105 protein-coding genes and 2 pseudogenes (2 of these 107 only partly in view) are annotated in these 114,444 nt (G+C 63.4%); 42 read left to right on the top strand and 65 right to left on the bottom strand.

Annotated elements, in window-relative coordinates; translation table 11 throughout:
• From KG088_RS01085 to KG088_RS01070, 4 genes are all read left to right on the top strand, one after another.
• On the top strand, positions 1–1,699 hold the 3' portion of the coding sequence (locus KG088_RS01085; protein WP_213823638.1) for a M1 family metallopeptidase. Its footprint begins 275 nt before the window's first position; 1,699 of the gene's 1,974 nt are visible here — the last part of the coding sequence; its start codon lies off the left edge, out of view; its stop codon occupies positions 1,697–1,699.
• Positions 1,700–1,778: 79 nt separating this feature from the next.
• A complete protein-coding gene (locus tag KG088_RS01080; protein WP_213823637.1) occupies positions 1,779–2,186 on the top strand; it encodes a glutaredoxin family protein in 408 nt (135 codons plus the stop codon).
• A 79-nt stretch (positions 2,187–2,265) separates the two neighbouring features.
• Positions 2,266–4,029, top strand: coding sequence for a chloride channel protein (locus tag KG088_RS01075; RefSeq protein ID WP_213823636.1), 1,764 nt, complete (start codon positions 2,266–2,268; stop codon positions 4,027–4,029).
• On the top strand, positions 4,016–5,122 hold the full coding sequence (locus KG088_RS01070; RefSeq protein WP_213823635.1) for an extracellular solute-binding protein: 1,107 nt from the start codon (positions 4,016–4,018) through the stop codon (positions 5,120–5,122). The genes KG088_RS01075 and KG088_RS01070 overlap by 14 nt, the downstream gene beginning before the upstream one ends.
• Before the next feature lie 13 nt (positions 5,123–5,135).
• Here KG088_RS01070 and KG088_RS01065 read toward each other — a convergent pair whose 3' ends face one another.
• From KG088_RS01065 to KG088_RS01055, 3 genes are all read right to left on the bottom strand, one after another.
• Entirely contained in the window at positions 5,136–5,570 is a 435-nt protein-coding gene (locus KG088_RS01065; protein ID WP_213823634.1) for a GFA family protein, read from the bottom strand.
• A gap of 62 nt (positions 5,571–5,632) precedes the next feature.
• Entirely contained in the window at positions 5,633–6,850 is a 1,218-nt protein-coding gene (locus KG088_RS01060) for a methyltransferase (RefSeq protein ID WP_213823633.1), read from the bottom strand.
• Positions 6,847–7,323, bottom strand: coding sequence for a GFA family protein (locus KG088_RS01055; protein WP_213823889.1), 477 nt, complete (start codon positions 7,321–7,323; stop codon positions 6,847–6,849). Before KG088_RS01055 ends, KG088_RS01060 begins: the two co-directional genes overlap by 4 nt.
• Before the next feature lie 88 nt (positions 7,324–7,411).
• On the opposite strand from KG088_RS01055, the gene KG088_RS01050 reads away from it, so the two are divergent.
• Both KG088_RS01050 and KG088_RS01045 read left to right on the top strand, forming a co-directional pair.
• Positions 7,412–7,819, top strand: a complete 408-nt coding sequence (locus tag KG088_RS01050; protein ID WP_213823632.1) for a gamma-glutamylcyclotransferase family protein — start codon at positions 7,412–7,414, stop codon at positions 7,817–7,819.
• A 93-nt stretch (positions 7,820–7,912) separates the two neighbouring features.
• Positions 7,913–8,194 carry a DUF503 domain-containing protein gene (locus KG088_RS01045; protein WP_213823631.1) on the top strand — a complete coding sequence of 94 codons (282 nt, stop codon included), beginning with the start codon at positions 7,913–7,915 and terminating at the stop codon, positions 8,192–8,194.
• Positions 8,195–8,206: 12 nt separating this feature from the next.
• Here KG088_RS01045 and KG088_RS01040 read toward each other — a convergent pair whose 3' ends face one another.
• Positions 8,207–8,674 (bottom strand): PRC-barrel domain-containing protein, encoded by a 468-nt coding sequence (locus tag KG088_RS01040; protein WP_213823630.1) that lies wholly within the window; start codon positions 8,672–8,674, stop codon positions 8,207–8,209.
• Between the two features lie 205 nt (positions 8,675–8,879).
• Between KG088_RS01040 and KG088_RS01035 the strand changes: the two genes are divergently transcribed.
• The 7 genes and pseudogenes from KG088_RS01035 to KG088_RS01005 all read left to right on the top strand — a co-directional run bounded on the left by KG088_RS01035 (position 8,880) and on the right by KG088_RS01005 (position 14,774).
• Positions 8,880–10,211 carry a cation:proton antiporter gene (locus KG088_RS01035; protein ID WP_213823629.1) on the top strand — a complete coding sequence of 444 codons (1,332 nt, stop codon included), beginning with the start codon at positions 8,880–8,882 and terminating at the stop codon, positions 10,209–10,211.
• Between the two features lie 193 nt (positions 10,212–10,404).
• Positions 10,405–10,683: a peptidylprolyl isomerase gene (locus KG088_RS01030; RefSeq protein ID WP_213823628.1), complete on the top strand. Its 279-nt coding sequence runs from the start codon at positions 10,405–10,407 to the stop codon at positions 10,681–10,683.
• Between the two features lie 132 nt (positions 10,684–10,815).
• Positions 10,816–11,022, top strand: a complete 207-nt coding sequence (locus KG088_RS01025; RefSeq protein WP_213823627.1) for a DUF6494 family protein — start codon at positions 10,816–10,818, stop codon at positions 11,020–11,022.
• Complete coding sequence (locus KG088_RS01020; protein ID WP_250147986.1) at positions 11,000–11,953, top strand: ABC transporter ATP-binding protein; 954 nt, start codon at positions 11,000–11,002, stop codon at positions 11,951–11,953. Before KG088_RS01025 ends, KG088_RS01020 begins: the two co-directional genes overlap by 23 nt.
• Positions 11,950–12,711: an ABC transporter permease gene (locus KG088_RS01015; protein WP_213823625.1), complete on the top strand. Its 762-nt coding sequence runs from the start codon at positions 11,950–11,952 to the stop codon at positions 12,709–12,711. Before KG088_RS01020 ends, KG088_RS01015 begins: the two co-directional genes overlap by 4 nt.
• A gap of 53 nt (positions 12,712–12,764) precedes the next feature.
• Positions 12,765–13,103, top strand: a pseudogene (locus KG088_RS01010) (nucleoid-associated protein); the annotation flags it as partial.
• A 309-nt stretch (positions 13,104–13,412) separates the two neighbouring features.
• Positions 13,413–14,774 carry a GGDEF domain-containing protein gene (locus KG088_RS01005; protein WP_213823623.1) on the top strand — a complete coding sequence of 454 codons (1,362 nt, stop codon included), beginning with the start codon at positions 13,413–13,415 and terminating at the stop codon, positions 14,772–14,774.
• Here KG088_RS01005 and trxC read toward each other — a convergent pair.
• Positions 14,680–15,117: a thioredoxin TrxC gene (gene trxC / locus KG088_RS01000; RefSeq protein WP_213823622.1), complete on the bottom strand. Its 438-nt coding sequence runs from the start codon at positions 15,115–15,117 to the stop codon at positions 14,680–14,682. The genes KG088_RS01005 and trxC overlap by 95 nt on opposite strands.
• 273 nt (positions 15,118–15,390) lie before the next feature.
• On the opposite strand from trxC, the gene KG088_RS00995 reads away from it, so the two are divergent.
• The 5 genes from KG088_RS00995 (at position 15,391) to KG088_RS00975 (ending at position 22,365) form a co-directional block, all read left to right on the top strand.
• Positions 15,391–15,792 carry an Hsp20/alpha crystallin family protein gene (locus KG088_RS00995; RefSeq protein ID WP_213823621.1) on the top strand — a complete coding sequence of 134 codons (402 nt, stop codon included), beginning with the start codon at positions 15,391–15,393 and terminating at the stop codon, positions 15,790–15,792.
• Between the two features lie 16 nt (positions 15,793–15,808).
• Positions 15,809–18,187 (top strand): endopeptidase La, encoded by a 2,379-nt coding sequence (gene lon, locus KG088_RS00990; protein ID WP_213823620.1) that lies wholly within the window; start codon positions 15,809–15,811, stop codon positions 18,185–18,187.
• A gap of 115 nt (positions 18,188–18,302) precedes the next feature.
• Entirely contained in the window at positions 18,303–19,652 is a 1,350-nt protein-coding gene (locus KG088_RS00985; RefSeq protein WP_213823619.1) for an erythromycin esterase family protein, read from the top strand.
• Between the two features lie 218 nt (positions 19,653–19,870).
• Positions 19,871–21,676 carry an ABC transporter transmembrane domain-containing protein gene (locus KG088_RS00980; protein ID WP_213823618.1) on the top strand — a complete coding sequence of 602 codons (1,806 nt, stop codon included), beginning with the start codon at positions 19,871–19,873 and terminating at the stop codon, positions 21,674–21,676.
• A 101-nt stretch (positions 21,677–21,777) separates the two neighbouring features.
• Positions 21,778–22,365 (top strand): NAD(P)H-dependent oxidoreductase, encoded by a 588-nt coding sequence (locus KG088_RS00975; protein ID WP_213823617.1) that lies wholly within the window; start codon positions 21,778–21,780, stop codon positions 22,363–22,365.
• Between the two features lie 197 nt (positions 22,366–22,562).
• Here KG088_RS00975 and KG088_RS00970 read toward each other — a convergent pair whose 3' ends face one another.
• Together KG088_RS00970 and KG088_RS00965 are read right to left on the bottom strand one after the other, a co-directional pair.
• Complete coding sequence (locus KG088_RS00970) at positions 22,563–23,894, bottom strand: ATP-grasp domain-containing protein (protein WP_213823616.1); 1,332 nt, start codon at positions 23,892–23,894, stop codon at positions 22,563–22,565.
• Between the two features lie 430 nt (positions 23,895–24,324).
• Positions 24,325–24,492, bottom strand: coding sequence for a hypothetical protein (locus tag KG088_RS00965; RefSeq protein WP_213823615.1), 168 nt, complete (start codon positions 24,490–24,492; stop codon positions 24,325–24,327).
• A 354-nt stretch (positions 24,493–24,846) separates the two neighbouring features.
• On the opposite strand from KG088_RS00965, the gene KG088_RS00960 reads away from it, so the two are divergent.
• From KG088_RS00960 to KG088_RS00950, 3 genes are all read left to right on the top strand, one after another.
• Positions 24,847–25,716, top strand: a complete 870-nt coding sequence (locus KG088_RS00960) for an SDR family oxidoreductase (RefSeq protein WP_213823614.1) — start codon at positions 24,847–24,849, stop codon at positions 25,714–25,716.
• A 72-nt stretch (positions 25,717–25,788) separates the two neighbouring features.
• Positions 25,789–26,634 carry an AAA family ATPase gene (locus KG088_RS00955; RefSeq protein WP_213823613.1) on the top strand — a complete coding sequence of 282 codons (846 nt, stop codon included), beginning with the start codon at positions 25,789–25,791 and terminating at the stop codon, positions 26,632–26,634.
• Positions 26,635–26,637: 3 nt separating this feature from the next.
• Complete coding sequence (locus tag KG088_RS00950; RefSeq protein ID WP_213823612.1) at positions 26,638–27,828, top strand: vWA domain-containing protein; 1,191 nt, start codon at positions 26,638–26,640, stop codon at positions 27,826–27,828.
• Positions 27,829–27,951: 123 nt separating this feature from the next.
• Here KG088_RS00950 and KG088_RS00945 read toward each other — a convergent pair whose 3' ends face one another.
• Complete coding sequence (locus KG088_RS00945) at positions 27,952–28,773, bottom strand: PRC-barrel domain-containing protein (protein WP_213823611.1); 822 nt, start codon at positions 28,771–28,773, stop codon at positions 27,952–27,954.
• Between the two features lie 272 nt (positions 28,774–29,045).
• Between KG088_RS00945 and KG088_RS00940 the strand changes: the two genes are divergently transcribed.
• Both KG088_RS00940 and KG088_RS00935 read left to right on the top strand, forming a co-directional pair.
• Positions 29,046–29,687 carry a SatD family protein gene (locus KG088_RS00940; protein ID WP_213823610.1) on the top strand — a complete coding sequence of 214 codons (642 nt, stop codon included), beginning with the start codon at positions 29,046–29,048 and terminating at the stop codon, positions 29,685–29,687.
• Complete coding sequence (locus KG088_RS00935; RefSeq protein WP_213823609.1) at positions 29,684–30,439, top strand: DUF3307 domain-containing protein; 756 nt, start codon at positions 29,684–29,686, stop codon at positions 30,437–30,439. Before KG088_RS00940 ends, KG088_RS00935 begins: the two co-directional genes overlap by 4 nt.
• Positions 30,440–30,638: 199 nt before the next feature.
• On the opposite strand, the gene KG088_RS00930 is transcribed toward KG088_RS00935, so the two are convergent.
• Positions 30,639–30,965 carry a four-helix bundle copper-binding protein gene (locus tag KG088_RS00930; protein WP_213823608.1) on the bottom strand — a complete coding sequence of 109 codons (327 nt, stop codon included), beginning with the start codon at positions 30,963–30,965 and terminating at the stop codon, positions 30,639–30,641.
• 314 nt (positions 30,966–31,279) lie between these two features.
• Between KG088_RS00930 and KG088_RS00925 the strand changes: the two genes are divergently transcribed.
• On the top strand, positions 31,280–33,001 hold the full coding sequence (locus KG088_RS00925) for a proline--tRNA ligase (RefSeq protein ID WP_213823607.1): 1,722 nt from the start codon (positions 31,280–31,282) through the stop codon (positions 32,999–33,001).
• On the top strand, positions 32,937–33,656 hold the full coding sequence (locus KG088_RS00920) for a lytic transglycosylase domain-containing protein (protein ID WP_319941359.1): 720 nt from the start codon (positions 32,937–32,939) through the stop codon (positions 33,654–33,656). The genes KG088_RS00925 and KG088_RS00920 overlap by 65 nt, the downstream gene beginning before the upstream one ends.
• Positions 33,657–33,761: 105 nt before the next feature.
• Here the strand turns inward: KG088_RS00920 and ccoM are convergent, their stop codons facing one another.
• From ccoM to rfaH, 3 genes are all read right to left on the bottom strand, one after another.
• On the bottom strand, positions 33,762–33,875 hold the full coding sequence (gene ccoM, locus KG088_RS19915) for a cytochrome c oxidase subunit CcoM (RefSeq protein WP_319941358.1): 114 nt from the start codon (positions 33,873–33,875) through the stop codon (positions 33,762–33,764).
• Positions 33,876–34,049: 174 nt separating this feature from the next.
• Positions 34,050–34,556, bottom strand: coding sequence for an FKBP-type peptidyl-prolyl cis-trans isomerase (locus tag KG088_RS00915; RefSeq protein WP_213823606.1), 507 nt, complete (start codon positions 34,554–34,556; stop codon positions 34,050–34,052).
• Positions 34,557–34,628: 72 nt separating this feature from the next.
• On the bottom strand, positions 34,629–35,171 hold the full coding sequence (gene rfaH / locus KG088_RS00910; RefSeq protein ID WP_213823605.1) for a transcription/translation regulatory transformer protein RfaH: 543 nt from the start codon (positions 35,169–35,171) through the stop codon (positions 34,629–34,631).
• Between the two features lie 184 nt (positions 35,172–35,355).
• On the opposite strand from rfaH, the gene KG088_RS00905 reads away from it, so the two are divergent.
• Positions 35,356–36,723, top strand: a complete 1,368-nt coding sequence (locus KG088_RS00905; RefSeq protein WP_213823604.1) for an AmpG family muropeptide MFS transporter — start codon at positions 35,356–35,358, stop codon at positions 36,721–36,723.
• Between the two features lie 38 nt (positions 36,724–36,761).
• On the opposite strand, the gene KG088_RS00900 is transcribed toward KG088_RS00905, so the two are convergent.
• Both KG088_RS00900 and KG088_RS00895 read right to left on the bottom strand, forming a co-directional pair.
• Positions 36,762–38,606: an SEC-C domain-containing protein gene (locus tag KG088_RS00900; RefSeq protein ID WP_213823603.1), complete on the bottom strand. Its 1,845-nt coding sequence runs from the start codon at positions 38,604–38,606 to the stop codon at positions 36,762–36,764.
• A 72-nt stretch (positions 38,607–38,678) separates the two neighbouring features.
• Positions 38,679–39,926 carry an ABC1 kinase family protein gene (locus KG088_RS00895; RefSeq protein WP_213823602.1) on the bottom strand — a complete coding sequence of 416 codons (1,248 nt, stop codon included), beginning with the start codon at positions 39,924–39,926 and terminating at the stop codon, positions 38,679–38,681.
• Positions 39,927–40,044: 118 nt separating this feature from the next.
• Between KG088_RS00895 and KG088_RS00890 the strand changes: the two genes are divergently transcribed.
• From KG088_RS00890 to KG088_RS00875, 4 genes are all read left to right on the top strand, one after another.
• On the top strand, positions 40,045–41,997 hold the full coding sequence (locus KG088_RS00890) for a DNA topoisomerase III (RefSeq protein WP_213823601.1): 1,953 nt from the start codon (positions 40,045–40,047) through the stop codon (positions 41,995–41,997).
• A gap of 27 nt (positions 41,998–42,024) precedes the next feature.
• On the top strand, positions 42,025–42,969 hold the full coding sequence (locus tag KG088_RS00885; RefSeq protein ID WP_250147984.1) for a ketopantoate reductase family protein: 945 nt from the start codon (positions 42,025–42,027) through the stop codon (positions 42,967–42,969).
• 106 nt (positions 42,970–43,075) lie between these two features.
• Positions 43,076–43,735: a peroxiredoxin gene (locus KG088_RS00880; protein ID WP_213823600.1), complete on the top strand. Its 660-nt coding sequence runs from the start codon at positions 43,076–43,078 to the stop codon at positions 43,733–43,735.
• A 233-nt stretch (positions 43,736–43,968) separates the two neighbouring features.
• On the top strand, positions 43,969–44,547 hold the full coding sequence (locus KG088_RS00875; protein WP_213823599.1) for a hypothetical protein: 579 nt from the start codon (positions 43,969–43,971) through the stop codon (positions 44,545–44,547).
• Between the two features lie 66 nt (positions 44,548–44,613).
• Here the strand turns inward: KG088_RS00875 and ppc are convergent, their stop codons facing one another.
• Genes ppc through cysM form a run of 5 tightly spaced genes read right to left on the bottom strand, consistent with a single transcriptional unit; the run spans position 44,614 to position 52,794 of the window.
• Positions 44,614–47,262 (bottom strand): phosphoenolpyruvate carboxylase, encoded by a 2,649-nt coding sequence (gene ppc / locus KG088_RS00870; RefSeq protein ID WP_213823598.1) that lies wholly within the window; start codon positions 47,260–47,262, stop codon positions 44,614–44,616.
• Positions 47,259–48,176, bottom strand: coding sequence for a nucleoside triphosphate pyrophosphohydrolase (mazG, locus tag KG088_RS00865; protein ID WP_213823597.1), 918 nt, complete (start codon positions 48,174–48,176; stop codon positions 47,259–47,261). The genes ppc and mazG overlap by 4 nt, the downstream gene beginning before the upstream one ends.
• Positions 48,173–50,449, bottom strand: coding sequence for a GTP diphosphokinase (relA, locus tag KG088_RS00860; protein WP_213823596.1), 2,277 nt, complete (start codon positions 50,447–50,449; stop codon positions 48,173–48,175). Before relA ends, mazG begins: the two co-directional genes overlap by 4 nt.
• A 19-nt stretch (positions 50,450–50,468) precedes the next feature.
• On the bottom strand, positions 50,469–51,896 hold the full coding sequence (gene rlmD, locus KG088_RS00855; RefSeq protein WP_213823595.1) for a 23S rRNA (uracil(1939)-C(5))-methyltransferase RlmD: 1,428 nt from the start codon (positions 51,894–51,896) through the stop codon (positions 50,469–50,471).
• Position 51,897: 1 nt separating this feature from the next.
• Positions 51,898–52,794: a cysteine synthase CysM gene (gene cysM, locus KG088_RS00850; protein WP_213823594.1), complete on the bottom strand. Its 897-nt coding sequence runs from the start codon at positions 52,792–52,794 to the stop codon at positions 51,898–51,900.
• 115 nt (positions 52,795–52,909) lie between these two features.
• Between cysM and KG088_RS00845 the strand changes: the two genes are divergently transcribed.
• A complete protein-coding gene (locus KG088_RS00845; protein WP_213823593.1) occupies positions 52,910–55,645 on the top strand; it encodes an ATP-binding protein in 2,736 nt (911 codons plus the stop codon).
• Here KG088_RS00845 and KG088_RS00840 read toward each other — a convergent pair.
• The 11 genes from KG088_RS00840 to rpoE all read right to left on the bottom strand — a co-directional run bounded on the left by KG088_RS00840 (position 55,585) and on the right by rpoE (position 66,165).
• The gene (locus KG088_RS00840; protein ID WP_213823592.1) at positions 55,585–55,962 is read right to left on the bottom strand and encodes a holo-ACP synthase; all 378 of its coding nucleotides are present in this window, start codon (positions 55,960–55,962) and stop codon (positions 55,585–55,587) included. The two genes, KG088_RS00845 and KG088_RS00840, sit on opposite strands and share 61 nt — an antisense overlap.
• 3 nt (positions 55,963–55,965) lie before the next feature.
• Entirely contained in the window at positions 55,966–56,772 is an 807-nt protein-coding gene (gene pdxJ / locus KG088_RS00835; RefSeq protein WP_213823591.1) for a pyridoxine 5'-phosphate synthase, read from the bottom strand.
• A 34-nt stretch (positions 56,773–56,806) separates the two neighbouring features.
• The gene (recO, locus tag KG088_RS00830) at positions 56,807–57,508 is read right to left on the bottom strand and encodes a DNA repair protein RecO (protein ID WP_213823590.1); all 702 of its coding nucleotides are present in this window, start codon (positions 57,506–57,508) and stop codon (positions 56,807–56,809) included.
• A 1-nt stretch (position 57,509) separates the two neighbouring features.
• A complete protein-coding gene (gene era, locus KG088_RS00825) occupies positions 57,510–58,406 on the bottom strand; it encodes a GTPase Era (RefSeq protein WP_213823589.1) in 897 nt (298 codons plus the stop codon).
• A complete protein-coding gene (rnc, locus tag KG088_RS00820) occupies positions 58,403–59,092 on the bottom strand; it encodes a ribonuclease III (protein ID WP_213823588.1) in 690 nt (229 codons plus the stop codon). The genes era and rnc overlap by 4 nt, the downstream gene beginning before the upstream one ends.
• 46 nt (positions 59,093–59,138) lie before the next feature.
• Positions 59,139–59,942 (bottom strand): signal peptidase I, encoded by an 804-nt coding sequence (gene lepB / locus KG088_RS00815; protein WP_213823587.1) that lies wholly within the window; start codon positions 59,940–59,942, stop codon positions 59,139–59,141.
• Positions 59,943–59,956: 14 nt separating this feature from the next.
• Complete coding sequence (lepA, locus tag KG088_RS00810) at positions 59,957–61,774, bottom strand: translation elongation factor 4 (RefSeq protein ID WP_213823586.1); 1,818 nt, start codon at positions 61,772–61,774, stop codon at positions 59,957–59,959.
• 157 nt (positions 61,775–61,931) lie between these two features.
• A complete protein-coding gene (locus tag KG088_RS00805) occupies positions 61,932–63,356 on the bottom strand; it encodes a DegQ family serine endoprotease (RefSeq protein WP_213823585.1) in 1,425 nt (474 codons plus the stop codon).
• Positions 63,357–63,497: 141 nt separating this feature from the next.
• Positions 63,498–64,463 carry a MucB/RseB C-terminal domain-containing protein gene (locus KG088_RS00800; protein WP_250147983.1) on the bottom strand — a complete coding sequence of 322 codons (966 nt, stop codon included), beginning with the start codon at positions 64,461–64,463 and terminating at the stop codon, positions 63,498–63,500.
• Positions 64,464–64,583: 120 nt separating this feature from the next.
• Positions 64,584–65,363, bottom strand: a complete 780-nt coding sequence (locus KG088_RS00795; protein WP_213823583.1) for a sigma-E factor negative regulatory protein — start codon at positions 65,361–65,363, stop codon at positions 64,584–64,586.
• A gap of 196 nt (positions 65,364–65,559) precedes the next feature.
• Complete coding sequence (gene rpoE, locus KG088_RS00790; protein ID WP_213823582.1) at positions 65,560–66,165, bottom strand: RNA polymerase sigma factor RpoE; 606 nt, start codon at positions 66,163–66,165, stop codon at positions 65,560–65,562.
• Between the two features lie 309 nt (positions 66,166–66,474).
• On the opposite strand from rpoE, the gene KG088_RS00785 reads away from it, so the two are divergent.
• On the top strand, positions 66,475–67,551 hold the full coding sequence (locus KG088_RS00785; protein ID WP_213823581.1) for a 3-deoxy-7-phosphoheptulonate synthase: 1,077 nt from the start codon (positions 66,475–66,477) through the stop codon (positions 67,549–67,551).
• A 131-nt stretch (positions 67,552–67,682) separates the two neighbouring features.
• Here the strand turns inward: KG088_RS00785 and dinG are convergent, their stop codons facing one another.
• Both dinG and rhlB read right to left on the bottom strand, forming a co-directional pair.
• Positions 67,683–69,863: an ATP-dependent DNA helicase DinG gene (dinG, locus tag KG088_RS00780; protein ID WP_213823580.1), complete on the bottom strand. Its 2,181-nt coding sequence runs from the start codon at positions 69,861–69,863 to the stop codon at positions 67,683–67,685.
• A gap of 6 nt (positions 69,864–69,869) precedes the next feature.
• Positions 69,870–71,153 (bottom strand): ATP-dependent RNA helicase RhlB, encoded by a 1,284-nt coding sequence (rhlB, locus tag KG088_RS00775; protein WP_213823579.1) that lies wholly within the window; start codon positions 71,151–71,153, stop codon positions 69,870–69,872.
• A 171-nt stretch (positions 71,154–71,324) separates the two neighbouring features.
• Between rhlB and KG088_RS00770 the strand changes: the two genes are divergently transcribed.
• Positions 71,325–71,585: a hypothetical protein gene (locus KG088_RS00770; RefSeq protein ID WP_213823578.1), complete on the top strand. Its 261-nt coding sequence runs from the start codon at positions 71,325–71,327 to the stop codon at positions 71,583–71,585.
• Positions 71,585–72,414 (top strand): annotated as a pseudogene (gene xthA / locus KG088_RS00765) (exodeoxyribonuclease III). Before KG088_RS00770 ends, xthA begins: the two are co-directional and overlap by 1 nt.
• On the opposite strand, the gene KG088_RS00760 reads toward xthA, so the two are convergent.
• The 7 genes from KG088_RS00760 to KG088_RS00730 all read right to left on the bottom strand — a co-directional run bounded on the left by KG088_RS00760 (position 72,411) and on the right by KG088_RS00730 (position 79,146).
• A complete protein-coding gene (locus KG088_RS00760; RefSeq protein WP_213823577.1) occupies positions 72,411–73,304 on the bottom strand; it encodes a hypothetical protein in 894 nt (297 codons plus the stop codon). The pseudogene xthA and the gene KG088_RS00760 sit on opposite strands and share 4 nt — an antisense overlap.
• 4 nt (positions 73,305–73,308) lie before the next feature.
• The gene (locus tag KG088_RS00755) at positions 73,309–74,067 is read right to left on the bottom strand and encodes an energy transducer TonB (RefSeq protein WP_213823576.1); all 759 of its coding nucleotides are present in this window, start codon (positions 74,065–74,067) and stop codon (positions 73,309–73,311) included.
• Positions 74,064–74,471: an ExbD/TolR family protein gene (locus KG088_RS00750; protein ID WP_213823575.1), complete on the bottom strand. Its 408-nt coding sequence runs from the start codon at positions 74,469–74,471 to the stop codon at positions 74,064–74,066. The genes KG088_RS00755 and KG088_RS00750 overlap by 4 nt, the downstream gene beginning before the upstream one ends.
• Positions 74,464–75,036: a MotA/TolQ/ExbB proton channel family protein gene (locus tag KG088_RS00745; protein WP_250147982.1), complete on the bottom strand. Its 573-nt coding sequence runs from the start codon at positions 75,034–75,036 to the stop codon at positions 74,464–74,466. Before KG088_RS00745 ends, KG088_RS00750 begins: the two co-directional genes overlap by 8 nt.
• A complete protein-coding gene (locus tag KG088_RS00740; protein ID WP_213823574.1) occupies positions 75,017–76,408 on the bottom strand; it encodes a MotA/TolQ/ExbB proton channel family protein in 1,392 nt (463 codons plus the stop codon). Before KG088_RS00740 ends, KG088_RS00745 begins: the two co-directional genes overlap by 20 nt.
• Positions 76,405–77,181: a DUF3450 domain-containing protein gene (locus KG088_RS00735; RefSeq protein ID WP_406565575.1), complete on the bottom strand. Its 777-nt coding sequence runs from the start codon at positions 77,179–77,181 to the stop codon at positions 76,405–76,407. Before KG088_RS00735 ends, KG088_RS00740 begins: the two co-directional genes overlap by 4 nt.
• Positions 77,182–77,301: 120 nt before the next feature.
• Positions 77,302–79,146 carry an ABC transporter ATP-binding protein gene (locus KG088_RS00730; protein WP_213823572.1) on the bottom strand — a complete coding sequence of 615 codons (1,845 nt, stop codon included), beginning with the start codon at positions 79,144–79,146 and terminating at the stop codon, positions 77,302–77,304.
• A 197-nt stretch (positions 79,147–79,343) separates the two neighbouring features.
• On the opposite strand from KG088_RS00730, the gene KG088_RS00725 reads away from it, so the two are divergent.
• From KG088_RS00725 to fhuB, 4 genes are all read left to right on the top strand, one after another.
• Positions 79,344–79,754, top strand: a complete 411-nt coding sequence (locus KG088_RS00725; protein ID WP_213823571.1) for a hypothetical protein — start codon at positions 79,344–79,346, stop codon at positions 79,752–79,754.
• A gap of 61 nt (positions 79,755–79,815) precedes the next feature.
• Positions 79,816–80,583: an ATP-binding cassette domain-containing protein gene (locus KG088_RS00720; protein WP_213823570.1), complete on the top strand. Its 768-nt coding sequence runs from the start codon at positions 79,816–79,818 to the stop codon at positions 80,581–80,583.
• A 60-nt stretch (positions 80,584–80,643) separates the two neighbouring features.
• Positions 80,644–81,543, top strand: a complete 900-nt coding sequence (locus tag KG088_RS00715; RefSeq protein ID WP_406565574.1) for an ABC transporter substrate-binding protein — start codon at positions 80,644–80,646, stop codon at positions 81,541–81,543.
• Positions 81,530–83,503, top strand: a complete 1,974-nt coding sequence (fhuB, locus tag KG088_RS00710) for a Fe(3+)-hydroxamate ABC transporter permease FhuB (protein ID WP_213823569.1) — start codon at positions 81,530–81,532, stop codon at positions 83,501–83,503. Before KG088_RS00715 ends, fhuB begins: the two co-directional genes overlap by 14 nt.
• Before the next feature lie 116 nt (positions 83,504–83,619).
• Here the strand turns inward: fhuB and KG088_RS00705 are convergent, their stop codons facing one another.
• Positions 83,620–85,497: a TonB-dependent siderophore receptor gene (locus KG088_RS00705; protein ID WP_213823568.1), complete on the bottom strand. Its 1,878-nt coding sequence runs from the start codon at positions 85,495–85,497 to the stop codon at positions 83,620–83,622.
• 414 nt (positions 85,498–85,911) lie between these two features.
• On the opposite strand from KG088_RS00705, the gene fhuF reads away from it, so the two are divergent.
• Positions 85,912–86,661, top strand: coding sequence for a siderophore-iron reductase FhuF (gene fhuF / locus KG088_RS00700; protein WP_213823567.1), 750 nt, complete (start codon positions 85,912–85,914; stop codon positions 86,659–86,661).
• Between the two features lie 198 nt (positions 86,662–86,859).
• On the opposite strand, the gene KG088_RS00695 is transcribed toward fhuF, so the two are convergent.
• The 3 genes from KG088_RS00695 to KG088_RS00685 all read right to left on the bottom strand — a co-directional run bounded on the left by KG088_RS00695 (position 86,860) and on the right by KG088_RS00685 (position 89,536).
• The gene (locus KG088_RS00695; RefSeq protein WP_213823566.1) at positions 86,860–87,471 is read right to left on the bottom strand and encodes a superoxide dismutase; all 612 of its coding nucleotides are present in this window, start codon (positions 87,469–87,471) and stop codon (positions 86,860–86,862) included.
• 294 nt (positions 87,472–87,765) lie between these two features.
• Positions 87,766–88,716: an electron transfer flavoprotein subunit alpha/FixB family protein gene (locus KG088_RS00690; protein ID WP_213823565.1), complete on the bottom strand. Its 951-nt coding sequence runs from the start codon at positions 88,714–88,716 to the stop codon at positions 87,766–87,768.
• A gap of 70 nt (positions 88,717–88,786) precedes the next feature.
• On the bottom strand, positions 88,787–89,536 hold the full coding sequence (locus tag KG088_RS00685; protein ID WP_213823564.1) for an electron transfer flavoprotein subunit beta/FixA family protein: 750 nt from the start codon (positions 89,534–89,536) through the stop codon (positions 88,787–88,789).
• A gap of 373 nt (positions 89,537–89,909) precedes the next feature.
• On the opposite strand from KG088_RS00685, the gene KG088_RS00680 reads away from it, so the two are divergent.
• Entirely contained in the window at positions 89,910–91,577 is a 1,668-nt protein-coding gene (locus KG088_RS00680) for an electron transfer flavoprotein-ubiquinone oxidoreductase (protein ID WP_213823563.1), read from the top strand.
• Between the two features lie 18 nt (positions 91,578–91,595).
• Here the strand turns inward: KG088_RS00680 and KG088_RS00675 are convergent, their stop codons facing one another.
• The 16 genes from KG088_RS00675 to KG088_RS00600 all read right to left on the bottom strand — a co-directional run bounded on the left by KG088_RS00675 (position 91,596) and on the right by KG088_RS00600 (position 105,511).
• A complete protein-coding gene (locus KG088_RS00675; RefSeq protein ID WP_213823562.1) occupies positions 91,596–92,429 on the bottom strand; it encodes a sulfurtransferase in 834 nt (277 codons plus the stop codon).
• A complete protein-coding gene (locus KG088_RS00670) occupies positions 92,426–94,639 on the bottom strand; it encodes an ATP-dependent helicase (RefSeq protein WP_213823561.1) in 2,214 nt (737 codons plus the stop codon). The genes KG088_RS00675 and KG088_RS00670 overlap by 4 nt, the downstream gene beginning before the upstream one ends.
• Positions 94,630–95,205 carry a DUF1285 domain-containing protein gene (locus tag KG088_RS00665; protein WP_213823560.1) on the bottom strand — a complete coding sequence of 192 codons (576 nt, stop codon included), beginning with the start codon at positions 95,203–95,205 and terminating at the stop codon, positions 94,630–94,632. Before KG088_RS00665 ends, KG088_RS00670 begins: the two co-directional genes overlap by 10 nt.
• Before the next feature lie 32 nt (positions 95,206–95,237).
• On the bottom strand, positions 95,238–96,110 hold the full coding sequence (locus tag KG088_RS00660) for a TatD family hydrolase (RefSeq protein ID WP_213823559.1): 873 nt from the start codon (positions 96,108–96,110) through the stop codon (positions 95,238–95,240).
• A 43-nt stretch (positions 96,111–96,153) separates the two neighbouring features.
• Positions 96,154–96,489, bottom strand: coding sequence for a PilZ domain-containing protein (locus KG088_RS00655; protein ID WP_213823558.1), 336 nt, complete (start codon positions 96,487–96,489; stop codon positions 96,154–96,156).
• 34 nt (positions 96,490–96,523) lie between these two features.
• A complete protein-coding gene (locus KG088_RS00650) occupies positions 96,524–97,525 on the bottom strand; it encodes a DNA polymerase III subunit delta' (protein WP_213823557.1) in 1,002 nt (333 codons plus the stop codon).
• Positions 97,516–98,169: a dTMP kinase gene (tmk, locus tag KG088_RS00645; protein WP_213823556.1), complete on the bottom strand. Its 654-nt coding sequence runs from the start codon at positions 98,167–98,169 to the stop codon at positions 97,516–97,518. Before tmk ends, KG088_RS00650 begins: the two co-directional genes overlap by 10 nt.
• Positions 98,170–98,188: 19 nt before the next feature.
• A complete protein-coding gene (gene mltG / locus KG088_RS00640; protein ID WP_213823555.1) occupies positions 98,189–99,193 on the bottom strand; it encodes an endolytic transglycosylase MltG in 1,005 nt (334 codons plus the stop codon).
• Positions 99,194–99,247: 54 nt separating this feature from the next.
• On the bottom strand, positions 99,248–100,057 hold the full coding sequence (gene pabC / locus KG088_RS00635; protein ID WP_213823554.1) for an aminodeoxychorismate lyase: 810 nt from the start codon (positions 100,055–100,057) through the stop codon (positions 99,248–99,250).
• A 5-nt stretch (positions 100,058–100,062) separates the two neighbouring features.
• Positions 100,063–101,301, bottom strand: a complete 1,239-nt coding sequence (gene fabF, locus KG088_RS00630) for a beta-ketoacyl-ACP synthase II (RefSeq protein ID WP_213823553.1) — start codon at positions 101,299–101,301, stop codon at positions 100,063–100,065.
• Between the two features lie 190 nt (positions 101,302–101,491).
• The gene (acpP, locus tag KG088_RS00625; protein WP_008956801.1) at positions 101,492–101,725 is read right to left on the bottom strand and encodes an acyl carrier protein; all 234 of its coding nucleotides are present in this window, start codon (positions 101,723–101,725) and stop codon (positions 101,492–101,494) included.
• A 125-nt stretch (positions 101,726–101,850) separates the two neighbouring features.
• Positions 101,851–102,594, bottom strand: a complete 744-nt coding sequence (fabG, locus tag KG088_RS00620) for a 3-oxoacyl-ACP reductase FabG (protein ID WP_213823552.1) — start codon at positions 102,592–102,594, stop codon at positions 101,851–101,853.
• 64 nt (positions 102,595–102,658) lie between these two features.
• Positions 102,659–103,609 (bottom strand): ACP S-malonyltransferase, encoded by a 951-nt coding sequence (gene fabD / locus KG088_RS00615; protein WP_213823551.1) that lies wholly within the window; start codon positions 103,607–103,609, stop codon positions 102,659–102,661.
• A 1-nt stretch (position 103,610) separates the two neighbouring features.
• The gene (plsX, locus tag KG088_RS00610) at positions 103,611–104,738 is read right to left on the bottom strand and encodes a phosphate acyltransferase PlsX (protein ID WP_213823550.1); all 1,128 of its coding nucleotides are present in this window, start codon (positions 104,736–104,738) and stop codon (positions 103,611–103,613) included.
• Positions 104,739–104,781: 43 nt separating this feature from the next.
• Positions 104,782–104,952, bottom strand: coding sequence for a 50S ribosomal protein L32 (rpmF, locus tag KG088_RS00605; protein WP_213823549.1), 171 nt, complete (start codon positions 104,950–104,952; stop codon positions 104,782–104,784).
• 31 nt (positions 104,953–104,983) lie between these two features.
• Positions 104,984–105,511: a YceD family protein gene (locus KG088_RS00600; RefSeq protein ID WP_213823548.1), complete on the bottom strand. Its 528-nt coding sequence runs from the start codon at positions 105,509–105,511 to the stop codon at positions 104,984–104,986.
• Between the two features lie 137 nt (positions 105,512–105,648).
• On the opposite strand from KG088_RS00600, the gene KG088_RS00595 reads away from it, so the two are divergent.
• Complete coding sequence (locus tag KG088_RS00595) at positions 105,649–106,239, top strand: Maf family protein (protein ID WP_213823547.1); 591 nt, start codon at positions 105,649–105,651, stop codon at positions 106,237–106,239.
• Positions 106,240–106,287: 48 nt separating this feature from the next.
• On the opposite strand, the gene sppA is transcribed toward KG088_RS00595, so the two are convergent.
• From sppA to KG088_RS00580, 3 genes are read right to left on the bottom strand one after another with little or no spacing between them, the layout of a single operon-like run.
• Positions 106,288–107,403, bottom strand: a complete 1,116-nt coding sequence (sppA, locus tag KG088_RS00590) for a signal peptide peptidase SppA (protein ID WP_213823546.1) — start codon at positions 107,401–107,403, stop codon at positions 106,288–106,290.
• Positions 107,404–107,422: 19 nt separating this feature from the next.
• On the bottom strand, positions 107,423–108,079 hold the full coding sequence (locus KG088_RS00585) for an HAD family hydrolase (RefSeq protein WP_213823545.1): 657 nt from the start codon (positions 108,077–108,079) through the stop codon (positions 107,423–107,425).
• Positions 108,080–108,090: 11 nt separating this feature from the next.
• Positions 108,091–109,038: an RluA family pseudouridine synthase gene (locus tag KG088_RS00580; protein WP_213823544.1), complete on the bottom strand. Its 948-nt coding sequence runs from the start codon at positions 109,036–109,038 to the stop codon at positions 108,091–108,093.
• A gap of 585 nt (positions 109,039–109,623) precedes the next feature.
• On the opposite strand from KG088_RS00580, the gene rne reads away from it, so the two are divergent.
• Positions 109,624–112,788 (top strand): ribonuclease E, encoded by a 3,165-nt coding sequence (rne, locus tag KG088_RS00575; RefSeq protein ID WP_213823543.1) that lies wholly within the window; start codon positions 109,624–109,626, stop codon positions 112,786–112,788.
• Between the two features lie 94 nt (positions 112,789–112,882).
• Here rne and murB read toward each other — a convergent pair whose 3' ends face one another.
• The 3 genes in view from murB to kdsB are tightly spaced (at most 44 nt apart) and all read right to left on the bottom strand, a layout consistent with a single transcriptional unit that may run on beyond the window.
• Positions 112,883–113,893 carry a UDP-N-acetylmuramate dehydrogenase gene (gene murB, locus KG088_RS00570; RefSeq protein ID WP_213823542.1) on the bottom strand — a complete coding sequence of 337 codons (1,011 nt, stop codon included), beginning with the start codon at positions 113,891–113,893 and terminating at the stop codon, positions 112,883–112,885.
• The gene (locus tag KG088_RS00565) at positions 113,890–114,366 is read right to left on the bottom strand and encodes a low molecular weight protein-tyrosine-phosphatase (protein WP_213823884.1); all 477 of its coding nucleotides are present in this window, start codon (positions 114,364–114,366) and stop codon (positions 113,890–113,892) included. Before KG088_RS00565 ends, murB begins: the two co-directional genes overlap by 4 nt.
• 44 nt (positions 114,367–114,410) lie before the next feature.
• Positions 114,411–114,444: the 3' end of a 3-deoxy-manno-octulosonate cytidylyltransferase gene (gene kdsB, locus KG088_RS00560; protein WP_213823541.1), read on the bottom strand. The gene runs 761 nt beyond the window's last position; only the last 34 of its 795 coding nucleotides appear in the window; its start codon lies beyond the right edge, outside the window; it ends in the stop codon at positions 114,411–114,413.

The following is a 114,444-nucleotide window of genomic DNA, read 5'->3' as shown; positions in this document are numbered from 1 at the left end:
TCCACCGGGCAGCGATTCTGCCGACGGCGAAGTCCCGGTGACGCTTCGCTGGCGGGGCACCCTGCCCGAGGCCGACGAGCGCGACCACTATCGCCTGGCCGTCGACAGCTCCCTGCTCCCGACCCGTGCCGGCTGGTACCCGCACCTGGGCGACGCGGCCGGTCCCCTGTCGCTGACGGTCCGGGTGCCGGAAGGACAGCGAGCCGTGGGCAGCGGCTCGCTGCAGGAGGAGCGGCGGGTCGAGGACGATTACCTGGCCCGCTTCCACCACCCTCGCACCCGCGAGGTAGCGATCGCCGCAGGGCCCTGGCGGCTGCGCGAGCGAGAGGTCGGGGGCGTGCGGCTTCGCACTCTCTTCCCGAAGGGCCTGGACGAGGCCTTTGCCGAGACCTACCTGGAGCGCACCGCCGAGCACCTGGTCCTCTTCCAGGCACGCCTGGGTCGGCTGCCCTATTCGAGCTTTACCATCGCCGCCTCGCCCGCGCCGGTGGGCCTCGCCTTTCCAGGCTTCACCCTGCTCGGCGAGCGCGTCATCCCGTTGCCCTTCATCCCCCACACCTCCCTGCCCCACGAGCTGATGCACGCTTGGTGGGGCGCCGGGGTGGCGATCGACTACCCGAACGGCAATTGGGCCGAGGCCCTCACCACCTACCTGGCCGACCACGCCCTGGCCAAACAGCGGGGCGAGGCCGAGACGATGCGCCGCCGCTGGCTGGCCGACCTGGCCGCCCTGCCCCCCGAGCAGGAATTCGCCCTGGTCGACTTCCGCGGTGGCCCCGACCCGGCCGGTCGTCTCATTGGCTACCAGCACGGCGCGATGCTCTTCCACATGCTGCGCCAGCGTATCGGCGACGAGGCCTTCGATCGCGGCCTGCGCCGCCTGGCCGAAGAGTGGATGCACCGCACCGCCGACTGGTCGGCATTGATCGACGCTTTCGGCGAGGCCGCCGGCGTATCGCAGCAAGCCTTTCTCGCCCCCTGGCTCACGCGGCCCGCCCGCCCCTCGCTGCACCTGGAATCGGTGCGGGTGCAGGCCCGCAATGGTGGCTACCGGCTCGGCGGTGTACTGATCCAGCGCGGCAATCATGCCCCCTGGTCGCTGGACGTCCCGCTGTTGGTGGAAACCGAGGAGGGTCCGGTCAGCGTTACCCGTCCCCTGGATAGCCTGCGCGACGCTTTCGAAGTGCCGCTGGCATCGCGTCCCCTGAGCCTCGAGGTGGACCCCGGCAGCGACCTGCTGCGCCACCCCGGCCCGACGCCGGCCATTCTACGCCAGCTGACGCTGGACCCGACTACCCGGGTGCTGGCACTGGACGATGCCCACCGCCACCTGGCGCGGCAGGTGCTAGGACGAAAAGCCGAGGCGCTTGCGGCATCCGCGGATCTACAGGATGCCCCAGGCTCACCGCTGCTGGTGATCGGCAGCACCACGGCCCTTCGCGAATGGCGCCAGGCCAACGGCTTGCCCGCACCGCCGCAGCCGCTGGAAACCGCTGGACAGGCGCGCTTCTGGATGATCCCCGGGCAACGGACCGGCTTGCTCGGCGGCGACGATGCCGATGCCCTGGCTCGGCTCGCCGCCTCGCTTCGTCACCACGGCCAACGCAGCTACGTGGTGCAAGGGCACGACGGCAAAACCGAGCAGGTGGGCACCTGGGCGATCGAGGAAAACCCACTGCGGGTGACCTTCACCCGCTGACGGGATGGCACCGCGGCGCCTGCACAGGCATCATGGGAGCCCTTTGCCCATCCATCGTCCGCGAGGTTGACCACCGCCGATGAGAATCCTGATTCGCACTTTCTTTCGTGGCCTGCGACTGGTGCTGGCGCCGGTCATGCTAATCTCCGAGAAGCTCTCCACTCCCCAGGCCATCGAGCGCAGCCCTGAAGAACAAGCCCGGGTCGACGCGGCCTGTCGGAACCTGGCGCTTTACCAGTTCCGCACCTGTCCATTCTGCATCAGGGTGCGCAAGGAGATCGCCCGCCTGGGCCTGAACATAGAGGTCCGCGACGCCCAACTCGACCCTGACCACCGCCATGAGCTCGCCGAGGGCGGTGGCCGTACCAAGGTACCTTGCCTGAAAATCGCCCACGACGACGGCACTAACGAGTGGCTCTACGAATCCGACGACATCAATGCCTGGCTGCACCGCCGCTTCGGCACGGCCGCCGCCCAGGCCGCCTGAGCCAACGCACAAGGCGCACAAGGAGGAGCTACAGCCGCCGGCACTTGCCCTGCGGTGATTAGCCGCCTACACCTTGAAGATGGATGCCCTCCCGGAATGCCCCGCCTCCGGCCGCGGCCCGCTGGCCGTCGTCCGCTTCTTAGGCCTTGTGCTCCTGGGGGCAACTGTCGGTGCGGTCGCCGCTCTCTTCGCTGTGGCCTTTGTCAGCCTGGTGCTGGCCCTCAACGACCTGCTGATGATCTCGCCACGCAGCCGTATGATGTTCGACCACGCCGGCCTGCTGCTGGCCGCCACCATCGCGGTGCCGACGCTGGGCGGCCTGGTGGTCGGTGTGTTGCACCGCGCGATCCCCGAGCGGCGTCCTCATGCCCCGGCCGACGTGATCGCCGCGGTGCAGACCCGCCGCGGCCGGCTTCCGGCCCGCGCCGGAGGCCTCTCGGCCCTGAGCGCCCTGGTCTCGCTGGGGGCCGGGGCCTCGGTGGGGCAGTACGGTCCCCTGGTGCACCTGGGCGCTACCCTGGGCTCGCTGGGCGCCAGGCTGCTGCGGCTGGGACGCTCCGATGACAACATCACCATCGCTTGCGGGGTGGCCGCGGCCATCGCCACCGCCTTCAATGCCCCTTTGGCAGGCATCGTCTTCGCCCACGAGGTGGTGCTGCGCCACTACGCCCTGCGCGCCTTCGCCCCGGTAGCCGCGGCCGCCCTCGTCGGCTACGTGATCGCCACCAATGTGCTACAGCGCGGCGCCCTCTTCCATGTGGCCGACACCGCCGTGCCCCGCCCCTGGGAGTTCGTGGCCTTCCTCGCCATCGGCGGCCTGGGGGCCCTGGTTGCCGGGGCCTACATGCACACCATCCTCGGTATCACGCGCCTGGCCGGCACCCTACCGATCGCCGCAGCGCTGCGTCCCGCCCTGGCCGGCGCCCTGCTGGGGCTCACCGCCCTCTGGGTCCCCGACATCCTCGGCATGGGCCAGGAGACCCTGCGCTTCGCCACCATCGCCGGCGCTTTCGGCAGCGCCGAACTGCTGTTGGTACTGGTACTCAAGATCGCTGCCACGGGGCTCTGCCTGGGCATGGGCTTCAGCGGCGGGGTGTTCAGCCCGGCGTTGGTCATAGGCACCCTGTTCGGCGCCCTATGCGGCAGCCTGATCGGCCAGCTCAGCGGTGCGCCCCAGGAGACTTTCGTGTTCTATGCCGTGTGCGGCATGGTGGCGGTGACCTCGCCGGTGATCGGCGCGCCCCTGACCAGCCTGCTGATCGTCTTCGAGCTGACCGGCAGCTATGCACTGACCACCGCCGCGCTGGCCAGCGTGACCCTGGCCAGTCCCATCGCTGCCCAGCTCTTCGGCCGTTCGCTTTTCGACATGCAGCTCGAGCTACGCGGCCTGGACCTCTCTGCCGGGCGCGGGCGTACCGTGCTGCGCACCACCCCGGTGGCCGAACACCTGACCGACGACTGCGTGACCCTGGATCCCCAGACCCCAGTGGCCGAGGGGGTGACCGCCCTTTGCCGGGCACGCCACGGCGAGGGCTACCTGGTGGATGCCCAGGGGCGCTATCGGGGCTGCGTTAGCCTGGCCGATCTAGTAGCCGCGCGGGAGGCGGCAGCGGGACCGGCGTGTGTCGGTGGGGTGTCGACCCTGGCGCGACCGGTGCTGCAACCCGACACCTCGCTGTGGGACGCCATGGCCATGCTTCAGGACGTCAACGGCGAGGCCCTGCCGGTCGTCGACGTCACCGCGGATGACGCCTTCAGGGGCGTGGTCTTTGAGTCGAGCATCGCCCGCGCCTATCTGGCGCGCAGCGACGAACTGAGCCGGGAGGAGCATGGCACTGGGTGAGCGCAACCGGGGGCTGGGGAGTGTGGTGTGGCTGGCGCTGTTCGCGACCGCACCCAGCGAGGCGGACGATGGCGGCCTTACCGTACTGAGCTGGGGCGGCGCCTACGAGCGTGCCCAGCAGGCCGCCCTGTTCACGCCCTATACCGACGCCACCGGCACGCGCATCGAGGTGGCACAGTACGACGGGGGGCTTGAGGGCGTGCGCCGCGCCGTGACCGAGGGCGAGGTGCCCTGGGACCTCATCGACATGACCCGCAGCGAGGCCATGGCCGCCTGTGCGGAGGGCCTGCTCGAACCGCTCTCGCCCGCGCTGCTGGCACCTGCACCGGACGGCACGCCGCCGGAAGAGGACTTCCTGCCGGACAGCTTCGGGCGCTGCGCCATTACCCACAGCATCTTCGCCACCGTGGTCGCCTACCGTCGCGATGCCTTCCCTGGCACGCGCCCCGACAGCATCGGTGACCTCTTCGACCGGCAACGTTTCCCAGGTCCCCGCGCCTTGCAGCGCACCCCGGCGGTCAACCTTGAATGGGCGCTGCTCTCCTATCGTGTGCCCCACGAGGAGCTCTACGATCTGCTGAGCACCCGGCGTGGCCTGGACCTGGCGCTGGCGCGCCTCGACGAGTTGGATGAGATCCGCTGGTGGGAGGCCGGCGACACCCCGCCGCAGCTATTGGCCGAGGGCGAAGTGGTGATGGCCTCAGGCTACAATGGTCGCTTCTTCGACGCCATGGTCAACCGCGGGGTGCCCATTGATATAATCTGGGACGGCCAGGTTCAGGAGCACGAGACCTGGGTGATCCCCCACGGCGCCCCGAATCCCGAGGCAGCTCGTGACTTCCTGCGTTTCGCCACCACCACCGAGCGCCTCGCCGACCTGTCGCGACACATCCCCTACGGTCCGGCCCGACGCTCGGCAGCCGTGCGCGTCACCACCCACCCCGACAGCGGCGTGGACATGCGCCTGCACATCCCCACCCATCCGTTGAATGCCGAACGGGCCCTGGCCAAGGACGAAGCGTGGTACGCCCGTACCCTGGAGCGCATCCACGACTACTTCAGGGCCTGGCTGGCCAAGCGGGAGGAGCAATGACGCTGTCCAAGGCTCACTCGTCGAGGGTCTCCCCCGTGCCACCCATCTCGGCGGGTACATCGCGCATCTTGGTCAAGCCATCGGCAATGCGCAGCACAGCATCCTGATAGTGGACATGCAGAGCCGGTTTGAAAGATAGATCGGGGATGATCGCCGCGTAGACGTCGACCAGCCCCAATTCAGGATGCTCGGTCAACACATGCCCGCCGCAGCTCCGGCACCACTTGCGCAGACTAGCCGGCGTCTTCTGGTAGATGCCCAGCTTGTCGGTGCCCTGCACCACCTCCACCGCATCCGGCTTCCAGAGGGTGAAGGCGTTGACCGGGCCTGCCGACCAGTGACGGCAGTCTTCGCAGTGGCAGTAACCCATGGCCTCCGGCTCGCCGCTCACCGTCAGCTGAACGTCACCGCAGAAACAGGCGCCGTGATAGGTCTTTTCGTCACGCATGTCACACCTCCCAAGGAGATTCCTCCATACAAGGAAAACACCTGCAGTGTAGGAACCCCTGGCTAGCACCGCGAGGCCCGCAACAGTAGATTGCGGGGCGTCAATTTGCGTGGGCAGAAGGTCCCGAGTTCGACGCTGAAGCCCGCCTCCTCGAGTCTGAGCGCCCTGTCCAGCACCAACCAGATTTCCAGCGGGCGACGAAACAGCTGGCGCACCAGCTCCAGGCGGGTGACTTCGGCCTGGCGTCGCTGGCCTTCTTGCTCATACGCACACCAGTCGACTCGCGACGGCAAATCGATGCCCTTCTGAACACTGGCCCAGCGGCAGAAATCCGCGAACGTCTCGGTGTGCTGGCCGTAGGCAAGACTCGGTACCGGCAGGTAGGCGTCGACGCCCTGCACGTCACGCTGAAGTGCATCGAAACCGAGCCGCCAAGCGTTGGCCGCTTCTCGGTGCTGGCGAACGTGGCGTGGTGCAGTCACAGTTTCCTGGACAGCCATGGCCAAGTCCTCGCGCTCCAGCACCAGCTCATGTGTCTCGGCAAGTTGTCGCCCCAGGCATGAAAGCGGCCGATAGCGCTCGTCGACGGTACGGTGGTAACAGCATGGCGCTAGCGTGAGAGCGCTGCCGTGCTCGGCGGAGAGCTCGATCAGGCGCTCGTGCAGATCGCCGCAGGCGTGAAGCGCCGCCACGTGGGTGGTCGATGACAGCCATTCGACCGCCCCCTCGGCCATCACGTCTTGCCGGACCAGCCGCACCGCCGCTCCTTGCCGCTCGGCCAATCGGGTCCCCGCGTCGCACAGCCCGGCCTGCCATTCCAGGGCCGTAACGTCGACATTGTGGCGACGCGCCAGGGTTCTCGCCAAGTGCCCCTTGCCGGCGCACCACTCCATCAACTGTTGCTCCGGGCCCAGCGTCACCCGCGGCACGAAGGACACGATCTGCTGCCACTTGCGCCCACCGATGTGCACGGACCAAGCAGCGGGAAGCCCTTCTTCTCTTTCTCCGGCTGCCTCTCCCGCAGGTATCTCAGTCAGCGTAACCAGCTCGGCAAGGGCTGACACCGGCAACCAGTCGGCAAGCGGCGAATCGATGAAGGGCTCGGCCTGCAGCCGCGCGCACTCGGCGTCACCCAACAACAGTAACCGACGCGCCAAGGCATGGAAGGGCGCCGGCCAGGGAATATCGCGGTGCGTGAACGGCAGCGGCCGCCAGAGTTCCTGCCATTCGGCCAGCAGTACCGTCAGATGGGCGAAGCGTGCCCGTTTGTCGAGACTCACCGAGGGGTCGACAAGCCGAGTCGCTCATGCCACTCCGCAAGACTCTCTTCAGGGTAGTGGGCAAAGCATTTATCATGGCCGCGGGCCTCGACTTCCACCCAGTTTGCCTTGCTGTCCAGCAGCAGGTGGACCCGTTCCGGTGGTACCGGCAGCGGCGTGTCGATGGCCGAGGCGAAGGGATGCACCAGCGACGGCCAGCCAGGGTCGTAGACCCAGAGCGCGCTGGCACAGTGCTTGCAGAAATGCCGCTCGCCGGGACTTTGTTGGCCGTCGATCACCGCATGATAGACGCCCTTGTCTTCGGCACCCGATACCTCTAGCGTCTCGGCACAACCGCCCAGATTGATGGCGTAGCCGCCCCCACCCGCCGTCTTGCGACAGATCGAGCAGTAGCAGCGCTGATAAGGATAGGGGTGTGGCGACTCGAGGCTGAAACGTACCGCGCCGCAATGACAGGAACCTTCCAGAAACATGGAAACACCTCGCTTGTCAGTCATGCATTGTCGAAGTCGTGGCAGCAATTGCCCGGCGGCGCCAGCAACTTCGTCAGGAGGAGAGCCGGTGAATACACCCCCGATCGCCATCGCCAGAACGCCGCTGGTGGTTGTCTATGGCACCCTGAAACGTGGACTGCGCAACCATCACTGGCTCCAGGGGGCCGAGTTTCTCGGCAGCGACTGCCTCACCACGGTGGCCCTCTATGACCTCGGCCCCTACCCGGGCGCCAAAGCCGAGCAATCCCGAGGGGTCGAGGTCGAAGTTTTCAGGGTCAACGCCAGGCTGCTGGCCGACCTTGATCGGCTGGAGGGCTACCAGGTTCGCCTGCCGAAATGCGGCGTCTACGACCGTGCCATCCATACCACCACGTTCGGCCCCGCCTGGCTTTACCTTTACAACCACGATATAGCGGGATTTCCGGTCATCCGCGAGGGTGGCTGGCCAGCCTCTGGCTCCACTCATGGAAACTGAACGCCAGGGACCACGTCTACCTCGATTACCCCAACGCTGACGACACACTGCAGGTGTTGGACCTATCCAAGTAAGCGGCAGCAAGGAGGCGGCATGCATATCGAGATACTCACACTGCGGATCTCGCTCCCGGGATGCGGCTCCCTCAAGGAGAAACGCCAGCGGATGGGCGGACTGCACGAACGCTTCGGACGCAACCCCGCGGTGGCAGTCTGCGAAAGCGCTGATCACGACAAGCTGGAAGCGAGCGAGTGGACCTTCGTGGTTGCCGCCATGACGTCACAGAGGGTCGAGGCCCTGTGTAGCGAGATCGAGGACAAGATTCAGCGCACCGTGGATGGTCGGGTCATGGAGGCCATCCGCGAAGTATTGTAATGCTTCGTCGGCTCAGTCCTTGTCGAATTCCGGGGCGTCTTTCAAGATCTCGACGTCGACATCGGTGTAGACGGTGTACCGATCCTCGCCCTCCTTTCTGGTGAGCTCGATGGTCTCCCAGGGAATCGCCAACTCCTTCACGCCCATGCCCATGAAGCCACCGGCGCCGGCACCCACGACCAGCGCCACGACCTGCCCGAACTCATCGATGACAAGATCGCTGATCGGCCCGATCTCCTGATCCTCTTCGTCGCGTTTCGTCATCACGCTGTTGCCGATGAGATCATCGGCATAGAAAGCATTGTCTGGCTTGTCGGTGAGGTAGCCATCCGTCTTACTCGGCGCATCCTGCTGCAAAACTGAGCCGTTGCCGGACCCCGATGTCTCACTGTCCGGCTCCTGGGCGATCGCTGTGCCCCCTCCCCACAGTGAAGTGGAAACAACAAGTGTCGAGATGAGTCGCGAGGCGAATTTTTGCATGGCGTTTTCCAGATGAATGTGGCGAATCGGCATGATACGCGAGGAAAGGGGTCAAGCCTGGTGCGGGTACGCAATGATGCTATATTCAGCCGTAACCTAGTGCATCCTGACGCATTTTTCACTTCGTCTGTCGGCGGCTTGCGCGCATGAATGCAGCAGGCGTGCCCCTTTCTGAAACGCGCGTACTTATCCGAGGCCGCCCGACATGTCATTCGTTTACTGGTTGCTGCTTATCGGCGCCCTGCTGATCTGGGTATCCTTCTCCAAGGCATCACTGACACGGCTCCTGCTGAGCACCGCGATGCTCTACCTGGCGGTGGGGTACGGCCTGGGCCCTGCCGGATGGGCCATTTTGTCGCCTGACCCGCTGGTCTATACCGTCACGCTGGAAAGAGTCGCCGAAGTGGCGGTGCTGATTTCGCTGTTCTCCATCGGCCTGAAGCTGACCATTCCCCTGAAGGACAAGCGCTGGCGCTTGCCCATCTGTCTCGCCCTCGTCTCGATGTCGATAACGGTGCTGCTCACCGCCGTCGTCGGGGTAGCCGTGCTGGGCCTGTCGCTCGGCGCTGCGGTACTGCTCGGCGCGATTCTGGCACCGACCGACCCGGTACTGGCCTCGCGCGTTCAGGTGCAAGGCACCGATGATCGCGATCGCCTACGCTTCAGCCTGACCGGCGAAGGCGGCCTGAACGATGGCGCCGCCTTCCCCCTCGTGATGCTTGGTCTGGGCCTGCTGGGTCTGCACGAGATGGGGACGCTGGGTTGGCGATGGCTTGCCATCGATGTGCTATGGGCCATCATCGGGGGGTTGGCGATCGGCGCCATCACCGGGACCGCCATCGGCAAGCTGGTGACCTTCCTGCGTCGCTACAGGGCGGATGTCGGCCTGGACGAGTTCCTCGCATTGGGACTCATCGCGCTTGCCTACGCCTTTGCCGTAATCAGCCATACCTACGGCTTTCTCGCCGTGTTTGCCGCTGCCCTGGCCCTGCAGCGAATGGAGCGCCAGGACGAGGGCACGACGTCCTCGCCGGACGGAGAGACGAATCTCTCTAGCAAACTAGACGCCAGTCTCTCTGCCAACCCGGCCGCTGATTTAGCCGTCGGCCCCTCCAAACGCTGGGTGCATGAAGGAAGTGGTGTGGGCTTTATCGAACAGATGGAGCGCATCGCCGAAATGGTGGTGGTTTTACTGGTCGGCGCCATGCTCTGGTACAGCCACCTGCATGCCAAGGCCATCTGGCTGGTCCTGTTGCTGTTCCTGGTCGCCCGCCCTATTTCAGTCTGGTTCGGCATCCTCGGTGCGAGAGTATCGAAAGATCAGCGCCTGCTGATTTCCTGGTTCGGTATTCGCGGCATCGGCTCGATCTATTACTTGATGTATGCCATCAATCATGGCGTGCCGGATTCGATGGCAGAGGAGCTCATTTCACTGACGCTGACCGTGGTAACCGTGTCGATCGTGGTCCACGGCATTTCCGTTACGCCATTGATGAAGCTCTATGCGCGACGCAAGGCCCGTCAACACGGCTTCTAGGCTTGCCAATCGCCCTCACCATGTCTGGGAAAGCGGCGAAAACAGGACGTTTCAGGGCACCCTTTCGCGGCTGGTTGTCCGACAATCAGCCTCATAGCTGCGATACATCGTCACGCCGGGCCCAGCCAGGTCCACGCATGCTATCCTTGCTCCCCTTCAAGACAGGATTTTACCCACCCTTCGGGAGAGCGTTATGGCTCAGGCAAGTGCACGTCACATTCTGGTGGACAGCGAAGCGAAGTGTCAGCAACTCAAGACCGAGATCGAGGGCGGTCGTGACTTCGCCGAGGTCGCTCGCGAGAACTCCTCCTGCCCCTCCGGCAAGCAAGGTGGCGAGCTGGGCACCTTTGGCCCAGGCCAGATGGTCCGCGAGTTCGATGAAGTGGTTTTTTCAGGCGAGCTGAACAAGGTTCATGGTCCGGTGAAGACCCAGTTCGGTTATCACCTGCTGGAAGTCACCGACCGCAAGTGAGCTTTCAGTAGCCCCAACCACTAACGCCGTGACCGGCTACCCGGCACGGCGTTGGTCGTTGGCCGGCCGTGTAAGGAAGGCCGCTGCGCGTTAGGATGGTGCGCGGCTTTCTCACTCTTAAAGGATGTCCCGATGAATGACGATACCTTCAACCACAGCATCCGTAAGCTCCTCAAGAACGTCGGCGTGAATTCCCAGCAATCCATCGAACAGGCGGTGAAAGACGCCCTGGCCGATGGCCGGCTGAAGGGAGATGAATCGCTGCCGGCGACGGTCAAGGTACATGTCGCCGGCCTGGACCTCGATCTTGAATTCGATGGAGACATCACCCTTGAGTGAAACGCCGATGATTCGCGTGGAGGGCCTGTCGAAGACCTTTCGCGATGGCTTCCAGGCGCTCGTCGATGTCGATCTGGAGATCTACCGTGGCGAGATCTTCGCCCTGCTCGGCCCCAACGGGGCGGGCAAGACTACCCTGATCAGCGCGATCTGCGGTCTGGTCAACCCCAGCGCCGGGCGCGTGGTGGTCGACGGCCACGACAATGTGCGCCAGTACCGCAAGGCGCGAGCGCTGATCGGCCTGGTGCCCCAGGAGCTGACCAACGAGGCCTTCACCACGGTATGGGATACGGTCAGCTTCAGCCGCGGCCTGTTCGGCAAGGCCAAGGACCCGACGCATATCGAGAAAGTGCTGCGCTCCCTGACCCTCTGGGAGAAACGCGACAATCGCTTGCTGGAACTCTCCGGCGGCATGAAGCGCCGTGTGCTGATCGCCAAGGCGTTGGCGCATGAGCCCCAGGTGCTGTTTCTCGATGAGCCTACTGCTGGTGTCGATGTGGAGCTGCGTCGCGAAATGTGGGAAGTGGTGCGTGAACTACGCAACCAGGGTGTGACCATCATCCTCACCACCCACTATATCGAGGAAGCCGAAGAGATGGCCGACCGCATTGGTGTGATCCGTCGTGGGGAAATCGTGCTGGTGGAGAACAAGCATGAGCTGATGAGCAAGCTTGGCAACAAGGAGTTGACCCTGCACCTGCACGAGCCGCTGGATGCCGTACCCACCGCACTGAGCGGTCATGGTCTGGCGCTCACCGACGAAGGCCATGCGCTGGTCTACAGTTACGACGCCGCCAGCCAGGAGGAAAGTTCGAGCATCTCCGGACTGCTGGCCGACCTCGAAGCGGTGGGGCTGCGGGTCAAGGACCTGCACACCCGTCAGAGCTCGCTGGAAGATATCTTCGTTAGCCTGGTTCAGGAGCGCGCATGAACCTGCAATCCGTCAAGACCCTCTATCTCGCCGAAATGGCCCGCAGTCTGCGCACCGTTTTACAGAGCATCATATCGCCGGTGATTTCCACATCGCTCTACTTCGTGGTGTTTGGCGCCGCGATCGGCACGCGCATCAGCGAGGTCGATGGCGTGAGCTACGGGGCCTTCATCGTGCCGGGCCTGATCATGCTGATGCTGTTGACGCAGAGTGTATCCAACGCCTCCTTCGGCATCTTCTTCCCGCGTTTCTCGGGCTCGGTCTACGAGATCCTCTCGGCGCCCATGTCCTACGTGGAAGTGGTCATCGGTTATGTGGGCGCGGCCGCCAGCAAGTCACTGATCCTCGGCCTCATCGTGCTGCTCACGGCGCGACTTTTCGTTCCCTACTCCATCGATCATCCCTTGATGATGTTAGTCTTCCTAGTGCTGACAGCGGTCACCTTCAGCCTGCTCGGCTTCATCATTGGTATCTGGGCCGATGGTTTCGAGAAACTGCAGCTGGTGCCGTTGCTGGTGATTACCCCGTTGACCTTCCTTGGTGGCACCTTCTACTCCATCGACATGCTGCCGCCCTTCTGGCAGACGGTGACACTGGCCAATCCGGTGGTCTACCTGGTCAGCGGCTTTCGCTGGAGCTTCTACGGCATTAGTGATGTCAGTCCGCTGGTCAGCCTGCTGATGATCCTGCTGTTTCTGAGCGTGGCACTGGCGGTGTTGAGCTGGATCTTCAAGAGTGGTTATCGGTTGAAGCCCTGAAGGAATCCCCCATGCCGACTCTGCACTGCATCGCCCATCGCCTCGAAAAGCCGACCAAATGGCGCAGCGACTCGCCATCACGGCAATACCTCTCATGGACCCACGACCGAGGCGGTCGCAAGCTTGCGGAAGGGCTGGCCGAGCGGCTGGGAGCGGAAGAAGGCATCGATGCCACCGGCGAGACACGCACCTTGCTCGAGGTGATCCCTCCCCAAAAGCGCACTCTGACCCAGTTCGGACGCTTTGCCGGTCGTGCCGCCGGTGTATCGATCAGCTTCGACTCTCACCTGCTCGGCTCAAGTGTCGAATACGACGACACACAGGACCGGCTGATCATCAAGCAAGTGCCCAAGCAGCTTCGTGAGCAGCTAAAGCGCCGCTGGGGCAGCTGAATCGCCTCGTCGAGTGGACCTTACAACACTCACATGGGTAAGTAATTTATTCGAATATATAAATTAGCCAGCCCGCATGACAAAGGCTGAGTCATGCCTAACAACGCTCTCATACTCCCTTAGTAAGCTATTTCTTACAGTCGACGTAGGCTGCCCCGAATGACTGGCAAGACCCGCCTTTAGCTACCATAGTTACTCACGAATCAGCCTTTCCTTACGCAGGGGAACGGCAATTCGTCGCTACAAGAAACCAGAAAAAGAAACCAAAAAACGCAAACTGAAGGGAAAGCGCGCTCCATCGTCAAGCCAATGGGCGGCGCCCCTCGAGGAAGGGAACTGATGGCTGCTGGGTGCAAGGATACCCGGACAAACTCCCGTCTGAACTGGCGGACCGAGTTTCGGGATACGGATGTCGAAATAGCGTATCAACGCTCCATGCAAACCCATGACGCCTGCCAGATGCGATATGCGATGCTAGTGTCTGCAGGGCTGCTGCTGACCTTCAGTGTGGCGGAGTATCATTTCCTGGGGTTCAGCGAGAGCTTTCTGGTGTTGCTCGCCATACGGCTGTTGGTGATGTCGGCCTGCTTGCTATTATCATGGGCGGCGTGGCAACGCCCCGCTTTGTCGCAGCGCACTACCCCCGTCAATGTGGTTTGCCTGCTGGCCATCAGCGGCCTGCTGGTAACGATTCCCACCCGTCCCGAATTGACGGGTGTGCATCTCGCCTCGGCGGTTGCCGCCAGCATGGTGTTGTATCTCTTCATACCAAATCGCTGGCATTGGGTACTGATCAATAACGCCTATATGGTGGTGGGTTTCATCGTAGCCATGTGGCTATGGAGCCCAATTTCCAACGGCATGATGGCGACGAGCCTATTGTTGCTTGCATTACTCAACCTGCTGGGCGGATTGACGATGACGCAACTTAACCGTCTACGTCGCGAGCAGTTCGCCTCATTGGTCGCCGAACGCGAAGCCAACCACCGGCTCCAGGCCGAAATCGAGGAACGCTGTCAGCTGGAAGGCAGGCTTCGTCATCTGGCCGCCACCGACCATCTGACCGGCATCGCCAATCGTCGCCGTTTCTTCGAGTTGGCTGAACATGAATTGAAGCGTGCACAACGCGACAAGACACCGTTGGCGCTGTGCATGGTCGATATCGATCTATTCAAGAACCTCAATGATCAGCATGGTCATGCGACGGGCGATTGTGTCTTGGCAAGCGTCGCGGCGTGCTGTCAAACGGTATTGCGCGAGACAGACATCATCGGTCGCTACGGCGGAGAGGAATTCGTCATCGCCCTGCCCAATGCCGACCTAAACACAGCAACCGACATCGCCGAGCGGTTGCGTATCACGGTTGCCGAGCTGTCATTGCCGATGATCGACCCCCCCTTCTCGCTCTCGGTCACGGTAGGCGTCGGCTGCGTGGAACCCGGTGAAGCAGCACTCGATGCAGCGATGCTGCGCGCCGACCAAGCGCTTTATGAAGGCAAGGCAAACGGCCGCAACTGCGTGGTAGTCGGAAGCTGGCTAGGCCACGGCAGACGCTCTCAACATCAGCTTAGCTCTGTCACACCACATGTGGATCCAACCACTGACGAAGTTGCGGCTCCGATAAAAGGCCTGGCTGACGGGCTGTCTCCACCCCTTTTCGGAACACGATAAGCGTTGGAATACTACGTATCGCGAATCGCCCGGCCAAGGTTGGCTCAGCCTCGGTATCAAGCTTGGCGAAGCGTATGCGTGGCTCCAGTTCGCGCGTCACCGCGGCAAAGACCGGCGCCATCGCCTTGCAGGGACCACACCAGCTGGCCCAGAAGTCCACTACGATGGGCAGCTCGCTGCGCTCCACCAGGGCATTGAAATTAGCGCTTTTGAGCTCGCAAGGCTCGCCGGTGAACAACGAGCGCTTGCACTTACCGCATCGCGGACGATCTTCGAGCCGGGCTTGATTGACACGATTGATGGCACTGCAGTGGGCACAGCCCAGCGAAAGCGAATCTGACACGTCGTGCCTCCTTTGTTCATAGTGGCGGAGAAGGTCCTCGCCAAATCGTGTGTAGTAGTGTGTTCTGTAAGCCTAGAAAAGTCGTTATGTTCCTTGGCCTTTTCCGTGCGTTGACGGACATAAATTCGTTTGACGTTTGACCTGGCGCAATCGATGTCGCTTTCGCCTGGCGCTTTTTCGGGACACCAGCAGTAGATTGCATTGCTGGGTTCTTCTGTCCTGCCTATCTTCACAATCAACCATCACATTCGTGGCGAAGCCCATGGAGGGAACATGCCGTCACGTCGACTCGAACGCCTGATGTGGGCCGATGCCTGTGAAATGCTCGACCGAGCGGAGCGCCTGCATCGTCAGTTCTACCGCCCGGGCCCCTCTTCCACGATACCCAACTGGGAACCCCCAGTGGACGTTTACCAGTGGTCCGAGGGCATCCTGCTGGTCATTGCCCTGCCCGGTGTCGAGGCAGAATCCATCGAGATCCAGCTCGCCGAACGCCATCTGACGGTACATGCCAGGCGGCGTTTTCCCGACGCGGTGCCGGGCTTGACCGTCCAGCGCCTGGAGATCCCCTTCGGGCACTTCGAGCGCCGCCTGATACTCCCCTACGGTCGCTATACCCTTCAGCAACGCCAATGGATCGACGGTTGTCTGCATCTCGACCTCCGTCTGGCCTGACGGATGAGGCAAGATCATGAGCGATGACACCCCCTCAACAGCACCTGAGTCCCCCAGCACGCCATCCCTTCCCGATGATGTGCTGATCATCGTGCCGATGCGCAACGTCGTGCTGTTTCCGGAACTGGTGATGCCGATCACGGTGGGCCGGCCCAAGACGATTGCCGGTGCGCAGGAGGCCGTCAAGAGCGGACGCTCGCTAGGCCTGCTGTTGCAGAAGGACCCTGACGCCAGCGACCCCGGCCCCGACGAGCTGTATCGGGTCGGCACCATGGCCTCGGTGCTGCGATACGTCGCCGGAGAGGACGGTCACCGGCTGGTCTGCCAGGGCCAGTCGCGCTTTCGCGTGCTGGACTTCATCGACGGTTACCCCTTCCTTCTGGCTCGCGTCGAGCACATCCACGTGCGGGACCACCCCAACGACCCGGAAATCGAGGCGCACATGCTGACGTTGCGCGACAAGGCACTGGAGGCCCTGGGGCTGCTGCCACAGATCCCCCAGGAACTCGGCCATGCCCTGCGCGCCATCGACCATCCCGGCCTGCTGGTCGACACCATCGCCGGCTATCTGGACCTACCGATCGGTGAAAAGCAGGAGGTTCTCGAACTGCTCGACCTCAGGGCCCGAATGGAACGGGTCCAACACCTGCTCGATTACCGCGTGGAGGTGTTGCGTCTGTCGCAGAAGATCAGCCAGCGCACTCATGAAACGATGAGCGAACGCCAGCGCGAGGTGGTACTTCGCGAGCAATTGCGCGCCATCCAGCAGGAGCTCGGTGAGGGTGACGAGAAAGCCGAAGAGATTCGCGAGCTGGAATCGCGCATCGATGCCTGCCACATGCCCGACGAGGTCGCGACCCAGGCTCGCAAGGAGCTCGCACGCCTGGCGCGCATGCCAGAGGGCGCTGGCGAGTACGCCATGGCGCGCACCTATCTGGACTGGCTGCTGGAACTGCCCTGGGCCTCCCTGAGCGAGGAACACATCGACATCGCCCGGGCCCGCGACATCCTCGACACCGACCATTTCGGGCTCGAGCGCATCAAGAAACGCATCCTCGAACACCTGGCCGTGCACAAGCTCAACCCCGAGGGCAAGAGTCCCATCCTGTGCTTCGTCGGCCCGCCCGGAGTCGGCAAGACCTCGCTCGGGCAAAGTATCGCACGGGCGATGGGGCGAGAATTCGTACGTGCGAGTCTCGGCGGGGTTCACGACGAGGCCGAGATCCGCGGTCACCGGCGCACTTACATCGGTGCCCTGCCGGGCAACATCATCCAGGCGCTGCGCAAGGCCGGCACCCGCAACCCCGTGTTCATGCTCGACGAGATGGATAAGCTAGGCGCCGGTATCCAGGGCGACCCTTCCAGCGCTCTGCTGGAAGTGCTCGACCCGGAACAGAACAGCACCTTTCGTGACAACTACCTCGGTGTGCCCTTCGATCTCAGCCGCGTGATGTTCATCGGCACCGCCAACGTGCTGGACCAGATCCCCGGTCCGCTGCGCGACCGCATGGAGGTGATCGAGCTGCCGGGCTATACCGAGCAGGAGAAGGTCGAGATCGCCCGGCGCTATCTCGTCCAGCGTCAACGCCAGGCCGTCGGGCTCGACGCGGACCAGTGGCACATCACCGATGCCGCCCTGCACCGCATCATCAGCGATTACACGCGCGAGGCCGGGGTGCGCAACCTCGAGCGGCTGATTGGAGCAGTGGCACGCCACGTGGCCGTACGCATCGCCGAGGGCACCCTCGAATCGAGCGTCACCGACGTCGACGATCTTCGCGAGCCACTGGGCGCGGCGCGGTATGAGAACGAGGTAGCGATGCGTACCAGCGTGCCCGGTGTGGCCACCGGACTCGCCTGGACGCCGGTGGGTGGCGATATCCTGTTTATCGAGGCCAGCCAGTCCCAGGGCAGTGGCCGACTGATTCTGACCGGCCAGCTGGGTGAGGTCATGAAGGAAAGCGCCCAGGCGGCGCTGAGCCTCATCAAGGCCAACGCCGCCGCGCTCGGCGTAGACGCCGAGCGAGTGAACGAGGCCGACATCCACGTGCACGTGCCCGCCGGCGCCATTCCCAAGGACGGCCCCAGCGCTGGCGTGGCCCTGTACACGGCGCTGGTGTCGCTACTGACCCTACGCTGCGTACGCGCCGATCTTGCCATGACCGGCGAGATCACCTTGCGCGGGCTGGTATTGCCGGTGGGCGGCATCAAGGAGAAAGTGCTGGCCGCCCAGCGGGCCGGCATCCGCACCGTGCTGCTGCCGGCCCGCAACCGCCGCGACTGGGAGGACATTCCCGAGATGGCCCGCGAGCAACTGGTGTTTTATTGGATCGAGCGCGTCGAGGACGCCATCCGGCTGGCCCTGCAGGACACCACTGATGCCCTGCCAACCTGAACCTGATGGCTGAATCTGATGACTGAAACTGATGGCTAAACTCGACAGTTGAACTCGATGCACGGGTTCGATGACTGAGGTAACGAAGCCTGATACAACGCAAGGGGAGGCGCGTATGACCACACCGCTTGCCTGTGTCCGCCAGCTGGCGACACGCCTGGTGGAACGCCCCAGCGATCTGGATCCCCTTCTCGACCAGGTCGCCGACCGGCCCTTCGTGCTGCTCGGTGAAGCCTCGCATGGCACGGCCGAGTTCTATCGGCTGCGTGCCGAGATCACCCGCCGGCTGATCGAGGACAAGGGTTTCGAGGCAGTGCTCGTCGAAGCCGACTGGCCCGACATGCTGCGCCTGAATCGCTTCGTGACGGGCGACAGCCAGGACACCCTCCTCGAGGCCTTCGACGATTTCCAGCGTTTTCCGCAGTGGATGTGGCGCAACGATGAGGTACGCGATTTCGTCCTCTGGTTGCGCGACTACAATGCCAGCCTCGACGATCCACAGGTGGGCGAAAGACAACAAGACGCCGCATCGGTTGGCATGTACGGCATGGATATTTACAGCCTGCACCGCTCGGCCGAGGCGGTCATCGCCTATCTGGAAGGCGTCGACCCCGAACAGGCCGAGCGGGCCCGCCGCGGCTATGCCTGTCTCGACCATCGCGGCGACCCCTTCCATTACGGCCGCAATGTGGCGTTCGGCTTGAGTCCGTCCTGCGAGGAAGCGAGCATCGAGCTGCTGACCGGGTTGATGAACAAGGCCTCTGACTACCTCGACGCCGATGGCCGCCGCGCCGTGGCCGAGCAGTTCTTCGCCGAGCAGAACGCCAGGGTCGTGGTCAATGCCGAGGCCTACTACCGGGCCATGTTCACCAGCCGGGTCGACACCTGGAACCTGCGTGACGAGCATATGACCGACACCCTGAAGGAGCTGCACTACCACCTCATCCATCAGGGGCGGAAAGGCAAGGTGGTGGTGTGGGCGCACAACTCACACCTCGGCGATGCCCGGGGTACCGAGATGGGCTGGGGCCGTCAGCAGCACAACGTCGGCCAGCTGGCACGCCAGCGGTTCGGCAATCGGCAGGTATTGCTGATCGGCTTCACGACCCATACCGGGCATGTCTCGGCCGCCCGCGACTGGGACGCACCGGTCCAGCATCGCTGGGTGCGTCCTTCGCTTGCAGACAGCTACGAGCGGCTGTTTCACCAGAGCGGTCTCGACCGCTTCTACCTGCCGCTTGAGTCGAACCGAGCCGACCCGCTCAAGGCGCGACTGCTCGAGCGAGCCATCGGGGTCATCTATCGTCCGGAGACGGAACGAGCGAGTCATTACTTTCGCGCCTCGCTCCCCGCGCATTTTGACGGCATCTTCCACCTTGACGAGACCGCGGCCGTGAGCCCCTTCGATAGGGGCGATGCCTGGCAGAAGGAAGACATTCCCGACACCTACCCGTTCGGCGTGTGAGCACGGACGACGTGGGGTTGTCGGGGCAACATGGTGAATCACGCTAGGCGAGACAGCGAAGCCGGCATTGCCTCCACGCGACCTTTACGGCTAAGGCAGAAAGGCCTCCGAGGCGGGCACCATGCGGTTGTAGAACACCAATGGTTTCCTCATGCATATGACACGGGACACTGATAGGGTGCCTTTCCTTCCGTTCTAGCCCATTGCCGAGGCGACCGATGCCCTCCTCTTCTTCGTCCTCCCCTCCCGATCCGCGAATTCTGCTGCGCCTGCTGGGTTTCCTGCGACCCTACCGCTGGCGGCTGGCGCTGGCCGGCGTCGCCCTGCTGGCAGCGGCGGCCAGTGTACTGGTGCTCGGTCAGGGCCTGCGGCTGGTGATCGATCAGGGCTTTCTCGCCGAAGACCGCGCCCGGCTCAATCAGTCGCTGGGGATGCTCCTGGCGGTGGTGAGCGTACTGGCGATGGCCTCGGCGCTGCGCTATTACCTCGTCACCTGGATCGGCGAGCGCCTGGCCGGCGACCTGCGCCGTCGGGTCTTCGATCATCTGCTCGATCTCGAGCCAGGCTTCTTCGAGGCCAGCGGCGAGGAGGGCGGCGGAGCGGGCGAAATCTCCTCGCGGTTGACTGCCGACACCAGCGTGCTGCAGAGCCTGATCGGCTCCTCGCTCTCGCTGGCGGTGCGCAACCTGCTGATGCTGGTGGGCTCGGTGGCACTGATGCTGGTCACCCAGCCGTGGCTCTCGGCCATCGTGCTGGTGGGCATCCCCGCCACGGTGCTGCCGATCTTCTGGTATGGCCGTCGGGTGCGGCGGCTGTCGCGCTTCAGTCAGGACCGCGTGGCCGAACTCGGTCGCTACGCCGGCGAGGCCCTGGCGGGCATCCGCACCGTTCAGGCGTTTCATCATGAGCCCATCGAGCGTCGGGACTACGGCCAGCGCGTCGAGGAGGCCTTCGCCAGCGCCGTCGAACGCACCCGCCAGCGCGCCTGGCTGACCGGCATCGCCATGCTGGTGGTATTCACGGCCGTGGGGGTCATGCTCTGGCAAGGCGGCCAGGCGGTGCTGGCCGGCACGATGACGGCGGGTGAACTCTCGGCTTTCGTCTTTTACGCCGTGCTGGCCGCCGGCGCCGTGGCCACTCTGGCCGAAGTCGCCGGCGATGTGCAGCGCGCTGCGGGCGCCGCCGAACGCCTGCTGGAGTTGCTGGACACGCAATCGAGCATACATGCCCCCCCGACCCCCGTTCAGCTTCCCGCGCATGTCGACGGCGACCTTCGCTTCGAGGGCGTCAGCTTCACCTATCCCGGCCGCGAGCAGCCTGCCCTCGACGCGCTCGACCTGCATGTTCGTCCTGGCGAGCGGGTCGCGCTGGTGGGACCGTCGGGCGCCGGCAAGAGCACCCTGCTCGCCTTGCTGCTGCGCTTCCACGACCCCGACAACGGCCAGTTGCGGCTCGACGGCATCGACCTGCGCGATCTCGACCCCCGCTCGCTGCGCCGCACCATGGGGCTGGTAGCACAGCAACCGACACTGTTCACCGGCACTACCGCCGAGAACCTGCGCTACGGCAAGCCCGACGCCAGCCTGGAGGAGCTGCGCGAGGCGGCTCGCGATGCCAACGCGCTGGAATTCATTGATGCCCTGCCGCGCGGCTTCGATACCCCGCTCGGCCCCGGCGGCGTACAGCTCTCCGGCGGCCAGCGCCAGCGCCTGGCCATTGCCCGCGCGTTGCTCAAGGACCCGCGCGTCCTGCTGCTCGATGAAGCCACCAGCGCCTTGGACGCCGAGAGCGAACGCCTGGTGCAGCAGGCGCTCGATCGCCTGATGCATGGCCGCACCAGCCTGGTGATCGCCCATCGCCTGGCGACGGTAATCGCCGCCGACCGCCTGCTGGTACTGGAAGGCGGCAAGCTGGTGGCCGCAGGCCGTCATGCCGAACTGCTCGAGACTAGCCCGCTCTACCGTCACCTGGCCGAGCTCCAGTTTGGCAAGCATCCACAGTCGGCCCAGAGCACGGCGAGCTAATCACCCTTCCCATGCCGGGATTCGCACGACGCCTGATGCCAATCAAGCCCAGGTGGCGAATCAGCCGCTATGCTGGCGGAAAGGGAGAAAGGAGCTTTCGCATGGCGCAACGCATTCTGATATTGCAAGGACACCCGGACCGCCACATTCCGCACTTTTGCCACGCGCTGGGGGAGCATTATCGCCAGGGCGCCGAGACCAACGGCCATGAAGTGCGCCTGGTCGAGATCGCCGCCCTCGATGTGCCACTGCTGGAGAGTCAGCGGGCGTGGCAGGATGGCGACCTGCCCGCCGGCCTGCAGGAAGCGCAGGGCGCCATCCGCTGGTGCCAGCATCTGGTGCTGGTTTTCCCGCTGTGGCTCGGCGACATGCCGGCGCTGGTGAAGGCCTTCCTCGAGCAGGTCATGCGCCCCGGGTTCGCCTTCGAGTACGTTGAAGGCAACCCGCTGGGCAAGAAGGGCCTGACCGGGCGCTCGGCGCGGGTGGTAGTGACCATGGGCATGCCCGCGCTGGTCTATCGCCATCTCTATCGTGCCCACAGCGTCAAGTCACTGGAGCGCAACATACTGGGCTTCGTGGGGTTTTCGCCGGTACGCGAGACCCTTGTCGGCAGTATCGAGGGCACGAGCGACGCGGCCCGCGAGAAATGGCTCCAGAGGCTCAGCACGCTGGGCGCCAAGGCCGAATGAAGCTGGCTGAAGTCCAAAAGAATTCAGAAGAGCCCGAAAGGCTTAAAAGAGCCCCAGCTGGCAGTCGATCAGCGCCATGAAGTCTTCATCCACGAACGGCAGGATGATGCGCGCCGCCAGCCGGGTTCACTCGGCCATGGGGATCCAGACGTTGCGGGACTCTTCGACGCTGTGCTCGAACTCGTCGACGATTTTTATCACGGAGCAGCGTCAACTGCAGCGTCACCCTTGCCGTCATCGTACTCGAGGTGCAGGGCGTCCAGGATCTCGAGATACTTCTCGCGAAGCTCCTCGCGGCTGTGGCTGCCGACGAAGATCACTCCGACCTCGTAGCTGTAGCTGTCCTGGTCCTGGGGTGGCAGATCCGAGAGTTGTTGCCCCTGTTCGACGGCGAGCTTGATGAACACGCCCGGATGGTCGCGCTCGATTCGTTCGACCTTTTCGGGAGAGGCCAGGCTCTGCACGATACCGTCTTCGAAGCGTCGCAGCATGAACTTGGCGGCGTGACGATACTCGCCGTCATGGCGCGGAAACTCGGGAGGCCTGCCGATGGCGATTCCGATGGCGGCCTCGTGATGGCTGGCCCCCGCGACCAGGTGGAATAGCGGACAGTGCGATTTCGACAGTCTCGGATTGATCTCGAGGACCTTCAGCCCGTCTGTCTCGTCGTCGTAGTAGAACTCGATGTTGAAGCAGCCGTTGTCGTAGCCTATGGAGCGCATGATCCGTCGGGTGGCGTCGCTCATCCGTTCCTGTACTTCTTTCGGCAACTCGGAAGGGTATTCGTAGCGTAGGAAGCTCGAGCAGTTGCTCCCCCGGATCGAGTCGATCACGCCGTAGATGATGGCTTCTCCTTCGAAGACGTAGCCCTCGAGCGTGCACTGATGGCCGCCGATGAAGGCTTCTGCGATGCAGTGACGTCCTCCTACGTGAGGAAGATCACCCATGTCACGCGCTTCTTCGAGAACCCAATCGAAGGGTTCGGCGATCAGGCCGATGCCTTGCCGGGTCCGGCGCATCGCCTCCTCGAAATCATCGTGGTCGTCAACGCGGAAGCCGAGGTAGGAAGAGAATGCCTTGACGGGTTTGATCCAGAACGGCGTCTGGACCTCGAGCTTCTCCCAGGCGTCGTCGTCGAAGGGGTCGACGACGTCGAAGGCGGGCACCATCTCCGGCACCACGCGTGCCTGTTCGATGCGGCTCCAGTACTTGTGCTCGCAGCGCAACGTGGCCTCAAGCGTCGGCGTCCGTAGGTCGAAGCGGCGACTGAGGATCGGCAGCAGTGAGGTCGTCGGGAAATCCCAGTGACCGATCACGCCGTCGATGGCGCCGTCGAAGGATTCGAGTTGCTGAACTGCGTCGCCGATCAGGCGTTGCATGTCATAGCGATCGGGGGTGACGACTTCCTCGTAGGGGAGAAGCGGATGAAAGTGGTAGCGCTCCGCGTGTTGGACGGACTCGAGCTGGCGCTCGTGGAATTTATCCAATCCGATCACGAAGATGTTCTTGCGGCGTTCGTCCCCGGTCATGAAGGCCTCCTGTAGGTTTCGCACCTGTCGCGTTGCAGTCGACTGGCGATACCACAAGCAGAGGCGAAGCCTAGAAGCGCGGGCCGAAGAACGAAATACTGTCGAACAGTCAGCCCACTAAAAAATGGGCGCTGCATCCCTTGCAGCGCACAGCGCAACGTCCTTGTTTAGGCATTTCCTTTGCCACGCTCATCTTTAACATGACCCTTTCGGCACGCCCTCACCGTGCGGTGGCGAACGCAGCGTTGCGAAATCGCCAGAAGTGCAGGCTGCGGCTGGGTGCTCAAAGCCCTTAAAGGTTGCTCGATCTCGATGGTGAGTGGGTAAGGTAGTTGTATTGCGATTGGCGGAACCGAATAGCGCACATAAAAAAGGCCCCCCGGAGGGGGCCAGGAGGAGCACGCCAGCTCACTCGGTGTATCGCCCGATGCTACATGGCGACGTTGACGTTGGGGTCGGCTTCTGGCCGTTGGTGGCCTTGACCGGCACCGTCATGTTCGATTTTTCCTGTCAGTAGGAAGATGACTTTCCAGCATGAGGCAACAGCGATCGAGGCAGTGGTATTGTTGGGTCTGTTAGCGCAAATGCTGTGCTGCATGACGGACCTCCTCGATGGCTTTCAGCGCTCGGTGTGCTTGCTTTTCTTACTTTATATATTGCGATTGGCATGCCAAAAAAATCGCAATACGTTAATTATCAGTAGCTTGTGAGAATGATGGTCTGTATGGCATCTTGGCTAGGTATCCGAGACCGGGTTTATCTGCACCAATTGTGGCTGATTTTTTATTGCAGTGCATCATTTAAGCGCACGTAAATTGAATCTTGCTCCATGAAACCAGCGCCGGGCGCATCAACGCGGTCATGGGCACCCGCTGACAAAGGGTCCGCCTCGAACATAGCATGCTTCTCATCACCTCCATTAAGCGACGACCTCGACACCAGGAGTAACGCCATGCACGTGACCACCGAGGCGACAACGCGCAACGTACTGGTCACCGGCTGTTCCAGCGGGATCGGGCATGCCAGTGCGCACGCGCTCAAGGCTCGTGGATGGCGGGTATTTGCTACCGCTCGCCGTCAGGCCGACCTGGACCGACTGCTCAATGAAGGCCTTGAGGCCGTCGAGCTGGAGCTAACGTCGAGCGACTCCATCGCCGCCTGCGTCAAGACGGTACTGTCACAAACCGGCGGGCGCCTCGAAGCACTGTTTAACAATGCCGCCTACGGTCAGCCTGGTGCGGTGGAGGATCTGACCCGCGACGTGCTGCGCGCCCAGTTGGAGACCAATCTGCTCGGCACCCATGAACTGACTTGCCGGATAATCCCGGTCATGCGCAAGCAAGGCGGCGGGCGCATCGTGCATAATAGCTCGGTACTCGGCTTCGCGGCCCTGCCCTATCGGGGCGCCTATGTGTGTTCCAAGTTCGCCCTCGAAGGTCTGACCGATACCCTGCGCCAGGAACTTCATGGCACGGGCGTTCACGTCAGCCTGATTGAACCCGGCCCGATCAAAAGCCGCTTTCGCGAGAACGCCTACCGGGCCTTCGTGGCCCATATCGATGTCACCAACAGCTACCACGCCGAGACCTACCGCGCCGTCGCGGCGCGCCTGGCCGGCGAGGACACTGGCGGCGGCTTCACGCTCGGCGCCGACGCCGTGGTGGCCAAACTGCTCCACGCCCTTGACAGCCGCCGGCCCAAGCCCCGCTACCCTGTCACCGTGCCGACGCATCTTTTCGCCGTCCTGAAGCGGCTGCTCTCGACTCGTGGCATGGACCGGGTGTTGCTGCGTGCTACCCGCGACGAGCGCAGGACCGACTAGTCGCTACCCAGCCGCTTCCGTACACTTGTTCGAATCCCGACATTCCCTGACGACCCAGCCGAGGCGACACCCATGGCGTTCGATTCCACTTCCTCCTACATCGCCACCGATGCCCTGAAGCAGGCAGTCGATGCCGCGGTGACTCTCGAGCGACCGCTACTGATCAAGGGCGAGCCGGGCACCGGCAAGACGCTGCTGGCCGAGGAGCTCGCCGCTACGCTGAATACACGGCTGCTCACCTGGCACATCAAGTCCAGCACCAAGGCGGCTCAAGGGCTCTACGAATACGACGCAGTGAGCCGGCTGCGCGACTCTCAGCTGGGCATCGAGGGCGTGGAAAACGTCGCCAACTACATCAAGCCCGGCAAGCTGTGGGAAGCGTTTACCCAGGACACGCGCGTGGTGCTGCTGATCGACGAGATCGACAAGGCGGACATCGAATTCCCCAACGACCTGCTCCAGGAGCTGGATCGTATGGAATTCCATGTCTACGAGACCGGCGAGACCATCAAGGCGCAATACCGGCCGATCATCGTCATCACCTCCAACAACGAGAAGGAGCTGCCCGACGCCTTTCTGCGTCGCTGCTTTTTCCATTACATCGAGTTTCCCGACCGCGAGACCATGCAGGCGATCGTCGATGTCCATTTCCCCGATATTGCCCCCAAGCTGGTCGGTGAGGCGCTGGAGGTGTTCTTCGAGCTTCGCGACGCACCAGGACTCAAGAAGAAGCCCTCCACCTCGGAGCTGGTGGACTGGCTGAAACTGCTGATGAGCGATGAGCTGGCCCGCGAGGCGCTCTACCAGCGCGACCCGGTGAAGGCGATCCCGCCGCTGGCCGGCGCCCTGGTCAAGAACGAGCAGGACACCCAACTGCTGCAACGGCTGGCCTTCATGCTGCGCCGGCAAGGACGCTAAACGATGTTTATCGGCCTGTTCGAGGCGCTCAAGCGCGCCGGTGTACCGGTGTCGTTGCGTGAACTGCTCGACCTGCATGCGGTCGTCGAGCGCGGCGTGGTGTTCGCTGACACCCAGGCCTTCTATCAGGTGGCGCGCACAGTGATGGTCAAGGATGAGCGGTACTTTGATCGTTTCGATCGTGCCTTCGCCGCCTGGTTCGAGGGGCTCGAGGATCTCGATGCTGCCATCGAGGCGCTGATTCCCGACGACTGGCTGCGCCGCGAGTTCGAGAAGCAGCTTTCTGAGGAGGAGAAGGCGCAGATCGCGTCGCTCGGCGGCCTGGAAAAACTCATCGAGACTTTCAAGCAGCGCCTGGAAGAACAGCAGGAACGCCATGCCGGGGGCAACAAGTGGATCGGCACCGGGGGCACCAGCCCTTTCGGCGCCCACGGCTACAACCCCGAGGGCATTCGCGTCGGTCAGGACGGTTCGCGCCATCGCCGGGCGGTGAAAGTGTGGGATGAGCGCCGCTTTCGCGACTACGACGATTCACTGGAGCTGGGCACGCGCAATATCAAGATGGAGCTGCGTCGGCTGCGCAAGTTCGCCCGCCAGGGCGCCAAGGAAGAGTTCGACGTCGATGCGACCATTCGCGAGACCGCCCGTGATGCGGGGCTGCTCAACGTGCAGATGCGCCCGGAGCGTCACAACGCGGTGAAGGTGCTGCTGTTTCTCGACGTGGGCGGTTCCATGGACGACCACATCCGTACCTGCGAGGAGCTCTTCTCGGCCGCGCGCTCTGAATTCAAGCACCTGGTGCCCTACTACTTCCATAACTGCCTCTATGAGGGCGTATGGCGCAGCAATTCCCAACACCGGGCCCGGCGCCACGGCGAGCGTATTCCGACCATGGACGTCCTGCATACCTACGGCGCCGACTACCAGGTGGTGATCGTTGGCGATGCCGCCATGTCACCGTACGAGATCACCCACCCCGGCGGCAGCGTCGAGCACTTCAACGACGAACCCGGCGGCCTCTGGCTTAAGCGTCTGGTGGATACCTTCCCGCATCTGGCCTGGCTCAATCCCATGCCGCCCCGCGCCTGGGAGCTCGCCCATTCGACCCGGCTGATCCGCGAACTGATCGATGACCGCATGTACCCCATGACGCTCGAGGGTCTGGAAAATGCTATGCGCGAACTCGCCAGGTAGGCGTGAAGCCGATAAAGCAGAAGAGGCGCTGCATGGAAAGAATAGAAGGGCAAGGTGTTCACCTTGCCCTTCCCGCGTTACGGCACGACTTGTTTTAAGGTCGCTAATTTAACTGGTTAACGATTACTGAGAAGACGCCTCCGATAGTGTTGTATCACTATCCACTTGTGTGTAATCGTCTTCATTGTAATCTTCGGACGATTGCTCTATCTCATCTTGGGTGCGGTTCGTTGTGAGGACCAACTCCTCACCTTGCATTTCCATTTCGTCGAGGGCCATGGCAATGTCCGACCGGCCGATACCCAGGAATCCGCCCACACCCACGATGGCGTAAAGATCACCACTCTGGTTGTGCTGCGAGATCTGCCTGACCTCACCGATCTCTTCACCATCTTGATTGTTAACGGTCATGCCTTCGAGATCGCTGACCTGCATGGACATCAGGGCGCTGCTTGAGCCGGATGACTCCTCTTGCTGCGCCTGTTCCTGCTCTTCCGGCGGTTGCTCCTGCTCTTGCTGCTGATCCTGCTCCTCCTGCTGCTCCTGGTCCTCGACAGTCACTTCAGGTTCACCGGAACTCTCGATGGTCACCTCGGGCTCGCCGGTGTCTTCTACTGTGACCTCGGGTTCGGCTTCCTGGATTTCCACATTAGGCTCGGGTTGGGTGATCGTCACCTCCGGCTCGGGTTGTTCAATCGTCACCTCCGGTGGCTCTTGCTCGACTGTGATATCCGGCGCTTCCTGCTCTACTTGCACCTCGGCGGGCTGTTCTTCAACCTGAACATCCATCTCATTGTCTTGCTCAGATGAGGCCTGCTCGGAGGCTGGCTGCGTTTCAGTCTGGTTTTCTTGGGTTTCCGCGTCAGGCGGATCCTGCGCCCAGGTACCCATTGATATACCAGCAGAAATTGCACCGATGGCAATCGCTAGTGCTGTCCTTTTCATATCTCTCTCCGTTTAAGCCGTGCCTCCTTAAGCTAGACCAATGTAGCGGGTAAGGGAAAGACATCATGATTTTTTATATTACTTCAATAAATGCTTATTTAGACTTGGAAGAACTCCCCGTTCGCCGAGCTTTGACGCCGTGTCGATTCTGTCGAGTCACGTGAGCTGTGGCTGCGCTCTCAATTTTCTATCGATAGCCTTTAAACACTATTTAATTGATAAATAGACCAAAATGGCTATTATGGAGTTTTCAACGGCAAGGAGACAGCGCCATGGCCCGACGCATCGCCGTGCTCACGGGCGACGTGATCGACTCGCGCAAGGTGAACGATGGCACGCAATTATATAAGGTGCTGGACGCCACCCTGGCCGCACTTGCCGAGCGCCATTTAGGTCGTGGGCAACGCTACCGGGGTGACGGTTTCCAGCTCGTTCTGGCCGATGCCGGCAAGGCCATGAAAGCCGCTATCCAGCTGCGCGCCGCGCTGATCCGCCACTCTGAGCCGAAACAGCGCTGGGATGCACGTATCGCCATCGCGGTGGGAGAGGATGACTGGCAGGCTGCCCAGGCCATCACCGATGCCGATGGCGAGGTCTTCGTGCGCTCGGGCCAGGCGCTGGATGCCATGGATACACAGCACTTGGCGTTGTCCCTGCCCGAGGTGGAGCACGATGATTGCCTAAGCCTGGTGACGCGCTTCGTCGACGACCTGGTCGATGGCTGGTCGCGTTATTCCGCCGAGATTGTCAACCTGAGCCTGCAACAGTCAGCCACTCAGCAAGTACTGGCTGAGCAACTCGGTATTCGCCAGCCAAGTGTTCACAAGCGCCTGCGTGCCGCCCGCTGGGCGCTGCTCGCCGACACCCTCGCCTGCTTCGAAAAGCGCCTCGCCGACTCGGATTCACGCTCATGACGGCCACCGACCTCTCGCTATTGTTCGGATTGATCCTCGCCCACCTGACCGGCGATTTCGTGTTCCAGCCTGGGGGCTGGGTCGAGGAGCGCTACCGGCTCAAGCAGCGCTCGCGCAAATTGGCCCTACACGCGCTGCTGCATGGATTGCTCGCTGCGGGTGTACTGGTGATTGCCACCCTCAACATACCCACCACTCGCGGCCCGTTCGCGATACTGCTGGCAAGTCTCATCCTCACGGCCAGCCATTGGCTGATCGACGTGGCCAAGGCCCATGCCAATCCGCAACAGCTACGCTGGTTCCTGCTCGATCAGGTGCTGCATCTGCTGGTGATTGTGGCCCTTTGGCTCAGCTGGATCGGTAGCTGGCAACCGCTAGCCATCGCGACGGCATGGCTGATGACGCCCCAAATGCTGGGGCTCGCCTCGGCCTACCTACTGGTCACGCGGCCAATGTCGATCGCCATCGCCCTGGTGATGCAGCGCTGGAACCACCAGCTCGAGGATACCGGTACGCTCGCCGATGCCGGCGCCCGCATCGGAGTGCTGGAGCGCTTTCTGGTCTTGACGCTGGTATTGCTCGATCAGTTGATTGCCGTGGGCTTTCTGCTCGCGGCCAAGTCGGTTCTGCGCTTCGGCGATCTGCGCGAGGCGCAGGACCGCAAGCTGACCGAGTACGTGCTGCTGGGTACCCTGCTGAGCGTATCGGCTACCCTGATCCTCGGCATGTGCGTGCGCCAACTGCTCGGGTGACGAGGCCCGAGCGAGCACGACACGAAGGAGTGAGACGTAGACGGTGTATGTCTTGAGAGAAACACCCAGCCAGCCAGCCAGCCAGCCAGCCAAGACTAACCAGCCAAAAGCGGCCATTGCCGGATCCTGGCTGGTTTTTTTTGCTGGCTGGGCGACGGTTTGTGAAATCGGCATGCGAACAAGCCGACAAATACGCCCGTTACGACATGGCGCGACATTCTTCCGCGCAGCGCTTGCAGGCCTTGGCACACTCCTGGCAGTGGTTGGCATCGTGCTGGCCACACTCATCGCCACACTTTTGGCAAATGTCGGCGCAGACGCGACAGAGATCACGGGCAAACTCGCTGCCCTGCGCCATGAAGGAGGCGGCTAAACGACAGATCTGTGCGCACTGCATGTCCAGCCGAATGCATTCCGCCATCATCTGGACGTCATTTTCCTGCAGGCACGACGTCGCGCACCGGTCACAATAGGCGGCGCAGATGTGGCAGGCTTCGATACATGATTGATGCTTTCCAAAATCCATTTCGGACCTCCTAAGCTGTCTCTCGATAAAAAACCAGCTCTCGATGAAACCGGCGATTGCTGACTTGCGAGAGAAGGCTTGCTATGAATGACTTGCGAGTGAAGGAACAGCGTCTGTTCCCGCCCTTTAAGCTGTAGTCAGCCGACGAGACAGCGTCAAGACGCAGCGGACGCGACACGCCATGGCGCACTGGCGCCGGTGAGCAAGCTTTTGCCGCCATCGGTGCCTGCCCGTACAATGCGATCACTGCCGCCGCGCCGCGACTCGACCTGCGCGGCCCGACCTCAAGAAGAGCTCAAGGAAACGCCGGAACCATGCGCGCCACCCAACTGTTGATCGCCACGCTCAAGGAAACGCCTGCTGACGCCGAAGTCATCAGCCATCAGCTGATGCTGCGCTCGGGCATGATTCGCCGTCTCACCTCGGGGCTATACACCTGGTTGCCTGTGGGCCTCAAGACCCTACGCAAGGTCGAGCGAATCGTGCGGGAGGAGATGGATCGCGCCGGCGCCCAGGAAGTGCTGATGCCGGCAGTCCAGCCAGCCGAGCTATGGCAGGAATCCGGCCGCTGGGACCAGTACGGCAGCCTGCTGCTGCGCATCCGCGACCGTCACGAGCGCGACTACTGCTATGGGCCGACCCACGAGGAAGTGATCACCGATCTGGTACGCAACGAGCTGCGCTCCTACAAGCAGCTGCCATCCAATTTCTACCAGATACAGACCAAGTTTCGCGACGAGACCCGGCCGCGCTTCGGCGTTATGCGCTCGCGCGAGTTCATCATGAAGGATGCCTACTCATTCGATGTTGATCAGGCCGGACTCCAGCGTTCCTACAAAGTGATGTACGACGCCTATATGCGTATCTTCACCCGGCTGGGCCTGGATTTCCGCGCCGTCGAGGCCGATAACGGTGACATCGGCGGTAGCGGCTCCCATGAATTCCAAGTACTGGCCGACTCAGGCGAGGATGCTGTGGTTTTCTCTACCTCATCCGACTACGCCGCCAACATAGAGAAAGCCGAGGCGCTGCCGGCGCCGCTGGGCGAGACACCCGAACGTCCGGCGCCACAGGAAGAGCTGCGACTGGTCGACACCCCTGATGCCCGGACCATCGCCGCACTGGTCGAGCAGCACGGCCTGCCCATCGAGAAGACGCTCAAGACACTGATGGTGCATGCCGCCCAGGGCGGACTGATCGCCCTGCTGGTACGCGGAGACTATGAGCTCAACGAGGTCAAGGCCGAGAACCTCCCCGAAGTGGCGACACCGCTGACCATGGCCACGGAAGCCGAGATTCGCGCCGCGGTGGGTGCCGGCCCGGGCTCGCTGGGCCCGGTAGAACTCGATATGCCGATCATCGTCGACCGTAGCGTGGCGCTGATGAGCGATTTTGGTGCCGGCGCCAACGTCGACGGCAAGCACTACTTCGGCATCAACTGGGAGCGCGACGTAGCCCTACCCAAGGTCGCCGACCTGCGTAACGTGATCGAGGGCGATCCGTCGCCGGACGGCCAAGGCACCCTGTCTATCGCGCGCGGTATCGAAGTGGGCCATGTCTTCCAACTGGGCAAGAAATATTCCGAGGCGATGAACGCCACGGTCCTTGGAGACGAGGGCCGCGAGATCCACCCGTGGATGGGCTGCTATGGCATCGGCATCACCCGGGTGGTGGCCGCGGCGATCGAGCAGAACTACGATGATGCGGGCATCATCTGGCCCGATGTGCTGGCGCCGTTTCATATCGCACTGGTGCCGATGAACGCGCACAAGTCGCAGCGGGTGCGTGATGAGTCCGAAAGGCTCTACCAAGCTCTGACCGCTGCCGGGTTCGAAGTACTGCTGGACGACCGCGACCTGCGCCCCGGAGTCAAGTTTGCCGACCATGAATTGATGGGTCTGCCCCACCGTCTGGTGGTCGGCGACCGCAGCCTCGACAAGGGGGAACTCGAATACAAGGGACGCCGCGACAGTGAAGCCACCATGGTGCCAGCTGAGCAGATCCTCGACTTCCTGGGCGAGCGCGTCGCACGCTAGGCGCGTCGCGGCCTTCATCCTGGCGATGCTGGCCGCGCTTGCGGCAGGAGAGGTTCAAGCCAACGACACGCCCCTGCCCAGCTCCGCGGACGATGAACAGGTTCAGACACCGCGGGTGCGTGTAATATCCGAGGCACCCGCCTCCTTGCGCACCACGCTGGAAGACTCGTTGTCCGCACCGCGTTCGCCGGCCAATGTCTGGGCTGCACGTCAATGGCTCAACGACATGGAGCCTCGCCTGGCGCGCTTCGTAAAAGACCCGGCATTTCGCGTCGCGTTGTTGCAGCGTGTCTACCAAGAGGCGCAGCTGGCCGGGCTGCCGCCCGGGCTGGTGCTCGCGGTCATCCAGGTGGAAAGTGCCTTCCAAGGGGAGGCGGTTTCTTCCGCCGGGGCCGTTGGCCTGATGCAGATCATGCCATTCTGGATTCGCGAATTGGGCCTGCCCGTTGATGATCTCCAGGATGCCTGGCGTAACCTGCGCTACGGTTGCACGATACTCGCCCATTACCTGGCCGTAGAAGAGGGCGATTTCACTCGCGCTCTGGCCCGCTACAACGGCAGCCTGGGCAAGACCTGGTATCCCGAGAAGGTGATGAGCGCCTGGCAACGCCATTGGCGGCCGACCGCTGGAGGCCAGAAGCCGGTGCAGCGCTAGCCCGGAAGCCACAACCGAGCCCCAAAAAATGCCGACCCAAGTGGGTCGGCAACTGGGGGATGCCCCCCACCCCTGACTATCGGCTCGCCGGTCGAGCGACTCGGCTCAGTGTTTCTTATTGCGGTGGTCGCGGATGATAAACGCGACCCAGCCACCTAGAAAAGCGATCATCATCGCGACGGTGACCACCCCGAAAATAACGGCATCATCCCAGTACATGTACGTGTCCTCCCGTCTCGATTTGATGGGAGAACGATAACGCGATAGGCCCGTAACGTTTCTGACCTGAATCAAGTTTCTCACCAGGCGGCCTGGCCACCTGCTACCACTATTTAAAGTTCTTGATTCAGGACAATTTTCGCGCCCTTCGCCCAACCCATTACGCTTGAGGGCTTAAAGCACCTTGCGATCTTCCACTTCACCGGGCTCGGTGCCCGCCGGAAGGGGGTGACCCTTGGCCAATTCGGCGCGAGTCGCCTCGCGCACCGCGAGTACCTGCAATCGGTAGCGCAGGGTGTGGCCGGCCAGTGGATGATTGCTGTCGATCAATACGGCGTCGTCGCCCACCTCGAGCACGGTAACTACTTCCGGCCCAGCGTCCCCTGGCGTCTGAAACCGCATCCCCGCGCTCAGATCGTCCACCGGAAAGGCATCACGCCCGACCTCACGCACCAGCGACTCGTTACGCAGGCCATACGCCTCGGCGGGCATCAGGGTGACGGACAGCTCGGCGTTTTCGGCCTGACCATCCAGTGCATGCTCGAGACCGGCAACGATATTGTGATGACCATGGAGGTACTCCAGCGGACGTTCGCGCGCGCGGGAATCATCGAGGACCTCGCCGTCGGTGCCGCTGAGGACGTAGTGGAGTGTCACGACTCGCTGAGGGGCGATATGCATCACAGTCTCCTGAAGGTGAGAGGGGTAATTAACGTCTGACTCATGGAAAATGCTGTGGTGAGGGAAAGACCTTCAGTCTCGCCGCCGCAGGTGTTCAACGGGGAGATCCAGCCGCTGCTGCTGGTGGAGCATATTGAGCAACACGATGGCTCGCTCCTCTCCCTTGTGACTCGTGAACACGCCCTGCAGGTCCTTGAAAGGCCCTTCAGTAATCTCCACCATCTCGCCGGCACGAAAATACAGGTTAACCGTCGAGTCCTGTCGTTCGTTACCCTGGGAGCGCAACGCCTCGACCAGGGCATCGCCGACCGGCACCGGGGTGCCCAAGCCAAACGTCACGATCTTGAGCACACCGCGAGTGGAACGAATGGGGCGCCAGTTGCTGGCCAGGCGATCAAGCCGGATGAACAGGTAATAGGGAAAGAGCGGCTCGGTGATCCATTCGAGCTTGCCACGACGCTTCTTCTGCACCTCCAGCACCGGATGAAAGACCTCGTAGTCCTGGTAGCCGAGGTGGTCCGCCGCGCGAAAGGATTCGCCCCCCTTGCACTGGATCACGTACCAGCGCGGAATGGCGTCCTGATCATTCTCCGGATTACCACCGTCTACGTTCATAGGGCTCCTTGTCGGGTTTCCTGCTGGCATCACTGGCGGGGCTCTGCAACAATCCAGGCGCACGCCGAGAGCGGGTGACACCTGTTAGACAGCGAGCGTCCCAACGACCTATTCCGTAAGTTTATCATCCGAGCGAGTGGCCTGCGTGCCCCCTCGTGACACACCGCAAGGAGAGCCATCCAATATGCCGACCCCCATCGCCCGCCGCAGCTGGCGCGAGGCTATGGCCATCTATCTGCGCGCGCCGGTCATTACCATGCTGTTTCTTGGTTTCTCGGCGGGTCTGCCCTTCCTGCTGGTCTTCTCGACCCTGTCTGCCTGGTTACGCAGTGATGGTGTCGAGGTGGCCGCCATCGGCTTCTTCGCGTGGATCGGGATCCTCTATTCGATCAAGTTCTTCTGGGCGCCGATCGTTGATCGCACGGCGTTGCCACTGCTCACCCGCTTGCTCGGCCAGCGTCGCGGCTGGATGCTGCTCGCCCAGGCCATCATCGCCACCGGCCTGGTCGGGCTGGCCAGCCTCGATCCACAGGACAACCTGGGCCTGGTGGCGGCATTCTCGCTGATGGTGGCCTTCGGCTCGGCCACCCAGGACATCTCGATCGACGCCTTTCGCATCGAATCGGCGCCCGACGACATGCAGGCGGCCATGGCCTCGACCTATATCATCGGCTACCGCGGCGGCCTGCTGGCCGCCGGCGCCGGCGCCCTCTACGTCGCTTCGTGGATTTCTTGGGAAGCGGCCTACCTGAGTATGGCGGCGCTGGTGGGTATCGGGGTGATTACGGTACTGGTGCGCCCCGAGCCGCAGAGGTTGTCGCTGACCACGCATCTGATTCACGAGCCACGGGTGCGGGCCTTCCTGCGCGCCAGCCGCGGCAAGCCGCGCTGGCTACGCCGCTTGGGCGCCTGGCTGATCGGTGCGGTGGTCTGCCCCTTTACCGATTTCTTTACTCGCCATCGGCGCAAGGCGTTGTGGCTGTTGCTGTTCGTAGCGGTGTATCGCATCAGCGACCTGGCGATGGCATCCATGGCCAACCCGCTGTACATCGACCTGGGATTTTCGTTGGCGACGATTGCCAACGTCACCAATATCTTCGGCATCGCCATGAGTATCGGTGGGGGCATTCTCGGCGGTCTGCTGGTGGCCCGTTACGGCATTGGGCCGATTCTCATCCTGGGGGCCACGGCGGCGACGCTCACCAACCTGCTGTTCGCGGCCCTGGCACTCGCCGGCGCCCATCTGCCCATGCTGGTAATGACCATCGTCGGCGACAATCTCTCCAACGGCCTGGCCAGTGCAGTCTTCATCGCCTTCCTGTCGAGCCTGACCTCGCGGGCCTATACCGCTACGCAGTACGCCCTTTTTTCGTCCCTTATGACGCTGCCGGGCAAGTTTCTCAGCGGTTTCGGCGGCATGGTAGTCGCCGCCGACGGTTACGCCACCTTCTTCGTGATTGCCACGACGCTGGGCTTGCCGGCAATTGCCCTGGCGGTCTGGATCAGCCGCGACCACAACCTGGTGCCACCGCCGGTGCCTCGTACGGCCTGAGCTGGCCGGGTAGCCTCGATGCCGACGCGGGGGATCCTTCAGCGTCGGCGTGTCGTCTCGGCGAGGCGCAAGTTCAACCAGGTCAGCGCTCCCGGTGTCACGCGCCACTGGTCGCGCATCAAGGTGCGGTACTGCCAGGCCTCCTCACGACTGCCCGGCTCGGCGGCGGCATCATCTCCCATCGGTGTCGCACGAGCTTTATCACTACACAGGATGTCCAGCGCATAAGCATTGTGGGTCAAGGCCTCGTTCAGCGCGGCCTCGGCGGCCTCGCGACGCTCGAGACGAAACAGTGCCAGCACGCGGCCCATCAGCAATCCCAGCGGGGGTTCGTCGGAATCGTCGTTGGCAAGCTCGCTCTCGCTCATCTCGAGCGCCTCGAGATCACGTCCTTCACGCAGCAACTGGTCGAGCACCAGTTCACGAAGCCCCAGGCTATCCTGATCGTCCAGTGACAGTAGGTGTTCGGCGAGCTCACGCGAGCGCTGACGCGCGCCACGCTCCATGCCGACTACCAGGGCGAGACCGGTGCGCAACAGCACGGCGTTATCGGCATCGTCCCAGTTGAGCGAACCATCGCCCTCGGCGCGGGCCTGTTCGAGCCAGCGCTCCAGACGGTCGGCAAGCGGCGCGAAGAGACTCGGCGCCATCCACGGCAGGCTGCCGAAGCGGCTAGTCAGCGCCAGCGAGAGCCCCTGCAGGACCCGCGGCGAATCCAGCCACTCGGGGTGGCGGCAAAGCTCATTCAGCCAATCGCCGGCACGCGGCCAAGGGTCGTCGTCGAACCCCATCGGCGCCTCGCCCAGTACCTCGGACTGAAACTGGGCGTGCCAGGCGGCGAACAGCGTGTCCTCTCGGGCGCTGGCGTGGTACTCGAGCGCACCCGTCTCGCCCTGGTGGATGCCCAGCCGTGGGGCGATCGGCAACACCTCGAGCAAGGCCTGCAGCGCGGCCAGGGGGCCGGCCAGGTCCTCCTCGGCGTTAAGCAGTTGCTCGGCCAGGGTGGCACCGGGATTCTCGGCCAGATCGGCGAGGAACTGCAGCTGGTCGGAGTCCAGCTCACCCTGGCGTGACAGGCGACGGAACCAGAAACCGGCGCGCTCGGCGGCTTCGCGTTCATGCCCTTCGTGGAGCAGCAGCATCGCCTCGATATAGGCGAGCGTGGGGGAATCCGGCAGGGCTTGTTGGGCACGCACGAAGGCCTCGCGCGCGCTGTCCAGGTCGTCGTTGTCCAGATGCATCAGGCACAGCCGCTCGAGGGCCACGCCGCGCAGAAACAACGGACCACGGTCGAGTACGTCATCGAGCAGCGCCGTGCGCTTGCGATGGAAACCGCGTTCCTGATAAAGATCGACGAGGATCTCGAAGGCCGGCTCGGCCTGTTCGGGCAGCGACGACCAGTCGGCATGCTTGAACAACGATTCGAGGATTCGCTGGGCGCGTCCCCGCTGGCCGCTTTCGGCGGCAATCAGGCCGGCCTCAAGCAGTGCCTGGGCCGGGGCCCGACCGCTTTCGAGCGCCGCCTTGAAGACCGGCCCCTTCCAGTCGCTGAGCGAGAGCATCCACATCAGATGATCGGGAATATGTCCGGGCAGGGTCACGGCGCCACAACAGTCCTTAGTCATGCGGCCGGAATCACACCAGCACGGCTCGAGTCGCCCCGGACGGGCCAGGGTTTCGCAGGCAAAGTCGAGCCTCGCCAGCGGGGTCTGTGACCACAGTTCCGGCGCCAGCGCCTGGGCCAGTGCCGGATTACCTCCGACCAGTGCCGGGCCTTCGCGACGCGCCCAGGCCATCAAGCTCGGGTAACGCTCGTCTTCGCGAATGGCCACCAGCGCTCCCGAGGCAAAGCCAAGCAGTTGTTCCACCCAAACTGCCAGCATCGCAGCCTCCGCAAGTAACAAAACGCCATAGTCTACCAGTCCACGGCGGCGCTGGGCAGGCGGTAGTCAGCGTCAGCGGCGTTGGACTCCCGCCAGCAGGGGCTGGGTGCGCGCGTGCATATCGAGCCGGGCGCCGAGGCGCACCAGATTCCAGTAATGGCCGTTGAGAGTGCGCGACAGCAACAGGGTATCTGCCGGCGGCTGCAGGCGGTCCATGGCGGCCCAGACCTTGGGACTCAGGTCGCGCAGGCGGCGGTGCACCCTAACGTCACCGAAATCCTGCTCGCCTGGCTCGAAGAGGGGTGTCACGGCCTCGGCCGCCTCCTGATACAGCGAGAGCGGTGCCCCCTGGCCCTGTCGCCCGCCCAGTTCGAGCATGGCGGTATCCATGGCCATGGGATCGCCTTCAAGCGTGGCCTCGAGCAGGTGCATCATCGTCACCAGGCGCGCATCGGGGACGGGAATCACCGCGCCGAGGTCGTAGATCACCAGCCGGCCTTGGTCGTCGGCCGCGAAATTGCCGGCGTGGGGGTCGGCGTGCAATTCGCCGTGGGTGAAGAGCTCCTCGGTAAGCCAGTCGGCCAGCGTGGTGGCGACGGCCTGGCGACGGGCATCGTCAGCCGACTCCAGGTCGCGAAGCGGTGTGCCGGCCACATAACGCATGGCCAGCACCCGCGGACCGGACACCTCGGGCAGCGGTTCGGGAATCACCAGATCATCGCGATGGGCGTAGCGCTCACGGTAGCGCGCCAACGCCTCGGCTTCGGCGTGGTAGTCGAGCTCACCGCGCAGGCTGGACGCCAGTTCCTCGAACAAGGCATCGAGCCGTGCCTGGGGCACCTTGAACCAGCGCCCGAGCCGCAGCAGACGACGCACCTGCACCAGGTCGCTTTCCAGCACCTCGGCGAGCCCGGGATACTGCACCTTAAGGACCAGTGTCGCGCCGTCGTGTGTGACGGCACGGTGCACCTGGCCCATGGACGCGCTGGCGAAGGGGCGGGGCTCGATCTCGCGAAAATGCGTGTCGAGATCACCGTACTGCTCGACCAGGGCGCGACGAATGCCCTCCCAAGGCATCGGCTCGGCCTGGCGCTGCAGGCGCGCGAGTTCCTCGGCGAGGTCCGGCGGCAGCAGGTCGTCCCACTGCGACATGATCTGCGCCAGCTTCATTGCTGGCCCCTTGAGCTCCGAGAGCCCTTCGAACAACGCCTCGCCCAGTGCCCGCCAGTCGGCCTGGCCGCCCAGGCGGGTGCGGATCATTGCCCCGCCGGTGCGGGCACCGAGCCCCATCAAGCGTCGCGTCCGGCCACGTTCACGCATGGGATATCCTCTAGGGTTTTCGATACAAACATTGTACAACACGTGGCTCAGGTTACACCTGGCGATGGGCGAATATTACTGGAAGAATATCCATGCCATTCATCGCCCGCGAGACACGATGCGACTGATCATCGCCGAGAAACCCAGCCTGGCCCGCGCCATTGCCGAGGCACTGCCCGGTCACCTGCGCCGCGAGGAGGGCGCCTTGGTCGCCGGCGACACCACGGTCACCTGGTGCCTGGGCCACCTGCTCGAACAAGCCCCGCCCGATGCCTACGACCCGGCGTTCAAGCAGTGGCGGCTCGATCACCTGCCGATCCTGCCCGACCGCTGGAAGCACACCCCGCGACCCAAGGCGCGCGGCCAGTTGGCGGTGATACGTCGTTTATTGAAAGGCGCGCAGGAAGTGGTGCACGCCGGCGACCCGGACCGCGAGGGCCAGCTGCTGGTACAGGAAGTGATCGAACACCTGGGCTGGAAAGGGCCAGTATCGCGGTTGCTGGTCAACGATCTCAACCGGCCGGCGGTTCAGCGCTCGCTCGCCAGGCTCGAGGACAATGCCCGGTATCAGCCGCTCTACCGGGCCGCCGAATCGCGCGCGCGAGCCGACTGGTTGTACGGCATCAATCTCACCCGGGCCTGGACGCTTACCGGTCGCCAGGCCGGCCATGACGGTGTGCTTTCGGTGGGTCGAGTTCAGACGCCGGTGCTTGGGCTGGTGGTGCGCCGCGACAACGAAATCCGCGATTTCAAGCCGCGGCCGTTCTTCGTGCTCTGGGTCGACCTCGCCGTCACCCACGGCATGCTGCGCGCCTGGTGGGTGCCCGGCGAACCACACCCCCTGGATGACCAGGGCCGGCTGCTGTCCCGCGAGCCCGCCGCGGCGCTGGCCGAGCGGTTGCCCGGGGCCGAGGGGCGGCTCAACGCCCTGGATAGCCGCGAACGACGCCAGGCAGCGCCGCTGCCTTACTCTCTCTCGGCCCTCCAGGTCGATGCCGCGCGGCGCTTCGGGCTCTCCGCCAAGATGACGCTGGACGTGTGTCAGCGCCTGTATGAGCGCCACAAGCTGATCACCTATCCTCGCTCGGACTGTCGCTACCTGCCCGAGGAGCACCTGGCCGGAGCACGCGACACCCTGAAAGACGCTTGCCAGGCCGATGATACCCTGCGCGGCTGGTTCGAAGGCGCCGATTTTTCGCGACGCTCGAAGGCCTGGAACGACAAGCGGGTCGGCGCTCACCATGCCCTCGCACCTACCGGCAAGCCTGCCGATCTCACGCGGTTGGAAAAGGCCGAGGCGGATATCTTCCGCATGATCACCCGCAACGTCGTCGCCCAGTTCTACCCGCCGCTGGTCACCCGTGAGGTCAAGGCCGAGTTCACCATCCTGGATAACCTCTTCCGGGCACGCGGCCAGGAGATTCTGACTCCCGGCTGGAAGCCGCTATTCACCACTCGCGACGAGGCCCCGCCGCTGCCGCCACTGACCGAAGGCGAGGCATGCCGGGTCACCGATGTCGGCGTGGAGGACCGCGAGACGCGCCCGCCGGAACCCTTCACCGACGCCAGCCTGATCAAGGCGATGATGAACATCGCCCGCTACGTCGAGGACGCGGCGGTGCGCCGCACCCTGCGCGAGCACGACGGCCTGGGCACCGAGGCAACCCGCGCCGGCATCATCGAGACGCTGGTCGAGCGCGGCTATCTGGTGCGCCAGGGCAAGGCGCTGCGCGCCACCCGAATCGGCAGCGCGTTGATCGCCTCCCTGCCCGAGGCGGTCGGCCGGCCCGAGCGCACCGCGCTGTGGGAGCAGCGCCTCGGCGCGATTGCCGAGGCGGGCGACGACCCGGCCCCGTTCCTGGCCGCCCTGATCGAGGATCTGCATGGCCTGCTCGGCGCCGCCGATGCCGGCCGCCTCAGCCTGGCACTGCGCGACGCCCGCGGTGAAGCGTCGCCCCCGTCAACGCGCGCCAGGTCGTCAAATACCAGGTCATCGCGCGGCAAGTCGTCCAATAGCAAGGCCTCGCGGTCCCGGCGAGGGGGAGCACGCGGCAAGGCGACCAAGCGCTGAGGTATCCTGTTCATTGACGAGAACACCATGAACCCACGCGATGAAGCCGAGCAGACTGCCATGACCCTGTCCTCCCACTGGATCGTCGGACCCGGGGCCCTGGGCCGTTTGATCGCCCTGCGGCTGACCGACCATGCACGGGCCACGCTGGTCGGGCGACGCCCGCCATCCCCCATCCAGCGGTTACTGACGCCGGAGGGCGAGACGCTGACTCGCCGGCTGGCTGTCGCCGTGATCGGCGCCCTGCCCGACGAGACGCCAGCGATCGTGCACCTGACCACCAAGGCCACCACGGCGCTGGCCGCCTGCGACACGTTAGCGCGAGCGCTGCCTGCAGACACGCCGCTGGTGCTGTGGCAGAACGGTGTCGGAAGCCAGCAGGCAATCGCCCGGCGCTGGTCGGGTCCTGTCCTCTGCGCTTCCACTACCGAGGGCGCCCATGTGCAGGGCGACCTTCAGGTCACCCACGCCGGGCATGGTCATACCTTTATCGGTGCGCTGGATGGGCGCCACGGCGGGCTCGCCTCGCAACTGGCCGACGATCTCAGTCTCGCCGGCCTGCCCAGCGAGCTGGTTGACGATATCGGCGTCAGGCTATGGCGCAAGCTCGCCGTCAATGCCGCCATCAATCCGCTGGTGGCACACTTCGGCATTACCAATGGCGAACTTCGCAACCCGCCCTATCGCCTCCACGTTGAGGCGATGATCGAGGAGATAGCGGCGATCATGGCCGCGGAGAGCGTGACGCCCCCCGAGGGCGATGGCATCGACGGCTGGCGGCAGCTGGTCTGGCAAGTGGTCGATGCTACGGCGAACAACCTGGCCTCCATGCTGCAGGACGTGATGGCCGGACGCCCTACCGAACATGAGGCGATACTCGGGCCTCTGCTCGCGGCGGCAAGACGCCATGAACTCTCGGCGGAGCATATCCAGATGCATTTTCGGTATCTTGCAGCGCGTCAATCGACTTGACGACAGGGCTGGCGCTGGCGCTATGCTTGTGCCACTCAAATCATGAGAGGCGAAACGCCAGCGGCTTCTCTCGATAACCGACTTTTCTCACATCGGAGTAACCATAATGGGCTTACGAATCGGCGATACTGCGCCCGACTTTACGGCGCAAACCACGGAAGGCACTCTGAATTTCCATGACTGGATCGGCGATAGCTGGTGCGTGCTGTTTTCCCACCCCAAGGATTTCACGCCGGTCTGCACCACCGAGCTAGGATACATGGCCAAGCTCAAGCCGGAGTTCGACAAGCGCAACACCAAGATCATTGGTCTGTCGGTCGACCCCGTCGATAATCACGCAGCCTGGTCCAAGGATATCGAGGAGACCCAGGGCGCCGCACCCAACTATCCGATGATCGGCGACACCGACCTTCAGGTGGCCAAGCTCTATGACATGCTGCCAGCAGAACTGGAGGACACTGCCGAGGGCCGGACACCGGCCGACAACGCCACCGTGCGGGCGGTTTTCATGATTGGTCCCGACAAGAAGATCAAGGCCATGCTGATCTACCCGATGACCTCGGGACGCGATTTCAATGAGGTGCTGCGCCTGCTCGACTCCCTCCAGCTGAACGCCAAGCATACCGTAGCGACACCGGTGAACTGGCGCGACGGCGACGATGTGATCATCCCACCGTCTGTCAGCGACGAGGAAGCGAAGCAGAAATACCCGCAAGGCTTTACCACCCTCAAGCCCTACTTGCGCACGGTCAAGCAACCCACCTGAGCGCCCCGCCTTGACGGGAGATGCCTTCCCGCCCCCAAGCGAGGGGCGGGACACGTTCTTGCCAGACCTAGTCCTGGTCGCCAAAAAACGCGCAATTGGCGCAATCTACCTACCATTGCTATCTTAGAACGGTATCGAGTCAGCGCTGACCTTTTTCAGGGCACGTTTTGTACTCCTTTCAGCACTTGTCTTTTGTACCTTTCTCCGTACCGCTACGTGTAGGGTCAGGGACCATGAAAACCGCATGCCCCCGTTCTGCCTGGCTGGCAACCCCGTTGGCGCTTCTCGCCAGTGCTGCTGTGATGGCCGATGCCGCACCGCCTGCCTATGTCGCGCAATCAGGTGATCTCATGCATCTGGACAATGGTGTGATGATCGATGGACAGGATCTCGAGACACAGGATGGCTACACGTCAGGATTCCGGCTCACCGCCGGTTTTTCTCCTCTAAGGCTGCCGTTTCTGGACCTGGGCGCCGAGGTCAGTTATCGCGAGAGCGATGAGGTGCCCACCCGTTCTGGCGGCCAGGCTCTGATTCTCGATACCATCAGTCTCGGCGGCAGCCTGGTCGCTGGCCTTCGCTTTGGCCAGTGGGGACTTTACGCGAAATCGGGGTTCGCTGAATGGGAGGGCGATCCCATCGTTCCCAATGACACGCTGGCCCTGGATACCGCCGGCACCACTCGTGTTCAGGGCTTCGGGATTCGCCTCCAGTTCAACGGCCTGGTCAGTCGCGTGGAATACGAGGAATTCAATGAGCCCAGCATGGCACACCTCAACCTCGTGACTGCCTCGATCCATATTCCTTTCTAGCGATAGGCGATTTCTTCGCGCATACCCTTCTTGCATACGGCTTTTTCTTCAGCCCGTGTTGCTTCTTCAGCCCGTATTGCGCAGCCCGGCGGCGATCCCGGCCATAGTCACCATCAAGGCCCGAGAAAGATCGGCGCCAATGGCACCGTCGGCATCCCGATTGCGCTGCAGGAGTTCCGCCTGCAGACCGTGGAGCGGGTCGATGTAGGGATTGCGCACTTCAATTGCCTGGCGGATCAGCGGTGTCTTCTCCAGCAGCTCCTGCTGGTCGAGCACCTGCAACACAACGTCATACAGACGCGCAAAGCGGCCCCGCAGCCGTTCTCCCAGCGCCTTGAGTGAGGGCTCGTCGACCAGCCGGTACTCGTAATAAGTAGCGATATCGACATCGGCCTTGGCCAGCAGCATTTCTAGCATGTCCAGGTAGGTCCCGAAGAAGGGCCATTGGTCACGCATCTCCCTGAGGCTCTCGAGACCGCCCTCTTCCTCCAGGCGCTGGGCAAACGCCTCCCCGCTGCCCAGCCAGGCAGGCAGCATCAGGCGGATCTGGGTCCAGGCGAAGATCCAGGGAATCGCGCGTAGCGTCTCCACCCCACCATCCTGACGACGCTTGGTCGGCCGCGACCCCAGCGGCAGCCGACCTAGCGCCCCTTCGGGCGTCACCGCCCGGAAATAAGGCACGAAGTCGGGATCCTCGCGCACCACGCCGACATAGGCGCCATGCGCGATCTCCGCCAGGCGATCCATTTCTTCGCGCCACTCAGGCTTGGGCGCCGGAGGCGGCAACAACGATGCCTCGAGCACGGCACAGGCATAGATTTCCATCGAGCGCAGGGCAATCTCCGGTTGCCCGAACTTGAAGCGAATCATCTCTCCCTGCTCGGTGACCCGCAGGCTCCCGTTCACCGAGCCCGGGGGCTGGGAGAGGATCGCCGCATGCGCCGGACCGCCGCCACGGCCCACGGTACCGCCACGCCCGTGAAAGAGCGTCAGGTCGACTCCATGCCGATGACACACCTCCACAAGTGATTCCTGGGCGCGATACTGGGCCCAGGCGGCGGCCAGCTGGCCCGCGTCCTTGGCGGAATCCGAATAGCCGATCATCACCTCCTGGCGATCATCCACCAGGGCCCGATAGCCGGGAAGCGCCAGCAGGCGATCGATGACTTCACCGGCATGGTTGAGATCGTCGAGGGTCTCGAAGAGCGGCGCGATGGGCAGACTGACCCGACCGCCGACCTCCTTCATCAACAGCGCCACGGCCAGCACGTCCGATGGCTGCGCCGCCATGGAGATGATATAGGTCCCCAGTGATTCGGGCTGCTCGCTGGCGATGACGCGAAAGGTATCGATCACCTCGCGGGACTCGGTAGAGCATTCCCAGCGGCGTGGAATCAGCGGTCGGCGGGACACCAGTTCCTCGAGCAGGAACGCCTGGCGTTGCGACTCGTCCCAGTCGCGGTAATGACCGAGACCCAGGCCGTCGGTCAGCTCCTCCATGACCTGGGCATGGCGGCTGGCTTCCTGGCGCAGGTCGAGCTTGGTCAGCGTCACGCCGAATACCGAAATGCGACGCAGCGTATCGAGCAGCGCGCCATTGGCGATGGTGTCCAGGCCCACGTCGCACAGCGAGCGATAGCAGGCCAGCAGAGGCGCATACAGCTGGTCGCGGTTCTCGATGATCGCCCCGCCCTCGAATACCTCGCCGTCCAGCTGCGCCTTCGCCCAGTCACGGGTCGCCTCGACGCGTGCCAGCAGCCGGCGCAACAGTTCCCGGTAGGGTTCCGCGACGTCTCCCACTTCGGCCTTGAGCGCGCTGTTGGCCTTCCACATCGAGAGCTCGGCCTTGAGGGCGTCGAGATCGCGCAGGTACAGGTCGGCCGCCATCCAGCGTCCCAGCAGCAGCACCTCACGGGTGACGCGGGCGGTGACGTGCGGATTGCCGTCGCGATCGCCACCCATCCAGGAGGCGAAACGAATCGGCGCGGCGTCCAGCGGCAACCTTTCACCCGCGGTTTCCAGCAAGAGATTGTCCAGGTCGCGATGGAAATCCGGCACCGCTTGCCACAAGGAGTTCTCGATCACCGCGAAGCCCCACTTGGCCTCGTCCACCGGCGTCGGGCGCTCATGGCGGATCTCGTCGGTGTGCCAGGCCTGGCTGATCAGCTCCTCCAGCCGGCCCTGGGCGCGCACGCCGCGCTCGGGATAGTCATCGGAGGATTCGATCGCCGTCAGGCAGTCGTCGATGGCATCGTATTTCTGAATCAGCGTGCGGCGGATGACCTCGGTGGGATGCGCCGTCAGCACCAACTCGACCTGCATGCCGGCCAGGGTCTCGACCAGGCGACGTGGCGAATGGCCGGCGTCGCGGGCCCTCTGGAGAAGCTCGGAGAGCACCGGCTGGGAGCCGGGCCGGTAGTCCTCGACACGTCGGAAACGGGCGCGATAGTGCTGCTCGGCGATATTGGCCAGGTTGAGGAACTGGTTGAAGGCGCGTGTTACGGGTAGTAGATCGCGATCCGGCAAGCGTCGCAGGTACTCGATCAGCTCGCCACGACTCTGGGTCTCGCCGTGGCGGCCTCGCTTGGCGAAGGCGCGAATGGTCTCGATCCTGTCGACGAAACCGGAGCCAAGATCATCGGCGATGGTTCGGCCCAGGCTATCGCCCAGAATGCGGACATTGTCGCGCAGCGATTCGTGCAGGTCATGGCTCATGGCCGATGATCTCCGGAAACAGAAGAAGAAAGAGAGCGGGAGGATGGCTCGACGGGGCCGCCTTCCGTCGCGTCGGCGCGTTCCCGAACCTTGGCGTCGGTCCAGTGGTGTTCCATGGCCGCGAGTCCGGCATCCGGCAGGGCGACACCCTCAGCCACCAGGGCCGCTTCGACATGACGAAACCGTCGTTCAAACTTGGCATTGGTCGCCCGCAGGCACTGCTCCGGGTCGGCTTTGAGGGTACGCGCCAGGTTGGTCACCGCGAACAGCAGGTCACCGACTTCCTCGACGGCGTGCTCGTGATCGCCGTGGTCCAGGGCCTGTTCGACCTCCGACAACTCCTCGCGGATCTTGGCGATCACGCCGCGCGAGTCCGGCCAGTCGAAGCCAACCCTAGCGGCCCGTTTGGAGAGTTTCCCCGCCCGAGTGAGTGCCGGCAGCGTTCGCGGTACATCATCGAGGACCGAGACCGTCTCGGTGTCGCTGGCGCGCTCGGCACGCTCATCGGCCTTAAGGTGCTCCCAGCGTGAGTGTACCAGCCGCGTCTCGATTTCCTCGGCGCCGACGCCGGGCGGGCGCCGCGAGGCCAGCGTGCCGTCGGGGAACACATGGGGATGACGGCGCAGCATCTTGGCCACCAGGACATCGATCACGTCGCGGAAATCGAAACGTCCCTGCTCGGCACCGAACTGCGCGTAATAGACGACCTGGAACAGCAAGTCGCCGAGCTCCCCGGGCAGCTCGTCGAAGGCACGGCGCTCGATGGCATCGGTGACCTCGTACGCTTCCTCGAGGGTATGCGGCACGATGGAGTCCCAGTCCTGCTTGACGTCCCAGGGACAGCCCTGCTGCGGATCGCGCAGGACGGCCATCAACGTCAGCAGGTCATCGAGATCAAAACGAGTATCGCTCATGAGGTCTTCCCCTTACGCTTGCCGGGCTTGCCACCGCTGCGCAGTCGCCGCACCTCAATCACGTTGGACAGCTGCTGGATGCGTGAGAACAGGCGACCCAGCGTCTCGAGGCCATCGACCTCGACCGTGATAGTCATGCTTGCGATCCCGTCGTCGGTATCGGTGAGCGTGTTGACCGACAGCACGTTAACGCGGTCGTTGCTCAGCACGCCGGTCACGTCGCGCAGCAGGCCGGAACGATCCCAGGCCTGGATTTCGATGTCCACGGGATACTGGGTGCGGGCGCGCTCCCCCCACTCCACCTCGATGATGCGCTGCGGTTCGTCCAGACGCAGCTGCAGGATATTTGGGCAATCCTGTCGATGTACGGTGACCCCGCGCCCCTGAGTGATGAAGCCAACGATCGGCTCACCAGGCACTGGATGACAGCAGTTGGCCATGCTGGTCTTAAGGTTTCCCACCCCCAGCACGGTAATCTCGTCGGCACCACGCTTGCCCTGCATCTTGCGTGGCTTGGCCAGCAAACGGTCGAGCTGTTCCTGATCGTCGCTCTCGCCGAACAGATGCTGGGCCTGGCGAAGCACCTGGCCGATGCGAAGATCGCCGGCACCCAGCGCCGCGTACATATCATCCGGCGAGGTGTAGTTGACCTGGCGCGCCAGCTTGTCGAGATCTATGCCCTCGACATCCAGACGCTTCATTTCACGTTCGAAAAGCGTGCGGCCTTCGTCGAGGTTCTGGTCGCGGGCCTGATGCTTGAACCAGGACTGGATCTTCGCCCGCGCGCGCGACGTCCTCACATAGCCGAGCCCGGGATTAAGCCAATCACGGCTGGGTCCGCCCTTGCTGGCGGTGAGTATCTCGACCTGCTGGCCGGTCTTGAGCTTGTAGGTTAGCGGCACGATGCGCCCGTTGACCTTGGCGCCCCGACATCGATGCCCTACTTCGGTGTGGACCCGGTAGGCAAAATCAATTGGTGTGGCGATGCGCGGTAGGTCGATGACGTGACCGTCGGGTGTGAAAACATAAATGCGGTCCGGCGCCACGTCGCTCGAGAGCCCTTCACGCAGGTCACCGAAGTCACCGACCTCATCCTGCCATTCAAGCACCTGGCGCAACCAGGCGATCTTATCCTCGTAGCTATTGCTCTTGCCCTTGGTGTCATGCCCCTTGTAGCGCCAATGCGCACAGACGCCGAGCTCGGCTTCGTCGTGCATGGCAAACGTGCGGATCTGGATTTCCAGCACCTTGTTGTCGGGGCCCAGCACCGCCGTGTGCAGCGACTGATAGCCGTTCTTCTTGGGGTTGGCGATGTAGTCGTCGAATTCATTGGGGACATGATGCCAACACGAATGCACCAGGCCCAGCACCGTGTAGCAGTCGGTCACCTCGGGAACCAGGATGCGCACCGCGCGGATATCGTGAACCTGGGAAAAATCGATGCGCTTACGTTTCATCTTCCGCCAGATCGAGAAGATGTGCTTGGCACGGCCGTCGACGTTGTAGCGCGCAATGCCCTGAGCCTCGAGTAACCCCTTGAGCGTCTCCACCACGTCGTGGATATAGCGGTCACGATCGAGACGCTTTTCCGCTAGTTGCCGGGCAATAGTCTTGTATTCGTCTTCATGGAGATAGCGAAAGGACAGGTCCTCGAGTTCCCACTTGAGATGACCGATGCCCAGCCGATGCGCCAGAGGGCCGTATATGTCAAATACCTCACGGGCCACACGCTGGCGCTTCTCTCGCGGTGCATCCTTGACCTGGCGAAGCGCGCAGGTGCGTTCGGCAATCTTGATCAGGGCGACGCGCACGTCATCGATCATGGTGACCAGCATCTTGCGCAGATTATCCTGCTGGTCATGCTGATTCATCCCGTGACTGGGTAGCTGGGAGGTACTGATCGCCGCCATCTGCAGCACGCCCTCGATAAGGGCAGCGACTTCAGTGCCGAAGCGCTTGCCGATCGTCTCGATATCGATCAACCCCTCGCGCACGGCACGGTAGAGGACCGCCGCCTCGAGAGTCGTCTGGTCGAGCCTGAGTTCGCCGAGAATATCGGCCATCTCGAGCCCCATACGAAAGCTCGAACGGTTTCCCCGCCAGGTGCCCTGCGACTTGTCGGTGTCCTGTTCCAACCGCTGGGCCAGTTCGCAGGCCTCATGCAGTTCGGTTGCATCGCGCAACTTGACGTCTTCCTGAAGCCGCTCGATCCATTGACCGATGTCGACAAGCCCCGCATCGGTCAGGGGCTGGTCTTCACGGACTTTTACCATCGGGTCTCGCTCCTCGCGGCTACCATTGCTTCCTTGGATGCTCTAATAGCAGCATGGATTCCAAATGCGAAGTGTGCACGAACATATCAGCTACGGCGGCATGGACGATGCGGTAACCACCATGCACGAGCCGTGCCGCATCCCGAGAAAGGGTCGCTGGATCGCAGGCGACATACAGAATGCGCGCGACCGGATGCTCGACCAGTGTCTGGCAGACCCGTTCGGCGCCGGCGCGGGGCGGGTCGAGCAATACCGCCTCAGGCGCATATTCGCTCAACAGTGCCTCGATGGTGCTGGTCTGTGTCAAGTCGGCCTGGCGCGACACCACGTCAAGACCATTGATGCGGGCGTTGTCGGCCAGCCGCTCGACCATCGACACGTTGCCTTCCACCGCAGTAACAATGGCCCCGCGGGCGGCCAGCGACACGCTGAAATTGCCGACTCCGGCGAACAGGTCCAGCCACGACCGTCCGTCAATATTGCCGAGCCAGACCATGGCGGTCTCGATCAGCCGGCGGTTGACCGCGGCATTGGCCTGGAGGAAATCACCCGGGGCGAAGCCTAGTGTCAGCTCGTCACTCGGTCCTGTCCCTGGTCCCGGCCCCGGCAAACGATAGGTCAGCGCAGGCGGAAGTGTCAGCCAGTCGAGCACCGGCGTATCGCGCCCCAGCCAGCGCACGATATGCAGGCCGTGCATCTCGGCAAATGCCTGCCAGCGACGGGCATCAGCAGCATGCTCCTTCAACTGTCGCAGCACCAGCACCACTCCCTGGTCGCTTTCCAGCAATTCCAGGTGGCCCAACTGCCGTGGCGCTTCCAATGTTGCGACCTGATCGTGCAAAGGCCCCAGCAGCACATTGAGAGATGGCACCAGGATGGTGCAATCGCTGATATCCACCAGGCGCTGGCTGCGCCGGGCGCGAAAGCCGAGATGCACCCGACCCTCGGCGTCGACCTTGACCCCGAGACGGGCCCGACGCCGGTAGTGCTGGTCGTCGGTGGCGATGAGCGTGGGGGCCTCCGTCAGCTCGATACCCTGCCGGGAAAGCATCTCCTGCAGCACCGCTAGCTTGTGACCGCGTTGCGCCTCGATCGCCAGGTGCTGCAGGTCACAACCGCCGCACAGGGCATAGTGAATGCACGGCGGGGTCGTCCGGTCCGGCGAGGCCTCGATCACGCGGCGCACGTGCGTCTCGTCGTAGCGCTGGCGCGTTAGATGAATTGCCGTTTCGACCCGCTCCCCGGGCAACGCCCCTTCGACGAACTGCGTCTTGCCATTGGCGATGTGGGCGACTCCCCGTCCATCGTGCGCCAAACGTTCGATGATCAGGCCATCGTCTACAGAGCGCGTTGTAGCGGCATATTCGGCTGGTGAGGAGTGGCGGCCCTGGAGACCGGACACGCCCGAGCGCGCCCGCGAGGGGCGTCGTTTGCCCAACCCGACCATCTCAGACCTCCGGTGCGAACAGGCCGGTGGAGAGGTAACGATCTCCCCGGTCGCAAACAATGAACACGATCACCGCATTCTCGACTTCCTCGGCGAGGCGCAGAGCCCCGGAGAGGGCGCCCCCCGAAGACACACCGGCGAAGATCCCCTCTTCCCGCGCCAGGCGGCGCATATGTACCTCGGCCTCGTGCTGGCCGATATCCAGGGTGCGGTCCACGCGACTGGCATCGAAAATGCTTGGCAGATATTGCGGTGGCCAGCGGCGAATCCCCGCAATACTCGCCCCATCTTCGGGCTGCAGGCCGATGATCTGGACCTCGGGATTGCGCTCCTTGAGGTAGCGCGACACGCCCATGATGGTACCCGTAGTGCCCATCGAACTGATGAAATGGGTCACGGTGCCGCCGGTCTGCTCCCAGATCTCGGGACCGGTTCCCCGATAATGCGCCAGCGGGTTATCGGCGTTGGCAAACTGGTTCAGCGGCTTGCCTTCCCCGCGGGCGATCATGGTCTCGGCAATATCGCGCGCCTCCTCCATGCCGCCGGACCTGGTGGCGCTGATCAGCTCGGCACCGAAAGCTGCCATGGCCTGCTTGCGTTCCTCCGAGGCACTCTCGGGCATGATCAGGACCATGCGGTACCCCTTGATGGCCGCCGCCATGGCCAGCGCGATACCGGTATTGCCGGAGGTCGCCTCGATCAGGGTATCGCCGGAGACGATGTCGCCTCGGGCTTCAGCCTGCTCGATCATCGAAAGCGCCGGCCGATCCTTCACCGAGCCGGCAGGATTGTTGCCCTCCAGCTTGGCCAGCAGGGTATTGCCTTGCCCTGCGGTGATGCGCTTGAGACGCACCAATGGCGTACGGCCAACGGTGTCCTCGATAGTCGGAAACTGCATGCAACCTTCCTTATGGAAACAACTCTTTGGCATTATATCCTTGCCGCTGCGGGCTGGACAGGCATCCGCCCCTGCTGTGGCATACTGTTGTGCCAATCCTGTCGAAGGGCCGCTGATGTCGATCAAGACACGACTGCTGTTGCTGCTGCTGGTCCTGCCGATGCTACTGTTCGTCGTTGGTGCCACCGCCATCGTGATGGTGGAGGCCGAACGAGACGAGCAGCGACTTCGCGAGCGTCTATCATTGGCCACCGAGCTGCTCGCTCCGGAACTCACCTTGGCGGTGAACCGCGACGACCTCCCGACGATGCAGGCACTTGGCGGACGGCTGCTCAACATGCCGGAAGTCCGCGCGGTGGGCCTGCGTGACGCCGACGGGACGCCGCTGATGGAGCGCGGACGACTGCAAACCGGCCATTCGCTGCCCGACCAGGCGTCACGCCGACTGATCGCGGATGGCCGCCAGTGGCAGCTACAGATGCCGCTCACGCCAAGCCCTGCGTCCCGTAGCGAGCCGATCTGGCTGATCGTCGATGTCGATGCCCTGCCGCTGGCCGTGGCAAACTATCGCCGCCTGGCCAGTGCCGGGCTCGGTCTGCTGATGCTCGGCCTGTTGCTGTGGTTGATCGCCTACACCGCCAGTCAACGACTGATAGCGCCATTGAACGCTGCCAATCAGGCGCTCAGGCGGCTTTCTTCGGGCAAGGCGCCGCCTCGCCTGGTCAAGCCATCCACGCCAGAATTGGGCAAGCTGAGCGAGCGCATCAATGCTCTCGGTAAACATCTGGTTCAGACACGAGAGCAGATGCATGGCCAGGTCGAGCAGGCGACCGCCGAGCTGCAGGAGTCAATGGAAACCATCGAGGTCCAGAATATCGAGCTCGACCTCGCCCATCGCCGGGCATTGGATGCCAACCGGGTCAAGTCCGAGTTCATGGCCAACATGAGCCACGAGATTCGCACACCCTTGAATGGCATCGTGGGCTTCTGCCGCTTGTTGGGGCGCTCGCGACTCGAACCACGTCAGCGCGAATGGCTCGACCATGTGCAGCGAGCCTGCGACAACCTCTTGATGCTGGTCAATGACGTACTCGATTTTTCCAAGCTCGAAGCCGGGCGCCTTGAACTGGAGCACCTACCGCTCGACATGGTCAGCCTGGTCGATGAAGTGCTGGGGCTGCAGGCGCCCCAGGCCCACCAGAAGCGTCTGGCGCTGCTGGGACTGGTCTATGACGATGTTCCCGCGACACTGAACGGCGACCCGCTGCGCATCCGCCAGGTCTTGACCAACCTCGTCAACAACGCCATCAAGTTTACCGAACGCGGCGAGGTGCTGGTGCGTGTGATGGTCGAGCAGGCCGAGCGTGGCCGTGTGACCTTAAGGGTCAGCGTCAGCGACACCGGCATCGGCATGTCGCTGGAAAACCGCCAAGGGCTCTTTCAGGCGTTTCATCAGGCGGCCCCCAGCCATTCCCGGCAGTTCGGCGGGACCGGTCTGGGCCTGACCATTTGTCGTCAGCTGGTCGAGCAGATGGGCGGCCAGATCGAGGTGGAAAGCGTACCAAAGCAAGGCTCCACCTTCGCCTTCACACTACCCCTGCAGGGCGACGAGCATCTCGAACGCCCGCCGGAACTCACGCTGGCCGGCGAGACCGTGCTGCTGGAGGAACCGCACCTGGCGACCCGCCACGCGCTTCGCCATCTCCTGACGCGCTGGGGCGCCCGGGTGTTCGACGCGCAAACGGCCGTTACTCAGGACCACGCGGTATCGCTGCTGATTGTCGGGCTTGCTCATGACACCTTGGATGAGAGCGGCATCGCGACCTGGCAGCGCTGGCTCGCCTCGTTCTCTTGCCCCGCACTGCTGCTGATCGATGCCAGCCCCCTCGATCGTCCGATGCCGACTCTGCCTCACGGCGGCGAATTGCTGAGCAAGCCGGTCCCCCGCTCGGCACTGGTGGAGGCCGTGAAGCACTGGCTGGCCTCGGCGCCGGCTCCCCTCCTCCTGACCCAACAACCGAATCCAGGAAAAACCGACAAGGGTGCCGTGCGCCTGCTGGTGGTCGATGACACCGAATCCAATCGTCTGCTGCTGAGAGAATTGATTTCCCAGCCCGGCATCGACATCGAACTCGCCGCCAGTGGCGAGGAGGCCCTCGCCATGGCGCAGGGTCAGCGCTATGACCTGGTGCTGATGGATATCCGCATGCCGGGCATGGACGGTGTGGAAACCACACGGGCACTACGTCGACTGGGGGGCGATTGGCAAGAGCTGCCGATCGTGGCGGTCACCGCCCATGTCCTCGATGCAGAAAGGCAGCGACTGCTGGCCAACGGTCTGAACGACATTCTGGTCAAACCGGTTGACGCGAACCGCCTGGCCGACACCTTGCAACGCCATCTGGCACGACCGGTAGACATGCCGCTGGAGCCGCCGCCAGAGCCGCTTCGGCGTGATGAGCACGAGCTAGCGGACATTGATATGGCCCTGGGCACACAGCTCGCCGGCGGGCGCGAGACCCTGGCGCGCGATCTGCTGACCCGCTTGGCCGCCTGGCTGCCCGAGAGCGAGGTCAGGATTCAAGACGCGATCGACCATCAGGATGACGAGGCACTGATCGACGCTATACATGCCCTGAACGGGGCCTGCCGCTACTGCGGCGTGCCGCGGCTGGCATTGCTGGTCGAAACCCTGGAAACGCGGCTGCGCTCGCGGGGACGAATGGCCGTGATACCGCTGCTCGATGAACTCTACAGTGCCATGGCTAGCGTCAGGCACTGGGTGTCCTGTCATCCCTCGAGCACCACGAACGCCACGGCCATGTCGGCCTCGTCGGAAAGCGACAGGTGAAGCACCCTGACGCCAGCCGCCTCGGCCAGCGCGTGCGCCCTGCCCGATAGGTGTAGTGAAGGTCGCCCCAGCGCATCGTTGTGCACCTGAACCTCGGTCCAGCGCATACCATGGCGCAGCCCGGTACCCAGCGCCTTGACGAAGGCTTCCTTGGCGGCAAAGCGCTTGGCCAGAAACGCCGCCGGGGCGCCGCGGTCGTGGAATTGCACCAGCTCGGCGTCGCTAAGCAGGCGGCGCGAGAAACGCTCGCCATGGCGTCGCTGGGCACGCGCGAAGCGCTCTACGCGGGCCAGGTCGGTGCCGATACCGAGGATCATGGGCTAGTGAACCGCGCCGGGTCCATGCGCGTGGTCGTGATCATGGTCATGTTCCTCGAGGGAGGCCACGAATCCTGCCTCCTGGCCAGCGATGGCCAATCGCTTCATCTCGACGACCGCCTCCTTGAGCCCGACAAACAGCGCACGGGCGATGATCGCATGGCCGATATTGAGTTCGTGTAGGCCGGGGATCGCCGCGACCGCCTCGACATTGTGGTAGTTGAGGCCATGTCCGGCATTGACGACGAGACCCCGCTCGAGTGCCATCTCGGCGGCGACACCGAGCCTGGCATGTTCCCGTCGGGCCATCTCTCCGACAGCCTCGGCATAGGCGCCGGTATGCAGCTCGATGACCGGGGCGCCGGCCCTGGCGGCCGCCTCGACCTGGACGGGGTCGGGGTCGATGAACAACGAGACCTCACACCCCGCCGCGGCAAGCCGGCGGCATGCCGCCGACACGGCATCAAGATTGCCGGCCACCTCGAGCCCGCCCTCGGTGGTCAACTCCTCGCGCTTTTCCGGGACCAGACAAACGTGCGACGGACGCACCGCCTCAGCCAGGGCAATCATTTCCTCGGTGAGCGCCATCTCGAGGTTCATGCGCGTGTTGAGCACCTCCAGCAGCAGGCGTACGTCACGCTCCTGGATATGCCGACGATCCTCACGCAAGTGTACCGTGATGCCGTCGGCGCCGGCTTCCTCGGCCAGCAGTGCAGCCTGAAGCGGGTCCGGATAGCGGGTGCCGCGTACCTGGCGCAGGGTGGCGATATGGTCGATATTGACGCCGAGCAGAATGCGGGGGGGATGCATGATGTCTCTCCAGCAGGATGCCTTTTCGAGGGAATCAGTTTGGTTGGAGACGGCGGCGCGCCGCAAGCTGGCGCATCAGTTCACGCGAGCGCAGCGGGCGACTTCCCAGCAGCGGCGCCAGGGCGGCACGGGTCACGGCCTTGGCGGGACCACCGAGTCCGGGCTCGCCCCAGCCGCCACGGGCCAAAAGGCGCAGCGTACGACCATCGATGCCCGGCTCGCCAGGAATGAAGGCACGGGACGCGACATCGAAGCGATAGCGCTGCTGAGGGTCCAGCGCCAGCCCCTCGGGATCGGTGAAGCGGGGCTGACAATCCAGCGCCTCGAGAACCGCCACTTCCAGCCGGCGAAGCGAGGCTGCTCGCTTGTCGGGGCGCGGCAAGTCCTCAAGCAGTGAGGCGTAGAAGGCGAAAAGCTCGCCGACCGGGAATTCAATCGGCAGCACCCGGGTCAGCAGCTCATTTGCATAGAGGCCACAGAGCAGTCCTTCACCGGCCAGCAAGGCGGCCGAGCCGCGGCTCTCCATCAGCCGCAGGCGCTTGAGCTCGCCTTGGCCGATCCAGGTCAAATGCAGCGGCGCAAACGGTTGTAGTCGCCCTCGCGAACGGCTGCCGGGGCGCTGTACTCCCTGCGCCACGGCACGCACACGCCCATGCTCCAGTGTCAACAGATCCACCAAGGCACTGGTTTCGCGGTAGGGGCGCTTGTGGAGCAGGAAGGCCGGCTGGGGCTTCATATCAGTCTAGGTCGTAACCGAGGCTCTTCAACGCTCTCTCGTCATCGGACCAGCCGCGCTTGACCTTGACCCAGAGGTTGAGCATTACCTTGGCATCCAGCGCGCGCTCCATATCGAGACGCGCCTCGCGGCCGATACTCTTGATTCGTTCGCCATTCTCACCGATCAGGATCTTCTTCTGGCCCTGTCGCTCCACCAGCATCAGGGCGCTGATGTGGATGATACGCCCTTCGTCGCGGAACTCCTCGATTTCGACGGTCATCTGGTAGGGTATTTCGTCTCCCAACTGGCGCATCACCTTCTCGCGTACCAGCTCGGCAGCAAGGAAGCGTTGGCTCTTGTCGGTGATCTGTTCTTCGGGAAAATAGTGGACGCTTTCAGGCAGGTGACGGGTCAACTCGGCTTCGAGCTCCGGCACGTTGGTGCCATGCTTGGCCGAGATCGGCACGATGGCGGCAAATTCGCGCCGTGCCTCTATCGACTCGAGCCAGGGCAGCAGGCTAGCCTTGTCCTGGAGGCGGTCGACCTTGTTGACAGCCAGAATCACCGGCGCCTGGAGATGCTCGAGGCGCTGGAGTACCACCTCGTCCTCCTCGGTCCAGCGTGTTCGATCAATGAGGAACACCACCGCGCTGACATCACGCAGCGCCTGGGTGGCAGCCTGATTCATGAAACGGTTGATGGCCTTGTTGCGATCGCGGGTCTGGATGTGGATCCCGGGCGTATCGACATAGATGGTCTGCGCCTCGCCTACGGTCTTGATGCCCGTCACCTGGTGTCGCGTGGTCTGAGGGCGCCGCGAGGTGATGGAAATCTTCTGTCCCAGAATACGATTCATCAGCGTCGACTTGCCGACGTTGGGGCGGCCGACGATGGCCACGAAACCACAGCGTGTCATGGACGGGCTCCCTTGGGCTCTAGCTGCACAAGCGCTTGCTCGGCAGCCTGTTGCTCGGCGTGACGGCGACTCGCGCCCACCCCGATGGTATGAGTGTCGAGGATCTCGACATGGCAATTGACGGTAAACGTCTGGGAGTGCGCCTCGCCCTCCACCATGACGACATCGTAGAGGGGCAACGGAACCTGGCGCGACTGCAGGAATTCCTGCAGCCGGGTCTTGGGGTCCTTCTGGGTGTCCTGCAGGCTGATGGCTTCCAGCCGTTCGGCGTACCAAGAGAGCACACGTATCCGCACTGCTTCCATGCCGGCATCGAGATAGATCGCACCGATGACCGCCTCGACGGAATCAGCAAGAATCGACTCGCGGCGATGGCCACCGCTCTTCATCTCGCCCGAGCCCAGGCGAAGGTGTTCGCCGAAGCCCATTTCGCGCGCCAGTTCGGCCAGGGTCGGCCCCTTGACCAGCCTGGCCCGCAGCCGCGACAACTGCCCCTCGCGTGCCTGGGGAAAGCGCTGAAAGAGCGCTTCGGCGATCACGAAGTTGACGATGGAGTCGCCCAGGAACTCGAGACGTTCGTTGTTCTGCCCGCCGAAGCTGCGATGGGTCATGGCCAGCTCCAGCAGGTTCGCATCGGCGAAGGAGTGACCGAGAAGTCGGCTGAAGGTAGCGAGGGAGGTGCTCACGAAGCTCCTGAAATTGTCGTTGACGAGGGCATGCGGAAGATGCGGCTCAGTGGATGAGGCGAATGCTGGTAAAACTGGGCAATACGCCGTCCCAGCGCATCCATACCGCAAAGGCGCGGCCAACAATGTTCTGCTCGGGGACAAAGCCCCAATAGCGGCTGTCGTTGGAATGATCACGGTTGTCGCCCATGGTGAAATAGTGGCCTTCCGGCACCACCAGTTCACGCATCTGCGGTCCGAGTGAACGCGGACTGTTGTAAATGTGGTGCTTAACCTCACCCAGCGACTCGAGCAACAGCAGCTCTTCAGGCGCTTTCGTCGGCCCTTCCTCGATCAGGCGCTTGGGTACCGGCTCGCCGTTGACATAGAGTTGCTTGTCCTCATAGCGAATACGATCGCCCGGCAGCCCCACCACGCGCTTGATAAAGTTGACGGAAGGCTCATCGGGGAAGCGAAAAACCATCACATCGCCACGCTCGGGATCGTTCATGTCCACGAACTTGGTGTTGGTCACCGGTAGTCGCAGCCCGTAGGTGAACTTGTTGACCAGTATGAAATCGCCGATTTCAAGCGTCGGCCGCATGGACCCCGAGGGAATCTGGAAGGGCTCGACCAGGAAACTGCGCAGTACCAGCACCACCAGCAGCACCGGAAAGAAGGAGCGCGCATAGTCGACCGGCCAGGGTTCCTTCAGGGCCTTTTCGCGGGCAGGCTCGTCGAGTCCTTCCGTGGTGCCCGCTTCGGTGGCGGCAAGCCGTTGCCTTCGCAGGCCCCGCAGCCAGACCAGGTCCAGTAGCCAAACAAGTCCTGTGACGGCCACCGCCAGCACCAGCAAAAAAGAAAAGTTCATGCAGTCGTCCGCCCCTAGTCATTCACCTTGAGCACGGCAAGGAAGGCATCCTGAGGAATTTCCACTCGGCCGACCTGCTTCATGCGTTTCTTGCCCGCTTTCTGCTTCTCGAGCAGCTTCTTCTTACGGGTGATATCACCGCCATAGCACTTGGCGGTGACATTCTTGCGTAGTGCCTTGACCGTCGAGCGAGCCACGACCTGGCCGCCGATTGCGGCCTGGATGGCAACATCGAACATCTGACGAGGAATCAGTTCCTTCATCTTTTCCACCAGTGAACGGCCACGGCCATGCGCATGGTCGCGATGAATGATGACCGCCAGGGCATCGACCCGATCGCCGTTGATCATCACGTCCAGGCGCACCAGTTTCGCCGCCTCGAAACGTTCGAAGTTGTATTCGAGCGAAGCATAGCCCTTGGAGATGGACTTCAAGCGGTCGAAGAAATCCATGACCACCTCGGACATGGGCAACTCATAGGTGAGCTGGATCTGGCTGCCGAGGAACTGCATGTCAAGCTGGGTGCCGCGACGCTGTTCGCACTCGGTGATCACATTGCCCACGTAGTCCTGGGGCACCAGGATACTGGCCCGCACCACCGGCTCACGCATCTCTTCCACATCCGCCATATCGGGCAGCTTGGAGGGGTTGGAGACATAGCGTACCTCGCCGTTCTTCATGGCCAGTTCATAAACCACCGTAGGAGCGGTGGTAAGCAGGTCCAGGTCGTATTCGCGCTCCAGGCGCTCCTGGACGATCTCCATGTGCAGGGTGCCGAGAAAACCGACCCGAAAACCGAAACCCAGCGCGTCGGAATTCTCCGGCTCGTAGCCCAGCGAGGCATCATTAAGCGCAAGCTTTTCCAGGGCGTCACGGAAGTTCTCGTAATCGTCAGCGCTGACCGGGAACATGCCGGCATAAACCTGGGGTTTTACCTTCTGGAAGCCGGGCAGACGCTTGACGTCAGCGGTCTTGGCATGGGTGATGGTATCCCCTACCGGCGCGCCATGGATGTCCTTGATACCGGCTACTACGAAACCGACTTCGCCGGCACGCAGGATATCGGTTTCTTTGCGGGCCGGCGTAAAGATGCCCACCTCATTGGCCTGCCAGTCGCGGCCAGTCGAGACGATGCGAATCTTTTCGCCCTTCTTCAGGGTGCCATCGAACAGACGTACCAGGGAGACGACACCCAGGTAGTTATCAAACCAGGAGTCAATGATCAATGCCTGAAGCGGCCCGCCCGGGTCGCCCTTGGGAGGGGGGATGTCGCGCACCAGACGCTCGAGCAGCGCATCGATGCCGACACCGGTCTTGGCGGAAACCTGGCAGGCGTCGGTGGCGTCGAGTCCGATGATTTCCTCGATCTCCTGGGCCACCTTGTCCGGGTCGGCTTGGGGCAGGTCGATCTTGTTGAGCACCGGCAGCACCTCGAGCCCCTGCTCAATGGCGGTATAGCAATTGGCAACGGACTGCGCCTCGACACCCTGACCGGCGTCGACCACCAGTAACGCCCCTTCACAGGCATAAAGCGAGCGCGACACTTCATAGGAGAAGTCTACGTGTCCCGGGGTATCGATGAAGTTGAGCTGGTAGGTATGACCATCCTCGGCCAGATAATCCAATGTCACCGATTGCGCCTTGATCGTGATACCACGCTCACGCTCAAGATCCATGGAGTCGAGCACCTGCTCCTTGAGCTCACGATTGCTCAGTCCACCGCAGGTCTGGATCAAGCGGTCGGCCAGGGTCGACTTGCCGTGGTCGATGTGGGCGATGATCGAGAAATTGCGTATGTATTGGAGCTGTTCGGCGGGAGAGAGTCGGGACATCGAATTACTTCTGCCTGATAGGTTCGAGCCACGGCCGGCCACTTCTGCGAGCCGGCAGGCCCATGAATGCGCGCCATTGTAGCGGGATGCGGCGGCCAGATACAGCGACCCGGCGACAAATGCCGCCGGGTCGCTGTTTGCCGAGCGTGCGCGATGCTCAGTCGTCGCTAAGCCGCAGAGCAACGAACAGTGAGCGACCTTCACGATAGAGCCGCACCGGCACCGCCCGATCCGTAGGCAATGTCGAGGCCAGTTCGGCAAGCTGATCCGGACTCTCCACGGCACGATGGTCGAGGCTGACTAAAATATCGCCGGGCTGGATACCGGCCGCGGCGGCGGCCCCTTGCGAGTCCACCTCACGCACCCGGACGCCAGCGTCGATACCCAGTTGCTCGCGCTCGGCAGGCTCGAGTTCACTCACCGCCAACCCCAGACGCGCCTGCTGGCCCGGAACTTCCTGAGCACTGGCCAACTCGCCACCGGACTCGGGCCAATCGCCCACGGTCACTGTTTCCTGGCGCTCGTCCCCATCGCGTAGCACTAGCATCTCCACCTCGACGCCAGGCGTGGTGCGTCCGATCAGGCGCGGCAGGGTACTGGAACGATCCACCTCTTCACCGTCGACTTCGAGGATAACGTCACCGGCCTGCAGGCCTCCTTGCGCAGCCGGCCCCTCAGGGTCGAGGTCGGCGATCAAGGCACCACGCGGGCTCTCCATGCCGAAGGACTCGGCAAGATCACGCGATACAGGCTGGATCATGACTCCGAGCCATCCTCGACTCACACGGCCGTCATCGCGCAACTGGTCGGCGACTTCCATCGCCACATTGAGGGGAATGGCGAAGGACAGCCCCATGAAACCGCCGCTACGGGTGAAAATCTGCGAGTTGATACCCACGACTTCGCCGTCAAGATTGAACAACGGGCCGCCTGAATTTCCTGGGTTGATGGCCACGTCAGTCTGAATAAAGGGGACGTAAGCATCGCGCGGCAGCGTGCGATTGATGGCACTGACAATGCCGGCGGTCACCGAGGAATCGAAACCGAAAGGCGAGCCGATGGCGGCCACCCATTCACCCACTTGTAGAGTATCGGAGTCACCCAGCGTCAGCGTGGGCAGATCGTCTGCTTCTACCTTGAGCAATGCGACATCGGTACGCTCATCGGCACCGATCAGTTCTGCCTCCAGTTCGCGGCGGTCATTGAGACGAACGAGTATTTCGTCGGCCTCCTGGACCACATGCGCGTTAGTCAGAATGTAGCCATCCTCGCTGATGATGAAGCCGGACCCCAGCGACTGTCGCTCCTCGGAGCGCCCCGGTCCTGGCGTAGCCCCGGGTGGCGCGGGTAGTCGATCACCAAAGAAATGCCGGAAAATCTCGGGGATCTCCTGGCCACCAAAGCCCTGAAGCGAGTTCGGTCGCTCAATCGTGCGCGAGGTGGAAATATTCACCACGCCCGGCGCAGTTTCCTGCACCAGTTGCGTGAAATCGGGAAGATCACGCGCCATGGCCGATGCTGAGGTCAACCATGCGGCCAACAACAGCATCCCAAAAGATAGATGGCGGCTCATGCTTTTCATCAAGGACTCCTGCGAAGATGAGATAAGGGTTTTGTCACCAGTCGTTGTTCATCTTTTTTTTTACCAACTTGCTGCCAAAAGGTTCCGTCAGCCAGCGATGTGGCAACCGACAGTACACAGCAGCCACAAGATGCCGGTCTATCAGTCGGATTGAACTACTTTTTCGGAGGCTCGAATGTCGTCATTCGTCTGATTATCGCCATTCCATTGCAGCGTATCGGCGACACGCAACAAGACACGAGGTGGCAACTCCCCCATCACCACAACCTGACGACGCTGCCCGCCAAGATCACGATGGCGCACGGCAGCGTAGGAAATGCCCAGGCGATGCATGCCGGGCGAAAGAAAGATGGCGTCGTCAAGCGGTTCGACGAATAAGCTAAGGGTCGACAGACCATCACTGAACAGGCGGTGCACGACATCTTCATCATGTCTCGAGCTATTTGTTTCTACCGCTTGGGGCAAGAAACCTTCCGGCAGCCAGCCGGTACGCCAGGCAGCCTCTGGCGACACGCGCGGGATTTCCATCAACAGCTCACCCTGATAGAGCCGAGGGTTAACCAGGTCGGTAAACTGAAATGTCTCTATCGCCCGCCCTGTCTCGTCCTCCAGCACCTGTTTGAGGGGTAAGCCGGTGTCGGTATCAACCCAGAGGCGATGCCCAAGTCGCAGGCCATCCAGAGGATCGATATCGATGCGCAAGGTGCGACGATTAGCGATTCGCTCCTGCCCCCCCAACTGGAGGCGATAGAATTCGTCGAGATGATCGACAATATCGAAAGGTGACGCCGACGCATCGGTCCCATCTGCCCCCTTCAGTCGACCGATGCGTCCAGTGCGCTCCACCGCCACAGGAGGGCCATCGAGAAAGGTGATTTCCTCACGCTGAATGCCGTCCTGGACGACATGACTAAGCGACAGTGTCCTCACACCGTCGAAGCCGATGCGTACCGCACGCGCTTCGAAAACATAGCAATTGTTTGCCCACAGGCTGCGCTCGAACCATTCCAGAGCTGATGACGGTGTGGGCATAGCTTCCAGGTCACGACAGTCTACGCGATCACCGTCGGGCGAATCCTGCGCGGAAGCATGGATGGCGACGAACAAGCCTGCTGCGCCGATCAAGCCGGTCAGAATGACGGGGAATAGGTGGCTTTGCCTCATGAAATCATCCGCGGGGTCAATTCAATGCCGTGTCAACGACTCAATGAAGTATCAACGACCAGATCAGCGCTCCCCCAGAGACTCGCTGCCAGAGGCTCGCAACAGCGGCATCCAGGTATCACCGCTACGATACGCGGACCCTTCGGCATGGCGGTCAAGATAGGACTGCAGCAGGCGTGCCTGTTCCTCGTCGGCGCGCTGCGACTGGCGCGGACTCGGGGCCATGAACAGGGGATTATCGAGGCCGGCCGTGCCGAAGAAGGCACCATTAACACCGCTGCTCATTCCGCCAGTGCCCAGGCCTTGTCCCACCCCCACTGTCCTCAGACCCTGGCTTCCGGAGCTGCTTGCAGACCGGGACTGGAAGATCGGCAGATCCACCAATGATGGGCGCGTCGAATTATTGACGCTACCTCCATCGCCTGAGGCCAAGGAGGCAGGAGCCGACTGGGCACTTTCACCCCCGACTGCTAGTGTAGGATCGGAGCCGTCCGACCCAGTACCATTGTAGAACTGTGCACCGCCTATCACCATCAGTGAGACAGCCGCGGCGATGCCGGCACTTCGGCCGAACGGAATCGTACGGCGTGTCGAAGGCAAGGGAAGGTCGACGCGCGCGGGAGGCTGTTCACTATCGAGTCGCGTCATGATGCCCGCCGACAGATCCGTGGCCACGTCAACACCTGGCTCACGTCGCATCATGCTTCGCATCAAATGATAGCGTCGCCAGGTCTCAGCGGCGTCGGGGGAATCGTCAAGCGACTTGAGGACCCGACGCAGCTCGAGTTCATCACCTTCATTATCCATAAGGGCTGAAAGCGATTCCCGTGCGTTGTGACTCATTCTTAACACCTCGCATTCACAAGGCGCCCCGCCTTGTAGCCATTGACAACCTGGAAAACCAACATTCACCGCAACACTTCGTGATTGTCGATACGTTCCGATCCACCTCGGCAGATCGATTACCCCTTCTGACGTCGAGCAGGCCTGACAGTTCAGCCGTTCATCAAAAACCTTGCACTTTCCATCGACGCTTTCCTCATTCGGGGACCGGTTCACGATTACGCGCCGTGGTTACCAAGGGCTGAATGTGTTGATCGACCGCCTCCCGGGCACGAAAGATCCGCGAGCGTACGGTGCCAACCGGGCACTGCATGATGTTGGCAATGTCTTCGTAGGAAAGTCCATCAAGCTCACGCAGGGTAATGGCGGTTCGCAAGTCATCGGGTAGGTTTGCGATGGCTTCATAAACTGCCGACTCGAGCTGATCGCGAGCAATCGCCGCCTCGGGTGTCTCGGTATCGGCAAGGCGGCCACTGTGATCGAGGATCTCGGCATCAACGATATCGAGATCACTACCCGGGGGTCGCCGTCCCTTCGACACCAAGTGGTTCTTGGCCGTATTGATGGCGATACGATACATCCATGTATAGAAGGCGCTTTCGGAGCGAAACTTGCCCAGCGCCCGATAGGCCTTGATGAATGCCTCCTGGGCAACATCCTGAACTTCGGCATGATCGTGGATGTAGCGACTGATCAGACCCAGTATCTTGTGCTGATATTTTCTTACCAGCAGATCGAACGCACGGTTATCGCCCTGCTGAGCACGCTCAACGAGTTGTTGGTCGGTCTCCCTGTTGCCCATTCACTCCCTCCCTGGCAATCGGTGGGAAAAGCATGTCTCGCGCTGTCGTCGCGACCGGACCAATGAAAGATACATAGTGTCAACCTGAGGCCCTGGGGCAGCTGATAGTCGAAGGCTGGAGCCTGAAATACTCCAAGTGTTCCCGTTTCTCACGATTCCATCAAGCCAACCGCCTCACGGTGATGACCGCGCTCGGACCACTGAGGGCTGGGGCGAGTTCCTGATGATTGATTTTTGCCGTTGCCGCGGGTGATAGTAGGCGCATTGACTCACATTCGCCATCCGCGCAGATACTACACAGGTAGCACAATGTCCGAGCAGCAAGTCAACAATCTCAACGTTCTCGCACAGGACGTTCTGATCAGCCCCGAAGACCTGAAGCAAGCCGTCCCGCTCACTGCGTCGGCTGAACGCACTGTGATCGAAGGACGCGAGACGATACAGCGAATTCTCGATGGGCGTGATCCGCGCCTGCTGATGGTGGTCGGCCCCTGCTCCATCCATGATGTCGACGCGGCGCTGGACTACGCACGCCGCTTGCGCCGCCTGGCCGACGACGTCCAGGATAGTCTTTACATCGTCATGCGCGTCTACTTCGAGAAACCCCGCACCACGGTCGGCTGGAAAGGGTTGATCAACGATCCTCACATCAATGACTCCTTCGAGATCGAGGAAGGCTTGCACATTGCCCGCCGTCTACTGGTGGAACTGGCGGAAATTGGCCTGCCGCTGGCGACCGAGGCCCTGGACCCCATCTCCCCACAGTATCTGCAGGATTGCATCAGCTGGTCGGCGATCGGTGCCCGCACCACCGAGTCCCAGACCCACCGCGAGATGGCCTCGGGCCTTTCCTGCCCAGTCGGTTTCAAGAACGGCACCGACGGCAGCCTCGATGTCGCGGTCAATGCCCTGCAGTCAGTGGCTCATCCGCATAATTTCCTCGGCATCAACCAAACCGGCCAGGTCGCCATCATCCGCACACGTGGCAACGCCTATGGCCACGTGGTTCTGCGTGGCGGCAGTGGCAAACCCAACTACGATAGCGTCAGCGTGGCGCTTGCCGAGCAGGAACTCAAGAAAGCGGGCATCACACCCAATATCATGATCGACTGCTCGCATGCCAACTCCAACAAGGACGCAGCACTGCAGCCGTTGGTACTGGAGAACATCACCAACCAGATTCTCGACGGTAATCGCTCCATCATCGGACTAATGGTCGAGTCGAATATCGGCTGGGGCAATCAAAAGATCCCTGAAGATCGTAGCCAACTCAAGTATGGCGTCTCGATTACCGATGCCTGCATCGACTGGGAAAGCACCGAGCAAGCGTTCAGGGAGATGAATGCCAAGTTGGCTCCCGTGTTGGTGAAGCGTGCGGCGGCCTGAACCAATGACCGTCCCTCGAGCCCGCTCTATCGCGAGATCCCTGAGGGATAACGACAAGACCCGCCTGACGGCGGGTCTTGTTAGGGTTCATACCATTGGATCATGTTGTTGGCTCAATCCCTGAGCCCTGTCTATTGGTGCTTTCTATCTATCGCATGGCGGGATTCCTGGACGTCCTGCCGCACCCCATCGATCTCCCGCACGAAGGGCGGTAGCGCATCGAGCAGTGCCCGGCCGTAGCGACGCGTCAGCACTCGGCGGTCGAGCAGCGTGATACGCCCCGTATCGGTTTCCTTGCGGATCAGCCGGCCACAGGCCTGCACCAGTTTGATCGAGGCATCCGGGACACTGATCCGCATGAACGGGTTGCCGCCCCGGCTCTCGATCCACTCGGCAAGTGTCGCCCCCACCGGGTCGTCGGGAACCGAAAACGGCAGCCGGGTGATCACCACGTGGGTCAAATACTCGCCGGGCAGGTCGATACCCTCGGCAAAGCTCGCCAGGCCGAAGATGATGCTGCCTTCACCGGCATCGACGCGTGCGCGGTGGCGCGTGATCAGCTCGCGCTTGGGCAGGCGATCCTGTGCCAGTACCCGCTCGCGCCACGACGGGGTGAGCGCCTTCTCCACCCCTCGCAGCTGGGCACGCGACGAGAACAGCATGAGTACCGCCTCGCGCTCTCCGAGATCCTCCACGAAGGTCACGATGGCGCGCTCATGCCCCTCGCGATCGGCAGGGTCGGCGGCTTCGCGCGGCACGCTCAATACCGCCCGGGAGTAATCGAAGGGACTCGGCAGTCGCTGATAGCGATAGCGATTGGCCAGCCCCGCGCGCTCCTGCAGCCGTTCGAAGCGCCCCAGCGCGGTCAGCGTTGCCGAGGTGATCACCGCGCCATAGCAACTACCCCAGAGGGTCTTGGCCAGGGTATGCGCCGCCGAGACAGGGCTCGCCGAGAAGGTCAGCTCCGGCTCGCTGCCGAACCGCTCGAGGGTCAGCCAGCGGGCGCGCGGCGGCTCTTGCGGGTCGTCCACCTCGGTGTAGGCACGCCACAACGCGTGCGCCTCCACCGCCCTGCCGTGCAGCAGGGCGACCAATGGCAGCCAGACCTCGGCCTGCTCACGCGGCAGTCCGGTGTGCTTATCCGGGTCCAGACTCTCGCGCATGATATCGGCCATGCTCTCCAAGGTGTGCGACAGCTCGGCGACGATGGTGACCAGCGCTTCGGAAAGCGCCCGCAGCGGCTCGGGGATGCGCCCCATCTCGAAGCGCTGGTGGCGACTTGCCTCGTCATCGACGAGGCCGTCGGGACGACCGGCCAACTGGTGGCCCATGGCAAAAGCTTCGGAAAGCCTTGGCTCGAGCGCATCGATGGCCTGCGGCAGGCCGGCCAGCAGGCGCGCCAGGGTCGGCTGCACCGCGAGGGCGGTATTGAGCTCGGTCAGCGATTTCTTGAGCGTGCGCAGCCAGCGCAGCGCCCCGCCCACGGCAAAGCGGTGCGTGAAGTGCTGCAGCGCCTTCTCGGGCAGATGATGGCCTTCATCGAAGACGTAGATGCAGTCGCCGGGGGATGGCAGCACCACCCCGCCGCCCAGGGCGAGATCGGCCAGCACCAGGTCATGGTTGGCGACGATTACATCGGCGCTGTCGAGGTGGCGGCGCGAGCGGAAGAAGGCACAGGCCCCGAAGTGGCCGCAGCGGCGATTGGTGCACTGGCGGTGATCGACGGTAAGGCGGCGCCAGTGACTGTCCTCGATGGCATCGGGCCAGCTGTCGCGATCGCCCTCCCAGCGGCCGTTGCCATAGGCCTCGCCGAGCGAATGCACCAGCGCCTGGAAGTCGTCGCCGCCGCTGGCCAAGGACTGCTCGAAGAGCGACAGGGTGGGGTTCTCCTCACCGCCGTCCATGGCCTGGTCGAGGCGTGCCACGCAGACATAGCGCCCGCGGCCCTTTGCCAGGGCATAGTCGAAGTCGAGCCCGCTGTGCACCTTCAGGGAAGGCAGGTCCTGATGCAGCACCTGCTCCTGCAGGGCCACGGTGGCGGTGGCAATCACTAAGCGCTTGCCGCGCGCCTTGGCCACCGGCAAGGCAGCCAGCAGGTAGGCCAGGGTCTTGCCAGTGCCGGTGCCGGCCTCGAGCACGCAGACATGCTCGTCGCTGGTGCGCCGCCCGGCGTCGTCGGCCTCGATGCCAGCGAGAGTGCGAGCGATTTCGGCGATCATCAGCCGCTGCCCGTAGCGCGGCGTCAGCTCGAGACCCTCGAGTACCTGGCGATAGGCCGTCTGGATCTCGCCCCTCAGCGACTCGTCAAGCATGGGCCGTCAGAGCAAGCCTTCCGGTGGATGCTCGCAGGGCAGCTTGTCGTTGATGTAGCGCTCGATTTCCGGCAAGGAGAAAGCATCTTCCTCGCCGACGAAGCTGATCGACACGCCCTTGGCGCCCGCACGCCCCGTGCGGCCGATACGATGCACGTAATCTTCCGGATCTTCGGGGAGGGTGTAGTTGACGACATGGCTGACATCCTCGATATGAATGCCGCGCCCGGCCACGTCGGTGGCTACCAAGACCTGGATCTCGCCCTCGCGGAAGCTTTCCAGCGTCTTGATGCGCTGGCTCTGCGGAACGTCGCCGGACAGCATGGCGACACTGACGCCGGCTTTCCTGAGCAGATCGTCGAGCTTGCGCACCAGGTCACGGCGATTGCCGAAGACCATCACGCGATCGAAGCTTTCCTGCTTGAGGAGGTTGACCAGCAGTCGCTGCTTATCTTCATCGCCGACCAGGTAGACGCGCTGATCGATATCGGCGGCATTCTCGACCGTGACCTCGATCTCGACATGCGCCGGGTTGTGGGTCCACTGGCTCGCCAGCTCGAGGATATCCTCGGTGAAGGTCGCCGAGAACAGGAAGGTCTGGCGCTCTTCCTTCTTCGGCGTGTGACGGATAATGCGCTTGACGTCGGGGATGAAGCCCATGGACAGCATGCGATCGGCCTCGTCGAGGACCAGCACCTCGACCTGGGTCAGGTCGATATCGCGCTTCTCGTGGAAGTCGAGCAGCCGACCCGGCGTCGCCACCAGAATGTCGAGATTCTTGCCCAGGTTGTCGCGCTGCTTCTGGTAGTCCATGCCGCCGACTACGCTGGCGACGTTCAATGAGGTGAAACGCGCCAGCGCCTTGGCGTCCTTCTCGATCTGCAGCGCCAGTTCCCGGGTCGGCGCCACGATCAATGCACGCGGCGCACCCGGCTTCTGGGCATTTGGCGCTTCCTCCTCAAGGAAGTAGGCGAGAATCGAGATCAGGAACGCGGCCGTCTTGCCGGTACCGGTCTGGGCCTTGCCGACCACATCGCCACCCAGCAGGGTGTGAATCAGTGCCTCGGCCTGGATCGGCGTGCAATATTCGAATCCCAGGGCGTGGATGGCCCGCATCAACGGCAGCGGCAGATCGAAGTCATGGAAGCGCCACTTGCCTGCCACGGCAGGTACCTGAAACTGGCGAAGATCCCAGCCGGAGGACTGGCGACGGCGCGGTTTGCGACGACGTCGTTTGGGTTTGCGGTCCTGGGTCTGGGCCGGTGCGGTGGTCTGTTCCGACTCGCTCATAGGCTTGCTGTCTAGTCCGTTTCAGTGGATAGGATGTCTGGCATAAACCGCCATTGTACCAGCCAATCCAGTCAAGGGCGCCCCTGACACCGTGTCGTCATGAGGGATAACTGTCGAAGCAGGGGGCCCGGCTGCTAGAATGCGCGCCAGACACGCAAGGAGTCATGCGTCATGACACGCCGCAAGAAGACCCGTTCGCTGGCCGACAAGGTGACAATCCGCACCGGCAAGCGCAAGGATTTCAAGAAATGGCGCCACGAGAATCCCGACCAGGTGACGTCGTCGCGCCGCTTCACCCAGAAGAAACGCCAGCAGCGCAAGCTGCAGGCGGCTCGCAAGCTGGCCCGTCAGGACACCGAGGGCCAGGCGATTCCCATCCACCCGGACGCATCCGGGAGCACTCCCTCCCGTGGCGAGGAGTCCGACCGCTGATGCGTCTCGTCTCGTTCAATATCAACGGTATCCGCGCCCGCCTGCATCAACTGCAGGCGCTGATCGACGTGCACTGCCCTGCGGTGATCGGCCTTCAGGAAACCAAGGTCCAGGACAGCGAATTTCCGCGCGCCGCCGTGGAGGCGATGGGCTATCGCGTCTATTTCCTTGGACAGAAGGGACACTACGGCGTCCCCTGCTGTGTCATCCCTCGCTGTGCCCCGACGCGCCGGAGGCCGTCTGTTACGGCATGCCCGACGATGACGCAGAGGCCCAGTGCCGGATGATCGGTGTGCGCCTGACGATGGCAGACGGCGAACCGTTGACGGTATGGAACGGCTACTTTCCTCAGGGCGAGAACGTCGAGCACCCGACCAAGTTTCCCAACAAGCGCCGTTTCTACGCTCAACTGCAACGGCTGCTGGATGAAAAGCACCGGCCCGACGAGCGCCTGGCGATCATGGGCGATTTCAATATCTCTCCCGAAGACATCGACATCGGTATCGGCGAGGCCAACCGTCGGCGCTGGCTGCGCGAGGGCAAGACGAGCTTCCAGCCGGTGGAACGCGAATGGCTGAACGGCATCAAGGCCTGGGGGCTCAGCGACAGCTATCGGCTGCGTTATCCCGAGAGCGATGATCTTTTCAGCTGGTTCGACTATCGTTCACGGGGGTTCGAGCGCGACCCCAAGCGCGGCCTGCGCATCGACCATATCCTGGTCAGCGCCCCGTTGGCAGGCCATGTCGTTGACGCCGGGATCGACTACGACCTGCGCGGCATGGAAAAGCCCTCGGATCATGCCCCCGTATGGACGGAGCTTGCGATCTAGTCGCGCTGCGTCCCCTCGTCCAGCGAGGCTAACAACGTTTCGGCGCGCTCGGCACCGCGCGCCTTCGCTTCCTGCAACGCTCGCTGGGCGAGTTCCGACTCGCCCCAGGCCAATGCCAACTGGCCGAGATGTAGCCAGTCCTGACCGTCGTCGCTACGCTGGGCCAGGCTCTGCCACGCCTCGAGTGCCGCGCTGCGGTCACGGGCGGCCTGCCATGCCTGCGCGAGCAGGCGGCGATTGGCCAGGTCATCGGCAAGCTCGCCGCTGGTGATGGCCTCTTCCAGTCGCTCGGCGCCCCTGGCCGGCGTGCCACCCGCGAGGTGAAGTCGGATCAGCGTCAACAGATCCTCTCTCCCCTTCAGCACTCCCAGGCGCCAGCCGGCATCCCAGATAGCCGACGCTCGACCGACCTCATCCGCACGCTGCGCCACCGAGGCGGCACGTCGCCAGATATCGGCCTCCGCGCTGGCATCGAGACCCTCCTCCAGCAAGCTCAAGGCGCGCTCCCACTGCCCTGCCGTCTGGCGCAGGCCGATTTCTTCTTGCAGGCGACGTCGGCGCCACTCCGCCGGTGCGGCCTCGACGGCGCGCGCATCGGCCAGCAGGTCGGCGGCCTCGGCGGGTCTTTCGTCGCGGGCGGCGGCGCGAGCGGCCAGCTGCAGATAGAGGGCACGCGCCCAGCGATCGGCTGGATTGCCACCGGCCAGACGCTCGGCCTGGGTCGCGGCACGCTCGCTCACGAAGGCCATGTCACCGCTCTCCAGGCGTGCCTGCAGTGCCTCCAGGTCGGTGATGAAACTCGCGGGCAGCGCCGGCTGGGCCAGCCCGACCGTGGGGAACAGCAGGCCAAGCATGAAGGTGGCGAGTGAAGTGCGAAACGTCATGACCATGGGATTATCTCAACTGGAATTCCAGGCGCTGGCGGGCCTGGCGGAGGCGCTCGGCGGTGTCGAAGCGCCATTGCCTGACCGCCGCCAGCGCTGCCTTGTCGAAGATATTGCGGGGGTTGGCGCTCACGACCCTGATCGACTCGGGGTCAACGCGGCCGTCGCGCCGGATGACGAACTCGAGCTCGACGAAGCCTTCCAGGCCCCGGCGCTGGGCGCGCGACGGGTATTCCGGCGGCACCTGGCTCGTCGGCGTCTCCCGCCCCACATCGACCGGCACATTACTTGCCTCGGTCGCTTCGCCATCGCTCGAGGCGATATCACCTGCCGGCGGCGCGGCCGCTGTGTCTGCCGTCGACTCGGGGGCGGGCTCGGGCGCCGGTTCTGTTTCTGGTTCCGGCTCGGGGACCGGTTCTGGCTCGGGTTCGGGCTGTGGCTCGGGTGGTTGTTCGATCAATGGTGGCAGCGGCTCATCGAGTTCGACGTCGGCAAGCTCCGGCTCGGGCAGTGTCAGCTGACTATCGGGCAAGGGGGACGGCTCGGGAGTCGGCGGCGGCTCCGCGGGCGGTTCGGGAAGCGGCTCGGCCTCGGGGCGTGGCTCGGGCGTGGCCTCCTGGGACTGCGGCGCCTCGACCATGGCGAGCGGCATGGCCATTTCCAGCACGTCGATATTGTCCTGCGGAGGCGCGACGAGCAGTGCCAGCAACCAGAACAACAGCAACGCCAGCCCGACTCCCCCTGCCAACGCCAGCGGCAGTCGGATCATGAACCGCCTCGCCTGGCCGCCACGGCGACGTCCTCGATGCCGGCTTCGCGGAGCCGGTCCATGACATCGACCAGCAGGCCGGTCGTCGAATCACGGTCGGCCTGGATGACCACGCCACCGTCTTCGCTGACCAGTTCCCCGACGACATCACCGATTCGATGGATATCCACGACGTCGCCGTCGACCCATACCGAGCCCTCCGGGGTCAGGGCCACCATCACCTTGGCGTTGGGCCGGGGGGTCGCATCGCTGGATTCGGGCCGATTGATCTCCACACCGCTCTCCTTGATAAAGCTGGTGGTGACAATAAAGAAAATCAGCATGATGAAGACGACATCCAACATCGGCGTGAGGTTGATCTCGCTGGCCTCGCCGCTGTCGGCGCTGAGACGGCGTCTACGCATTGACGTCCTCCGTGGCGCGGGCCATGCGGTCGTGAAGCCGCTGATCCTCGCGCCGGATGATGAATTCGAGTCGCGTGGTGAACAACAGCCCGACGACGGCCACGGCCATGCCGGCGAGGGTCGGCAGCGTGGCGCGTGCCACCCCATCGGCCATGGCGCGGGCCTGGCTGGTCTCGCTGGCGGAGAGCCCGTCGAAGACGGCGATCATGCCGGTCACGGTGCCCAGCAGCCCCAGCAGCGGGCAGAGCCCCACCAGCAGTTTCAACCAGGGCAAGGGGCGTCTCAGCCGGGCGATCAGCTCGCGGGTCCAGACCTCGCGCAGCGTACGGGCGCTCCAGCTCACCTGGTCGTGGCGCGCCGCCCAGCGCGTCACCAGGTTGTGCCGGTCGCGCCGCCACACGAAGCGGAAATACCACCAGCGCTCCAGCGCCAGCGTGAACAGCAGCATGGCCACGCCGAGAATCGCCACCAGCACCGGTCCGCCGGACTCGGTCAGTCGCGTCAGCGGCTCGAGCCAGCTGCGGGCGTCCATTCCGACTGCCGCTTCAAGCCATGGCAGGCGCATGGTAGGACCCTTGCTGTGAAACCCGTGACGGATGGCGCTCGAGGTGCTCGGCGAGCGTGGCGCTGGCGCGCCCTTCCAGCAGCCCGATGAGGTGGCGGCTGCGGCTGGCCAGCGCTGTATGCGCAAAGAGCAGCGGCACCGCGGTGATCAGGCCCAGCACGGTCGTGACCAGCGCCTGACTGATGCCGCCGGCCATCAGCTGGGGGTCACCGGTGCCGTAGACGGTGATGGCCTGAAACGTCACGATCATGCCCGTCACCGTGCCCAGTAGCCCCAGCAGCGGCGCCACGGCGGCGAGTAGCTTGACCAGCGCCTGCCCTCGCTCGAGCCTGGGCAACTCGGCCAGCAGCGCTTCATCGAGGCGGGCCTCGAGTACCTCGGGCGCATGGCCCTGACCGAGCGACTGGAACTTGCCGAGTATACGACCCAAGGGGTTATCGGATCGATGCGAGCTCAGCGCCTTGAGTTGTCGTTTCACGCGCAGGGATACCAGCCATAGATAGGCGTACTGAAGCAGGGCGACCAACAGCCCCAGCGCGCCGAGCGCCACGACCACATAGCCGACGGCGCCGCCCTGGTGGAAGCGCTCGACCAGCGAAGGCTGTTGCGCCAGGGCCTCGAGCACCTCGCCCTGGGTCGGGTCGATGACCAGCTGCTCGCGCTCGTCGCGGGCAAAGGCCTCGAGCGCTGCCATCGCCTGGGCAGGCGTATGCTCGACCATCGCCGGGGGCATGTCGTTGTCGTCGCGCCGCAGGAAAGCACCGTCGCTGTAGGCGGCGAGATCGCCGGCGCGAATGATCTCGCGAGGCTGGACATCGCCATCGAGACCGGCCACCGGCGCGGTGAAGCGCGCGATCACCCCGGTCTGCTGGGTCAGCGCCAACAGGCTGTCGGCAAGGGATTCGAGATGGGCGGGCATCACCAGCTCACCGGCATCGCGACGTGCGGGAAGCGCAGGTCCGTCGAGCGTCAGCCAGCTTTGCGAGACGTCATCGCGCAGGTCACCGACATAGCGATTCACGACGGCACCCACGGCGTCCAGGTCGGCGTTCTGTTCACCGCGACGCTCGACCAGCGCTTCGAGCCGTTGGCGTTGTTCGGCCTGACGCGCCTCCAGCGTCTCACGACGTTCACGCTCGGCCGCGTGGCGTTCGCGGGCTTCGGCGAGGGCGCCCTCGAGCGCGTCGCGGTCTTCGATCAGCTCGGCGAGACGGGCCGTGTCGCGCTGGTTGGCGGCGTCGCGCTCGGCGCTGAACGAGCTCATCGTTGAGTCCTGCTGGGCCAATGACGATACGGGGCCGCCCAGCAGGCACAAGGCGGCCAGCGTGGCCAGCCAATGCCCTCGGCGGGCACGGCGGAGACAAGCGATCATGAGCGCTCCTCCTGCCGGCTCGCGTCACGCAGCGGTTGCGAGACGGGGAGGGTCAGCAATTCCGGCGCGCGCCGGTCACGCGCCATGTTCAGCCCTTTCTGCAGCTCTCGTCGCGCGACATCGTCCAAGGGATTCCAGTCCTGCTCGCCTGCCCGCCAGACGCCGCCCTCGCGACCATCGTTGGTCAAGTAATAGAAGCCGACGCGTCCCAGGCGTAAAAAATCCACCTCGCGCTTGCCGTCCAGCATCCCGCGCCAGGCGTCCATCTCACGGCCGTAGTCGAGTTCGGCCCGCCACGCCGAGAGCGTACGGTCCAGCCGCTCGGCGTCGTCCAGCCCGGGGTCGCTCAGCATTGATTCGAGACTGGTGACCCGCGCGCGTCGCTGCTCCTGAAGAAACGGCATATCGGCGGCGACCCAGTCGTCAAGTCGCTCGACCATGGCCCGCGTCAGGGCCGGCAGCGTCTCGCGCGTCGCCTGCGCCGACTCGAGTGCCGCCTGGCGCTGCGACAGCGACTCGGCCTGGCGATCCACGATCGGCTCGAGTTCGGCGTTGTACGCAGCGATTCGGCGCGTATCGCTTTCCAGGCGGCGCAGCGCCTGAACCATGCGGCGGGTCTGGTCATCGACGGCATCGATGTCCGCCTGTTGCTCGGCCTGGCGGAGCTGGGCCTCGATGCTCTCGTCGACCAGCGCCTCCTGAGCCTGGGCGTCAGACATCAGCAGAAGCCAGGTCACGAGAGCCAACAGGCCACGAATGCTAAACCTTTCCACGGACATTCTCCGGCGTGTGCAATACGAAAAGCGAACCCTGCCACTAATGCAAACAGTTATCAATACCAGAATACAGTGATTCCCTGTCCCGCCCCAATACCGGCGCCCCCATGACCACACTCACCCGGCGATGAGGGCGCCGCTGTCCACGGCGCCGGTCTGGACACGCCACTGCGCGGCATAGCGCCCGTTTCTGGTCAACAGCTCGGCATGGCGTCCCCGCTCGACGATGCGCCCTGACTCGACCACCGCGATCTCGTCGGCATACACGATCGTCGAGAGGCGATGGGCGATCATGATCACGGTACGGCCATGACCGATCTTGGCCAGTGAGCGCTGGATCGCCGCCTCGGTTTCGTTATCCACCGCACTGGTGGCTTCGTCCAGCACCAGGATCGGCGGATCCTTGAGAAGCGCCCGAGCCAACGACAACCGCTGGCGCTGGCCACCGGAGAGGCGCACGCCACGCTCACCCACCGCCGTCTGCAGCCCGTCGGGCAATGCCTGAATGAACGACCAGGCCTCCGCCGTCTGTGCCGCCTTGATGACGTCCTCTTCGCTGGCGTCCGGTCGGCCGTAGGCGATGTTGTCACACACCGTGCCTTCGAATAGATAGACGTCCTGGCTGACCAGGCCGATGGAGCCACGCAACGAGGCCAGGTTCAACTCGCGAATCGACTGTCCGTCGACGCGGATATCCCCCGACTGAGCATCGTGAAAACGCAGTAGCAGCTTGATCAGGGTCGACTTGCCGGACCCGGTGGCCCCCACCAATGCCAGCGTATGCCCGGCCGGCACGAGCAGCTGGACATCGCTCACCCCTTCCCCGCTGTTGGCATAGCGGAAACTCACCTTGGCGAACTCGACCTCGCCACGCACCGTTTCCGCCAGGTCGCGTCCGCCGCGATCATGCACCTGAACCGGCGTGGCCAGCAGGTCGAGAATTCGGCGGGTGCTGGCCATGGCACGCTCGAACAGGTCGATCACCTGCGCCAGGCCGGTCAACGGCCACAGCAACCGCTGGGTCAGGAACACCAGCACGCCATAGGCCCCGACATTCAGATCGCCGCGCAGCGCCATCATCCCGCCCACGGTGAAGGTCGCGAGGAAACCGCTGAGGATCGCCATGCGGATCACCGGGATGAACGCCGAGCTGATCCGTATCGCCCGCCGATTGGCCGTCACGTAGGCTTCGCTGGCCTCTCGCAATCTCTCTGCCTCGCGGGCCTCGGCGGTGAAGCTCTTGATGGTGGCGATACCCGCCAGGTTGTTGGAAAGCCGGCTCGACAGATCGCCGACTTTCTCGCGCACATCGGCGTAAAGCGGTCCTGCCTTGCGCTTGAAGTAGAACGCGCCCCAGACGATCAGGGGAATCGGCGTGAAGGCGAGCAGCGCGATCAACGGCGACAGCACGAAGAACACCACGCCCACGGCTAGCACCGTGACCACGACCTGGATCATGGCGTTGGCGCCACCATCGAGAAAGCGCTCGAGCTGGTTGACGTCGTCGTTCATGGTGGCCACCAGTTGGCCGGAGCTGCGCGACTCGAAGAAGCTCATGTCCAGGCGCTGGGCATGCTCGTAGGCGTCCTGCCGCAAATCGGACTGCAGACGCTGGGCCAGGTTGCGCCACAGCACCTGAAACAGGTACTCGAATATCGACTCCCCGGCCCAGATGAAGAACGTCAGCACGCCCAGCATCACGATCTGTTCCTGGGCCGACTCGAAGCCCAGGCGCGCCACGAAGCTCGTTTCCTGGTTGACCACCACGTCGATGGCGACCCCGATCAGGATTTCCGGGGCAATATCGAACAACTTGTTGACGACCGAGCAGGCACTGGCAGCAATGATCCGTCGGCGATACCCCCTTGCATATCTCAGCAACCTGACGAGGGCACCAAAACTCGAGGAGCTAGAGCGGGAATGATCGGCATCTGAACTCACGACAATCCTTATGAGACGCATTTATATCGGGCTACTAGCATACCCCAATCGCGGCATCCGCCATAGGCGCGCTCGCCTCCCCGACCGGCTGTAGGGCGTCGGCGACCGGGTAGCGATGACAACCCACGAGACGACGAAACATTGACAGTATCTATCGGGATCGCCTACAATCGATAATAAATTTCATTATCACTCGGCGATCTCGAGCCTGCTCCGCCATGAACGCTGAACGCTCCCGGCTGTACTACACCACCGTGTTCCTGCACGTCTCCTTCCAGGCGATCAAGCATTCCCTGGCCGGCAAGGAGAGTGATGCCCTGCCCTGCTGGCTGGACAGCAAGCTGTTGATGATGTTGTCAGCCGAACTGCAGGGTTGCCGCGACCAGGCCATCGGGTTCAGGGAGGCTCGAGTGTCTTTCGAGACCGCTTGTCACCACTGCGAGTTGCTGTTAGTGCAGTGTCCCGGGGCGCTTACCAGCACCATCTGCCATCGCCACCTCAATGCCATCCTGGCTCCGCTTCACGAAGCCATGGAAATGCTGGCAGCACCGGCGTCTGCTTCGCCTGACGGCGTCTGGCAAACCGCGACGCGTCGTCTCAGGCAACGCTGGACCGCTGGGCACCCTTGAGTTGTAAACGATAAGTCTTATCGTTTATATTGTGATCTTCTTTCACTGCGTGGAGTCGATCATGTTCGAGGTCAAGGGCGCCACCTTCGACGTTCATCACCAACGCCTACTCCACCCCGTCGATCTGACTTTCGATCCTGGGGAGATATGCGGCCTGATCGGCCACAACGGCTCGGGGAAATCGACCCTGCTCAAGTTACTGGCCCAGCAGCAGCTTGCCACCCAAGGCGAAATTCGCTTCGACGGCCGCCCGCTGCACGATTGGGGCCATCGTGAGTTCGCCCGGCAGGTGGCCTACCTGCCCCAGCATCTGCCCAGCGCCGAGAACCTGACCTGCCGAGAGTTGGTGGGCTTCGGACGTTACCCCTGGCATGGCCTGCTGGGCCGACATACTCGCGAGGACACGGCCGCCATCGAGCGCGCCATCGGCCTGACCCATACTGACATGTTCGCCGACCGCCTGGTGGATACGCTTTCGGGAGGTGAGCGTCAGCGAGTGTGGCTCGCCATGCTGCTCGCCCAGGGCAGCCGCTTCCTGCTGCTCGACGAGCCGCTGGCGGCGCTGGATATCGCTCACCAAGTCGAGGTCCTGGCCCTGGTGCGGCGCCTGTCCCACGAGCTCGGCCTGGGAGTGATCATCGTCTTGCACGACGTCAACATGGCTTCGCGTTACTGCGACCAGTTGGTGGCCCTGCACAGCGGCCGGGTGCTGTCCCGCGGCACGCCCGCCAGGATGATGCGTGGCGAGACCCTCGAGGCCATCTATGGCGTACCGATGCAGGTGATGCCCCACCCGCATACCGGCCACGCCATCGCCGTTGTGCAGTAGTCGACGAGCAACGCTTGGCGCCAGCCACTCCAACAACCTTCGGCCGCAACGGAGGCCTTCTTGTCACCACCCGCTTCCCCTGCCCGCTCCATTCGTTATCGGGCCGGCGCGGTATGGCTCGTCGCCCTCATGCTCTCCACGACACTGCATGCCGAGCCCGAGACGCCCGCTGTCGTCACCCTGGACTGGACACAGGCCGAAACCCTGGTCGCGCTGGGTATCGATCCCTTGGGCGTGGCCCAGATCGACGCCTATCATGACTGGGTCGGCGAGCCACGGATGCCCGAATCGACTGTCGACCTGGGATTGCGCAATCAGCCTAATCTCGAACTGCTGGCCAGCCTCTCGCCGGACCATATCCTGATCTCGCCGATGTTCGCCAACCTGACGCCGCGGCTATCGCGCATCGCCCCGGTGGAGAACCTCGCGCTTTACACCCCGCCAGGCGATACCTGGGGCCAGATACGTGAGCTGACGCGCGAGACCGGCGCCCTGGTCGATCGTACCGATGCCGCGGAGCGGTTAATCGAGACAACCGAGAGCCGGCTAGAGAATCTCAAGGGTCGGCTCCCGGACGCTTCAGCCCCGCTGCTGCTGGTGCAGTTCATGGACGCCCGCCATGTGCGGGTTTTCGGCGCCAACGGCCTCTATCAGGCCGTACTGGACCGCCTCGGGCTCACCAACGCCTGGACCGGCACGACCAATGACTGGGGATTTTCACTGGTGGGTATCGAGCGGCTCGCCGGCATCGAGGCTCGCCTGGTGGTCGTGGAGCCCTATCCCGTCGGCGTTCCGGCCGAGTTGCAGGAAGGCGGGCTATGGCAACATCAAGCTAGCGTACGCGACGCCACGCTAATCACCCTGCCACCGGTATGGAGCTTCGGCGCCTTGCCGTCGGCCCGCCGCTTTGCCGAGCAACTGGTTGCCGCGCTCGACGAGGCCACCTATGTCGACGACTAGCCAGCAGCGCCTCTCTCCAGCGGCGGTCTGCCTGCTGTTTGGCATGATATTCGTAGCGGCGGCCATCACCCACCTGGCCGCTACGGATATCGGCGACAGCTTGCGCTCGCTATGGACGGTCACGCCGGGAAAGGTCAACTCCTTGACGCTGCATTACAGCTGGTGGCCGCGATTGAGCATGGCGCTACTGGCCGGCGGCGGCCTGGCGCTGGCCGGCGTGCTGATGCAGCAGGTGTTGCGCAATCCGCTGGCCGCGCCCACCACGCTGGGGGTGGCCAGCGGTGCCAATCTGGCCCTGATGCTGGCGACCCTGATGGCGCCGGGACTGCTGATGCTGGGGCGGGAATGGGTGGCGCTGGCGGGCGGCGGCGGCGCCATGGCCCTGGTCATGGCACTGGTATGGCAGCGTGGCCTGGCCCCGGTAGTGGTGGTCCTCGCCGGCCTGGTGGTCAACCTCTACGCCGGGGCACTGGGCATGGCGCTGCTGCTCTTCCATCAGGAGGCGCTCAAGGGACTGCTGATCTGGGGGGCGGGGTCACTCGCCCAGAACGGTTGGAGCGATGTCGTGTTCCTGGCCCCGCGCGTACTGCTCGGCGCCCTCGCGGCCTGGCTACTGCTGCGCCCCTTGTCGGTGCTCGAACTCGACGATGCCAGCGCCCGCAGCCTGGGCGTGTCACTGAAACATCTGCGCCTGGCAGGGCTCGGGCTGGCGGTCTTCATCACCGGGTGCGTGGTCAGCGTGGTCGGCGTCGTGGGATTCATCGGCCTGGCCGCGCCCAACATCGTGCGACTGGCGGGTGCCCGGCGGCTGGGCGCGCGCCTGGCCTGGTCGACGCTACTCGGGGCGCTGATGCTGGCCACGGCCGATCTACTGCTACAGCACTCATCCGGGGCGCTGCCGACGCTGATTCCTACCGGCGCCACCACGGCCGCCTTGGGCGCCCCGCTGCTGCTGTGGCTGATACCCCGGCTGCGCCTGGGCGGCCGACAGCCCACCGCGTCACGACTCGACGTCAAGCGTCATCCTCGGCCGACCCGCTTGGCCTTGGGTCTGGCGATGCTGTTGAGCGTTGCGGTCATCCTGGCCGTGACCCTGGGCCAGACGGCCGACGGCTGGTTCGCCAGCCTGGCGGGAGACGTGCTGCAATGGCGGGTTCCTCGCCTGATCGCCGCGGCCGCCAGCGGCGTCATGCTGGCCATCGCCGGCACGCTGATCCAGCGCATCACCGCCAACCCGATGGCGAGCCCGGAAATCCTCGGCATCAGTGGCGGCAGCGCCATTGCCCTGATCGCCGCCATCTATCTACTACCGGCCCCCGGCAACCTGACGCTGGTCGGCATCGGCACCCTCGGAGCGCTGACGACCCTGGCGATCCTGGTTTTACTCAACCACCGTAGCGGCTTCGTTCCCGAACGCCTGCTGCTGACCGGTGTCGCGATCACCGGTGGCGTCGATGCGGTACGCTCTATCGTGCTCGCCGGCGGCGACCCCCGCGGCCAGCAGATCATTGCCTGGCTGTCCGGTTCGACCTATTACGTGGATCTGCCCAGCGCCGTGATTGTCGGCGTGCTCGCCGTGGCCCTGGGGCTTGCCGCCCGGCCCTTCACGCGCTGGCTCGACATCTTGCCGCTGGGGGCGGCCACCGCCACCGCCTTGGGAGTGAGCGTCGACCGCGCCCGGTTGAGCTTGCTGCTGCTGGTGGCGCTGCTGACCGCCAGCGCCACGCTAATCGTCGGGCCGCTCTCCTTCGTCGGGCTGCTCGCGCCGCACATGGCGAGGCTGGCGGGCTTTTCCCGTGCGCGCGATCACTTGCTCGGTGCCGCCCTGATCGGGGCCTTGCTGATGGTGTTGGCAGACTGGCTGGGCCGACAGTTGCTGTTTCCCCAGGAAATTCCCGCCGGCCTGATGGCCTCGCTGCTGGGAGGCGCCTATTTCCTGTGGGGATTGCGGCGGCTGTAAGTCGGCGACGACGAGGCTACTCCTCTTAATCAGCGAATCAGCAAACGCAGCGCAACATCAAAGGGGCCACCCTTTCGGGCAGCCCCTTGCCAACATTCCCGTATAGATCAGCCGTTTCAGTATTGCCAGGTGAGGTTGGCCATCACGCTACGTGGCGCCCCATGGAAGGCCTGGTCCCACTTCAGGCTGGTCAGGTACTTTTCGTCGGTGAGGTTGTTGACGTTCAGCGAAGCCGTCAGGTTTTCGTTGATGTCATAACTGGCCATCAGGTCGACCAGGGCATAAGCGTCCTGACGGGTCTTACCATCGACGAAATCACGCTCGCGCTCGATATCGTCCTGCCAGCGCAGTCGCGCGCCCACCTTGAGCGCGTCCAGGGCGGCCGGCCGATAGCTGGTGGTGGCACGCACCAGATGGCGCGGGATGTAGGTATTGGTGGCCTCGCCGTCGGCGTCCTCGATCTCAAGGTGAGTATAGCCGACGCTGGCCTGCCAGCCCGGGGCCAGCTCACCGGCGAGCGTCACCTCCACCCCCTCGCTGGTGATGCCGTCGCCGCCCGTGAAGACCGCGGTGCCGTCGGGCCGGGTGCCCGCCGGCTGGGCGACGTTGTCCTGTTCGATGCGGAACAGCGACAGCGACGCATCGGCGCCGCCGTCGAACAGCTCGGCCTTGAGGCCGACCTCCTGGCTGACCCCGTCGACGGGATCGAGATAGTCGCCGTTGCGGTCGATGGCGGTCTGGGGCTGGAAGATCTCGGTGTAGCTGGCATAGAGCGACGCCTGATCGGTGATGTCATAGATCAATCCCGCATAGGGCGTCAGGACGTGATCGGAGGACGTGTCCTGAGAAACGCCGTACTGCTCTCCTGTGGTATCAAACCAGCTCAACCGTGCACCCGCCACCGCCGTCCAGCGCTCGGCGAGGTCCAGCTTGGCGGCGCCGTAGACGCTGCGCTCCTTGACAGTGGCATCCCCATCGGTCCCGGGGAAAGCCACCCAGGCATCGGGCTCGGGGTAGCGACCGTCCCAGTCGTCCAGCGGCGGCAGCCCCTGGCCGCCCGCATCGAAGCTCGCCGTGGGATCGCGCGATTCCTGCTGGTTGCGGCTCTGGCTCCAGTCCGTGCCCACCACTAACTGGTGGGTGCGTCCGAAGGCGTCGACGTCGCCCTTGGCGTGCAGGTCGGCCACCCACTGCTCGAGGTGGCGATCGTACTTGCTGAGGGTCAGCTGCTCGTCGGCGATGCGCCCAGTCGCGGCATCGGGCACGCCGTAGATATAGAACAGCTGGGTGTCGGAAAGCATGTCCAGGTGGGTGAGCGTCCCCTTCAGCGACCAGGTCTCACCGAGGGCCTGCTGCACCTCGAGGAAGCTGCGGTGCGTCTCCACTTCCCAGTAGGACCAGTCGGGCGCCGAGGAGGTCGAGACATCGTAGTCGGTGGGGTTGCCGGTACTGTCATAGAGCGGCAGCGAGCCCCACATGTTGCCGTCGGTGTTGTTCTGCTGCCAGGTGTGGCCGAGGGTCAGCAGGGTGCTGTCGCTGACATCGGCTTCCAGCACGCCGTAGAGCAGCCCCCGCTCGCGGCTCAGCCGGTCCAGGTAGGAATCGCTGTCCAGGCCCGCCGCCACCAGGCGCCCGCGGACGCGACCCTCGGTGTCCAGCGGCCCGGCGACATCGGCCTCCAGGCGCCGCTGGTCCCAGGAGCCGACGGTCGCCGACACCGAGCCCTGGGGCGCGTAGGTGGGTCGCTTGCGCACGAAGTTGACCGTCGCCGCGGGACTGCCCGACCCGGACATCAGGCCGGTGGCGCCGCGCACCACTTCCACACGGTCGTAGATCGCGGTGTCCATGTCGCCGTGCACGTTGTTGTAAGGCATCGGTACACGCACCCCGTCGACCTGGAAGTTCGAGATCTCGAAGCCCCGCGCCGTGTAGTAGGTGCGATCCGTCTCGAGGCGCTCCACCGTCACCCCGGGGGGTGCTCTCCAGGACGTCATTGGTGGTGTCGAGGTTGAAGTCCTCGATCTGGGCCCGGGTCACCGTCGAGACGGACTGCGGCGTCTCGCGGGGCGTGAGGTCGAGTCGCGTGGCAGTGCTGGTGAGCGGCACCCGATAACGCTGCGTGCCCTCGGTGACCACCGACAGGGCCTCGGCCTCGACGGTGATCGTCTCGAGCGCCTCGGACTGGGCCAGTAACATGGGGGAGCCGAGCAGAAGGGTACTGGCGGTTGCCAGGCCAGCGCCGCGGCGCACGGCCCGAGTATGGGCAGCGCGAAAACAGGGAGATGAAGCAGGTAGTGGCATAGTGGGCAGGCCTTGTCGGGAACATTTTAATCTTATTGACAATCTTTCTTGTTCGCATTCAAATATACCGACTCCTTCAAGGCATGACAACTCGGCTGACCCGCCCCATGACCCCAGCCCTTTCCTCCCTTTGTGTTGGTCCTCTCGAGGGTCTGACACCGCCACGCATCTCGATGGCCCTCGGTGCTGACACCCTGCCCGCCCGTGAACTGCTCGACCCGGCCCGCCTCGCGGCCCTCTTCGACCGCTTCGGTATCCAGTATGGGCATGGCGATCGCCGGGCGGTGGGCTCACTATGGTCCAAGTGGTACTTCAGCGTGCTCAGCGCCCACTCCCTGGCTGCCAATCTGCTGCTGGAGCGCGACCTGCCGCTGGGGCTCGACGACCTCCATCTTCAGCAGTCCCCCGACGGGCGGATCAGTGGCCTGACGCTGCGCCATGCCGGGTGCCCGCTGAGTGATCTCGCCCCCTATCCGCGCTTCGCCACCCTGCTGGACGGCAATCTAACGCCTCTCATCGAGGCCCTGGCCGCGACCACGGGGGCCTCGCCCAAGGTGTTCTGGAGCAACGCAGGCAACTATTTCGAGTATTTCGCCGGCACCCTGGCTGGCCACCCCATGGCTTTACCAGGGGTGGCCGAACCCGCCCAGGTGCTGATGAAGAGCCGCACCCTGCCCGACGGCCGTCGGAATCCGCTGTATCGTCCGGTGCGCTACGTCGAGCCCGTCGCGCCGGACCGGCCCCGCCGCGTGCGCCGGCTCTGCTGTATTCGTTATTTGATCGAGGGGCTGGGCTATTGTACCAACTGTCCAATGGGGTGCCGGCGTACCACTAGAATCGCGAGGGAGGACGGGTGATTTTCTCGACCATCGACAGGCAGGTACATGCGCACAAAGACCTGCTGGCCTATGGCCCAAGGTTACGGGCTCGTCTATGGGATGCCCGGGCTGTCGTCTCGCGAGCCAAGCAGACGCACAAACGACAAGGGCTCCACCAGTTGGCGGAGCCCTTCAAGGAATCGGGTGTTTCCCGAGTCCTGATCTTGTCACCGCCTGTCAGGCAGTGGCTTGCTGGTAGCGACGCTCGACCTCGTCCCAATCGACCACGTTGAAGAAGGCCGCCACGTAGTCCGGACGCTTGTTCTGGTACTTCAGGTAGTAAGCGTGTTCCCAGACGTCCAGGCCAAGCACCGGCGTGTTGCCATGCGACAGCGGACTGTCCTGGTTCAAGGTATTTTCCACCACCAGCTTGCCTTGGGGGTTCACGCTCAGCCATGCCCAACCGCTACCGAAACGGCCCAGCGCGGCCTTGGTAAAGGCATCCTTGAAGGCGTCAAAACCACCTAGCTCGGCATCGATGGCCTCGGCGACCTTGCCTTTCGGAGCACCACCTCCGTTGGGCGACATGACCTGCCAGAAGAAGGAGTGGTTCGAGTGGCCACCACCATTGTTGATTACCGGCTGACGCTTGTCCTCGGGGACGCGATCCAGGCTGGTCAGCAGCTCATCGACTGGAACATCTTCGAGCCCCGTGCCTTCCAGTGCCCCATTGAGGTTGTTAACATACGTCTGATGATGCTTGGAGTGGTGGATTTCCATGGTCATCGCATCAATATGCGGTTCCAGCGCATCGTATGCATAGGGCAGATCGGGGAGAGTATGTGCCATTGAGTGGCCTCCTTGTGTTGGGGTGAAAACGTGTTGCCACGAAAACCTAGTACATTCACTAAGATGTGGTCGCAGGGGCCGTATTTCAACCGCCGTCTTGATAGGCGTTCAATGTCGGTCATCCCTTACCGGCATTCTGCCGATCCCATTGCGCTTCCTGTCCAGGGCATCAACCCAGCAAAATGGTCAGATAAGCCTAGATGAACCGCCGGCACCTTGCCAAATGAAAACGCCGATCCGGTTAAAGGATCGGCGAATCCGGCATTTCACTAGCCCCCTAACGGCAGCTGGCAGCTAGAGCTTTTGCTCCAATTCCGGCAGGATCTCGAACAGATCCCCCACGAGTCCATAATCCGCGACCTGGAAGATCGGCGCCTCCTCGTCCTTGTTGATGGCGACGATCACCTTGGAGTCCTTCATGCCCGCCAGGTGCTGGATGGCGCCGGAAATGCCTACGGCGATATAAAGTTCCGGGGCGACGATCTTGCCGGTCTGGCCGACCTGCATGTCGTTGGGCACGAAGCCAGCGTCGACCGCGGCTCTTGATGCGCCGATGGCGGCGCCGAGCTTGTCGGCGATGCCGTCCAGCAGCTTGAAGTTCTCTCCATTGCCCATGCCGCGCCCGCCAGAGACGACGATCTTGGCACCCGCCAGCTCGGGGCGGTCACTCTGTGCCAGGGCCTCCTTGATAAAGGTGGACTGGGCGTTGTCGACGACAACATCCACCGCCTCGATAGCGGCACTGCCACCCTGATCTTGTAGAGAGCCTACCGCGTCGAAGCCGGTGCTGCGTACGGTAAGCACCTTGAGGGGGTCGGCGCTCTGCACGGTGGCAATGGCGTTGCCGGCGTAGATCGGGCGCTTGAAGGTGTCGGCCGAGTCGACCTCGATGATCTCGGATATCTGGCTGACGTCCTTGAGCGCGGCGACGCGCGGCATGACGTTCTTGCCGGTGGTGGAGGCGCCGGCCAGCAGGTAGCTGTAGTCGCCGGCCAGCTCGGCCAGCAGCGCGCCCATGGGCTCGGCGAGCTGGTGGGCGTAGGCGGCGTGATCGGCGACGCGCACCCGGTTGACGCCGTCAAGCTTGGCCGCGGCCTCGGCCACCGCGGCGACGTGCTCGCCGGCGACCAGGAGATCGACATCGCCACCGCTGTGTTGCTGAATGGCCTGCGCGGCGGCCACCACGTGGGCGGTGGCGCCGGACAGTTGGCCATCATGGTGTTCGGCGAGGACCAGAAGGCTCATGGGATCAACTCCTTTCAAAGCTCTGTATTCAAAGAACGGTTGTCAAAGTACTGTTTTCAAAGAACTGCTTTCAAAGAACTTTGGCTTCGTTCTTGAGTTTATCGATGAGCTCGTCCACCGAGCCGACCTTGATGCCGCCCTTGCGCTCGGCCGGGGATTCGACCTTAAGCAGCGTGACCTTCGAGGCCATCTCGACGCCGAGCTCCGCAGGGGTTGTGACGTCCATCGGCTTCTTCTTGGCCTTCATGATATCGGGGAGCTTGGCGTAGCGAGGCTCGTTCAAGCGCAGGTCGGTGGTGACGATGGCGGGGAGCGTGAGCTCGATGGTCTGCAGGCCGCCGTCGATCTCACGGGTGACATGCATCTTGTCATTTTCGATAACCACCTCGGAGGCGAAGGTGCCCTGAGGCAAACCGGTGAGCGCGGCGAGCATCTGGCCGGTCTGGTTGTTGTCGGTATCGATGGCTTGCTTGCCGAGGATCGTGAGCCCGGGCTGTTCCTGTTCGACCACCTTGGCCAGCAGCTTGGCCACCGCCAGCGACTCGGCCTTCTCGTCGGTCTGGATGTGGATCGCCCGGTCGGCGCCCAGTGCCAGCGCGGTGCGCAGCTGCTCCTGAGCGGCCTTGGGCCCGATGGTCACGGCGACGATCTCGGTCGCCACGCCCTTTTCCTTGAGGCGCACCGCTTCTTCCACGGCGATCTCGCAGAAGGGGTTCATGGCCATCTTGACGTTGGTGAGGTCGACGTCAGAGTGATCGGGCTTGACCCGAATCTTGACGTTGTAGTCGACGACGCGTTTGACCGCGACGAGTACCTTCATAGTGTCCTCGCTTGGTTCGTTACGGGAGCCCGATGATGGGATAAACCACGCCTACCCTCCCTCGCTTTGACGGGGAGCGACCTGCCCCACCCGGCACCGGTCGGTAGGCCGTTCGATATTCATGCAAGCGTGTGATATGCGCCGCAACAAGAAGCCCTTTCAATGTGCCACAGCCTGCCTAGGGCCGACAAACCCGGCATGGCCGCTTATCGGTGAACGGGCGTCAGAATCGCAAAGCAGTGGCCAAATGACTATTATGCCTATGATAAGCCTTGGCTAGAAGCAAGCGACCGTCTAAAAGCTAATGGCGTTGTCGGGAAGACGGCCATGAAACCGCCGAACCGAGCGCCGAGGCCAGCAAGGAGCAATGCAAGTGGAAGATGTTGAACGCGAATCCATGGATTTCGATGTCGTGATCGTGGGTGCCGGCCCCGCCGGTCTCTCGGCGGCGTGCCGGTTGATGCAACAGGCCAATGATGCCGGTCAGGAATTGACGGTATGCCTCGTGGAGAAGGGCTCCGAAGTCGGCGCGCATATTCTTTCAGGGGCGGTCTTCGAGCCACGCGCCCTGCAGGAGCTTTTTCCCGATTGGGCCGAGCGTGGCGCGCCCCTCACCACACCAGCCACCCGCGACGAACTTTACTTGCTCAAGGACGCCGAAAAGGCCCAGAAGCTGCCCAACGCCCTGGTGCCAAAGACCATGCACAATACGGGTGACGATCTCACCCGCTATGTGATCAGTGCTGGCAACCTTTGCCGCTGGCTGGCCGAGCAGGCCGAGGGGCTGGGCGTGGAAATCTTTCCCGGCTTCGCCGCCCAGGAAGCCCTGCATGACGAGGACGGCACGGTGCGCGGCATCCTGATTGGCGACATGGGCGTCGCCGCGGATGGCACGCCAAAGAGCGGCCATATGCCGGGCATGGAGCTGCGCGCCAAGTACACCCTGTTCGCCGAAGGCTCACGCGGCCACCTGGGCAAGCGGCTGATCGAGCGCTTCAAGCTGGACGAGGGCAAGGATCCGCAGCACTACGGCATCGGTCTCAAGGAGCTATGGGATGTCCCCGAGGCCCAGCATGAGCCAGGATTGGTCCTGCACGGCTCCGGCTGGCCGCTGGACAAGCACACCCACGGCGGCTGGTTTCTTTACCATGTCGAAAATCAGCAAGTGGTGGTCGGCCTGATCATGGACCTCTCCTACCAGAACCCCTGGCTGTCGCCCTTCGACGAGTTCCAGCGCATGAAGCATCATCCGGTGCTCAAGCAGTCGCTCGAAGGCGGCAAGCGGGTCGCCTACGGAGCCCGCGCCATCACCAAGGGCGGGCTCAATTGCCTGCCGAAGATGACCTTTCCCGGCGGTCTGCTGATCGGCTGCGACGCCGGCACGCTCAATTTCGCCAAGATCAAGGGCCTGCACACCGCCATGAAGTCGGGCCTGGTGGCGGCCGAAACGGTCTTCGAGGCCATTGCCGACGGTGATGAAGGCGGTCAGGAACTGACCGCCTTCACCGGCAAGTGGGAGACGAGCTGGGCCTATGCCGAGCTCAAGGAAACCGCCAGCTTCGGCCCGGCGATCCACAAGTACGGCACCCTGGGCGGCGGCGCCTACAACTTTCTCGACCAGCTACTCGGCGGCAAGCTGCCCAAGGTTCATGACACCACGCCGGACCATGCCACGCTCAAGCCCGCCAGCGAGTGCGAGAAGATCGACTATCCCCGACCGGACGACAAGCTCTCCTTCGACAAGCCCTCTTCGGTATTCCTGTCGAACACCAACCACGAGGAAGACCAGCCGTGCCACCTCAGGCTCGACGATCCCGATCTGCCGATCCGCGAAAACCTGCCGTTATACGATGAGCCCGCGCAGCGCTACTGCCCGGCAGGCGTCTATGAGGTCGTCGAAGACGATGCCGGAAACCCCAGGTTCCAGATCAACTTTCAGAACTGTGTGCACTGCAAGACCTGCGACATCAAGGACCCGGCTCAGAATATCACCTGGGTAGCCCCGGAGGGCGGTGGGGGACCGAATTATCCCAATATGTAGCTGCCCTTTGGCGGCAGCTCAGTTCTCACCCGTAGCGATCGGTCGCCCGGGGTCTCGAATCCACTCGCTCCAGGAGCCCGGGTAGAGTGTCGGCAAGGGGCGGCCGGCGACAGCGTAGGCCAGGATATTATGGCAGGCGGTGACACCCGATCCGCAATAGGCGATGAGCGATTCGGCCTCGGGTAGCTCGGTCGCGAGCACCTCGGGGTCCTTAAAATGCCCTTGGGCATCAAGGTTCGTGGCGCTCGGGCGGCAGATGGCACCGGGAATATGACCGGTGACGGGGTCGATGGGTTCGGCGTCGCCACGATAGCGCTCGCGGCTTCTGGCATCGAGCTTGAGATCGCGTCCCGCGCCCACACGTTCGGCATCGGCCAGGCCATCCTGGCGATAGTCGGGCCGCCAGCGGGAGGGCTCGGGCAGGAGGAGCCGCGCATGCTGCGACAGGGTCTCGCCGCCCTCCACTGCCCAGGCCGGGAAGCCGCCGTCAAGGACGCGCACCTCGGGATGGCCGGCCCAGCAGCGGAGCATCCACCAGGCCCGCGCCGCCGCGAGCTGGCCGCCCATGTCATCGTAGACCACCACTGGCGTCGCCGGGGTGATGCCGAGGCGTTGCACAACGGCCGTGAATGCCTCGGGTTGCGGCAGCGGATGCCGACCGCCCTCTCCCGGCGGCCCCGCCAGGTCGCGGTCGAGGTCCATGTGCAAACTGCCCGGCAAGTGGGCGTTCCGCCAGAGCCGTCGTCCGGCTTCCGGGTCACCCAGCCTGGCCCGGCAATCGAGTATCTGCGGCGGATGTTCGCCCATGAGGGCGTCGGCCAGCTCGCTGGCGCTAATCAGTGCCCGTGTCATTCCAGGGCTCCTTCCAGAAGTTCGATGGGTGCGCGCCGGGCGATCAAGCGGCGTCGGCCCGCCTGGAGAAACCGTACTTCGATCACCGGATTGGCCGGGTCGCCCTCGATCACGGCGATCTCTCCCTCGCCAAAAACAGCATGTCGTATTCGCTGGCCGACGCCGTAATCATTGACTGACGGTTCGGGTTCGGCCACGCCGTCAGTGGCGATCGTAGCGGCGGTGATCGGCAATGCATGCCCCAGCGAGGTGAGGTAACGCTCGACCAGACCGGGGAAGGACACCGCCAAGGGGGAAGCATAGTCGCTCTGCCCTGCCGCACCGATACGCTCGCTGATTTTCTGGCATTCTCGCCACGCCGTCTCGCCGATGAAGCGACTGGGGCGGTGATCGCCGCCATCATGCACGATACACAGCTGCTCGCGGGCCCGGGTGATGGCGACATAGAACAGTCGACGCTCTTCCTCCAGTCGTTGCGGCGAGAGCGGGTTGTCGCGGCTGTAATGCGGGAAGTCTTCTTCGTTGCTGCCGGCAAGAATTACCAGCGGCCATTCCAGCCCCTTGGCGCCATGCACCGTGGAGATCAGCACGCCATCGTCGCGACTCTCCACCGGGCGGCGCAAAAGCTCGATAAACGCTTCGGTATCATTGCCAAGCTCGCTAGCCTGTTCGATCAATACGTCGAGCAGACGCACGTCCTCCTCGCCCTTTTCGCGCCGAGCAGCAGCCCGCTTGAGCACCTTTTCGGCCTCGACAGCTTCCACCACATGCTGAAGCAGCTTCGCCGGCGGCCAGTTGCTCAGTTTCGGCAGCTCGCAGAGCAGCGCCCAGCGACGCTTGAGAGTCCGCCGTTGGTAAGGCTTGAGTCCGTCGATGAGCGGATCATGGCGCTCCGGCCAGCGCTGTGCATCGGCAAGTCGAGCCGCCAGCGCGGCGAGCCGCTCACGAGCCACGAAAGGTGTCGGTTGGGCGAGTAGCAGGTGGAGATGCTCCGGGTCCTGCAACAGGGACGGGGCCCTGGCCAGCGTCATGTAACCGGCCAGCGCCTGCACCAGGGGCAGACGGAAGACGAAACGATCTTCGCGGGCGAGCCGGAACGGCACGCCCGCCCTGAGCAGCGACAACTGCAGGGGCACCGTGAGCGCCCAGCTGCGCACCAGCAGGCAGGCCTCGTCCAGCCGATGTCCTTGCCGGTGCCAATCATCGAGTGTGTCGAGCACGGCGCTGGCCCCCTGCCCGACCGACAGCCCGGTATCCGGGGTCTGCGCGCCCGCCAGGCAGAGCTGGTCGGGGCGCCGGCGATTCGCAGCGATGGCATGATTGGCGGCCAGCGCCAGGGCATGGCCGTGGCGAAAAGTGGTCGACAGCGGATAATCGGTTGCCGCGCCAAAGGTGGCGGTGAAACGTTCGAGCATGGTGTCGGGGTGTGCCCCCCGCCATTCGTAGATGCACTGGTTGGCATCACCCACCGCCATCACCGCCGCCTCACGCCCCGCGAGCAGCGCCAGCAGCCGCTGCTGGGCCACATTGATGTCCTGATACTCATCGATGATCACATGGTCGAGAAAGCCCTGGACCCTTCGGCACAGCTCAGGGTCGGCTTCGAGGGCCCGAAGGGGCCGATAGAGCAGATCCGCATAACTCATCAGACCTTGCTCGGCCAACAGCTGCTCGGCGTGATCGAAAGCATCGGGAAAATAATCGGTATTCTCACCAAAGTCGAGGCGGGTATGAAGGTCGGTAGGGGTGACCATTTCGGCTTTCACGAGTGCACAGAAGTGCGCCAGAGCCTCGAGACGCTCGGTATCGAGGGCCGCTTCACGTGCCTCTGGCGTGTCGGCGAGCGCGGCGAGGGTTGCCTGGCGCAACAAGCGCTCCAGCTGCCAATCCGCGGTCAGCAGCTGCCGCGACGCAAGCGCTCCCCAGCGGGTCAGGCTGCCGGTCAGGCGATGGCCCAGCGAATGGAAGGTGCGGACATCGGGAAGCGCCTGACCGGTTGGCGCCATGGCGGCCAGACGCGACTGGAAGTCCTCCCGCGCGGAGCGGTTGAACATCAACACCAGAATGCGCTTGGCCGGCACGCCTTGTTCGAGCAGCTGTTGCACCCGCGCCACCATGGTGGCGGTCTTGCCGGCACCGGCCACTGCCGCGACACGGGCATGACCAGCGCCATGCGCTACCACGGCCCGCTGTTCGTCGGTCAGGCGCATGGCGGTTCCGAGCCCGGCTCAGATGGGTCGAGCCGACCAAGGGGATGCCAGACGCCGCCGCTCTCCAGGCCCAGCTCCTGGCCACCATTTGTCAGCTCTCGGTTCTCGGCCTGATCAACCAAGCGATAATAGACGTTGCGACCCAGCCGGGCCGCTAGCCCGAAACGCACTGCCACCTCGGGCACGCACTCGCCGGCCGGCGTCTCGCTCAACGTCAAACGGTGGTGTTCATCGAGCACCAGACGGTCGCCGACATTGGTGGTCAGCCACCACAGCCCCCGCGCGTCGGGCTCTGCTTCGACAATCAGGAAGGGGCGATCCTCGACCTGGATGCGCTGCTTTTCGGCAGGCGTCACCAGGTAATAGCCGCCGTCGGCCTCGCGCCTCAGGATGGTCGAGAGCAGACGCACCAATCGCGTTCGGACAATGGCGACGCCCTCATGGATCCAGCGGCCATCGGCGGCAATCACCAAGTCCATCTCACTCTCATGCTCGGGGTGCCAGGCATCGAGAGGCGGGATATCACCCTCTGGGTCGATCTGGGCCAATAAGGGATCGAGGGTCATGGCAAGGCCTCGCAGGGAATCTCTTGGAAAGCTTAGACCAGTCCCGCCTGGGCCAGCGCCTCGCGAACGTTATCGGGGGCCTGGGGCGCCGCGGCACGGAACAACCGGTAGAAATTCGCTGTGGTCTGCATCGCCACTTCCTCCACGCTGATGCCGCGTACCTTGGCGATACACTCCGCGACTTCCACCACCCAGGCCGGCTCATTGGGCTTGCCCCGGTGAGGAACCGGGGCGAGATACGGGCTATCGGTCTCGATCAGCAGGCGGTCCAGCGGAATGCGCCTGGCCAGATCGCGGACCGATTCGGCGTTGCGAAAGGTCACGATCCCCGACAGCGAGATGAAAAAGCCATGACGTACTGCCTCCCGCGCCATGTCCAGATCTTCGGTGAAGCAATGCAGCACCCCACCCACGTTTGGATCGGTATGCTCGCGAATCAGTGCCAGGGTATCCTCGCGCGCCTCGCGGGTATGCACGATTACCGGCAATTCCAGTTCATTGGCGGCGATCAGGTGGCGGCGGAAACGCTCGAACTGGAGGCGGCGTGACGGCATCTCGGATACCTCGGTTCCCTCGCTCTGGGCTGAATCGGTATCGACGGCGTAGTGATAGTCGAGGCCGGTTTCGCCGATCGCCACGACATCGAAGCGCTCGGCGACCTCCTTGATCGTTTCGACATCGGGCTCCTCGGCGGCACTCTGCATGGGGTGCATGCCAGCGGCGATCACCACGTCCTTATGCGCCCGGCTGATGGCGGCCAGTGCCGGCACATCGTCCAGATTCACGGCGATGGCCAGGAACTGGCGTACGTCGCGTTCACGAGCGGCATTCAGGGCCACGCCGAGATCACCGTCGTGTGTGCGGGGATCGAGGCGGTCGAGATGGCAGTGGGAATCAACGAACATGCGGTGATAGACCTAGGAAAAAATGTGAGTGACTCGAAGCTCGTCAGAGCGTGTAGGTAGACGCGCCCTTGTCCAACTGACCGGCCAGCAGGCTCTCGATGCGACCACGGACCGCCTGATCCTCGGTGCCGAAATGGATGCCGATACCTGGAACGCGGCGGCCGGCAACGCCTTCCGGCGAGACCCAGACCACCTGGCCGGTCACCGGGACGCGCTCACTCTCGCCGGGCAGCATCAACAGCAGGAACACTTCCTGGCCGAGTTCATAGCGCTCGCGGGTGGGCACGAAAATCCCGCCTCGGTCGAGCGACGGCATATAGGCCGAGAGCAGGGTCGGAACATCCTGGATAGTCAGTGAGAGCGCTTTCTGGGCGGCCATGGCCATCTCCTCAGGTAACGACGCGAAGACAGGGTCAGGAGCGCAGCAACGCCGACCAGCGAACCAGCCAGGCTTCGAGCACCAGCTGGGGGTTAGGATTGCCTCCCATGGCCAGCAGGCGCCGCTGCTCACGGGCATAGTCGAGCAGCCTGAACCAGTCCCTCAGGCGGCCATTCTTGACGGCCTGACGATACAGCGGTAGCAGGTCGGGGTTGCGCAGCTCTCGGCTCTCACCGGAGAGACCCAAACGAATCAGATCCTCCAACCAGGCGATACCGTACCACAGGATTGCATCGATGGATTGCCGATCCAGTCGCGCCGCTTCGGCCACCGGCTCGGCCCCCCGGACCAGCGCCTCGAAGGTGTCATGCAGTTGTTGGCGCAGGGCGCGTGCCTCGGGTGTCGCCTGCTCCAGTGCCGCCAATGGCAGCCCACCGGCGACCCGCCACCAGAAGCGCGCATTCGCCTCATCACCCAGGCGCTCGGCCAGCCAGGCCGTGCATTCGTCGGCCGCCGGGGGCGAAAGCGCCCATTGCTGGCAACGCGAGCGAATGGTCGGCGGCATCCGCGAGGGGACATCGGCGATGAGCACGAACAGCGTCTGTGCACCGGGCTCTTCCAGGCTCTTGAGCAGCGCATTGGCGGCGGCCACGTTCATCGCCTCGGCCGGCTTGATGACGATCACCCGGTAACCGCCCTGTTGGGCGGTCTGGGCGACGAAAGCATTGACCCCACGAATGGGGTCGATACGGATCTGCCGCTTGCCCTCCTCAGGCTCGACCCGGAGCAGATCGGGATGGTAACCCGCCGCCAGCATCCGACAGCCGTGGCAGTGGCCGCAGGCATGCTTACCGGGATTGGCGCACAGCATCCAGGCGACCAACGCATCAACGAGCGGCTGCTTGCCCACGCCTCGGGGGCCCGAAAGCAGCAGCGCGTGGGGCAGCCGCCCGGAACGCGCCTGGTCGGTCAGGGCGTGGAACCGCGCCGCCAGCCAGGGCGGGGGCGTCAGGTCGCTTGATGCTATCAACGCCATGCGGCGACCTGCGCTTGCAGATGCGCCAGCAGCCGATGCTGCACCGTGGCCAGATCGTCCGATGCGTCAATCACGGCGATGCGATCAGGTGCCGCGGCGGCACGCTCCAGATAGGCCCGGCGAACCGCCTCGAAGAACTCGCCATGCTCACGCTCGAATCGGTCACGCTGCTCGCCATCGCGGTCCAGGCGGCCCTGCAGACGCCGCTGGGCCGCCTGCATGGGCATGTCCAGCAACAGCGTGAGGTCGGGCTGCAGCCCTTGCTGAACAAAGGCCTCCAGTGCACTGATACGCGCCGCGGGTATACCTCGACCGCCTCCCTGGTAGGCAAAGGTGGCATCAGTGAAGCGATCGCAGACCACCCAGGCACCGCGCGCCAGCGCCGGGCGGATCTTGCTGGCCAGGTGCTGGGCGCGCGCGGCGAACACCAGCAACAACTCGGCGTCGTCTTCGAGCGGCTCGGTGACATCCGCGTCGAGCAGCAGGCCACGGATCGCCTCGGCCCTGGCGGTTCCGCCGGGCTCACGCGTGCGCACCACCTCGATGCCTTGGGCCTCGATCCAGTCGGCCACCAGCGCCAGGTTAGTGGACTTGCCCACGCCTTCACCGCCTTCCAGAGTGATGAATCGTCCGCGCTGCGACATGGCGGCAGCCGCTCCCTGATCAACGATTGCGAATGTACCGATTCACTGCATTATTGTGCTCGCGCAGCGAATCTGAAAATTGATGCGTGCCGTCGCCGCGGGAGACGAAATACAGGCTCTCCCCCTCGGCTGGGTTGACCGCCGCTTCCAGAGCCCCACGTCCCGGCAGGGCAATCGGCGTCGGTGGCAGGCCATCGATCACATAGGTGTTATAGGCGGTGGCTTCGCGCAGGTCGGCCCGTGTGATATTGCCCTCGTAGCGCTCACCCATGCCGTAGATCACCGTGGGATCGGTCTGCAGGCGCATGCCGCGTTCCATGCGTCGCTTGAATACGCCGGCGATATCTCGGCGCTCCTCCGGGACCCCGGTTTCACGCTCGATCAAGGAGGCCATGATCAGCGCCTCGTACGCAGAGTCGATGGTCAAGTCGTCGTCTCTCTCTGCCCACACCTCTTCGAGGACGTCTTCCATTCGGTTCAATGCGCGGCGGAGAATATCCAGATCGCTCATTCCCTTCTGATAGCGATAGGTATCGGGAAAGAACCAGCCCTCGGGATGCGTGTCCTCGCGACCCATTCGCGCCATTAATTGGTCGCCGGAAAGACCGGCGGTCAGGACCTCTAGCTTGGGGGCTTGTGCGAGCCTGTCGCGCATCTGCTGAAGAGTCCAGCCCTCGGGAATCGTCAGCGAGTAGGTGACCACCTCGTGGCTATCCAGAAGCGCCAACACGTCACGGCCGCTCATGCCGGGTTGCAACCGATACTCGCCAGGCCGCAAGTCGGGCACGGCCTGCGGGTCCAGCCGCACCAACAGGCGGTAGGCCCAGGCATCACTGATAACGCCACGCTCGGCAAGCCCGCGCACGACACTATGAAAACCCGCCCCGCCGGGAACTTCGTAGATAGTCGATTCGCTCAGCACGATGGGCGCCTCGAGCCGCGATTCCCAATAACGATAACCGGCGAACAGCGCTACCCCGGCGATCATCAGCAAGACAATCAGTACCTTTAGTGAACGCAGCATGTGGTTCCTCGTTGCAAATAGCCAATGCGGGGGCCAGTGCGGCTCTAAGCGCTGTCATGTGAAAAGGGGATGGCCCAGCAGGGCATGAGCCTCGGCCTGGAGCGGACGATGGCGAGGACCAATTTTCCAGCGCATGAGCTCCCGGCCCTGGGCATCATCAAGGCGAGCCACCGGCCAGAGTCCCTGCAAAGAATTGCCGAGCCATACCGCCTCTGCGTTTTCCAGCACGGCTGGGTCACTCTCGACCTCATGAAGGCTGACGCGTTGTCGCAAGGCCTCACGCAGTGTTCCCGCCACCCCGCAGCGATCCAGCCGCGGGGTTTCCAGGCGACCGTGGCGTTGCCAGAAGAGGTTCATGCAGGTCGCCTCGACCAGCCGCCCTTCGGCATCACACAACACGCCCTCGGCAACCTTGGGCGTCGACCACTCCGCCCGGGCCAGGACGTTCTCCAGACGATTGAGGTGCTTGAGACCCGCCAGCGTCGGCTGAATGCCCAAGCGCAATGCGCAGTGACGTATGCGCACTCCGCTTGCCCAGTGGTCACTCATCGGCACGAACGGCGCCAGACGCCAACGAAGTCTTGGCTCAGGCTTCGCCGGCAGTTGGTACCCGCGGCCGCCGCTGCCGCGGGTGAGCATCAGCTTCAAGACCTGGAGACCCTTACCTGCCGCGGCCAGCGGCTCCTCCAGCGCGGCGCGCGCCGGCAGAGGAATGGCAAGCACCTCACAGCCTTTCGCAAGGCGGCCCAGATGCGCGTCCCAAAGTTGGGGCTCCCCATCCCTCAACAATACGGTTTCGAACAGGCCGTCGCCATAGGCGGCCCCACGATCGTCCAAAGGCCAGCTCTCGGGGCGAGAGGTCACCTCCCTCACACCTTGACAAACACCAGGGTGCCATTCGTGCCGCCGAAACCGAAGGAATTGGAGAGTGCGATTTCAACCTTCATTTCTCGCGCATGATGAGGCACATAATCCAGATTGCAGCCTGCCTGGGGGGCTTCAAGGTTGATGGTCGGTGGCGCGACCTGATCGCGGATCGCCAGCACGCTGAACACTGCCTCGACGGCACCTGCCGCACCCAGCAGATGACCGATCATCGACTTGGTGGAGCTCACTGCCACGGACTTCGCGGCGTCGCCCAGCACCTTCTCGACAGCGCGACTCTCGGCGAGGTCGCCGGACTGTGTCGAGGTGCCATGCGCGTTGATGTAATCCACCTGCGACGGGGAGATGCCGGCATCACGAATGGCATTGCTCATGGAGATGGCCGCACCACTGCCGTCTTCCGGCGGTGAGGTCATGTGATAGGCATCATCGCTCATGCCAAAGCCAGTGAGTTCGGCATAGACAGTCGCACCACGAGCCCTGGCGTGTTCGTACTCCTCGAGTACCATGACACCAGCGCCGTCAGAGAGAACGAAGCCGTCACGATCGCGATCCCAGGGACGACTGGCTGCAGCGGGGTCATCGTTGCGGGTCGACAGCGCACGGGCTGCAGAGAAGCCACCGAGGCCCAGCGGCGTCGTTGCCATTTCAGCCCCCCCGCAGACCATCACGTCGGCATCTCCGTAAGCGATAGTGCGCGCGCTGTAGCCGATATTGTGCGTACCGGTGGTGCAAGCCGTGGTAATCGCAATATTGGGCCCACGAAAGCCATGCTGAATCGCCAGGTTGCCCGAGATCATGTTGATGATCGAGCCAGGCACGAAAAATGGCGAAATTCGCCGGGCACCTCCCTTGAGAAGGGCATGGTGATTGTGCTCGATCATCGGTAGCCCACCGATACCCGAGCCGATAGCCACGCCGATCCGGCCGGAATTTTCCTCGGTGCACTCGACACCGGAATCCTCGATCGCCTGAGCCCCGGCAGCCATCCCGTACTGGATGAAGAGGTCCATCTTGCGAGCCTCCTTGGGATTGAGATAAGGGCTGATGTCGAAGTCCTTGATCGAGCCACCGAAGCGGGTGTTGAAGCCACTGACATCGAAATGCTCAATGGGCGCAATTCCGCTCTTACCGGCCACAATGTTGGCCCAGCTCTGGTCGACGGTATTACCTACCGGCGTGACCAGACCGAGTCCGGTCACCACCACCCTTTTACGAGCCATCCGTTTTCCTCCCCACGATCCTGGTACACGACCCACGAGCCGGAGTCGCCATTGCGCGCAGTATACCCGAGTCTCGTCTCCCTGTGCCGTCTGCGAGACTCACCCACAGACGAGAAAGCCGCCCTCAACGGGCGGCTCTTTCCGGGACATTGCCCGGGCGCATCAACAAGCGTTATCAAGCGACACCGTCTTACTGGTGAGCGTTGACGTAGTCAATGGCTTCCTGAACGGTCGTGATCTTCTCGGCTTCCTCGTCAGGAATTTCAGTATCGAACTCCTCTTCGAGCGCCATGACCAGCTCGACGGTATCCAAGGAATCAGCGCCCAGGTCTTCGGTAAAAGACGAGGAATTCTGGATATCTTCTTCCTTGACGTTCAGGCGCTCGGCCACAACCTTCTTCACGCGCTCTTCGATGGTGCTCATTGTACGTACTCCAGTCGTTCACGTTAGCCGTTCTGAAAACCAGCCATTTTGAAACCGCAAGCCCAAAGCTGCGGGGTAGTTTATAGACGCCATCTGGCCGGCGCAACCGCCGAACCCAGTGGCTGTCAATGCATGTTCATGCCGCCATTGACATGCAGGGTCTCGCCGGTAATGTAACTTGCCGTCTCCCCGGCCAGAAACCCTACCGCAGCCGCAATTTCCTCAGGCTGGCCCAGACGTGACAAGGGGATCTGGCCCAACAGCATCTTCTGTTGCTCTTCCGGCAGCGACTCGGTCATGTCAGTGGCGATGAAACCAGGCGCCACCGCATTGACAGTGATCGACCGTGAAGCCACCTCACGGGCTAGCGCCCGCGTAAACCCTTCCATGCCGGCCTTCGCCGCAGCATAGTTTGTCTGGCCAAGATTGCCCATGCTGGCGACCACCGAACTGATGCAGATGATGCGCCCGAAGCGTGCTCGGGTCATCCCGCGCAGACATGACTTACTGACGCGATAGACCGACTTGAGATTGGTGTCGATCACCGAATCCCACTCATCCTCTTTCATGCGCATCAGCAGGTTGTCTCGAGTGATGCCGGCGTTATTGACGAGGATCGTGGGAGCTCCGAACGTCTCGCTCACCGCCTTGATCAGCCCATCAATGCTCGATTGGTCGTTGACATCCAGAAGACGTCCCGCCCCTTCAATTTCCGCTTCCTTGAGGTCGGCATCGATACGACCAGCCCCGCTTTCGCTGGTGGCCGTACCGATCACAATATGGCCCTGTCGACCCAACTCATGGGTAATGGCCCGACCGATACCTCGGCTGGCGCCGGTGACCAGGGCGACTCTACGCTCGCTTGTCATTGTGTATTCCACCTTCATCCTGAGAGGTTTACATGCGTGAATGTCATGGCCCAATGAACGGCGACTAGCGCGTCGTGTCCCGGGCCAGCTCCAGCGCCGCCTCCAGGCTGTCCGGATCGTTGACGGCCAGTCCCTTGCTGCCCTTCGCAATGCGCTTGTTCAGGCCCGTCAGCACTTTGCCCGGGCCACACTCGATGAACACCCGAGCCCCCTGCCCGGCCATTGCCTCTACGCAGGAGGTCCAGCGTACCGGCTGGTAGAGCTGCTCGATCAATCGCGTACGCAATGTCTCGATATCTGCATGCGCCTGCGCATCGACATTCTGTATGACCGTATAACGCGGTGAACGCAACTCGATCTTGTCCATCGCCTCGGCCAACCGCTCGGCGGCCGGACGCATTAGTGCACTATGGAAGGGACCGGAAACCGGCAATTCCACGGCACGCCTGGCTCCCATTTGCTGACAGGCCGCGATCGCCCGCTCCACGGCAGCCTTGCTACCGGCGATGACTACCTGGCCAGGGGCATTGTAGTTGACCGCCGACACCACGTCGTCCTGAGCCGCACTGTCGCAGGCCTGTTCCACCTGTTCATCGTCAAGGCCCAGGATTGCGGCCATGGCACCCTCGCCGACCGGCACCGCCTCCTGCATCGCCTCCCCACGCAGCCTTACCAGCTGCACGCCCTGGGCAAAGGGCAGCGCGCCCGCACAGACCATAGCACTGTATTCGCCCAGACTGTGTCCAGCCATAACGTCCGGACGGGGCCCTTCGAGCTCCTGCCAGACTCGCCATACGGCCACACTGGCTGCGAGCAGCGCCGGCTGGGTGCAGGCCGTGGCGTTCAGCGCGTCAGCCGGCCCTTCCTGCACGAGCTGCCAGAGGTCATAACCTAACGCGTCTGAGGCCTCATCGAAGGTAGTACCCACCACGCTGTAGCGTTCTGCCAGCTCTCTCAACATACCCACTTGCTGAGAACCCTGGCCGGGGAAAACGAGAGCGAGGGGTTGCGTCATGTCAATCACCTTTCTCTTGTTGGCTTTTATCGCCATCAGGCCTGCTAGGCGAATCCGATGCAACTACGTCGGGTCGTTTATCACCTCGGCTGCCACCGCCGAGCGCATCAGCTGCTGTTCGTCGCTGACCGAGTTCAGCCCCCAACCGCGTTGGCAGGTCGCGGCTGACCTCCTGCACCGCCCGTAACACCGCGTAATGAAAGCCGGTGGCGTCGGCACTGCCATGGCTCTTGATCACGATGCCATCCAGCCCCAGCAAGCTGGCGCCGTTATAGCGAACCGGGTCAAGCTCACGCTTTAACCGTCTCAGCGCCGGCCGGGCCATAGCGCCCACCAGGCGGCTTCCCCAGTGAGCCTCGAAGGTCGCCTGAACGCGTTCGACCAACATTCGGGCAAGTCCTTCGCTTGCCTTGAGAACTGCATTGCCGACGAAGCCATCACACACCACCACGTCGGCCCTGCCACTGTAAATACCGTCACCTTCCATAAACCCTACATAGGCGATGTCAGTGTGATCGCGCAACCACTCATCGGCTTGCCGGACACTCGCAGGCCCTTTACTGCCTTCGACACCGAGGTTGAGTAATGCCACCCGCGGCGAAGTCAGGCCGTCCACATGGCGAGCCATTGCCTCACCCATCATGGCGAACTCCACCAGCCGGTTGGCAGACACCTCGATGTTCGCCCCAAGATCGAGCAGGTAGCATCGCCCTTGATCGCGAGTCGGAATCGAGGTGCTGATGGCCGGACGCGATATGCCTGGCACCGTGCCCACAGCACGGCGTGCCATCGCCATCAGTGCGCCGGTATTGCCGGCACTGACTCCGGCTCGTGCCTCGCCAGCGGCGACACAATAGAGCATCTTCGACATGCTGGTATCGGCCCCGTGACGCAGCGCTTCGGATGCACGCTGATCCTGACCAATCACCTGCGGCGCATTGATGATGCACATACGAGAACCCGCCGCGGCAAGATGCCGCGGCAGGCGGGAGATTTCATCGGCTAGCTGGCGTTTCGGGCCGAACAGACGAATCTCGAGATCCGGCACATCGATGACCGCGCTAGCTGCTCCTACGACAGTGGCGAACGGGCCATGGTCACCGCCCATTGCGTCGACGGCAATCCACATGAGGTCGTCAGAGTCCGGACGTCAATGAAGAAGGCGGGTCGCCTCAGGCGTCAATAACCTTGCGGCCGCGGTAGAAGCCATCCGGCGAAACGTGGTGACGCAAATGCGTGGCGCCCGTTTCCTGGTCCTGGGACAGCGTCGGTGCTGTCAACGCATCGTGGCTGCGACGCATGCCGCGCTTGGAACGAGTCTTGCGGGTCTTTTGAACTGCCATGTGGATCACTCCAGAATGAAACGATGATGAGTCAGGTTTTGCCCTTGAGACGTTTGAGAACCTCGAATGGACTCGCTGCGGGCGCAGCGGACTGCTCTGCTTCCACTCCGCTGCTCAGCTGATCCCGCGAGACTCGGCAATCGGCCTCGTCGTGGTAAACCACCTGAGGCAGGCTGAGGATCAGTTCATCCTCGACTACCTCCAGAAGGTTAAGCTGTTCGTTTTCCACCAGCACCGGCTCATGTGTATTCGGCAGCTCGGCGGCGAGGGCATCGCTGGTGACCATGCCGAGTAGAAATTCGCTTTCCACCTTCTGCGCCATCGGCATTTGACAGCGCCGACACGGCAGCTCGAGGTCGGCCTCCAGGCGACCGCGAATCTCTCGCTGGCCCTGGGCGTCAACGCCGAAGTCGAGCCACACCCGGCAGTCACCACTCTGAGGGCCGACGGCATCGGCCAGGCGCACCAAGTTGTCGAGGGACATGAGCCCTTCGAGGCGTTCGGCACGGGTGGCGAGCTTGTAAGGCTCGATCTTGTCAGGAAGTCTTGAGGTCAGCATAGGCGCGCAATGATAGGCACTCCCCCGTCAGCTGTCAAAGCTTGTCACCCTCCCCACCCTCAAGGCGTTAAACTGGCCTCTTCTGCATCGCCTTCCTGCGACATAAAGCCGACCTGAAAACCATTAGGAGACCCTGCATGACGCGCCTTGTTCTCGCCTCTGGTTCACGCTGGCGCCGCCAGCTGCTCGACCGCCTGGCACTCCCCTACGTATGGTCGAGCCCCGACATCGACGAGACGCCACGGCCCGGTGAAACGCCGGAGGTGCTCGTTGAACGGCTGGCCCTCGCCAAGGCCAATCGCCTGGCCAACGACTATCCCGATCACCTGATCATCGGCTCGGACCAGGTAGCCTTGTTCGACGGCGATATTCTCGGCAAGCCCCACGACGAAGCAACCGCTCGTCACAATCTGGCTCGCTTTTCCGGTCGGCGCGTCCGCTTCATGACTGGTCTGGCGCTCGTCGATACCACACGACGCCTTGAAAGGGTCTGCCACGACGTGTATGACGTTTTCTTCCGGCAGCTCGACGAGGCCGAGATCGCCCGGTACGTGGCGATCGAAAAGCCCCTGGACAGCGCCGGCAGCTTCCGCATGGAGGGACTCGGCATCACCCTTTTCGAAAGGCTCGAAGGAGATGACCCCAACACCTTGGTCGGACTTCCCTTGATCCGGCTGTGCGCCATGCTGCGCGAGGCAGGCTTCGATCCACTACGCCAGGTAGGCTGACGCCAAACGAGGGCCTTCCAACCCACTTGATGCCCTAACGCCTAGCCTTCAGGGAAGCTGATAGCGAATTGGCGAATGGGTCGACGACGTCGCCCCCAGCCACTCGGCGGCGACTCGACCGAACTGGCGTGAAATCCGCTCGAACGGATCCAGGCTCGGCGTGTAATCGCGCAGCTCAACATCGCCCAGGCGCTGGCGAGACAGGCCATGAAGAGAACCCAGCGAATCAATCAACCCGAGATCGAGTGCCTGCTCCCCACTCCAGACAAGCCCCGAGAACAGACTGTCGTTGTCGGCGAGGCGATCGCCTCGCCCTTTGCGCACGTCGTCGATGAACTGGCGATGCGTCGTTTCCAGGACCGCTTCCCAGAACGCCTGCTGCTCCGGCGCCACCGACGAGAAGGGGTCCAGAAAGCCCTTGTTGTCTCCGGCTGCATAAAGGCGGCGCTCCACACCCAAACGCTCGATCGCCTCCTCGAAGCCGAAGCTTGAGAAGATGACCCCGATCGAACCCACCAGACTCGATGGTGCGGCGATGACCTCGTCCGCCGCCGCGGCAATGTAATAGGCACCGCTGGCCCCGATATCCTCGATCACGGCGATGATGGGCTTGTCGCCCTGCTCACGCAGACGCATCACCTCTGTATAGATACGCTGAGACTGCACCGGGCTGCCACCGGGACTATCGATATGCAGCACGACTGCCTGACTGCCTTCGGCTTCCCAGGCGCGATTGAGCCCCTCGATGACGCGCTCGGCATTGGCGGGAGAATCGCCGTCGATCACTCCTTTCACCTCGACGACGCCAAGGTGTGGACCCGTCGGCGCGGCGGCTCTCGACAGGCCAAACAGGCTATAGAAGACCGCGGCCAGGGAGGCCAGGAACAGCGCGAGGAAGACAAATCGGAAGAACAGCTTCCAGCGCCGTGTGCGACGCTGCTCGACCAGCACGCCATCGACCCAACGCCCCATCATGTGCAGCTGTTCCAGCCGCTGGCGTTCGCGCAGTACCTCGGCATCCTCTCCTTCTGAACCACCTCCCGCCGACCCGCCTCCCGCTGAGCCGCGAGGCGCCGCTTGCTTTCTACTTGCCGCCCGCTGCTGATCGGCGCTCAACTCGGGCCCATCTATCCAAGGGTCCTGGCGGTTGTCATCATCACTCATGGTCTATGCCCCGTGAATATCACTTAATATCATGCAGCCAGCCGAATAGATCAGCAGAGCTTTCGGCGGTGAAGACGGGACGGCTGGCCGCAAGCCGTGATGGTGCATGAACGCCGTAGGTCACCGCGACGCGATCCATTCCAAGCGCTCTTGCCATTTCCAGGTCGTACTCGGTATCGCCGATCATCACTGCCTCGTTGACAGGCACCTCGAGTTCGGCAAGCAGTTCCTCGAGCATGCGCGGATGCGGTTTCGACAGGGTTTCGTCGGCCGTGCGGCTGGCATGGAACCAGCGGCCGCTGCCGCTTTCCTGGAAGATCCGATCGAGGCCGCGGCGACTCTTGCCAGTGGCGACCGCCAAACGCTGATTGGTGATGGCATGCAGGCTGGCGAGCCCCTCTTCCACCCCGGGAAAGAATTGCATCGAGGTGGTGTCGCCTTCGACGAAGTGAAAGGCGTAGCGATCACGCAATCGCTCTGCGCGGACCGGGTCGATGCCGGGACATAACGTGGCAATCGCTTCAGGCAACCCCAACCCGATGATGTCACGAACCGCCTCGTCGGAAAGCGGTCCCCATTCGGCTTCAAGGGCGGCGGCCTGCATGCTGGAAACGATGCGACTTGCCGAATCCATGAGGGTGCCGTCCCAATCGAAGATCATCAGTCGATAGCGCATGGTGGCTCCAGTCAGGACGGCCGACGGGCACGCACGAGCGCCGTCGCGAGATCGTCGGGAAGCGGTGCCTTGATCTGCACCGGCCGACCACTGGTGGGTTCGGGGAAGGTCAGCGCTTCGGCGTGCAGGAAGAGACGCGACAGGCCCAGGCCCGCCGCCAGCCGAGCACCTTCGCGGTTGCCGTACTTGTCGTCACCGAGTAATGGATGGCCGGCATACTGGGCGTGGACGCGAATCTGGTGGGTGCGCCCGGTCACCGGCTCGGCCTCGATCAGGGTGAGACGGTCGAAGGTTTCGCGCACGGTAAAGCGCGTCCGCGCCATCTTGCCGGCGGCATCGACCCGCACCCGCCGCTCGCCGTTTCCGGCCTCGAAGCGTTCGAGACGGGCACTGACGAAGTCGCGCCGGGCCGGCCAGCGCCCCGCCACCAGCGCCAGGTAGCGCTTGTCCATGCGATGCTGCTTGAGCGCTTCGTTCAGGGCAAGCAGGGCCGGACGCGACTTCGCCAGTAACAGGCACCCCGAGGTGTCGCGGTCGAGTCGGTGCACCAGCTCGAGAAAATCCAGATCCTCGCGCACCTGGCGCAGGGCCTCAATCAGGCCGATCTTCACGCCGCTTCCACCGTGGACGGCGAGCCCCGACGGCTTGTTGATGACGAGCCAATCCGGCCCCTCGAGCAGCACGCTGCCCGCCAGCAGATTGTGCAGGCTGTCGCTCACCTCGCGTACCGCCTCGAGAGGCGTCAACCGCAGCGGTGGTATGCGCACCAGGTCCCCCAACGCCAAGCGAGTATCCGCCTTGACTCGCTTCTTGTTTACCCGAACTTCGCCCTTACGCACGATGCGGTAAACGAGTGCTCTTGGCGCACCCTTGAGCCGAGACAACAGGAAATTGTCGACTCGCTGACCCACCTGACCTTCGGCCACTTCTATCCACTGTACGTCGCGCCCTTCGGCCATGCCGAGTCTCCGCTGTCAAACCGGCGTAAAAGCGCATTCTACCGCACCGGGTGGCATGCTGTGTCAATTGCTGGTCAACTCCATTACTGGTATATTGCTCGCTCACTCCAATGGACCAAAAAAGTCCATTCATGCGCCCGCACGACAGACACGCAGGCCGGAGTGACAAAAGATCAGGCCGCGACGACGCTTATCCGTCCCGCCGCCCAGAAGCGAAACAACATAGCGAAACCGATACAACGCCACGCCCGGATCCCCGCCGCTCCCCCAGTCACGGAGTGGCGATAGGCCACGGGACACGTTCAACATCGTGCCGGAGGCCGGCGTTGGCGAATCGATGTATGCCAGGTGTTGGCGGTGACCGCAGGGCCGGATGGGCGACCTCCCACCGAAACATGTCCTGACTCCGCCCCGTACTCAACAAGGTCGATCGTGACACCCACCTAAACATGGCGCTGTGACGATGCGACCAGGCGCCATCAAGCCTTAGAGGCAAGGGCCGAGCACAAGCACGCAGCACCCAGAGGTTCGCCCACGTCGACGCCTTGTCGCCGCCTTCCGGCGCGCAAAGAATTGCGAGACGACATGAAACGTATGCTTATCAATGCGACCCAGCCTGAAGAGCTGCGGGTCGCCCTGGTCGACGGACAGCGCCTCTACGACCTGGATATTGAATCCGGTGCACGAGAACAGAAAAAAGCCAACATATACCGCGGCAAGATCACCCGCGTGGAGCCTTCCCTGGAAGCCGCCTTCGTCGATTTCGGCGCTGATCGCCACGGCTTTCTGCCGCTCAAGGAAATCTCCAGCGAATATTTCGTCAAGGATGTCTCCGGACGCCCCAGCATCAAGGAAGTGCTGAAGGAGGGCCAGGAAGTCATCATACAGGTGGACAAGGAAGAACGCGGCAACAAGGGAGCGGCGCTCACCACCTTCATCTCCCTGGCTGGCCGCTTCCTGGTCCTGATGCCCAACAACCCCAAGGCCGGCGGAATTTCCCGGCGGATTGAAGGTGAGGAGCGCAGTCAGCTCAAGGACGCCATGAACCAGCTGACGGTGCCCGACAAGATGGGGCTGATCGTACGCACCGCCGGCATCGGTCGCTCTCCCGAGGAACTGCAATGGGATCTCGACTACCTCACCCAGGTTTGGGAGTCTATTACCGCCGAAGCCGGCAAGCAGCCCGCCCCCTTCCTTATATATCGTGAATCCAACGTGATCATTCGCGCCATGCGCGACTACTTGCGCCAGGACATCGGCGAAGTATTGATCGACAGCGAGCAGGTTCACCAAGAAGCGCTGGCTTTTATCCGCCAAGTCATGCCCTCCTACCAGCAGAAGATCAAGCTCTACGTCGATGAAGTCCCGCTCTTCTCGCGCTTTCAGATCGAGTCCCAGATCGAGACAGCCTATGAGCGTGAGGTCAAGCTGCCCTCTGGCGGCTCCATTGTCATCGACCACACCGAAGCGCTGGTCTCCATCGATATCAACTCGGCCCGCGCCACTCGCGGCAGCGACATCGAAGAGACCGCACTGCAGACCAACCTGGAAGCGTCTGACGAGATCGCCCGACAACTCCGCCTGCGCGACATCGGCGGCCTGGTGGTGATCGATTACATCGACATGAGCCCGGCGCGCAACCAGCGTGAAGTCGAGAACCGCATGCGCGACGCCCTCAAGCTGGACCGGGCCCGCGTGCAGATCGGCAGGATCTCACGCTTCGGCCTGATGGAAATGTCGCGTCAGCGCCTGCGTCCCTCGCTCGGCGAAACCAGTGGTGTGGTCTGTCCGCGTTGTGTCGGCCAGGGCACGATTCGTGATGTACGCTCCATTTCGCTCTCGATCATGCGCCTGATCGAAGAAGAGGCGATGAAGGAGCGTAGCGCCCAGATCCGCGCCATTCTGCCGGTGCCGGTTGCCACCTACCTGCTTAACGAGAAGCGCAAGGTACTGGCCGAGATCGAACGTCGCCAGGAAGTGCGCGTGATGGTGCTGCCCAACCCCGACATGGATACGCCGCACTACGACGTACAACGACTGCGCGACGATCATATGGACGAGGAAGGCACCGCTCCGCTGTCCAGCTACGAGCTGCCCACCGACACAGAGGTCGGCAAGGAGCCAGAAGCCGCGTTCGGCAAGCCGGTGCAACGTGCCGAAGCCGCCGTCAAGACCGTGATACACCATGAACCGGCGCCTGCCTCCCTGCAGCAGCAGGAAAAAATCTCCGAGGAAAAGGAAAAGCCCTCCGAAAGAGCACCCGAGGCTCGCAGCCCCGCCGCGCTACCGACACCGATCGCTCAGGAAGGTGTATTGGGCAGGCTAGTCAAGGGACTTGCCAAGTTGTTGGGCAACGAACCAACGCCTACCGACAGCACCAAGACGACACCCGCGAACCGTAGCGGTGAGCGTCGTGGCAGCCCGGAACAGCGACAGTCGAAATCCAGCGATGAGGATCGTGGAAATCGAGGAAGCCGCGGTGGACGCCAGCGCCGCCCACGCAATGACGAGCGACGCCCTGCCGCTAGTCAGGAGAGCGATACATCGCCGGTCAAGCCCGACAGCACTGAAGCGCGTAACGATAATCGTGGTAATCGTGGTGGCCGCAACCGCAAGCGCCAGGACGATGACCGTCAACCACGCCAGCAGGAAACGGCCAAGTCACGTGAAGAAACACCGCGTCGTCAGAAGCCGAACGACAAGCCCGATGACAAACGCAACGAAAAGCCGGTAGCCGCGGAACCCGTCGACGACGGCAAGCCCAAGCGAAGCCGCAACAACCCGCGTGAGCGCAGCCGTCAGGCCGCTATCAACCCAAAGGCCGAGGCAGAACAGCAACGTCTCCAGGCCGAGGCGGCAAAAGAGGCAAGAGCGGAAGAGCCAAGCCTCGGTGAGGAGTCTTTGCCGCCGCAGGGCGAATCTGCCCCGCAAGCCGAACCCAAGGCGAAGACTGAGGGGAAAACCGGACGCTCAAGGACAGCTGCCAAGTCTGACCAGGATGGCGAGACCCAGCAAACGGGCGCCAATCTGGCCGAGCCCGAGACTGCCAGGGCAGCCGCCAAGCAGGAGGAGAAGGTTGAAGCGTCAGTTCCCAAGGCGAACGCTGAAGAGACTGGGGCCGCAGAAGCTGATACGAAAGTGGATGCACCGTCAGTGCAGCCGGATGCCCAGCCACAGCCAGCGGCGGAAAGTGATACGCCCAAGGCTACCGGGACCGAGCCCGTCTCGGCTGAGGAGCCCCAGGAAACCGAGGCTAGCGCACAGGCGATGACCAGCGAGGAGGCTCACGAGGCCGAGACTCCGCGAGCCCAAGCCCCTGAAGGTCAAGTTACTGAGGCCGAGCCACCGCAAGTGTCCGAGCCCGAGGCTGCCAAGGCGGACGTCGAGTCGGCCCAGTCGCCTGCGTCCACACCTGCTGAAGAGCCGACCGCTGAAGCGCTGCCCGCTGAAGAGCCATCCGCTGAAGCCGCCCGATCGGAAGCCGATGTCTCTTCGGACACGACGCCTCAAACCTCGGTAGACGAGGCAGCGGCTGAACAGGCATCGGTTGAAGAGACGTCGGCTGACGAGGCACCGGCTCAAGCAGAAAGCGCCGAATCTTCGTCTATGGCCGATGACCAGCCCGAAGGCGAGGTCGCCAAGGGAGCGGCGGTCAAGGCGTCACGTCGGCGCCGTCGCGCGCACAATGACCCGCGCGAGATTCGCCGTCGCGAGCAGGAAACCAAGGCCGGAGACGGCCATCAAGGATAATATCCTGGCCTTCTGAACGGACAACGCCCGCGGCTTACACCGCGGGCGTTGTCGTTTTATGGCTGGCTAGGGGGCGTTGGCTAGGGCGTGCTGATCAGGCCAGCCGTGGCTCACGCTCCAGCACGACGCCGAAGCGGTCTGCCACCCTGGCGGCGACAGCGTCGGCGAAGGCCAGCAGTTCGGCGGCGCTACCGCCCCCCAAGTGAACCAGCACCAGGGCCTGACGATCGTGCACCGCGAAGTGCCCCCGCCGCCAGCCCTTGAGCCCACAGCGATCAATCAGCCAGCCGGCGGCCAGCTTTACCCGCCCATCCGGCTGGGGGAAGTGTGGCACGTCGGGATTATCGGCTCGCAGGCTGCCGGCCGTTTGCGCGTCCACCAGCGGGTTCTTGAAGAAACTGCCGGCATTGCCCAGCACCGCGGGGTCGGGGAGTTTCTCCTGGCGCATCGCGCAGACGGCCTCGGCCACCGCCAGTGGCGTGGGGTTCTGGCCGACCCGGCTCACCAGGTCAGCATAGCCCAGCCGGGGTTTTGGTTTGCACGAGAGCCGCAGCACCAGTCGGGTAATGATCACTTGCCCGCCCAGCGTTCGCTTGAAGACGCTGTCGCGATAGCCAAAACCACAATCGGCGGCTGCTATTACCGTCTCATGGCCATCATCGAGATGCACGACATGGACGGACTCCAGCACCTCGGCGAGCTCGACCCCGTAGGCGCCGATGTTCTGGATGGGCCCCGCACCGCAATGACCGGGAATCAGCGCCAGATTTTCGGTGCCCCACAGGCCTCGGGTTGCCAGGGCCATCACCAGCTCGTGCCAGACGACCCCGGCATCGACATGCACGCGCACCGCATCACCCTGCGCTTCCTCCAGCCACCAGTCGTTCATGGCCGGCTGCAACACAAGACCCGAAAGACGCTCGGGAAGGATCAAGTTGCTGCCACCGCCAAGTATCGTGAGCGGCCAGGCGTGGGTACGAGCCATGCGGAGGGTCTCGCCAAGGGCCTCGACATGGCGCGGCGCGGTGAAGCGCTCGGCGACGCTCGGAAGCCCAAGGGTATTGGCACGCGAAAGGTCGTGGTCGTGGTGCAGCGTCGCGCTCAAGAGCCGCGCTCCAGCCTGGCCTCGATCTCCTCGATCAGGCCCAGGGACGCCGCCTCAACCAGATCGAGCACCGTTTCGAAGCCGTTGTCGCCACCGTAGTAGGGATCCGGCACGGCCCCATCATCCTGGCCGGCAAAGGCGAGAAACAGGCCGACATGGGCCGGACTATCGGGGGGGCGGCGCGCCTCGATGGCGGCCAGGTTGTCGTGATCCATGGCCAGCAAGTAATCGAAGCGATAGAAATCATCATCGGCGAGCTGGCGGGCGCGCAGCGCGGAAAGATCGATACCACGCCGTAACGCCGCCTCGCGCGCCCGAGCATCGGGGCTCTTGCCGACATGCCAGGGACCGACGCCACAAGATTCCACGCTAACGCGATGTCCTAGCCCCCGCGCTTCCAGCAGGTGACGAAAGACACCCTCGGCGGTGGGCGAACGACAGATATTGCCCAGGCAGACGAACAGTACGCGCATCATCGATCTCCAAGCAGGTGATCAAGGCCCCTTAGGCCATTCACTCATTCTCGTCCCGGGCCAGCTTTCACCAACGCC

Origin of the sequence: Halomonas jincaotanensis (genome assembly GCF_018448785.1) — a bacterium.
In the GTDB taxonomy this organism is placed as follows: Bacteria; Pseudomonadota; Gammaproteobacteria; order Pseudomonadales; family Halomonadaceae; genus Halomonas; species Halomonas jincaotanensis.
The sequence above is the reverse complement of the archived record's forward strand: the minus strand, read 5'-3'. Positions and strand labels throughout refer to the sequence as shown.

Bases quoted from the DNA above. Each gene is read 5' to 3' on its own strand.
- KG088_RS01065 (WP_213823634.1), bottom strand. From the start codon at position 5,570: ATGCGTGACGAAAAGACCTATCACGGCGCCTGTTTCTGCGGTGACGTT.
- KG088_RS01055 (WP_213823889.1), bottom strand. From the start codon at position 7,323: ATGTTTCTGGAAGGTTCCTGTCATTGCGGCGCGGTACGTTTCAGCCTC.
- KG088_RS00705 (WP_213823568.1), bottom strand. From the start codon at position 85,497: ATGACGTCCTGGAGAGCACCCCCCGGGGTGACGGTGGAGCGCCTCGAG.
- KG088_RS00905 (WP_213823604.1), top strand. From the start codon at position 35,356: ATGCCGACCCCCATCGCCCGCCGCAGCTGGCGCGAGGCTATGGCCATC.
- rne (WP_213823543.1), top strand. From the start codon at position 109,624: ATGAAACGTATGCTTATCAATGCGACCCAGCCTGAAGAGCTGCGGGTC.
- KG088_RS00880 (WP_213823600.1), top strand. From the start codon at position 43,076: ATGGGCTTACGAATCGGCGATACTGCGCCCGACTTTACGGCGCAAACC.
- KG088_RS00580 (WP_213823544.1), bottom strand. From the start codon at position 109,038: ATGGCCGAAGGGCGCGACGTACAGTGGATAGAAGTGGCCGAAGGTCAG.
- KG088_RS01035 (WP_213823629.1), top strand. From the start codon at position 8,880: ATGTCATTCGTTTACTGGTTGCTGCTTATCGGCGCCCTGCTGATCTGG.
- KG088_RS00770 (WP_213823578.1), top strand. From the start codon at position 71,325: ATGACACGCCGCAAGAAGACCCGTTCGCTGGCCGACAAGGTGACAATC.
- KG088_RS00760 (WP_213823577.1), bottom strand. From the start codon at position 73,304: ATGGTCATGACGTTTCGCACTTCACTCGCCACCTTCATGCTTGGCCTG.
- KG088_RS00665 (WP_213823560.1), bottom strand. From the start codon at position 95,205: ATGACCCTCGATCCCTTATTGGCCCAGATCGACCCAGAGGGTGATATC.
- KG088_RS00875 (WP_213823599.1), top strand. From the start codon at position 43,969: ATGAAAACCGCATGCCCCCGTTCTGCCTGGCTGGCAACCCCGTTGGCG.
- KG088_RS00745 (WP_250147982.1), bottom strand. From the start codon at position 75,036: ATGCGCCTGCCATGGCTTGAAGCGGCAGTCGGAATGGACGCCCGCAGC.
- KG088_RS01070 (WP_213823635.1), top strand. From the start codon at position 4,016: ATGGCACTGGGTGAGCGCAACCGGGGGCTGGGGAGTGTGGTGTGGCTG.
- KG088_RS00895 (WP_213823602.1), bottom strand. From the start codon at position 39,926: ATGCGTGAACGTGGCCGGACGCGACGCTTGATGGGGCTCGGTGCCCGC.
- KG088_RS01030 (WP_213823628.1), top strand. From the start codon at position 10,405: ATGGCTCAGGCAAGTGCACGTCACATTCTGGTGGACAGCGAAGCGAAG.
- fhuB (WP_213823569.1), top strand. From the start codon at position 81,530: ATGTCGACGACTAGCCAGCAGCGCCTCTCTCCAGCGGCGGTCTGCCTG.
- KG088_RS00915 (WP_213823606.1), bottom strand. From the start codon at position 34,556: ATGCATATCGCCCCTCAGCGAGTCGTGACACTCCACTACGTCCTCAGC.
- fabG (WP_213823552.1), bottom strand. From the start codon at position 102,594: ATGACAAGCGAGCGTAGAGTCGCCCTGGTCACCGGCGCCAGCCGAGGT.
- KG088_RS00925 (WP_213823607.1), top strand. From the start codon at position 31,280: ATGCGCGCCACCCAACTGTTGATCGCCACGCTCAAGGAAACGCCTGCT.
- KG088_RS00565 (WP_213823884.1), bottom strand. From the start codon at position 114,366: ATGCGCGTACTGTTCGTCTGCCTGGGCAATATCTGTCGTTCGCCCACC.
- KG088_RS01025 (WP_213823627.1), top strand. From the start codon at position 10,816: ATGAATGACGATACCTTCAACCACAGCATCCGTAAGCTCCTCAAGAAC.
- KG088_RS00690 (WP_213823565.1), bottom strand. From the start codon at position 88,716: ATGAGCCTTCTGGTCCTCGCCGAACACCATGATGGCCAACTGTCCGGC.
- relA (WP_213823596.1), bottom strand. From the start codon at position 50,449: ATGGTAAAAGTCCGTGAAGACCAGCCCCTGACCGATGCGGGGCTTGTC.
- KG088_RS01045 (WP_213823631.1), top strand. From the start codon at position 7,913: ATGCATATCGAGATACTCACACTGCGGATCTCGCTCCCGGGATGCGGC.
- KG088_RS00940 (WP_213823610.1), top strand. From the start codon at position 29,046: ATGGCCCGACGCATCGCCGTGCTCACGGGCGACGTGATCGACTCGCGC.
- KG088_RS00930 (WP_213823608.1), bottom strand. From the start codon at position 30,965: ATGGATTTTGGAAAGCATCAATCATGTATCGAAGCCTGCCACATCTGC.
- KG088_RS00670 (WP_213823561.1), bottom strand. From the start codon at position 94,639: ATGCGCCTGACCGACGAACAGCGGGCCGTGGTAGCGCATGGCGCTGGT.
- KG088_RS00655 (WP_213823558.1), bottom strand. From the start codon at position 96,489: ATGGCCGCCCAGAAAGCGCTCTCACTGACTATCCAGGATGTTCCGACC.
- KG088_RS01005 (WP_213823623.1), top strand. From the start codon at position 13,413: ATGGGCGGCGCCCCTCGAGGAAGGGAACTGATGGCTGCTGGGTGCAAG.
- KG088_RS00660 (WP_213823559.1), bottom strand. From the start codon at position 96,110: ATGTTCGTTGATTCCCACTGCCATCTCGACCGCCTCGATCCCCGCACA.
- fabD (WP_213823551.1), bottom strand. From the start codon at position 103,609: ATGACGCAACCCCTCGCTCTCGTTTTCCCCGGCCAGGGTTCTCAGCAA.
- ppc (WP_213823598.1), bottom strand. From the start codon at position 47,262: ATGAGCCATGACCTGCACGAATCGCTGCGCGACAATGTCCGCATTCTG.
- tmk (WP_213823556.1), bottom strand. From the start codon at position 98,169: ATGTCGCAGCGCGGACGATTCATCACTCTGGAAGGCGGTGAAGGCGTG.
- acpP (WP_008956801.1), bottom strand. From the start codon at position 101,725: ATGAGCACCATCGAAGAGCGCGTGAAGAAGGTTGTGGCCGAGCGCCTG.
- fhuF (WP_213823567.1), top strand. From the start codon at position 85,912: ATGACCCCAGCCCTTTCCTCCCTTTGTGTTGGTCCTCTCGAGGGTCTG.
- mazG (WP_213823597.1), bottom strand. From the start codon at position 48,176: ATGAGCGATACTCGTTTTGATCTCGATGACCTGCTGACGTTGATGGCC.
- lepA (WP_213823586.1), bottom strand. From the start codon at position 61,774: ATGTCCCGACTCTCTCCCGCCGAACAGCTCCAATACATACGCAATTTC.
- KG088_RS01020 (WP_250147986.1), top strand. From the start codon at position 11,000: ATGGAGACATCACCCTTGAGTGAAACGCCGATGATTCGCGTGGAGGGC.
- KG088_RS00980 (WP_213823618.1), top strand. From the start codon at position 19,871: ATGCCCTCCTCTTCTTCGTCCTCCCCTCCCGATCCGCGAATTCTGCTG.
- KG088_RS00755 (WP_213823576.1), bottom strand. From the start codon at position 74,067: ATGATCCGACTGCCGCTGGCGTTGGCAGGGGGAGTCGGGCTGGCGTTG.
- KG088_RS00960 (WP_213823614.1), top strand. From the start codon at position 24,847: ATGCACGTGACCACCGAGGCGACAACGCGCAACGTACTGGTCACCGGC.
- KG088_RS00975 (WP_213823617.1), top strand. From the start codon at position 21,778: ATGGCGCAACGCATTCTGATATTGCAAGGACACCCGGACCGCCACATT.
- KG088_RS00750 (WP_213823575.1), bottom strand. From the start codon at position 74,471: ATGCGTAGACGCCGTCTCAGCGCCGACAGCGGCGAGGCCAGCGAGATC.
- recO (WP_213823590.1), bottom strand. From the start codon at position 57,508: ATGAAGCCCCAGCCGGCCTTCCTGCTCCACAAGCGCCCCTACCGCGAA.
- KG088_RS00900 (WP_213823603.1), bottom strand. From the start codon at position 38,606: ATGCTGGCAGTTTGGGTGGAACAACTGCTTGGCTTTGCCTCGGGAGCG.
- plsX (WP_213823550.1), bottom strand. From the start codon at position 104,738: ATGTGGATTGCCGTCGACGCAATGGGCGGTGACCATGGCCCGTTCGCC.
- KG088_RS00740 (WP_213823574.1), bottom strand. From the start codon at position 76,408: ATGATCGCTTGTCTCCGCCGTGCCCGCCGAGGGCATTGGCTGGCCACG.
- KG088_RS00840 (WP_213823592.1), bottom strand. From the start codon at position 55,962: ATGATCCTCGGTATCGGCACCGACCTGGCCCGCGTAGAGCGCTTCGCG.
- KG088_RS00675 (WP_213823562.1), bottom strand. From the start codon at position 92,429: ATGACACGGGCACTGATTAGCGCCAGCGAGCTGGCCGACGCCCTCATG.
- sppA (WP_213823546.1), bottom strand. From the start codon at position 107,403: ATGAGTGATGATGACAACCGCCAGGACCCTTGGATAGATGGGCCCGAG.
- KG088_RS00965 (WP_213823615.1), bottom strand. From the start codon at position 24,492: ATGCAGCACAGCATTTGCGCTAACAGACCCAACAATACCACTGCCTCG.
- KG088_RS00945 (WP_213823611.1), bottom strand. From the start codon at position 28,773: ATGAAAAGGACAGCACTAGCGATTGCCATCGGTGCAATTTCTGCTGGT.
- rhlB (WP_213823579.1), bottom strand. From the start codon at position 71,153: ATGAGCGAGTCGGAACAGACCACCGCACCGGCCCAGACCCAGGACCGC.
- KG088_RS01040 (WP_213823630.1), bottom strand. From the start codon at position 8,674: ATGCAAAAATTCGCCTCGCGACTCATCTCGACACTTGTTGTTTCCACT.
- rlmD (WP_213823595.1), bottom strand. From the start codon at position 51,896: ATGGTCGGGTTGGGCAAACGACGCCCCTCGCGGGCGCGCTCGGGCGTG.
- dinG (WP_213823580.1), bottom strand. From the start codon at position 69,863: ATGCTTGACGAGTCGCTGAGGGGCGAGATCCAGACGGCCTATCGCCAG.
- KG088_RS00885 (WP_250147984.1), top strand. From the start codon at position 42,025: ATGAACCCACGCGATGAAGCCGAGCAGACTGCCATGACCCTGTCCTCC.
- cysM (WP_213823594.1), bottom strand. From the start codon at position 52,794: ATGCAGTTTCCGACTATCGAGGACACCGTTGGCCGTACGCCATTGGTG.
- rpoE (WP_213823582.1), bottom strand. From the start codon at position 66,165: ATGGGCAACAGGGAGACCGACCAACAACTCGTTGAGCGTGCTCAGCAG.
- KG088_RS00995 (WP_213823621.1), top strand. From the start codon at position 15,391: ATGCCGTCACGTCGACTCGAACGCCTGATGTGGGCCGATGCCTGTGAA.
- KG088_RS00985 (WP_213823619.1), top strand. From the start codon at position 18,303: ATGACCACACCGCTTGCCTGTGTCCGCCAGCTGGCGACACGCCTGGTG.
- KG088_RS00935 (WP_213823609.1), top strand. From the start codon at position 29,684: ATGACGGCCACCGACCTCTCGCTATTGTTCGGATTGATCCTCGCCCAC.
- ccoM (WP_319941358.1), bottom strand. From the start codon at position 33,875: ATGTACTGGGATGATGCCGTTATTTTCGGGGTGGTCACCGTCGCGATG.
- KG088_RS00725 (WP_213823571.1), top strand. From the start codon at position 79,344: ATGAACGCTGAACGCTCCCGGCTGTACTACACCACCGTGTTCCTGCAC.
- KG088_RS00890 (WP_213823601.1), top strand. From the start codon at position 40,045: ATGCGACTGATCATCGCCGAGAAACCCAGCCTGGCCCGCGCCATTGCC.
- KG088_RS00695 (WP_213823566.1), bottom strand. From the start codon at position 87,471: ATGGCACATACTCTCCCCGATCTGCCCTATGCATACGATGCGCTGGAA.
- era (WP_213823589.1), bottom strand. From the start codon at position 58,406: ATGACACGCTGTGGTTTCGTGGCCATCGTCGGCCGCCCCAACGTCGGC.
- mltG (WP_213823555.1), bottom strand. From the start codon at position 99,193: ATGCTGCGTTCACTAAAGGTACTGATTGTCTTGCTGATGATCGCCGGG.
- KG088_RS00730 (WP_213823572.1), bottom strand. From the start codon at position 79,146: ATGCGTCTCATAAGGATTGTCGTGAGTTCAGATGCCGATCATTCCCGC.
- KG088_RS01015 (WP_213823625.1), top strand. From the start codon at position 11,950: ATGAACCTGCAATCCGTCAAGACCCTCTATCTCGCCGAAATGGCCCGC.
- KG088_RS00970 (WP_213823616.1), bottom strand. From the start codon at position 23,894: ATGACCGGGGACGAACGCCGCAAGAACATCTTCGTGATCGGATTGGAT.
- fabF (WP_213823553.1), bottom strand. From the start codon at position 101,301: ATGGCTCGTAAAAGGGTGGTGGTGACCGGACTCGGTCTGGTCACGCCG.
- KG088_RS00785 (WP_213823581.1), top strand. From the start codon at position 66,475: ATGTCCGAGCAGCAAGTCAACAATCTCAACGTTCTCGCACAGGACGTT.
- rpmF (WP_213823549.1), bottom strand. From the start codon at position 104,952: ATGGCAGTTCAAAAGACCCGCAAGACTCGTTCCAAGCGCGGCATGCGT.
- KG088_RS00805 (WP_213823585.1), bottom strand. From the start codon at position 63,356: ATGAAAAGCATGAGCCGCCATCTATCTTTTGGGATGCTGTTGTTGGCC.
- pdxJ (WP_213823591.1), bottom strand. From the start codon at position 56,772: ATGCATCCCCCCCGCATTCTGCTCGGCGTCAATATCGACCATATCGCC.
- KG088_RS00955 (WP_213823613.1), top strand. From the start codon at position 25,789: ATGGCGTTCGATTCCACTTCCTCCTACATCGCCACCGATGCCCTGAAG.
- lepB (WP_213823587.1), bottom strand. From the start codon at position 59,942: ATGAACTTTTCTTTTTTGCTGGTGCTGGCGGTGGCCGTCACAGGACTT.
- KG088_RS01075 (WP_213823636.1), top strand. From the start codon at position 2,266: ATGGATGCCCTCCCGGAATGCCCCGCCTCCGGCCGCGGCCCGCTGGCC.
- KG088_RS00600 (WP_213823548.1), bottom strand. From the start codon at position 105,511: ATGCTGACCTCAAGACTTCCTGACAAGATCGAGCCTTACAAGCTCGCC.
- KG088_RS00795 (WP_213823583.1), bottom strand. From the start codon at position 65,363: ATGAGTCACAACGCACGGGAATCGCTTTCAGCCCTTATGGATAATGAA.
- KG088_RS00845 (WP_213823593.1), top strand. From the start codon at position 52,910: ATGTCGATCAAGACACGACTGCTGTTGCTGCTGCTGGTCCTGCCGATG.
- KG088_RS00950 (WP_213823612.1), top strand. From the start codon at position 26,638: ATGTTTATCGGCCTGTTCGAGGCGCTCAAGCGCGCCGGTGTACCGGTG.
- rfaH (WP_213823605.1), bottom strand. From the start codon at position 35,171: ATGAACGTAGACGGTGGTAATCCGGAGAATGATCAGGACGCCATTCCG.
- KG088_RS00595 (WP_213823547.1), top strand. From the start codon at position 105,649: ATGACGCGCCTTGTTCTCGCCTCTGGTTCACGCTGGCGCCGCCAGCTG.
- KG088_RS00585 (WP_213823545.1), bottom strand. From the start codon at position 108,079: ATGCGCTATCGACTGATGATCTTCGATTGGGACGGCACCCTCATGGAT.
- lon (WP_213823620.1), top strand. From the start codon at position 15,809: ATGAGCGATGACACCCCCTCAACAGCACCTGAGTCCCCCAGCACGCCA.
- KG088_RS00685 (WP_213823564.1), bottom strand. From the start codon at position 89,536: ATGAAGGTACTCGTCGCGGTCAAACGCGTCGTCGACTACAACGTCAAG.
- KG088_RS00650 (WP_213823557.1), bottom strand. From the start codon at position 97,525: ATGGCGTTGATAGCATCAAGCGACCTGACGCCCCCGCCCTGGCTGGCG.
- KG088_RS01080 (WP_213823637.1), top strand. From the start codon at position 1,779: ATGAGAATCCTGATTCGCACTTTCTTTCGTGGCCTGCGACTGGTGCTG.
- KG088_RS00720 (WP_213823570.1), top strand. From the start codon at position 79,816: ATGTTCGAGGTCAAGGGCGCCACCTTCGACGTTCATCACCAACGCCTA.